118 protein-coding genes, 2 tRNA genes and 1 riboswitch (2 of these 121 only partly in view) are annotated in these 108716 nt (G+C 71.6%); of the genes, 61 read left to right on the top strand and 59 right to left on the bottom strand.

Features of this window, described 5'->3' with window-relative positions; all coding sequences use genetic code 11:
* On the bottom strand, nucleotides 1-654 hold the 5' portion of the coding sequence (locus ABFJ78_RS08645) for an SDR family NAD(P)-dependent oxidoreductase (RefSeq protein WP_436385271.1). The gene continues 72 nt to the left of window position 1, outside the view; only the first 654 of its 726 coding nucleotides appear in the window; it begins with the start codon at nucleotides 652-654; its stop codon lies beyond the left edge, outside the window.
* 30 nt (nucleotides 655-684) lie between these two features.
* On the opposite strand from ABFJ78_RS08645, the gene ABFJ78_RS08640 reads away from it, so the two are divergent.
* Together ABFJ78_RS08640 and ABFJ78_RS08635 are read left to right on the top strand one after the other, a co-directional pair.
* Nucleotides 685-1083, top strand: a complete 399-nt coding sequence (locus ABFJ78_RS08640) for an NUDIX hydrolase (protein WP_436385270.1) — start codon at nucleotides 685-687, stop codon at nucleotides 1081-1083.
* Nucleotides 1080-1469 (top strand): NUDIX hydrolase, encoded by a 390-nt coding sequence (locus tag ABFJ78_RS08635; protein ID WP_436385269.1) that lies wholly within the window; start codon nucleotides 1080-1082, stop codon nucleotides 1467-1469. The genes ABFJ78_RS08640 and ABFJ78_RS08635 overlap by 4 nt, the downstream gene beginning before the upstream one ends.
* Here ABFJ78_RS08635 and ABFJ78_RS08630 read toward each other — a convergent pair.
* Nucleotides 1466-2059, bottom strand: a complete 594-nt coding sequence (locus ABFJ78_RS08630; protein WP_286003625.1) for a TetR/AcrR family transcriptional regulator — start codon at nucleotides 2057-2059, stop codon at nucleotides 1466-1468. The two genes, ABFJ78_RS08635 and ABFJ78_RS08630, sit on opposite strands and share 4 nt — an antisense overlap.
* A 95-nt stretch (nucleotides 2060-2154) precedes the next feature.
* On the bottom strand, nucleotides 2155-3120 hold the full coding sequence (locus tag ABFJ78_RS08625; protein ID WP_436385268.1) for an acyl-CoA desaturase: 966 nt from the start codon (nucleotides 3118-3120) through the stop codon (nucleotides 2155-2157).
* A 206-nt stretch (nucleotides 3121-3326) separates the two neighbouring features.
* On the opposite strand from ABFJ78_RS08625, the gene ABFJ78_RS08620 reads away from it, so the two are divergent.
* The 5 genes from ABFJ78_RS08620 to ABFJ78_RS08600 all read left to right on the top strand — a co-directional run bounded on the left by ABFJ78_RS08620 (nucleotide 3327) and on the right by ABFJ78_RS08600 (nucleotide 8676).
* A tRNA-Gln gene (locus ABFJ78_RS08620) sits at nucleotides 3327-3398 on the top strand.
* Nucleotides 3399-3432: 34 nt separating this feature from the next.
* Nucleotides 3433-5187 (top strand): diguanylate cyclase domain-containing protein, encoded by a 1755-nt coding sequence (locus tag ABFJ78_RS08615; protein WP_436385267.1) that lies wholly within the window; start codon nucleotides 3433-3435, stop codon nucleotides 5185-5187.
* A 111-nt stretch (nucleotides 5188-5298) separates the two neighbouring features.
* Nucleotides 5299-6771 carry a bifunctional UDP-N-acetylglucosamine diphosphorylase/glucosamine-1-phosphate N-acetyltransferase GlmU gene (glmU, locus tag ABFJ78_RS08610; RefSeq protein WP_436385423.1) on the top strand — a complete coding sequence of 491 codons (1473 nt, stop codon included), beginning with the start codon at nucleotides 5299-5301 and terminating at the stop codon, nucleotides 6769-6771.
* On the top strand, nucleotides 6768-7748 hold the full coding sequence (locus ABFJ78_RS08605; protein ID WP_364451495.1) for a ribose-phosphate diphosphokinase: 981 nt from the start codon (nucleotides 6768-6770) through the stop codon (nucleotides 7746-7748). The genes glmU and ABFJ78_RS08605 overlap by 4 nt, the downstream gene beginning before the upstream one ends.
* Before the next feature lie 61 nt (nucleotides 7749-7809).
* Nucleotides 7810-8676: a TIGR03621 family F420-dependent LLM class oxidoreductase gene (locus ABFJ78_RS08600; RefSeq protein WP_436385266.1), complete on the top strand. Its 867-nt coding sequence runs from the start codon at nucleotides 7810-7812 to the stop codon at nucleotides 8674-8676.
* On the opposite strand, the gene ABFJ78_RS08595 is transcribed toward ABFJ78_RS08600, so the two are convergent.
* Entirely contained in the window at nucleotides 8670-9311 is a 642-nt protein-coding gene (locus ABFJ78_RS08595) for an NAD(P)-dependent oxidoreductase (RefSeq protein ID WP_436385265.1), read from the bottom strand. The two genes, ABFJ78_RS08600 and ABFJ78_RS08595, sit on opposite strands and share 7 nt — an antisense overlap.
* Nucleotides 9312-9410: 99 nt before the next feature.
* Nucleotides 9411-10529: a hypothetical protein gene (locus ABFJ78_RS08590; protein WP_436385264.1), complete on the bottom strand. Its 1119-nt coding sequence runs from the start codon at nucleotides 10527-10529 to the stop codon at nucleotides 9411-9413.
* A gap of 350 nt (nucleotides 10530-10879) precedes the next feature.
* On the opposite strand from ABFJ78_RS08590, the gene ABFJ78_RS08585 reads away from it, so the two are divergent.
* The 4 genes from ABFJ78_RS08585 to ABFJ78_RS08570 all read left to right on the top strand — a co-directional run bounded on the left by ABFJ78_RS08585 (nucleotide 10880) and on the right by ABFJ78_RS08570 (nucleotide 12955).
* Entirely contained in the window at nucleotides 10880-11488 is a 609-nt protein-coding gene (locus ABFJ78_RS08585; protein WP_436385263.1) for a 50S ribosomal protein L25/general stress protein Ctc, read from the top strand.
* Between the two features lie 9 nt (nucleotides 11489-11497).
* Entirely contained in the window at nucleotides 11498-12091 is a 594-nt protein-coding gene (gene pth, locus ABFJ78_RS08580) for an aminoacyl-tRNA hydrolase (RefSeq protein ID WP_436385262.1), read from the top strand.
* Between the two features lie 21 nt (nucleotides 12092-12112).
* Complete coding sequence (locus tag ABFJ78_RS08575; RefSeq protein ID WP_436385261.1) at nucleotides 12113-12427, top strand: DivIVA domain-containing protein; 315 nt, start codon at nucleotides 12113-12115, stop codon at nucleotides 12425-12427.
* Nucleotides 12428-12598: 171 nt separating this feature from the next.
* Complete coding sequence (locus ABFJ78_RS08570; RefSeq protein ID WP_436385260.1) at nucleotides 12599-12955, top strand: DivIVA domain-containing protein; 357 nt, start codon at nucleotides 12599-12601, stop codon at nucleotides 12953-12955.
* A gap of 70 nt (nucleotides 12956-13025) precedes the next feature.
* Here the strand turns inward: ABFJ78_RS08570 and ABFJ78_RS08565 are convergent, their stop codons facing one another.
* Entirely contained in the window at nucleotides 13026-14714 is a 1689-nt protein-coding gene (locus ABFJ78_RS08565; protein WP_436385259.1) for a fatty acyl-AMP ligase, read from the bottom strand.
* A gap of 295 nt (nucleotides 14715-15009) precedes the next feature.
* On the opposite strand from ABFJ78_RS08565, the gene ABFJ78_RS08560 reads away from it, so the two are divergent.
* Nucleotides 15010-15237 carry a hypothetical protein gene (locus ABFJ78_RS08560; RefSeq protein WP_436385258.1) on the top strand — a complete coding sequence of 76 codons (228 nt, stop codon included), beginning with the start codon at nucleotides 15010-15012 and terminating at the stop codon, nucleotides 15235-15237.
* 2 nt (nucleotides 15238-15239) lie between these two features.
* Entirely contained in the window at nucleotides 15240-16331 is a 1092-nt protein-coding gene (locus ABFJ78_RS08555; RefSeq protein WP_436385422.1) for a helix-turn-helix domain-containing protein, read from the top strand.
* A gap of 1 nt (nucleotide 16332) precedes the next feature.
* Here the strand turns inward: ABFJ78_RS08555 and ABFJ78_RS08550 are convergent, their stop codons facing one another.
* From ABFJ78_RS08550 to metG, 8 genes are all read right to left on the bottom strand, one after another.
* Nucleotides 16333-18096, bottom strand: coding sequence for an ABC-F family ATP-binding cassette domain-containing protein (locus ABFJ78_RS08550; protein ID WP_436385257.1), 1764 nt, complete (start codon nucleotides 18094-18096; stop codon nucleotides 16333-16335).
* A 40-nt stretch (nucleotides 18097-18136) separates the two neighbouring features.
* Nucleotides 18137-19099, bottom strand: coding sequence for a 4-(cytidine 5'-diphospho)-2-C-methyl-D-erythritol kinase (locus ABFJ78_RS08545; protein ID WP_436385256.1), 963 nt, complete (start codon nucleotides 19097-19099; stop codon nucleotides 18137-18139).
* A 115-nt stretch (nucleotides 19100-19214) separates the two neighbouring features.
* A complete protein-coding gene (locus ABFJ78_RS08540; RefSeq protein ID WP_436385255.1) occupies nucleotides 19215-20228 on the bottom strand; it encodes a methionine ABC transporter ATP-binding protein in 1014 nt (337 codons plus the stop codon).
* A 209-nt stretch (nucleotides 20229-20437) separates the two neighbouring features.
* A riboswitch (SAM riboswitch) is annotated at nucleotides 20438-20528 on the bottom strand.
* Between the two features lie 137 nt (nucleotides 20529-20665).
* The gene (rsmA, locus tag ABFJ78_RS08535; protein ID WP_436385254.1) at nucleotides 20666-21502 is read right to left on the bottom strand and encodes a 16S rRNA (adenine(1518)-N(6)/adenine(1519)-N(6))-dimethyltransferase RsmA; all 837 of its coding nucleotides are present in this window, start codon (nucleotides 21500-21502) and stop codon (nucleotides 20666-20668) included.
* Between the two features lie 9 nt (nucleotides 21503-21511).
* On the bottom strand, nucleotides 21512-21793 hold the full coding sequence (locus ABFJ78_RS08530) for a hypothetical protein (protein ID WP_436385253.1): 282 nt from the start codon (nucleotides 21791-21793) through the stop codon (nucleotides 21512-21514).
* A gap of 49 nt (nucleotides 21794-21842) precedes the next feature.
* Complete coding sequence (locus ABFJ78_RS08525) at nucleotides 21843-23267, bottom strand: transglycosylase family protein (RefSeq protein WP_436385252.1); 1425 nt, start codon at nucleotides 23265-23267, stop codon at nucleotides 21843-21845.
* Between the two features lie 209 nt (nucleotides 23268-23476).
* A complete protein-coding gene (locus ABFJ78_RS08520; protein WP_436385251.1) occupies nucleotides 23477-24313 on the bottom strand; it encodes a TatD family hydrolase in 837 nt (278 codons plus the stop codon).
* Between the two features lie 9 nt (nucleotides 24314-24322).
* Complete coding sequence (gene metG / locus ABFJ78_RS08515) at nucleotides 24323-26119, bottom strand: methionine--tRNA ligase (RefSeq protein WP_436385250.1); 1797 nt, start codon at nucleotides 26117-26119, stop codon at nucleotides 24323-24325.
* 53 nt (nucleotides 26120-26172) lie between these two features.
* Here metG and ABFJ78_RS08510 point away from each other — a divergent pair, with 53 nt between their 5' ends.
* The 5 genes from ABFJ78_RS08510 to ABFJ78_RS08490 all read left to right on the top strand — a co-directional run bounded on the left by ABFJ78_RS08510 (nucleotide 26173) and on the right by ABFJ78_RS08490 (nucleotide 30527).
* A complete protein-coding gene (locus ABFJ78_RS08510) occupies nucleotides 26173-26772 on the top strand; it encodes a PadR family transcriptional regulator (protein WP_436385249.1) in 600 nt (199 codons plus the stop codon).
* A gap of 81 nt (nucleotides 26773-26853) precedes the next feature.
* Nucleotides 26854-27831 carry an ATP-binding cassette domain-containing protein gene (locus tag ABFJ78_RS08505; protein WP_436385248.1) on the top strand — a complete coding sequence of 326 codons (978 nt, stop codon included), beginning with the start codon at nucleotides 26854-26856 and terminating at the stop codon, nucleotides 27829-27831.
* Nucleotides 27821-28585: an ABC transporter permease gene (locus tag ABFJ78_RS08500; RefSeq protein ID WP_436385247.1), complete on the top strand. Its 765-nt coding sequence runs from the start codon at nucleotides 27821-27823 to the stop codon at nucleotides 28583-28585. The genes ABFJ78_RS08505 and ABFJ78_RS08500 overlap by 11 nt, the downstream gene beginning before the upstream one ends.
* 78 nt (nucleotides 28586-28663) lie before the next feature.
* A complete protein-coding gene (locus ABFJ78_RS08495) occupies nucleotides 28664-29278 on the top strand; it encodes a glycoside hydrolase family 25 protein (RefSeq protein ID WP_436385246.1) in 615 nt (204 codons plus the stop codon).
* Nucleotides 29279-29297: 19 nt separating this feature from the next.
* A complete protein-coding gene (locus ABFJ78_RS08490; protein ID WP_436385245.1) occupies nucleotides 29298-30527 on the top strand; it encodes an aminodeoxychorismate synthase component I in 1230 nt (409 codons plus the stop codon).
* Here the strand turns inward: ABFJ78_RS08490 and ABFJ78_RS08485 are convergent.
* Nucleotides 30504-31457, bottom strand: coding sequence for a quinone oxidoreductase family protein (locus ABFJ78_RS08485; protein WP_436385244.1), 954 nt, complete (start codon nucleotides 31455-31457; stop codon nucleotides 30504-30506). The two genes, ABFJ78_RS08490 and ABFJ78_RS08485, sit on opposite strands and share 24 nt — an antisense overlap.
* Nucleotides 31458-31499: 42 nt before the next feature.
* On the opposite strand from ABFJ78_RS08485, the gene ABFJ78_RS08480 reads away from it, so the two are divergent.
* The gene (locus ABFJ78_RS08480; protein WP_436385243.1) at nucleotides 31500-32039 is read left to right on the top strand and encodes a QsdR family transcriptional regulator; all 540 of its coding nucleotides are present in this window, start codon (nucleotides 31500-31502) and stop codon (nucleotides 32037-32039) included.
* Here the strand turns inward: ABFJ78_RS08480 and rsmI are convergent.
* On the bottom strand, nucleotides 32032-32868 hold the full coding sequence (gene rsmI, locus ABFJ78_RS08475) for a 16S rRNA (cytidine(1402)-2'-O)-methyltransferase (RefSeq protein WP_436385242.1): 837 nt from the start codon (nucleotides 32866-32868) through the stop codon (nucleotides 32032-32034). The genes ABFJ78_RS08480 and rsmI overlap by 8 nt on opposite strands.
* Before the next feature lie 68 nt (nucleotides 32869-32936).
* Between rsmI and ABFJ78_RS08470 the strand changes: the two genes are divergently transcribed.
* Nucleotides 32937-34505 carry a dolichyl-phosphate-mannose--protein mannosyltransferase gene (locus ABFJ78_RS08470; RefSeq protein ID WP_436385241.1) on the top strand — a complete coding sequence of 523 codons (1569 nt, stop codon included), beginning with the start codon at nucleotides 32937-32939 and terminating at the stop codon, nucleotides 34503-34505.
* Nucleotides 34502-35032: a GNAT family N-acetyltransferase gene (locus ABFJ78_RS08465; protein WP_436385240.1), complete on the top strand. Its 531-nt coding sequence runs from the start codon at nucleotides 34502-34504 to the stop codon at nucleotides 35030-35032. The genes ABFJ78_RS08470 and ABFJ78_RS08465 overlap by 4 nt, the downstream gene beginning before the upstream one ends.
* Here ABFJ78_RS08465 and ABFJ78_RS08460 read toward each other — a convergent pair.
* A complete protein-coding gene (locus tag ABFJ78_RS08460; RefSeq protein ID WP_436385421.1) occupies nucleotides 35004-35717 on the bottom strand; it encodes an AraC family transcriptional regulator in 714 nt (237 codons plus the stop codon). The two genes, ABFJ78_RS08465 and ABFJ78_RS08460, sit on opposite strands and share 29 nt — an antisense overlap.
* A 76-nt stretch (nucleotides 35718-35793) precedes the next feature.
* Between ABFJ78_RS08460 and ABFJ78_RS08455 the strand changes: the two genes are divergently transcribed.
* On the top strand, nucleotides 35794-36363 hold the full coding sequence (locus ABFJ78_RS08455; protein ID WP_436385239.1) for a class I SAM-dependent methyltransferase: 570 nt from the start codon (nucleotides 35794-35796) through the stop codon (nucleotides 36361-36363).
* On the opposite strand, the gene ABFJ78_RS08450 is transcribed toward ABFJ78_RS08455, so the two are convergent.
* The gene (locus ABFJ78_RS08450) at nucleotides 36360-38120 is read right to left on the bottom strand and encodes a serine/threonine-protein kinase (RefSeq protein ID WP_436385238.1); all 1761 of its coding nucleotides are present in this window, start codon (nucleotides 38118-38120) and stop codon (nucleotides 36360-36362) included. The two genes, ABFJ78_RS08455 and ABFJ78_RS08450, sit on opposite strands and share 4 nt — an antisense overlap.
* A gap of 184 nt (nucleotides 38121-38304) precedes the next feature.
* On the opposite strand from ABFJ78_RS08450, the gene ABFJ78_RS08445 reads away from it, so the two are divergent.
* On the top strand, nucleotides 38305-40176 hold the full coding sequence (locus tag ABFJ78_RS08445; RefSeq protein WP_436385237.1) for a propionyl-CoA synthetase: 1872 nt from the start codon (nucleotides 38305-38307) through the stop codon (nucleotides 40174-40176).
* Between the two features lie 65 nt (nucleotides 40177-40241).
* Nucleotides 40242-41807, top strand: coding sequence for a beta-N-acetylhexosaminidase (locus ABFJ78_RS08440; RefSeq protein WP_436385236.1), 1566 nt, complete (start codon nucleotides 40242-40244; stop codon nucleotides 41805-41807).
* On the opposite strand, the gene ABFJ78_RS08435 is transcribed toward ABFJ78_RS08440, so the two are convergent.
* Both ABFJ78_RS08435 and ABFJ78_RS08430 read right to left on the bottom strand, forming a co-directional pair.
* Entirely contained in the window at nucleotides 41808-42404 is a 597-nt protein-coding gene (locus tag ABFJ78_RS08435) for a TetR/AcrR family transcriptional regulator (protein WP_436385235.1), read from the bottom strand.
* Complete coding sequence (locus ABFJ78_RS08430; protein WP_436385234.1) at nucleotides 42394-43077, bottom strand: MOSC domain-containing protein; 684 nt, start codon at nucleotides 43075-43077, stop codon at nucleotides 42394-42396. Before ABFJ78_RS08430 ends, ABFJ78_RS08435 begins: the two co-directional genes overlap by 11 nt.
* Before the next feature lie 54 nt (nucleotides 43078-43131).
* On the opposite strand from ABFJ78_RS08430, the gene ABFJ78_RS08425 reads away from it, so the two are divergent.
* Nucleotides 43132-44490, top strand: a complete 1359-nt coding sequence (locus ABFJ78_RS08425) for a M20 family metallopeptidase (protein ID WP_436385233.1) — start codon at nucleotides 43132-43134, stop codon at nucleotides 44488-44490.
* On the opposite strand, the gene ABFJ78_RS08420 is transcribed toward ABFJ78_RS08425, so the two are convergent.
* Together ABFJ78_RS08420 and exaC are read right to left on the bottom strand one after the other, a co-directional pair.
* A complete protein-coding gene (locus ABFJ78_RS08420; protein ID WP_436385232.1) occupies nucleotides 44459-44827 on the bottom strand; it encodes a DUF779 domain-containing protein in 369 nt (122 codons plus the stop codon). The two genes, ABFJ78_RS08425 and ABFJ78_RS08420, sit on opposite strands and share 32 nt — an antisense overlap.
* Entirely contained in the window at nucleotides 44827-46350 is a 1524-nt protein-coding gene (gene exaC, locus ABFJ78_RS08415; protein WP_436385231.1) for an acetaldehyde dehydrogenase ExaC, read from the bottom strand. The genes ABFJ78_RS08420 and exaC overlap by 1 nt, the downstream gene beginning before the upstream one ends.
* A gap of 112 nt (nucleotides 46351-46462) precedes the next feature.
* On the opposite strand from exaC, the gene ABFJ78_RS08410 reads away from it, so the two are divergent.
* Nucleotides 46463-47935, top strand: coding sequence for a GAF domain-containing protein (locus ABFJ78_RS08410; RefSeq protein WP_436385230.1), 1473 nt, complete (start codon nucleotides 46463-46465; stop codon nucleotides 47933-47935).
* A 3-nt stretch (nucleotides 47936-47938) separates the two neighbouring features.
* Here ABFJ78_RS08410 and ABFJ78_RS08405 read toward each other — a convergent pair whose 3' ends face one another.
* Nucleotides 47939-48364 (bottom strand): YybH family protein, encoded by a 426-nt coding sequence (locus tag ABFJ78_RS08405; protein WP_436385229.1) that lies wholly within the window; start codon nucleotides 48362-48364, stop codon nucleotides 47939-47941.
* Between the two features lie 109 nt (nucleotides 48365-48473).
* On the opposite strand from ABFJ78_RS08405, the gene ABFJ78_RS08400 reads away from it, so the two are divergent.
* Complete coding sequence (locus ABFJ78_RS08400; RefSeq protein ID WP_436385228.1) at nucleotides 48474-49271, top strand: SGNH/GDSL hydrolase family protein; 798 nt, start codon at nucleotides 48474-48476, stop codon at nucleotides 49269-49271.
* Nucleotides 49250-49807: a TetR/AcrR family transcriptional regulator gene (locus tag ABFJ78_RS08395; RefSeq protein ID WP_436385227.1), complete on the top strand. Its 558-nt coding sequence runs from the start codon at nucleotides 49250-49252 to the stop codon at nucleotides 49805-49807. Before ABFJ78_RS08400 ends, ABFJ78_RS08395 begins: the two co-directional genes overlap by 22 nt.
* Here ABFJ78_RS08395 and ABFJ78_RS08390 read toward each other — a convergent pair.
* On the bottom strand, nucleotides 49782-50780 hold the full coding sequence (locus tag ABFJ78_RS08390) for a GNAT family N-acetyltransferase (protein ID WP_436385226.1): 999 nt from the start codon (nucleotides 50778-50780) through the stop codon (nucleotides 49782-49784). The genes ABFJ78_RS08395 and ABFJ78_RS08390 overlap by 26 nt on opposite strands.
* An 89-nt stretch (nucleotides 50781-50869) precedes the next feature.
* Here ABFJ78_RS08390 and ABFJ78_RS08385 point away from each other — a divergent pair, with 89 nt between their 5' ends.
* The 3 genes from ABFJ78_RS08385 to ABFJ78_RS08375 all read left to right on the top strand — a co-directional run bounded on the left by ABFJ78_RS08385 (nucleotide 50870) and on the right by ABFJ78_RS08375 (nucleotide 53348).
* A complete protein-coding gene (locus ABFJ78_RS08385) occupies nucleotides 50870-51589 on the top strand; it encodes a DUF2786 domain-containing protein (RefSeq protein ID WP_436385225.1) in 720 nt (239 codons plus the stop codon).
* Between the two features lie 53 nt (nucleotides 51590-51642).
* Nucleotides 51643-52380: a Long-chain-fatty-acid--CoA ligase gene (locus ABFJ78_RS08380; protein WP_436385224.1), complete on the top strand. Its 738-nt coding sequence runs from the start codon at nucleotides 51643-51645 to the stop codon at nucleotides 52378-52380.
* Between the two features lie 71 nt (nucleotides 52381-52451).
* Nucleotides 52452-53348: a DMT family transporter gene (locus tag ABFJ78_RS08375; protein ID WP_436385420.1), complete on the top strand. Its 897-nt coding sequence runs from the start codon at nucleotides 52452-52454 to the stop codon at nucleotides 53346-53348.
* Here the strand turns inward: ABFJ78_RS08375 and ABFJ78_RS08370 are convergent.
* Together ABFJ78_RS08370 and ABFJ78_RS08365 are read right to left on the bottom strand one after the other, a co-directional pair.
* Nucleotides 53297-55408, bottom strand: a complete 2112-nt coding sequence (locus ABFJ78_RS08370) for a putative bifunctional diguanylate cyclase/phosphodiesterase (protein ID WP_436385223.1) — start codon at nucleotides 55406-55408, stop codon at nucleotides 53297-53299. The two genes, ABFJ78_RS08375 and ABFJ78_RS08370, sit on opposite strands and share 52 nt — an antisense overlap.
* A 19-nt stretch (nucleotides 55409-55427) precedes the next feature.
* Complete coding sequence (locus ABFJ78_RS08365) at nucleotides 55428-56246, bottom strand: SAM-dependent methyltransferase (RefSeq protein ID WP_436385419.1); 819 nt, start codon at nucleotides 56244-56246, stop codon at nucleotides 55428-55430.
* Nucleotides 56247-56426: 180 nt separating this feature from the next.
* Between ABFJ78_RS08365 and ABFJ78_RS08360 the strand changes: the two genes are divergently transcribed.
* Genes ABFJ78_RS08360 through ABFJ78_RS08350 form a run of 3 tightly spaced genes read left to right on the top strand, consistent with a single transcriptional unit; the run spans nucleotide 56427 to nucleotide 59411 of the window.
* The gene (locus ABFJ78_RS08360) at nucleotides 56427-57728 is read left to right on the top strand and encodes a cytochrome P450 (protein WP_436385222.1); all 1302 of its coding nucleotides are present in this window, start codon (nucleotides 56427-56429) and stop codon (nucleotides 57726-57728) included.
* A 42-nt stretch (nucleotides 57729-57770) separates the two neighbouring features.
* Complete coding sequence (locus tag ABFJ78_RS08355) at nucleotides 57771-58721, top strand: alpha/beta hydrolase (RefSeq protein WP_436385221.1); 951 nt, start codon at nucleotides 57771-57773, stop codon at nucleotides 58719-58721.
* 51 nt (nucleotides 58722-58772) lie between these two features.
* A complete protein-coding gene (locus ABFJ78_RS08350; RefSeq protein WP_436385220.1) occupies nucleotides 58773-59411 on the top strand; it encodes a DUF6308 family protein in 639 nt (212 codons plus the stop codon).
* On the opposite strand, the gene ABFJ78_RS08345 is transcribed toward ABFJ78_RS08350, so the two are convergent.
* On the bottom strand, nucleotides 59401-60603 hold the full coding sequence (locus ABFJ78_RS08345; RefSeq protein ID WP_436385219.1) for a cytochrome P450: 1203 nt from the start codon (nucleotides 60601-60603) through the stop codon (nucleotides 59401-59403). The two genes, ABFJ78_RS08350 and ABFJ78_RS08345, sit on opposite strands and share 11 nt — an antisense overlap.
* 103 nt (nucleotides 60604-60706) lie before the next feature.
* Here ABFJ78_RS08345 and ABFJ78_RS08340 point away from each other — a divergent pair, with 103 nt between their 5' ends.
* Nucleotides 60707-63796, top strand: coding sequence for a BTAD domain-containing putative transcriptional regulator (locus ABFJ78_RS08340; RefSeq protein WP_436385418.1), 3090 nt, complete (start codon nucleotides 60707-60709; stop codon nucleotides 63794-63796).
* Here ABFJ78_RS08340 and ABFJ78_RS08335 read toward each other — a convergent pair.
* Nucleotides 63780-64520 (bottom strand): ABC transporter permease, encoded by a 741-nt coding sequence (locus ABFJ78_RS08335; protein WP_436385218.1) that lies wholly within the window; start codon nucleotides 64518-64520, stop codon nucleotides 63780-63782. The two genes, ABFJ78_RS08340 and ABFJ78_RS08335, sit on opposite strands and share 17 nt — an antisense overlap.
* On the bottom strand, nucleotides 64517-65461 hold the full coding sequence (locus ABFJ78_RS08330) for an ATP-binding cassette domain-containing protein (protein ID WP_436385217.1): 945 nt from the start codon (nucleotides 65459-65461) through the stop codon (nucleotides 64517-64519). The genes ABFJ78_RS08335 and ABFJ78_RS08330 overlap by 4 nt, the downstream gene beginning before the upstream one ends.
* A gap of 188 nt (nucleotides 65462-65649) precedes the next feature.
* On the opposite strand from ABFJ78_RS08330, the gene ABFJ78_RS08325 reads away from it, so the two are divergent.
* Genes ABFJ78_RS08325 through ABFJ78_RS08315 form a run of 3 tightly spaced genes read left to right on the top strand, consistent with a single transcriptional unit; the run spans nucleotide 65650 to nucleotide 66851 of the window.
* A complete protein-coding gene (locus tag ABFJ78_RS08325) occupies nucleotides 65650-66078 on the top strand; it encodes an STAS domain-containing protein (protein ID WP_436385216.1) in 429 nt (142 codons plus the stop codon).
* A 9-nt stretch (nucleotides 66079-66087) separates the two neighbouring features.
* A complete protein-coding gene (locus ABFJ78_RS08320) occupies nucleotides 66088-66441 on the top strand; it encodes an HPF/RaiA family ribosome-associated protein (protein ID WP_436385215.1) in 354 nt (117 codons plus the stop codon).
* Nucleotides 66438-66851 carry an STAS domain-containing protein gene (locus ABFJ78_RS08315; RefSeq protein WP_436385214.1) on the top strand — a complete coding sequence of 138 codons (414 nt, stop codon included), beginning with the start codon at nucleotides 66438-66440 and terminating at the stop codon, nucleotides 66849-66851. The genes ABFJ78_RS08320 and ABFJ78_RS08315 overlap by 4 nt, the downstream gene beginning before the upstream one ends.
* A gap of 4 nt (nucleotides 66852-66855) precedes the next feature.
* On the opposite strand, the gene ABFJ78_RS08310 is transcribed toward ABFJ78_RS08315, so the two are convergent.
* The 4 genes from ABFJ78_RS08310 to ABFJ78_RS08295 all read right to left on the bottom strand — a co-directional run bounded on the left by ABFJ78_RS08310 (nucleotide 66856) and on the right by ABFJ78_RS08295 (nucleotide 69162).
* A complete protein-coding gene (locus tag ABFJ78_RS08310) occupies nucleotides 66856-67047 on the bottom strand; it encodes a hypothetical protein (RefSeq protein ID WP_436385213.1) in 192 nt (63 codons plus the stop codon).
* The gene (locus ABFJ78_RS08305) at nucleotides 67044-67385 is read right to left on the bottom strand and encodes a hypothetical protein (protein ID WP_436385212.1); all 342 of its coding nucleotides are present in this window, start codon (nucleotides 67383-67385) and stop codon (nucleotides 67044-67046) included. The genes ABFJ78_RS08310 and ABFJ78_RS08305 overlap by 4 nt, the downstream gene beginning before the upstream one ends.
* An 11-nt stretch (nucleotides 67386-67396) precedes the next feature.
* Nucleotides 67397-68530 (bottom strand): AI-2E family transporter, encoded by a 1134-nt coding sequence (locus ABFJ78_RS08300; protein WP_436385211.1) that lies wholly within the window; start codon nucleotides 68528-68530, stop codon nucleotides 67397-67399.
* 209 nt (nucleotides 68531-68739) lie between these two features.
* Nucleotides 68740-69162 carry a DUF6292 family protein gene (locus ABFJ78_RS08295; protein WP_436385210.1) on the bottom strand — a complete coding sequence of 141 codons (423 nt, stop codon included), beginning with the start codon at nucleotides 69160-69162 and terminating at the stop codon, nucleotides 68740-68742.
* Nucleotides 69163-69403: 241 nt separating this feature from the next.
* Between ABFJ78_RS08295 and ABFJ78_RS08290 the strand changes: the two genes are divergently transcribed.
* The 6 genes from ABFJ78_RS08290 (at nucleotide 69404) to ABFJ78_RS08265 (ending at nucleotide 73983) form a co-directional block, all read left to right on the top strand.
* Nucleotides 69404-70384, top strand: a complete 981-nt coding sequence (locus ABFJ78_RS08290) for an acyl-CoA desaturase (protein ID WP_436385209.1) — start codon at nucleotides 69404-69406, stop codon at nucleotides 70382-70384.
* Nucleotides 70381-70815 (top strand): DUF5994 family protein, encoded by a 435-nt coding sequence (locus ABFJ78_RS08285; protein ID WP_436385208.1) that lies wholly within the window; start codon nucleotides 70381-70383, stop codon nucleotides 70813-70815. The genes ABFJ78_RS08290 and ABFJ78_RS08285 overlap by 4 nt, the downstream gene beginning before the upstream one ends.
* Before the next feature lie 109 nt (nucleotides 70816-70924).
* Nucleotides 70925-71533: a hypothetical protein gene (locus tag ABFJ78_RS08280; RefSeq protein ID WP_436385207.1), complete on the top strand. Its 609-nt coding sequence runs from the start codon at nucleotides 70925-70927 to the stop codon at nucleotides 71531-71533.
* Between the two features lie 147 nt (nucleotides 71534-71680).
* Nucleotides 71681-72406, top strand: coding sequence for a GAF domain-containing protein (locus ABFJ78_RS08275; protein ID WP_436385206.1), 726 nt, complete (start codon nucleotides 71681-71683; stop codon nucleotides 72404-72406).
* Between the two features lie 42 nt (nucleotides 72407-72448).
* Entirely contained in the window at nucleotides 72449-73195 is a 747-nt protein-coding gene (locus ABFJ78_RS08270) for a GAF and ANTAR domain-containing protein (protein WP_436385205.1), read from the top strand.
* Nucleotides 73196-73326: 131 nt separating this feature from the next.
* A complete protein-coding gene (locus ABFJ78_RS08265; protein WP_436385204.1) occupies nucleotides 73327-73983 on the top strand; it encodes a phosphoribosyltransferase in 657 nt (218 codons plus the stop codon).
* A 22-nt stretch (nucleotides 73984-74005) separates the two neighbouring features.
* Here the strand turns inward: ABFJ78_RS08265 and ABFJ78_RS08260 are convergent, their stop codons facing one another.
* On the bottom strand, nucleotides 74006-74641 hold the full coding sequence (locus ABFJ78_RS08260) for a hypothetical protein (RefSeq protein ID WP_436385203.1): 636 nt from the start codon (nucleotides 74639-74641) through the stop codon (nucleotides 74006-74008).
* Nucleotides 74642-74658: 17 nt separating this feature from the next.
* Here ABFJ78_RS08260 and ABFJ78_RS08255 point away from each other — a divergent pair, with 17 nt between their 5' ends.
* Nucleotides 74659-74832, top strand: coding sequence for a hypothetical protein (locus ABFJ78_RS08255; protein ID WP_436385202.1), 174 nt, complete (start codon nucleotides 74659-74661; stop codon nucleotides 74830-74832).
* Between the two features lie 5 nt (nucleotides 74833-74837).
* Here the strand turns inward: ABFJ78_RS08255 and ABFJ78_RS08250 are convergent, their stop codons facing one another.
* From ABFJ78_RS08250 to ABFJ78_RS08240, 3 genes are all read right to left on the bottom strand, one after another.
* Nucleotides 74838-75374: a DUF5994 family protein gene (locus ABFJ78_RS08250; protein ID WP_436385201.1), complete on the bottom strand. Its 537-nt coding sequence runs from the start codon at nucleotides 75372-75374 to the stop codon at nucleotides 74838-74840.
* A 104-nt stretch (nucleotides 75375-75478) separates the two neighbouring features.
* Entirely contained in the window at nucleotides 75479-75967 is a 489-nt protein-coding gene (locus ABFJ78_RS08245; protein ID WP_436385200.1) for a GNAT family N-acetyltransferase, read from the bottom strand.
* Nucleotides 75968-76063: 96 nt separating this feature from the next.
* Complete coding sequence (locus ABFJ78_RS08240; RefSeq protein ID WP_436385199.1) at nucleotides 76064-76738, bottom strand: BON domain-containing protein; 675 nt, start codon at nucleotides 76736-76738, stop codon at nucleotides 76064-76066.
* A gap of 82 nt (nucleotides 76739-76820) precedes the next feature.
* Between ABFJ78_RS08240 and ABFJ78_RS08235 the strand changes: the two genes are divergently transcribed.
* A complete protein-coding gene (locus ABFJ78_RS08235; protein ID WP_436385198.1) occupies nucleotides 76821-77495 on the top strand; it encodes a response regulator in 675 nt (224 codons plus the stop codon).
* On the opposite strand, the gene ABFJ78_RS08230 is transcribed toward ABFJ78_RS08235, so the two are convergent.
* Nucleotides 77492-78358, bottom strand: coding sequence for a hypothetical protein (locus ABFJ78_RS08230; protein WP_436385197.1), 867 nt, complete (start codon nucleotides 78356-78358; stop codon nucleotides 77492-77494). The genes ABFJ78_RS08235 and ABFJ78_RS08230 overlap by 4 nt on opposite strands.
* Nucleotides 78359-78528: 170 nt before the next feature.
* On the opposite strand from ABFJ78_RS08230, the gene ABFJ78_RS08225 reads away from it, so the two are divergent.
* Entirely contained in the window at nucleotides 78529-79998 is a 1470-nt protein-coding gene (locus ABFJ78_RS08225; protein ID WP_436385196.1) for a GAF domain-containing sensor histidine kinase, read from the top strand.
* Between the two features lie 61 nt (nucleotides 79999-80059).
* Here the strand turns inward: ABFJ78_RS08225 and ABFJ78_RS08220 are convergent, their stop codons facing one another.
* A complete protein-coding gene (locus ABFJ78_RS08220; RefSeq protein WP_436385195.1) occupies nucleotides 80060-80362 on the bottom strand; it encodes a hypothetical protein in 303 nt (100 codons plus the stop codon).
* Nucleotides 80363-80844: 482 nt separating this feature from the next.
* Here ABFJ78_RS08220 and ABFJ78_RS08215 point away from each other — a divergent pair, with 482 nt between their 5' ends.
* From ABFJ78_RS08215 to ABFJ78_RS08205, 3 genes are all read left to right on the top strand, one after another.
* Nucleotides 80845-80991 carry a DUF6307 family protein gene (locus ABFJ78_RS08215; RefSeq protein ID WP_436385194.1) on the top strand — a complete coding sequence of 49 codons (147 nt, stop codon included), beginning with the start codon at nucleotides 80845-80847 and terminating at the stop codon, nucleotides 80989-80991.
* A gap of 37 nt (nucleotides 80992-81028) precedes the next feature.
* Complete coding sequence (locus ABFJ78_RS08210; protein ID WP_436385193.1) at nucleotides 81029-81415, top strand: helix-turn-helix domain-containing protein; 387 nt, start codon at nucleotides 81029-81031, stop codon at nucleotides 81413-81415.
* Nucleotides 81416-81579: 164 nt separating this feature from the next.
* Nucleotides 81580-81786 carry a hypothetical protein gene (locus tag ABFJ78_RS08205; RefSeq protein ID WP_436385192.1) on the top strand — a complete coding sequence of 69 codons (207 nt, stop codon included), beginning with the start codon at nucleotides 81580-81582 and terminating at the stop codon, nucleotides 81784-81786.
* Between the two features lie 607 nt (nucleotides 81787-82393).
* Here the strand turns inward: ABFJ78_RS08205 and ABFJ78_RS08200 are convergent.
* From ABFJ78_RS08200 to ABFJ78_RS08180, 5 genes are all read right to left on the bottom strand, one after another.
* A tRNA-Ala gene (locus ABFJ78_RS08200) sits at nucleotides 82394-82466 on the bottom strand.
* A gap of 53 nt (nucleotides 82467-82519) precedes the next feature.
* The gene (sepX, locus tag ABFJ78_RS08195; RefSeq protein WP_436385191.1) at nucleotides 82520-83359 is read right to left on the bottom strand and encodes a divisome protein SepX/GlpR; all 840 of its coding nucleotides are present in this window, start codon (nucleotides 83357-83359) and stop codon (nucleotides 82520-82522) included.
* Nucleotides 83360-83521: 162 nt separating this feature from the next.
* Complete coding sequence (locus ABFJ78_RS08190) at nucleotides 83522-84190, bottom strand: GNAT family N-acetyltransferase (RefSeq protein WP_436385190.1); 669 nt, start codon at nucleotides 84188-84190, stop codon at nucleotides 83522-83524.
* Complete coding sequence (gene glp, locus ABFJ78_RS08185; RefSeq protein ID WP_436385189.1) at nucleotides 84190-85467, bottom strand: molybdotransferase-like divisome protein Glp; 1278 nt, start codon at nucleotides 85465-85467, stop codon at nucleotides 84190-84192. Before glp ends, ABFJ78_RS08190 begins: the two co-directional genes overlap by 1 nt.
* On the bottom strand, nucleotides 85464-86369 hold the full coding sequence (locus ABFJ78_RS08180; protein WP_436385188.1) for a UTP--glucose-1-phosphate uridylyltransferase: 906 nt from the start codon (nucleotides 86367-86369) through the stop codon (nucleotides 85464-85466). Before ABFJ78_RS08180 ends, glp begins: the two co-directional genes overlap by 4 nt.
* A gap of 24 nt (nucleotides 86370-86393) precedes the next feature.
* Between ABFJ78_RS08180 and ABFJ78_RS08175 the strand changes: the two genes are divergently transcribed.
* The 4 genes from ABFJ78_RS08175 (at nucleotide 86394) to mscL (ending at nucleotide 88573) form a co-directional block, all read left to right on the top strand.
* On the top strand, nucleotides 86394-86984 hold the full coding sequence (locus tag ABFJ78_RS08175) for a 5-formyltetrahydrofolate cyclo-ligase (protein WP_436385187.1): 591 nt from the start codon (nucleotides 86394-86396) through the stop codon (nucleotides 86982-86984).
* Nucleotides 86985-87070: 86 nt separating this feature from the next.
* Nucleotides 87071-87370 (top strand): FmdB family zinc ribbon protein, encoded by a 300-nt coding sequence (locus tag ABFJ78_RS08170; RefSeq protein WP_400868283.1) that lies wholly within the window; start codon nucleotides 87071-87073, stop codon nucleotides 87368-87370.
* A 131-nt stretch (nucleotides 87371-87501) separates the two neighbouring features.
* Entirely contained in the window at nucleotides 87502-88131 is a 630-nt protein-coding gene (locus ABFJ78_RS08165) for an SAF domain-containing protein (RefSeq protein ID WP_436385186.1), read from the top strand.
* A gap of 28 nt (nucleotides 88132-88159) precedes the next feature.
* A complete protein-coding gene (gene mscL / locus ABFJ78_RS08160; protein WP_436385185.1) occupies nucleotides 88160-88573 on the top strand; it encodes a large-conductance mechanosensitive channel protein MscL in 414 nt (137 codons plus the stop codon).
* A gap of 6 nt (nucleotides 88574-88579) precedes the next feature.
* On the opposite strand, the gene ABFJ78_RS08155 is transcribed toward mscL, so the two are convergent.
* Both ABFJ78_RS08155 and ABFJ78_RS08150 read right to left on the bottom strand, forming a co-directional pair.
* Entirely contained in the window at nucleotides 88580-88753 is a 174-nt protein-coding gene (locus tag ABFJ78_RS08155) for a hypothetical protein (protein ID WP_436385184.1), read from the bottom strand.
* Between the two features lie 330 nt (nucleotides 88754-89083).
* The gene (locus ABFJ78_RS08150) at nucleotides 89084-89584 is read right to left on the bottom strand and encodes a MogA/MoaB family molybdenum cofactor biosynthesis protein (RefSeq protein ID WP_013230045.1); all 501 of its coding nucleotides are present in this window, start codon (nucleotides 89582-89584) and stop codon (nucleotides 89084-89086) included.
* Nucleotides 89585-89706: 122 nt separating this feature from the next.
* Between ABFJ78_RS08150 and ABFJ78_RS08145 the strand changes: the two genes are divergently transcribed.
* Both ABFJ78_RS08145 and ABFJ78_RS08140 read left to right on the top strand, forming a co-directional pair.
* Nucleotides 89707-90762, top strand: coding sequence for an NAD-dependent epimerase/dehydratase family protein (locus ABFJ78_RS08145; protein ID WP_436385183.1), 1056 nt, complete (start codon nucleotides 89707-89709; stop codon nucleotides 90760-90762).
* Nucleotides 90763-90802: 40 nt separating this feature from the next.
* On the top strand, nucleotides 90803-91714 hold the full coding sequence (locus ABFJ78_RS08140; protein ID WP_436385182.1) for an MBL fold metallo-hydrolase: 912 nt from the start codon (nucleotides 90803-90805) through the stop codon (nucleotides 91712-91714).
* Here ABFJ78_RS08140 and ABFJ78_RS08135 read toward each other — a convergent pair.
* The 4 genes from ABFJ78_RS08135 to ABFJ78_RS08120 all read right to left on the bottom strand — a co-directional run bounded on the left by ABFJ78_RS08135 (nucleotide 91711) and on the right by ABFJ78_RS08120 (nucleotide 95541).
* On the bottom strand, nucleotides 91711-92271 hold the full coding sequence (locus ABFJ78_RS08135; protein WP_436385181.1) for a hypothetical protein: 561 nt from the start codon (nucleotides 92269-92271) through the stop codon (nucleotides 91711-91713). The two genes, ABFJ78_RS08140 and ABFJ78_RS08135, sit on opposite strands and share 4 nt — an antisense overlap.
* A gap of 84 nt (nucleotides 92272-92355) precedes the next feature.
* On the bottom strand, nucleotides 92356-93405 hold the full coding sequence (locus ABFJ78_RS08130; RefSeq protein ID WP_436385180.1) for a sensor histidine kinase: 1050 nt from the start codon (nucleotides 93403-93405) through the stop codon (nucleotides 92356-92358).
* Nucleotides 93402-94103, bottom strand: a complete 702-nt coding sequence (locus ABFJ78_RS08125) for a response regulator transcription factor (RefSeq protein ID WP_436385179.1) — start codon at nucleotides 94101-94103, stop codon at nucleotides 93402-93404. The genes ABFJ78_RS08130 and ABFJ78_RS08125 overlap by 4 nt, the downstream gene beginning before the upstream one ends.
* Nucleotides 94104-94113: 10 nt before the next feature.
* Nucleotides 94114-95541 (bottom strand): hypothetical protein, encoded by a 1428-nt coding sequence (locus ABFJ78_RS08120; protein ID WP_436385178.1) that lies wholly within the window; start codon nucleotides 95539-95541, stop codon nucleotides 94114-94116.
* Between the two features lie 159 nt (nucleotides 95542-95700).
* On the opposite strand from ABFJ78_RS08120, the gene ABFJ78_RS08115 reads away from it, so the two are divergent.
* Genes ABFJ78_RS08115 through ABFJ78_RS08095 form a run of 5 tightly spaced genes read left to right on the top strand, consistent with a single transcriptional unit; the run spans nucleotide 95701 to nucleotide 99488 of the window.
* Nucleotides 95701-96345: a glycosyltransferase family 2 protein gene (locus ABFJ78_RS08115; RefSeq protein WP_436385417.1), complete on the top strand. Its 645-nt coding sequence runs from the start codon at nucleotides 95701-95703 to the stop codon at nucleotides 96343-96345.
* Complete coding sequence (locus ABFJ78_RS08110) at nucleotides 96342-97025, top strand: TIGR04282 family arsenosugar biosynthesis glycosyltransferase (protein ID WP_436385177.1); 684 nt, start codon at nucleotides 96342-96344, stop codon at nucleotides 97023-97025. The genes ABFJ78_RS08115 and ABFJ78_RS08110 overlap by 4 nt, the downstream gene beginning before the upstream one ends.
* Nucleotides 97022-97651, top strand: coding sequence for a methyltransferase domain-containing protein (locus ABFJ78_RS08105; RefSeq protein WP_436385176.1), 630 nt, complete (start codon nucleotides 97022-97024; stop codon nucleotides 97649-97651). Before ABFJ78_RS08110 ends, ABFJ78_RS08105 begins: the two co-directional genes overlap by 4 nt.
* Entirely contained in the window at nucleotides 97648-98766 is a 1119-nt protein-coding gene (locus ABFJ78_RS08100) for a molybdopterin-dependent oxidoreductase (protein WP_436385175.1), read from the top strand. Before ABFJ78_RS08105 ends, ABFJ78_RS08100 begins: the two co-directional genes overlap by 4 nt.
* On the top strand, nucleotides 98763-99488 hold the full coding sequence (locus ABFJ78_RS08095) for a hypothetical protein (protein WP_436385174.1): 726 nt from the start codon (nucleotides 98763-98765) through the stop codon (nucleotides 99486-99488). Before ABFJ78_RS08100 ends, ABFJ78_RS08095 begins: the two co-directional genes overlap by 4 nt.
* Nucleotides 99489-99635: 147 nt before the next feature.
* On the opposite strand, the gene ABFJ78_RS08090 is transcribed toward ABFJ78_RS08095, so the two are convergent.
* From ABFJ78_RS08090 to ABFJ78_RS08050, 9 genes are all read right to left on the bottom strand, one after another.
* Nucleotides 99636-101057, bottom strand: coding sequence for a trypsin-like peptidase domain-containing protein (locus ABFJ78_RS08090; protein WP_436385173.1), 1422 nt, complete (start codon nucleotides 101055-101057; stop codon nucleotides 99636-99638).
* 72 nt (nucleotides 101058-101129) lie between these two features.
* Nucleotides 101130-102212, bottom strand: a complete 1083-nt coding sequence (galT, locus tag ABFJ78_RS08085) for a galactose-1-phosphate uridylyltransferase (protein WP_372663124.1) — start codon at nucleotides 102210-102212, stop codon at nucleotides 101130-101132.
* Entirely contained in the window at nucleotides 102209-103009 is an 801-nt protein-coding gene (locus tag ABFJ78_RS08080) for a DeoR/GlpR family DNA-binding transcription regulator (protein WP_372663122.1), read from the bottom strand. Before ABFJ78_RS08080 ends, galT begins: the two co-directional genes overlap by 4 nt.
* Before the next feature lie 96 nt (nucleotides 103010-103105).
* Nucleotides 103106-103531, bottom strand: coding sequence for a hypothetical protein (locus ABFJ78_RS08075; protein WP_436385172.1), 426 nt, complete (start codon nucleotides 103529-103531; stop codon nucleotides 103106-103108).
* 48 nt (nucleotides 103532-103579) lie between these two features.
* Entirely contained in the window at nucleotides 103580-104998 is a 1419-nt protein-coding gene (locus ABFJ78_RS08070; protein ID WP_436385171.1) for a HAMP domain-containing sensor histidine kinase, read from the bottom strand.
* A complete protein-coding gene (locus tag ABFJ78_RS08065) occupies nucleotides 104995-105687 on the bottom strand; it encodes a response regulator transcription factor (RefSeq protein ID WP_400868249.1) in 693 nt (230 codons plus the stop codon). The genes ABFJ78_RS08070 and ABFJ78_RS08065 overlap by 4 nt, the downstream gene beginning before the upstream one ends.
* A 67-nt stretch (nucleotides 105688-105754) precedes the next feature.
* Nucleotides 105755-106363 carry a trimeric intracellular cation channel family protein gene (locus ABFJ78_RS08060; protein WP_436385170.1) on the bottom strand — a complete coding sequence of 203 codons (609 nt, stop codon included), beginning with the start codon at nucleotides 106361-106363 and terminating at the stop codon, nucleotides 105755-105757.
* Complete coding sequence (locus ABFJ78_RS08055; RefSeq protein ID WP_003087851.1) at nucleotides 106364-107017, bottom strand: response regulator; 654 nt, start codon at nucleotides 107015-107017, stop codon at nucleotides 106364-106366. It abuts the gene before it with no gap.
* A 208-nt stretch (nucleotides 107018-107225) separates the two neighbouring features.
* Nucleotides 107226-108716 carry the 3' portion of a hypothetical protein gene (locus ABFJ78_RS08050; RefSeq protein WP_436385169.1) on the bottom strand. The gene runs 636 nt beyond the window's last position, so the window shows 1491 of its 2127 coding nt (coding positions 637-2127); its start codon lies beyond the right edge, outside the window; the stop codon is at nucleotides 107226-107228.

Below are 108716 nucleotides of genomic sequence, written 5' to 3'. Positions count from 1 at the left end.
CAGAAACGTCACGACAGCAGCGACATCTTCCACCGTGCCCGGTCGCTTGTTCATCGTGTTCCCGATCAGCCACTCGCGACGGCGCTCCGACAGCTTGCCGTGGAAGAACTCCGTCTCGCCGATCAGTCCGGGCGCGACGACGTTCGCGGTGATCCCGCGCGGGCCGAACTCCTGGGCCACGCTGACGTTCCACCCTTCGACGGCGGCTTTGGCCGCCCCGTACGAGCCGGCGCCGGTGCGGGCGGCGATGGACCCGATCGTCACGATGCGCGCGTTGTCGGCGAGCCGCTCGCGCAGCGCGTGCGTCACCAGCGCGGCACTGACCACATTGGACCGCAGGTTGCGTTCGAACGCGGCCGCGAAGCCGGCGAGCCCTTCGCCGCCGGCGTCGAGGAAGTCGGTGTTGCCGCCGGCGTTGTTGACGAGGACGTCGACGCGCTCGGGCAACTCCCCGAGTGCGGACTCGACGGCCGCGGGATCGGCGGCGTCGAAGACGACGGGCCGCGCCCCCAGGAGCGTCGCGGCTTCGGAGAGAACCTGCTCGCGGCGCCCGGTGATGGTGACCCGCTCGCCGGCCTCGGCGAACGCCGCCGCGACGGCGTACCCGATGCCGGTGCCGCCGCCCGTGACCACTACTTCCCTGCTGTTCCCCATGACTTCGACCCTAGTGCCTAGGATCGGGGCATGTCCGGGATCGACAAGGTGGCGTGGATCGAGGTGGCGGACGGCCGCGTCCTCGCGGCGCGCTCGCGAGGCAAGGACAAGTTCTACCTGCCGGGCGGCAAGCGCGAGCCGGGAGAGACGGACGCCGAGACGCTGGTCCGTGAGATCCGCGAAGAGCTGGACGTGGAGATCTCGCCGTCGACGATCGCCCCGGCGGGCACGTTCGAGGGCCAAGCACACGGGAAGGCCGAGGGAACGCTGGTCCGCACGAAGGCGTACACGGCGGAGTACACGGGAACCCCGCGGGCGAGCAGCGAGATCGAGGAGATCGCGTGGCTCGGCTACGACGACCGGCCGCGGGTGTCGCTGGTGGCACAGCTGGTCTTCGACCACCTGCACGAGACCGGCGCGCTGCGGTGATCGACAAGATCGCCTGGCTGCACCTGGTGGACGGCCGGATCCTGAGCACGCGATCGCGCGGCAAGGAGGTGTACTACCTCCCGGGCGGCAAACGCGAGCCGGGCGAATCGGACGTCGAGACGCTGACGCGGGAAATCCGTGAGGAACTCGACGTGGCGATCACACCGGAGTCGATCGCCCCGGCGGGCGTGTTCGAAGCGGAGGCGCACGGCCACCCGGGCACGCTCGTCCGGATGACCTGCTACACGGCGGAGTACGCCGGAACGTTGGCTGCCAGCAGCGAAATCGAAGAGATCGCTTGGCTGGCGTACGCCGACCGGGGCGGGGTATCGGCGGTGGACAAGATCATTTTCGACCACCTGCACGAGACCGGGAAGCTGACCTAACCCAGCCGGAGCTTCGGCTTGTGCTCCAAGTGCGACAACCCGTTCCAGGCCAGATTCACAAGATGCGCCGCAACCTCGTCCCGCTTCGGCTTCCGAGCGTCCAGCCACCACTGCCCGGTCAACGCGACCATCCCCACCAAAGCCTGCGCGTACAAAGCAGCCAGCTTCTCGTCATACCCCCGAGCCGCGAACTGCTGAGCCAGGATGTGCTCCACCTGGCTGGCAATGTCGTTCAGCACGGTCGAGAACGTCCCGGTGGAACTCGCCACCGGCGAATCCCGCACCAGGATCCGGAACCCGTCGTGGGAATCCTCGACGTACGACAGCAACGCCGTCGCCGCCTGTTCGAGCATCACGCGGGGGTGGCCGCCGTGCAGCGTGGACACCATGCGGTCCAGCAGCAGCTGCGTTTCGCGGTCCACCACCACCGCGTAGATGCCCTCTTTGCCGCCGAAGTGTTCGTACACCACGGGTTTCGACACGTTGGCGCGGTGCGCGATCTCCTCGATCGACGTTCCGTCGAAGCCCTTCTCGGCGAACAACGCCCGCGCCACGTTCAACAACTGCTGGCGCCGCTCGCTGCCGGTCATCCGGACGCGCGTCACCGGGGCGACCGGACGCGCCCCGGTGACCTGCTGTTCCCGCTTCGAACGTCGTCTCCCCGCCATCGGGGCAGCCTAGTTGACTAAGCCTTTTCAGTCGCGATACGGGCCAAGCGCTGCGGGGTCGGCCAGCGGACGTCGTGCACCCAGCCGAACTTCTCGAAGATCCAGATCAGCCGCGCGGAGATGTCGATCTGGCCGCGCTTCACGCCGTGGCGCGCGGACGTCGGGTCGGCGTGGTGCAGGTTGTGCCACGACTCGCCGAACGAGAAAATGGCCAGGGGCCAGAAGTTCGCCGACTTGTCGCGCGCGGCGAACGGGCGCTCGCCGATCATGTGGCAGATCGAGTTGACCGACCACGTCACGTGGTGCAGCACGCAGATGCGCACCAGGCCCGCCCAGAAGAACGCCGTGACCGCGCCCCAGAGCGACCACGAGATGAGCCCGCCCAGCAGCGCCGGCAGCAGCAGGCTGACCAGAGCCCAGAGCCAGAACAGGTCGTCGACCTTCTTGATCGCCGGGTCCTTCACCAGGTCCGGCGCGAAGCGCTCGGCGTTGGTCTGGTCGCGCTCGAACAGCCAGCCCATGTGGGCGTGCCAGAAGCCCTTCGCGATGGCCCACGGCGAGGTGCCGAACGCCCACGGCGAGTGCGGGTCGCCGTCGCGGTCGGAGAACGCGTGGTGGCGGCGGTGGTCGGCGACCCAGGTGATCACCGGGCCCTGCAGGGCGATGCTGCCCGCGATGGCCATGAACACGCGCAGCCACTGCTTGGCCTTGAACGAGCCGTGCGTGAAGTAGCGGTGGTAGGACACCGTGATGCCGAGCCCGCTGATCGCGTAGAACACGACGAAGATGGCGACGTCGACCCAGCTCAGTCCCCAGCCCCAGGCGAAGGGCACCGCGACCAGCAGTGCGACCAGCGGCGCGATCACGCCGAAGTACACCGACAGTTGCACGCCGATGCCGCGCGTGCCTTCGATAACGGGTTTGGGCCCCTTGGGTGCCGAGGGCTCCCCGGCGGGCTGAGAACGGTCGAGCGTGGCCGTCATACGCTTCACTTCTCCCTACGCGGGCGACCCTGTGACGTAGGGTGCCCTAACCTACGATGCCGTAAGTTACGGTACAGGAGGTTTCGGCGGCTGGGGAGAGCCTGAACCTCACACCGGTCCTTCGTAGGGGGATACCCGGCGGACGGCCCGGTAACGCATCCCCCGCGCGGACGACACCCGATCGTCGCTATCCTGACCAGGTTCGATCCGCCGTAGTGTAATCGGCAGCACTTCAGATTTTGGTTCTGACAGTTCAGGTTCGAATCCTGGCGGCGGAGCAGCAGAAGGACCCGAACCCACGACACCGGGAGGTTGGCGCTGACCGACGAGGCGACCGACCCCGGTGCGGCCAGGCGTCCCGCCCTGGCCGAAATGTCCGACGCCTGGCTCGTCGGGCGCGCGCGGGAGCTCATCGCCGCGGTCCAGCGCCAGGAGTACACCCAGCAGCTGCAGATCGTCGAGCTGATGGACGAGCTGCTCGACGAGACCCAGCGCCGCGGCGAGCCGACGATGGTCGCGCAGCTCCTGCGCGCCTCCGCGATCGCCCGGCTGATCACCAAGGGCCTCGCAGCCGAGGCCGAACCGCGGCTCGACGAGATGCTCGCGCACACCCGCCGGCACGGCCTCGCCCTGCTGCGGGCCGACGCGCACGCGCTGCGCGGCCGCCGGCTGGTGATCGCCGCGCAGGAGGACCCCGCGCTCACCGAGATCGCCCGCGCGCTGGCCATCCTCGACGACTCCGCGATCCCGAACCGGCAGGTCGGCATCCGCCAGTGGAACCGGATGCTGTGGTCGACGCTGAACGACTGCTGGATCGTGCTGAACCAGCTCGGCGTCTACGAGGCCGCCGAAGAGGTCATCGGCCGCGCGGCGAGCGCGATCCGCGAAAGCGCGAGCCCGCACGAGATCACGCTGCAGCTGATGAACCGCGTCAAGATGCTGCTGGGCTGGGGCCTGCGGCTCGAGCGCATCGACGAGTACGACGAGAGCGCCGAGAAGTTCCGCACCGCCGCGTCCATGGCCGTGGCCGCCGAAGGCCCGTTCACCGAGTCGCTGTTCCCGCGGAAGGCGGGCGTCGCCGCCGTCGACCAGGTCGGCGTCCTCGCCTCGGCGCAGGCGCTGCACAGCCCGAGCGCCGACCAGATCGACCGGCTCCGGGCGCTGCACGAAGGCACCGGCTACCCGGGCGAACGCGAGATCGTCGCCATCGCGCTGGCCCGCTGCCTGGACCAGGCCGGCCGCCGCGAAGAGGCCCTCGACGTGCTGCGGCACGCCCGCGAGTCGCTGACCGACGACACCTCGCAGCCGTCGATGCGGTTGAACATCGCCCGTGAGCTGGCCCGGCTGGACACCACGCCGGACTACGCGTCCGGGGCCAGTGAATCGCTGATCGACTACGCCCGGCGCCTCGAAAACGAGATGTGGAGCCTGCGCGAGTCGCAGATCGCCACGCTGAACGCGCGCCGCGAGCACGAACGGCTCTCCGCCGAGCACGGCGCGATCACCCAGCAGGCGCTGCAGGACCCGCTCACCGGCCTGCCGAACCGGCGCGCGCTGGACGAGAAGCTGCGCCAGCTGGCGTCGTCGGCCGACGCGCAGCCCCTCGCGGTCGCGCTGGTCGACCTCGACGGCTTCAAGGGCGTCAACGACAAGCAGTCGCACGCCGAAGGCGACAACGTGCTGCGCGTCGTCGCGAGCACGCTGCGTGACGCCCTGCGCGGTGACGACCTGGTGGCCCGCTACGGCGGCGACGAGTTCATCGTCCTGCTGCCGGGCACGCCGGCGTCCGCGGCGAAGATGGCGCTGGGCCGCGCGGTCAAGTCCGTCTCGAACCTGCCGCACCACCTCTCGCACGGCGTCACGCTGTCCATCGGGCTCGTCTCGCTGCGGCCGCAGGAGCGCGGCGAGCAGGTCCTCGCACGCGCCGACGCGGCCATGTACCAGGCGAAACGCGGCGGCGGCAACCAGGTGGCGTCGGCCAACTCGATGGCCGCCGACCCGGCCGCGGCGTGGGCGGGCGAATCCCCACCGACCGACCCCGCGTGGGACGCCGAGGACCACAGTTAGGATCGGTCCCCGACCAAAGCGCCACTTTCCCTATGAAAGTGTTCTGGAGGGGGCGCCTCCGGAACACTTTCTCGGGGAAAGTGGCGGCAGGAGCCATCGTTGGGAGCGCCGTTGACCGGCCCGCTGAGCACGTTGATCCTCGCCGCGGGTGAGGGCACCCGCATGCGATCCGCGACCCCGAAGGTGCTGCACCCGATCGCCGGGCGGCCCCTCGTGGAGCACGCCGTCCGGGCCGCCGCCGGCCTGGATCCCGAACACCTCGTGGTCGTGACCGGCCACGGCCGCGAAGCCGTCGGCGAGCACCTGGCGCGGGTCGGGGAAGCCCTCGGGCGCGCGGTCGGCACCGCGGTGCAGGACCAGCAGAAGGGCACCGGCCACGCCGTGTCCTGCGCGCTGGCGACCCTGCCCGCCGACCTGACCGGCACGGTGATCGTCAGCTACGGCGACGTCCCGCTCCTCGACACGGCGACGCTGCGCGCCCTGCTCGACGAGCACACCGAGGCGAAGAACGCGGTCACCGTGCTCACCGCCGTCGTCGCCGACCCGACCGGCTACGGCCGCATCGTGCGCGACCCGGGCGGCAAGGTCACCGGGATCGTCGAGCACAAGGACGCCACCCCGGACCAGGCGGAGATCACCGAGATCAACTCGGGTGTCTACGCCTTCGACGCCGCTGTCCTGCGCGACGGCCTTTCGCGCCTTTCGACCGACAACGCACAGGGCGAGCTCTACCTCACCGACGTCCTGGGCATCGCGAACGGCGACGGCCTGCACGTCGGCGCGCTTGTCGTCGACGACCCGTGGCTGACCGAGGGCGTCAACGACCGCGTGCAGCTGTCGGAGCTCGGCGCCGAGCTCAACCGGCGGATCGTGCGGCGCTGGCAGCGCGAGGGCGTCACGGTCGTCGACCCGGCCACGACCTGGATCGACGCCGGCGTCACCCTCTCGCGGGACGTCGTCATCGAGCCCGGCGTGCAGCTCAAGGGCACGACGACCGTCGGCGAAGGCACGACGGTCGGGCCGGACAGCACCCTGACGAACATGACCATCGGCGCCCGCGCCTCCGTGGTGCGCGTGCACGGCTCCGACTCCGAGCTGGGCGACGGCGTCAACGTCGGGCCGTTCACGTACCTGCGGCCGGGCACGAAGCTGGGTGAGAAGGGCAAGCTCGGCGCGTTCGTCGAGACGAAGTCCGCCGACATCGGCGCCGGCACGAAGGTGCCGCACCTGACCTACGTCGGCGACGCCACGATCGGCGAGCACAGCAACATCGGCTGCTCCAGCGTCTTCGTGAACTACGACGGCGTGAACAAGCACCGGACCGTTATCGGGTCGTATGTCCGGATGGGCGCGGACAACACGTTCGTCGCTCCGGTGCAGGTCGGTGACGGCGCTTACAGTGGAGCGGGTGCCGTGATCCGCGAAGACGTCCCGCCGGGCACACTCGCGGTGTCGGCGCCGCCGCAGCGCAACATCGAAGGCTGGGCGATCCGGCGCAGGCCGGGTACGCCCGCGGCGGAAGCGGCCCAGGCCGCGCTCGACGCCGAGTCAGCAGCAGGAACCGACGGGGAGTCGCCAGCATGAGTCCGAAGTCAGGTACGCCGAAGAAGAACTTGATGCTCTTCTCCGGACGGGCGCACCAGGAGCTCGCCGAAGAGGTCGCGAAGCACCTCAACGTGACGATCACCCCGCAGACGGCGCACACGTTCGCCAACGGCGAGCTGTTCGTCCGCTTCGAGGAGTCCGTGCGCGGCACCGACGCCTTCGTCATCCAGGCGCACACCACGCCCATCAACGAGTACGTGATGGAGCAGCTGATCATGGTGGACGCGCTCAAGCGGGCGAGCGCGAAGCGGATCACCGTCGTGATGCCGTTCTACCCGTACGCGCGCCAGGACAAGAAGCACAAGGGCCGCGAGCCGATCTCGGCGCGGCTGATCGCGGACCTGTTCAAGACCGCGGGCGCCGACCGGATCATGACCGTCGACCTGCACACCGCGCAGATCCAGGGCTTCTTCGACGGCCCGGTCGACCACCTGATGGCGCAGACCGTGCTGGCCGACCACATCAAGAAGACCTACGGCGACGCCGACATCACCGTCGTCTCGCCGGACTCGGGCCGCGTGCGGCTGGCCGAGAAGTGGGCGCAGACGCTGGGCGACCGGCCGATCGCGTTCATCCACAAGACGCGCGACCCGGACAAGCCGAACCAGGCCGTCGCCAACCGCGTGGTCGGCAAGGTCGAGGGCAAGCTCTGCGTGCTGATCGACGACATGATCGACACCGGCGGCACGATCGTGAAGGCCACCGAGGCCCTGATCGACGAGGGCGCGGCGGACGTCGTCATCGCGACGACCCACGGCATCCTGTCCGACCCGGCGACCGAGCGCCTCTCGCAGTGCAAGGCGCGCGAGGTCATCGTGACGAACTCGCTGCCGATCCCGGAGGAGAAGCGGTTCGAGGGGCTGACGGTCCTGTCGATCGCGCCGATGCTCGCCGAGGCCATCCAGCAGGTCTTCGAAGACGGCTCGGTGACTTCGCTCTTCGACGGCAACGCCTGATCCCGTCCGCCGGGCGCGAACTCCGCGCCCGGCGGCGGTTGCCGGCGCTAGCGTCACCGGCATGGGGAACTTCAAGTTCGGCGTCAGCTTCCGCGAGATCGGCAGCCGGGACGCCTGGATCGCCAAGTGCCGGCGGGCCGAAGAGCTCGGCTACGACGCCATCACCGTGCCCGACCACCTCGGCACCGGCCGGTTCGCGCCGTTCCCGGTGCTGGCCATGGCGGCCGCCGTCACCGAACGGCCGCGGCTGGGCACGCTCGTGTCCAACGTGCCCTTCTACAACCTCGCGCTCTTCGCGCGCGAAGCGTCCTCGACGGCCGTGCTGCTCGACGGCCGCCTCGACCTCGGCCTCGGCGCCGGGCACATGAAGAGCGAGTTCGACGCCGCCGGGATCCCCTGGCAGAACGCCGCGACCCGGATCGGCTACCTCGAAGAAAGCCTCGGCTACCTGCGGAAACACTTCGAGGACGAAGGCATCGAACACCCGCGGCTGCTCATCGCGGGCAACAGCGACGGCGTCCTGAAGCTCGCCGCCGAGCACGCGGACGTCGTCGGGTTCGGCGGGCTCCGGCAGCAGCCGGGCAAGCCGCCGGGCACCTTCAAGCTCGACAACGCCGAGGCGATGGACGAGCGCGTCGCGTACTTCCGTGCCCACGCCGGCCGCGACCCCGAATACAACATGCTGGTCCAGCACGTCGAAGTCACCGACGACCGGGAGAAGGCCGCCGAGGCGTGGCACGAGCTGACCGAGCGCAGCGCCGTCCCCGATGCCCGGGAGCTCCTCGACGCGCCCCAGCTGCTGCTGGGCACGGTCGAGGAGATCGCCGGACAGCTCGAGACCCGGCGCGAGCGCTACGGCTTCTCGTACATCACGGTCTTCGAGCCGTTCTTCGAAACCTTCGCCCCGGTGATCCGAGAACTTCAGTAAGCGACGGTGAAGCGCGCGCGGTGGTGCTTCGGCTGCTCGATCTCGTCGACGTACGCGATCGCGAAGTCGTCGCCGCCGATGTGCGACTTGCCGTTCTCGTCGGTCAGCAGGACGTCGCCGCCGATCCGGAACTCGCCCTTGCGCTCGCCCGGGGTCCAGGCCCCGAACTCGGCGGCGGGGCTGACGTAGAACCAGTCGAGGCCCTCGGGCTGCTCGCGCAGCAGGCCGAGCACCTCGGCGTGGCTGCCGGCCTCGTCCTTGTACTCGGCCGGGAACTCCGGGGTGTCGAACAGCCGCGGACCGCCCTCGGCGACCAGCAGGCTCGCCGCGCCGCCCACGAACGACAGCCGGACGCCGTGCTCGCGCGCGATCCGGGCCAGCGACGGCACGGCGTCGATCAGCTTCTTGCCGTCGATCGCGCGGGCCGGCGTGGCGACGACGAACACGTCGGCGTCCTTCGCGAGTCCCGCCACGAACTCCTCGTCGTGCAGCGAGCCCTGCCGCTCGTCGACGCCTTCGGGCGCCGAACCGGGGTTGCGCGCGACGCCGACCACCTCGTGCCCGCGCCGCAGCGCCTCGGCGCCGATCTTGCCCCCGGCGTAGCCCGTTCCCCCGAAAATGACCAGCTTGGCCATGAGATCTCCTCGTTCGTAGTCGGCCCTTCGGGGCCGATGGTAGGAACGGAAGATCACCTACTTCAACGGAAGCAACGCACCCCCGGGTAGGTGTCCAGCTCAGCCGCCCAGGCCGGCGAACTCCGCCGCGACCTGCTGCTTCACGGCGTTGACGTCGAGGGCCGCGCGGACCTCCGCGGTCGCGTTCGGCTTGGACAGCACCTGGTAGCTCGCCGTGCGGTTGGGCAGCTTGAACTTGACCGTGCAGGACATCTTGACCGTCGCGTACGGCTCGGCGTCGGCCGCCGCCGTGCAGGTCTGCGAACCGAGCGAGTCGGCGCTGACCTCGACGGAGAGGTTGATGTGGATGACGCTCTTGCCGCCCGAGGACGGCGAGCCGACGACGCTGTTGGAGACGTCGACGGTCGTCGTGCAGGAGCCGACGAAGTCCTTGCAGTCGAGGTTGTCGTTCGTGACGACGGCGCTGGCCTGCACCAGCCCTTCGAACGGCTGGCCCAGCCCGCCGACGGTGTTGTCGAGGTCGGTGTGGAACTTCTTGAGCGCGTCGCCGGCCAGCGGGTCGACGCGGAACTCGGCGCCGAACTTCGGCCCGGCCTGCGGGTCGAGCAGCGCCGGGGCGAAGCTGACGACCCGGTTCGGCTTGGCCGTCGTGACGCGCAGGACGCTGGGCGCGGCGCCGAGCTGGTAGACCTCGGTGCCGTCCGGGAGCTTCGCCTTGACCGGGTCGCCCAGCCGGTCGAGGGCGGGCAGCGCCTTGCGCAGGCCGTCGGCCAGCGCCTTCGGGGCGAACCGCGCGGCCGGGTCGAGCGGCAGCTCGGAGCCGAGGGACCGCACCCAGCTCGTGCCGAACTGCGTGCCCTCGTCGATGGCGTGCGCCTTCCAGTAGTCGGCGTCGGCCTGCAGGTAGAACTGCCCCGCGGCGGCGGTCACCTGGACGACGCGGCCCTCCAACGGCAGCCCGCCGAGGGCGTTGCCACCGCGGGTGACGCGGAACTGCTGCTCGGCGCCGTTGGCCGCCGACTTCAGGGCGAGCGCGGGCGCCTGGCCCAGCGCGGTGAGGGCGGCGTCGACCGCGGAGCGCTGCTCGGCGCGCCGGTCGGCCGTCTGCTGCCCGGTCGAAGAGACCCCGGCGGTGCCGGCGACCGCCACCTGGCAGCCCGCCAGCAATCCGCCCAGCAGCAGCACCGCCGCCGCCGTCGTGGCCCGTCGAGCCCGCATCTTCCGCCCCCTGCTCTCCCGCTGTACCCGAGGACACCTCGGCCGGTGAAGTCCCGCCACCGGATTTGTGTCGTCACGCACCGGGGTTCAGGAGGGTTCTAGCCTGGGCCGGGCCCCCGCCGCAACCCACCGTGATGAGGTTGGTTTACACTCTTGAGGTTGTCTCGGCGAGGCGGGGCCCATCTTGGGTGCCCGGCGTGATCGACGCGGCGGCTCGAGTAGCCCCCGTCGTCGTGCACGCCCGGAAACTCGCCGCCGAACGCAACCGCCTGAACAGAACAACGCCCGCATCCCCCGCCGCAGCATGCTGTCTCCCGCACCATGTTCGTGATTTGAAGGAGTGCCACACCGTGTCCGAGGTACGTCTGTCCGTCGAGCCGCGCACCGAGTTCGGCAAGGGCGCCGCGCGTCGCACGCGTCGCGCCGGCAAGATCCCCGCCGTTCTCTACGGCCACGGCTCGGACCCGCGGCACTTCGCGCTGCCGGCCATCGAGTTCGCCCGCGTCGTCCGCGAGAACGGCTCCAACGCCGTCATCACCCTCGCCATCGAGGGCTCCGACGAGCTCGCGCTGACGAAGACGATCGTCGTGCACCCGCTGAAGAACTACATCGAGCACGTCGACCTGCTGGTCGTGAAGCGCGGCGAGAAGATCGTCGTCGACGTCCCGGTCGTCGTCTCCGGCACCCCCGGCCCCGGCGGCCTGGTCAACCAGGACGTCGACACCCTGCAGGTCGAGGTCGAGGCGCTGCACATCCCGGAGCAGTTCGAGGTCTCCATCGAGGGCCTCGAGGTCGGCAGCCAGATCCTGGCCGGCCAGGTCGAGCTGCCGCAGGGCGCCACCCTGGTCACCGACCCCGAGTCGCTGGTCGTCGCCGTGAACGAGCCGCAGCGTGAAGAGGCCGACGACGAAGACGCCGCTACCGAAGCGGGTGGCGAGTCGGCCGAAGCCGCCGAATAACCTCTTCGCATGACGGAGGACCTGCCCGGGGCCGGCGAGCTGATCCTGCTCGCCGGCCTCGGCAATCCCGGACCCCAGTACGCCGGAAACCGGCACAACGTCGGTTTCATGGTGCTGGACGAGCTCGCCGCCCGGATCGGCGGCAAGTTCAAGACGCACAAGACCGGCGGCGAGGTGCTCGAAGGCCGCTTGGGCGGCCGCCGCGTCGTGCTCGTGAAGCCGCGGTCGTACATGAACCTCTCCGGCGGCCCGGTGGTCGGCGCGGCGCGGTTCTACAAGGTGCCGCCGTCCGGTGTGGTCGTGGTGCACGACGAGCTGGACGTCGACTTCGGCGCGCTGAAGCTGAAGTTCGGCGGCGGCGACAACGGCCACAACGGGCTCCGCTCGATCACGAAGTCGCTGGGCACCCGCGACTACTACCGGGTCCGGTTCGGCATCGGCCGCCCGCCCGGCCGCCAGGACCCGGCGGACTTCGTCCTGAAGGACTTCTCGACGGTCGAGCGCAAGGAGCTCCCGTTCGAGGTGGACCGCTGCGCGGACGCGACCGAGGCGCTGGTCGGCACCGGTCTCGCGGCCGCGCAGAACGCCTTCCATGCGGGCTGACATCGGTGGCAAGGTGAGCCCATGACCCCCGACGAAGTCCGGGCGATCGCGTTCGGCAAACCCCGCTTCGGCCGGCGCGGCTACAACGAGGACGAAGTCGACGCGTTCCTCGACCTCATCGCCGAGGCGCTGGCCGGCCGCAACATCCTGACGCCCGACGACATCCACTACGTCGAGTTCACGATCATGCCGGTCGGCATGCGCAGCTACGACCAGGCCCAGGTCGACCTGTTCCTCGACGAGGCCGAGGCGGCCCTGGTGGAGCTGCGGAACCCGCGCCCGGTCGTCGAGGAGGGCCCGCCGCCCGGGCCCCGGAAGTGGTTCGGCCGCGGCTGACGACGGTGTGAAACCGGCCACACAGCGCTCGGTAGTCCCGCCTCACTCGAACGCGGATACGAGCCGCCCGTCGGGGTGAGCTTCGGGGTCGACTCTTCCGGGGGAACCCGTTCCCGGGCTAGGACGGTGTACGGGAGTTCGCACCGCCAAACCCCGGAATCGGAGAGTTCCATGTCGTTCACCGCCGAAGACCTCGCCGAGGTCACCTTCGGTAACGCCCCGATCGGCCGCCGTGGCTACGCGAAGCACGAGGTCGACGAGTTCGTCCGGCGCATCGCCAAGACGATCGCCGACGAGGACGACCTGACCGCCGCGGAAGTGCACCACGTGGTGTTCGCGAAGCCGCTGATCGGCAAGCGTGGCTACGACGAGCGCGAGGTCGACGACTTCCTGGACCGGGTGGAGGACCAGCTCGCGGCCCGCACGGGCCACGCCCCGGACCTCCCGGGCGCCCGCACGTCCGACGAAGCCACAGCCGAGCGCGCCACCCCGCCAACCCTCCGCGCGGAACGCCTCCAACAGCGCTGAGTCGAACTTTCCCTATGAAAGTGCGGCCTCGGGGGCCCGGGGCGCGCACTTTCATAGGGAAAGTGAGGCGCTAGGCGTCGGCGTTCTTCTTGATCTTGTCCGCGAACTGCTGGGCGGTCGCCGCGCGCTTGACCTTGCCGGACGGCGTCTTCGGCAGGCTCCCGGCCGGCAGCACGACCACCGCGTACGGCCGCATGTCCACGGCGTCACGGACTCGCGCCGAGACCTGCTTCATGAGGTTCTTCTCGGCCTCGGCGTCGCCCGCCAGCTTCGACTCCACGACCACCGCGAACCGCTCGCGCCGGCTGCCCGCGTCCAGCCGGACCGCGACCGCGTTGCCCGCCCGGACGCCCTCGACCGACGTCGCCGCGCGCTCGATGTCCGTCGGGTAGAGGTTGCGGCCGCCCATGATGATGACGTCCTTGCGGCGGCCGCAGATGACGATCTGGCCGTCCACCAGGTAGCCGAGGTCGCCGGTGTTCAGCCAGCCCTCGTCGTCCTGCGTCGCGACCGGGCCCTCCATGGTCAGGTACCCGGGCGTCACGGCCTCGCCGCGCAGCCGGATCTCGCCGACCTCACGGTCGCCGACCCGCTCGCCCGCGTCGTTGACGATCTCCGCTTCCAGGCCGTCCAGCGGACGGCCGAGCAGCGCGAACGACCGGACGTCGTCGGTGCCGCGCCGCGGGTCGCCCTCGGGCACGGGCACCGCGCGGTTGCCGGCTTCCAGCGCGTCCGCCTCGACGACGTCGAGCGTGAGCCCGGTGAACAGCGGCGCGAACGACACCGCGAGGGTCGCCTCGGCCATGCCGTAGGCCGGGAAAACGCATTCCGCGGGCATCTTGAACCGCGCGCCGGCGTCCACAAAGGTCTGGACGGCGGTCTCGTCGATGGGCTCGGCGCCGTTGAGGGCGATGCGCAGCTTCGAGAGGTCGTAGGCGCTGTCGTCGTCGACGCGGGCCATCCGGCGCCCGACGATGGCGTAGGCGAAGTTCGGCGCCGCCGTCGTCGTGCCGCCGTACTTCGTGATCAGCTCCGGCCAGATCAACGGCCCCGAAAGGAACTCGACGGGCGTGATCTTGACGAGCTCGACGCCGAAGGTCATCGGGACGGTCAGGAAGCCGACCATGCCCATGTCGTGGAAGGTCGGCAGCCACGACACCATGACGTCGACGTCGAAGTCGAACTCCGCGCGGTCGACCATGGCCTTGACGTTGGAGTACAGGTTCCCGTAGGTGATCCGCACGGCCTTGGGGTCGGCGGTCGAGCCGCTGGTCAGCTGCAGGAGCGCGGTCTCGCCCTCGTCGGTGCCGACGACGTCGTCGAGGGGCTCGGCCTTCGTGAGGTCCGTGATGAGCTTGAACCCGATGCCCTTTTCTTCGAGCACGGGAGCGAGCTGGTCGAAGGGCTCGCCCAGCAGCACGAGGTCCGACCCGATCATCCCGAGCACGCGCACGGTGTCTTCGGCCCACTCGGCGAGATCGGTCCGCGGGGTGGGCTGGTGCAGCATGGTGACGCTGCCCCCGGCGAGCCAGACGGCCTGCACGGTGGGCGCGATCAACACGGGCGCGGCGGCGAGCACCCCGACCGCGGTGCCCCGCTCGAACCCGCCGGCGATGAGCCCACCGGCGATCCGCCGGGCTTCCCGGTGCACCTCGGCCCACGTCCGCCGGACCGGCTCCTTGGGCTCCCCGGTGACCATGCCACGCTGCTGACCCCGCCCCGCCGCGGTGGCGACGAGCGTCTCCACGAACCTGCTCATGGAGCAGACATTACTGGCAGCCGTTGACCATCGCGTGGCAGCAGGTCGACATGGGTAACTCGCCGCGGGCGTTGCGCGGTGTTGCACGGGGGGCCGGCCTCGCCATCAGCGGTGTCGACGCCTCAGCGTTGCGCGTTGCGGAGGTGTTGCACGAGCCTGCGTCCGGTCGGGCAACGCCGGGAACCGGACGAAGTCGCAACACGATCTCGCCCACGACCCGGCGATTCGCTCGCAGGATCGGAAGCAGGACGCCGGCAGCCGAGCCGGCGTGCACCCCGGACTTCCAGGAGTTCCCATGATCGATCACCGTCCCGTCCGCCGCCGGCTGGGCGGGCTGTGCGCCGAGTCGTCGGGCGTGGTCGTCGTCGTGTTCACCTTCGCGGCGGTGCTGCTGCTCGCCGGCCAGTCCCCGGAGGACGTCATCGCCTTCCTCAGCTCACTGGGGCTGGTCGCGACGACGCTCGCCGACCGCCTGGACCCAGGTCGTAACACCTCGTCGCCCCCGGACGTCGTCCTCCGGTGACGATGAACGAAACCCCCGCCGAGGCCGCATCCGGGTCAGCCGACCCGGATGCGGCCGAAGCCGCGCTCAGCCGGGAGCTCAAACGGCTGGTCGGCACGAGCGGCAAACCACTGCGACAGCTCGGGGACGAGGTCAACGCTTCCGCCTCGACCCTTTCGCGGGTGACCTCGGGAAAGCTCTTCCCCAGTCTGCAGCTGGTCACGGCCATCGCCGCGAAGACCGGCGGCGATCCCGAGTACGTCGCACAGCTGTGGGCGGACGCCGACGACGAGCGTCGCGCGGGTTCGCAGGCGCTCCCTGACGTCGACCTCGACGGGGACGAGCGAGAGCTGCTCCGGGTGACTGCAGCCGCGTTGGACGCGGAACGGCAACGGCGGCACCTCAGCCTCGGCAAGCTGGCCAAGAAGGCGGGCTACGGCAAGAGCACCCTGTCCGAGTTGTTCCGCGGCGAAAGCGTGCCAGGCAAGCTGAAGCTGCATGACGTCCTGCAGGCGATGGGGTTGTCCGATACCGAAATCCGGGCCTGGACGGCCCGCTTCGCCAGGGCAGCCGAGCGAGCGCGCAAGAGCGACTCGACCCGCCCGCAGGTCGACATCGCCGCCGCGCTCGCACCGCTCCAAGCCCGGCTACACCGGCACGCCGTGGCACTGGCGGTCGTCGGGGTCTTCGCGGTCGCGGCGCTGGCTCTCGGCTGGCTCGCCTTCTGGGTCGCGGACGGCTCGTCCGCCGTGCCCGACCACCCCGCCTACGCCACGACCACGGTCACCGCCGGGACACCGTTGCCGCCCGGTCCCAAGACCGCGACCGTCGATCTGGGCGGCCGCGGCGAGGTGGTTTCGGTGTTCGAGCAGCCACGCGCCGACGCCGCTGTGAGTTCGACGCTCAGCTCCTCGACCCGGATCGTCATGGTCTGCCAAGCCGACACGGCCGCCGTGGTCAAGGACGCCGGCCTCACCTACCCCACCGGGCGCGACACCGAGACCACGATCTGGGTGAAGATCTCGCTCGGCGGAAAGAACCTCGGTTTCGTGCCGAGCATCTACTTGCTCCAGGACACCGACCAGCGACCGGTGCTGCCGCCGCCGGCCTGCTGACTCACTCCAGCAGCTCGGACGTCTCCAGCCAGCGACCTTCGACGTCCTCGATCTCGCCCTGGACGCCCTTCAGCTCCGCGTTCAGCTCCATCAGCTTCGCCGGATCCGTCGCCGCCTCCAGCAGCGACGCGTGGAGCTTCTCCTCCTTCGCGTGCAGCTGGTCCAGCTTGCGCTCCAGCCGGCCCAGTTCCTTCTGCGCCGCTCGCAGATCCGCCGCCGACTTCTTCGCCGAAACCTTCTCCGCGGACGGCGCCGGGCCAGCGACCGGCTGAGCGGCCGCGCGGCGGTTCAGGTACTCCTCGATCCCGCCCGGCAAGTGCGTGATCCGGCCGTCGCCGAAGAGGGCGACGATCGTGTCGCACACCCTTTCCACCAGGTAGCGGTCGTGGGACACCACGACCATCGTGCCCGGCCAGCCGTCGAGGAGGTCCTCCAGCTGCTGGAGCGTGTCGATGTCCAGGTCGTTCGTCGGCTCGTCCAGCAGCAGGACGTTCGGCTCGGCCATCAGCAGCCGGCACAGCTGGAGCCGCCTCCGCTCGCCGCCGGACAGGTCGGCGACCGGGGTCCACTGGCGGGCCTGCGGGAAGCCGAGCTTCTCGCCCAGCTGCGACGCCGTCATCTCCTGCTTGCCGAACACCACGCGCCCGGCCACCTGCTCGATCGCCTGCAGCACGCGCAGGTCGCCCGGCAGGTCGTCGAGCTCCTGGCGCAGGTGCGCGAGCGCCACCGTCTTGCCCTCGATCCGGCGGCCGGTCGAGCCCTCGACGTCGCCGCCGAGCAGCTTCAGCAGCGACGTCTTGCCCGAGCCGTTCACCCCGACCAGGCCGATCCGGTCGCCCGGGCCGATCCGCCAGGTGACGTGGTCGAGCAGCGTCCGCTCGCCCACCTGGTACGTCGTGTCCTCCAGCTCCAGCACCGTCTTGCCGAGCCGGCGCTTCGCGAACGCCTGCAGCTCGACGGAGTCGCGCGGCGGCGGCACGTCCGCGATCAGCGCCTCGGCCGCTTCGACGCGGTAACGCGGCTTCGACGAGCGCGCCTGCGGGCCGCGGCGCAGCCACGCCAGCTCCTTGCGGGCCAGGTTCTGCCGCTTCTCCTCGGCCGTCGCGGCCAGCCGCGCCCGCTCGGCGCGCGCGAAGATCCAGTCCGCGTAACCGCCTTCGTACTGCTCGACGCGGCCGTTCGCGACCTCCCACGTCAGCGTCGCGACGGTGTCGAGGAACCACCGGTCGTGCGTGACGACCACGACCGCGATCCGGCGCGCGAGCAGGTGGTCGGCGAGCCAGCGGACACCTTCGACGTCCAGGTGGTTGGTCGGCTCGTCGAGCACGACCAGGTCGAGCTCGCCGGTCAGCGCGGCGGCCAGGGACACCCGGCGCCGCTCGCCGCCGGAGAGGTTCGCGGTCGGCGTGTCCAGCCCGATCGCGGTGATCCCGAGTCCGTCCACAATGGACCGCACGCGGGCGTCGGCCGCCCACTCGTGCTCGGCGCCGTAGCGTTCCAGGACGACGTCGCCGACCGTGCTGCCGGACGGCAGCTCGGTGCGCTGGGTGACCACCGCCATCCGCAGGTCGCGAACCTGGCTCACCCGCCCGGAATCCGGCTCCGCGAGTCCGGAAAGGACTTCCAGCAGGGTCGTCTTGCCGCCGCCGTTGAGGCCGACGACGCCGATGCGCTGCCCGGCCGCGACGCCCAGCGACACGCCGTCCAGGAGCGGGCGAACCCCGTAGGACTTGCTCACCGCCTCCAGGTTGACCAGGTTGGCCATCCGGATCCTTTCCTCAGCAACAGAAGTCCACAGTGGACGATCAAGCGTGCACGCGCGGCGGGGCCGGCCGCGGCGCGTCGTCGCCGCCGACGACGCGGGCGCCGGGGACCGGGCCGTGCGCCACCCGGACCGTGCGGCACACCCCCGCGCCCGACAGCTCGGCGGCGACCTCGACCGCCGACTGCGCGTCTTCGCAGAGGAACGCGCACGTCGGGCCGGAGCCGGAGACCGTGCCGGCGAGCGCGCCCGCGTTGACGCCCGCGCGCAGCGTGCGGCGCAGACCAGGACGCAGCGAGACCGCCGCCGGCTGGAGGTCATTGCCCAGCAGCAGCGCCAGCTGCCGCGGGTCGCCCGAGGCCAGCGCCTCGACGACCGGGGTGTGCGAGCCGATCCGCGGCGGGTTGCCGTCCGCGCGCAGCCGGTCGAGCTCGCCGAACACCTTCGGCGTCGACAGGCCGCGCTCGTCGAAGGCCAGCACCCAGTGGAAGGTGTGCCGCGACAGCACCGGGACGAGCCGCTCGCCGCGCCCGGTGCCCAGCGCCGTGCCGCCGTAGAGCGCGAAGGGGACGTCGCTGCCCAGGCCGGCGGCGATCTCGGCGAGTTCGTCGCGCGTGACGTCGAGGTTCCACAGGCTCGCCAGCCCGACCAGGGTCGCGGCCGCGTCGGCGCTGCCGCCGGCCATGCCGCCCGCGACCGGGATGCCCTTGCGCAGCACCACCCGGATCTTCGGGTCGCCGGTGCGCCCGACGTGCGCGGACAGCGCTTCGACCGCGCGCCAGGCCAGGTTTTCGGGGCCGGTCGGGACCGTGCCCTCACCCTCGCCGTAGATCTCCAGCCCTGGCTCTTCGGTGACGGCGACGGTCACCTCGTCGGTCAGCGACAGGGCCTGGAACACGGTCACCAGCTCGTGGTAACCGTCTTCGCGCAGGTCGTCGACCGCCAGGTGCAGGTTGACCTTGGCCGGGACCCGGACGGTGACTGGGGGCGGAACTACGGCGAGCACCCGACCAGCCTACGTGCCCGCGAAAACGCCCCAATGTGGCCTTGGTTGCGTCAGACGCACCGAAGGCCGCCTTGGGTGCGTCTGACGCACCGAAGGCCACATTGGGGCGCTTGGGTCAGGCTGCCGCGACGCCCTGCGGGCCGCGGGCGGTGTGCGTCACGTGGCCGCCGCGCTCGGCGACCCACGCGAGGGCCGCGTCGGCGCGCTCGCCGCGGACGCCAAGGCGGAAGCGGCCGACCGGGGTGTCGCCGATGCGGGTCAGGCCGCCGCCGATGGTGGCGAACTCGACGTCGAACCGGCCCGCCGCCTCCGGCAGCAGCGCGCCGACCGACGCGAAGCCGACCAGCACGACGTCGACCGAGCGGTCGTAGCGCGACGACTGCGAGCGGGTGGTCTCGATGGCGGGCAGCAGCGCCTGCGCGGTGCGGCTGGCCGGGTCGGAGATCAGGTCGAGCACCGTGCCGCGCTCGACGACCGTGCCGTCTTCGAGCACCGCGACGTCGTCGCAGACCCGGCGGACCACGCCGGCGTCCGGCGTCGTGATGACGACGGTGGTGCCCAGCTCGGAGCGGGCGCGGTCGAGCACGGTGAGCACCGAGCCGGCCTCCTCCGGGTCGACGCCGGCCGTCGGGTCGTCGGCCAGCAGCACGGCGGGCGCCGCCGCGAGGGCCTTCGCGACCGCGACGCGGCGAAGCTGACCCTCCGACAGCTCGCCGGGACGCTGCGTCGCGCGCTGCGTCAGGCCGACGAGGTCGAGCAGCGAGCCGACCCGGCTGCGGCGCTGCGGGCCGTCGACGCCGAGCTGCTCGAGCGGGGAGGCGATGTTGCCGGCGATGGTGCGCTCGGCGATCAGCTCCGGCTTGGTCGAGACGACGCCGAGCTGACGGCGGATCTCGCGCAGGCGGCGGCCGTCGAGGGTGCCGGTGTTGAGGCCGTCGAGCCGGACGACGCCGCGGTCGGGCCGCTCCTGCAGCGCGATGCACCGCGCCAGGACGGACTTGCCCGAACCGGCGGGGCCGACCACGCCGAACAGCGAGCCGGCCTGGACGTCGACGCTCACGTCCCGCAGGGCGACGACCGAATTTCCGTTGGTGGCAAAGGTTTTGGACAGGTTTTCGACGGTGATCACGAAGGCTCCAGAAAACGGGGTGCGCGCAGCGCGCGGCACCCGGCCGCAAGCGAAATCCGTCCTATGTGGACGGTGCGTGAAGAAGAGGTGGACCGGCTACGACAAGCTCAGTGGGAGCGTCGACATGCGGTCACGGAGCGGCGGCCTTCGTCGACAACGCGACGCCTGGTCAGGAGCAGGGGGCGGGCTACCCTCTTCATCGGAAACGGCCTCCATCGGTCCTGGCGGTAGCACCTGCCCTGTGGAGGGTGGTTGCTGCGACTTCGGCGAGCCAGGTCTCTCAGTCGCTCGGGATGGACGTACTGAGTAAAACCGATCCCGAGGAGCGAAAGCAAGCCCGTTGGCCCAGATCACACGTCTGGAGGTGTCCGAATCGCGAGATGGCACGGCAAGAGGCGTATTTTCGCCGGACTGCGTTGACTTCCACTGTGGACCTGCTAACGGACCGCGGCGATCCTCGCGAAGTCGTGCACATCCAGCTGCTCACCGCGGGTCTTCGGGTCGATCCCGGCGGCCGTGAGCAGTTCGCCGGCCCGCTCGGCGGAGCCCGCCCAGCCGGCGAGTGCGGCCCGGAGGGTCTTCCTGCGCTGTGAGAAAGCGGCGTCGACGAGGCCGAAGAGCCGATCGCGGTCGTCCGACGCCGGAGCGTCACCGCGTTCGAAGGCGACGAGCGCCGAGTCGACGTTGGGCACCGGCCAGAACACCGAGCGCGGCACGGCGGCGACCTTGCGGGCCGGGCCGTACCAGGCGAGCTTGACGCTGGGGACGCCGTAGATCCGGCTGCCGGGGCCGGCGGCCATCCGGTCGGCGACCTCGGTCTGGACCATGACGAGGCCGGATTTCAGGGACGGCACCTCGGCGAGCAGGTGCAGCACGACGGGGACGGCGACGTTGTAGGGCAGGTTGGCGACGAGCGCGGTCGGCTCGCCAAGCTGCTCGCGGGTGACGCGCAGGGCATCGGCGCCGACGACGGTCAGCCGGTCCGCGGCGTCCGGCCCCCGCTCGGCGACGGTCTTGGGCAGCCGTTCGGCGAGCTTGGGATCGATCTCGACGGCGACGACGTGCGCGCCGGTGGCGAGCAGCCCGAGGGTGAGCGAACCGAGCCCGGGCCCGACCTCGAGGACGACGTCGCCTTCGCCGACGCCGGCCAGCTCGACGATCCGCCGGACGGTGTTGGGATCGTGCACGAAGTTCTGCCCGAGCTTCTTGGTCGGCCGCACGTCGAGCTCGGCCGCCAGCCCGCGGATTTCGGCAGGTCCCAGCAGTTCAACCACCGGTGGAGCTTACCGATCGTGCTCGGGCAGCACCGCGAGGGCGGCCGTCGCCGGCTCGCGGACGCGCTGCCAGTCCGATTCGGTCGCGAGGGCTTCGGTGCGCCAGAGGCCGGCTTCCCCGCTCATCCGCTCCAGCAGGCGGTCCAGCTCGGTGAGGATCGGTGCCGCGTCGCCGTGGCCCAGGCTGCGACCGAGGTCTTCGTGAAAATCGTCGAACTCGGTCGCGAGTTCGTCCGCGACGGCGAGGCCGTTCTCGCGCAGCCAGGCCTGCTGCCGGTCTGCGGGCCGCACGCGGAACGGCCCCCGTCCACGAGGGACGAGGGCCGTTCCGAAGCGAAACTCAGGCCTTCTTGCCGCAAACCGGCCAGGCGCTGTAGCCGCCACGAGCGTCGCGGACCTTCTCCGCGATCGCGATCTGCTGCTCGCGCGAAGCCTGGTTCGGGTAGGCCGCGTAGGCGTCGCCGCCGTAGGCGTCCCACGTGCGCTTGTCGAACTGCAGGCCGCCGTAGTAGCCGTTGCCCGTGTTGATGGCCCAGTTGCCGCCGGACTCGCACTGCGCGATGCGGTCCCACGCGGAGCCGTCGCCGATCGCCGGGGTCGGGGCCTGCTTGGTGCCCACGTGGACGATCTTCGGCTTCGGCTGGGTGATGACCTGCTCGGAGATGCTCTCGCGGGAGACCTCTTTGCCGTTCTTCTGCGTGACCTTGTAGGTCACCATCTTCTCGCCCGGGGTGCCCGGGTCCTCGACCGAGGTCTTGCCCTTGGCCAGGTCCGGGTCGTCGACGCGTTGCTCGGGCGGGTCGATGGACTCCTTCTGGACGACCGTCGAGACGCCGGTGCGGCTGATGTGCACCTCGGCGCCGTCGGTCAGCTTGACGTCCAGGCCGCCCTCGGCCTGGTCCTCCGGGCCCAGGGTGAGCTTGTACTCGCCCAGGAACTCCTTCGTCGTGACCGCGGTCGTCTTCACCTGCTTCGGCGCGTTGGCGCCGTCGTACAGGGTGATGTTCTTCAGGGTCTTGATCTCGACGGTGGCGCCCTGCAGGGGCAGCTCGCCGTCCTTCGGCATCGACATCCACGTGCCGGGCTTGTCCAGCTCGGTCATGCCCAGCTGGCCCAGTGCGTCGCCGAGGTGGGTCGCGCGGACCCAGGAGGTGTGCTCCGCGCCGTCGACGATCATCTTCAGCTGGCGGCCGCGCTCGAGCTTGATGACGCCGCCGTCGCCGACCTCCGCCTGCGGGGACGGGGAGAGCGAGTCGTGCGCGCCCACGGACAGGCCCGCGTCCTCCAGCACCTCGCCGACGGTGTCGCCGAACGAGTGCACGGTGGTCTGCTGGCCGTCGACGTCGACGGTGATGCTCTTGTTCATCGCCAGCGCGGCCGCGCCGCCGCCGGCGACGCTGATCATGACGCTGAGGACGGCGCCCTTGAGGAACCGGCGCTTCCAGACCTTGGTCGTCTGGCGGAGGCCCTCGTCCAGAGCCGCGCGCCGCGCTTCGGGGGAAGCGGTGCGGTCCTCCTCGAGGCCGTCCGGGATGACGATCGGCGGCAGGTACGTCGTCTCCGCGTTGATGAGGCGGATCAGCTCGTCGACGTCGACGTCGATCTCGGCCATCATCGCGTCGGCGTCGGGGCCGAGCGCGGCGAGGATGTCCTGCTGCGTGATGTTCGGGTCGTCGGAGAAGTCGAGCTGGCCGTAGGCGGTGTCCTCGTAATGCCGATCGAGGACGGCCGCGGAGCGCGCTCCAGCCTGTCTGCTACCTGTCACCGGGGATCGTTCCCTTTCACGAGGCGGCGGTCGGGGGCGCCGCCTCTACGACTGGGCGTGACGATCGGAAACTGCTGAGCGCAGGTCCGACCGGCACGATCACGGGACAGTAACGGGTCGCGGCGGGTTGCGCAAACACCCCCCGGAGTGTCGTGATCCCCGTCACTCCATCAGGTGGACGATCAAGGAACCCCGATGTCGCAATGCGTTCAACCCGTTGTGACACTGGGGAGTCGGTAGACGCGCTCGGCAGTGGTCCGGACCGATTCGGCGACTTCGTGGACAGCTTCGCCCCTGAGCGCCGCGAGGTGACGCACGGTGTAGGCGGCGCCGAACGGCTCGTTCGGCCGCCCACGGAACGGGTGGGGGGTCAGAAACGGCGCGTCGGTTTCGACGAGGTACTGATCCGGCGGGCAGAGCCGGGCCGCCTCGTGGAGGCCCTTCGCGTTCTTGAACGTCACCGTGCCCGCGAAGGAAAGGACGTATCCCGCGTCGAGGCACTTGCGCGCCATTTCCGCGTCCCCGGAAAAACAATGGAAGATTACGGCATTCGGCGCATTCTCTTCGGCCAGGACGCGCAGCACGTCGTCGTGGGCCTCGCGGTCGTGGATCATCAGCGGCTTGTCCAGCCGCTTGGCGAGGTCGATGTGCCAGCGGAACGCCTCCTGCTGGGCGTCGTGCGGCGAGTAGTCCCAGTAGTAGTCGAGGCCGGTCTCGCCGACGGCGACCACGCGGTCGGTCGCGGCCAGGCGCTCCACTTCGGACTTCTCGGCCTCGCCGAACTCCTTGGTCCGCGTCGGGTGGATGGCCACCGCGGCCCAGACCCGGCGGTCCCAGGTCGCCGCTTCGGCGGCCCAGCGCGCCGACGCGAGGTCGTCCGCGACCGTGACGACGCGGGCGACACCGGCGCGCTCGGCGCGGTCGACCATGGCCGTGACATCGGCCGCGGTGACCGCGCCGCACGCGTCGAGATGGGTGTGCGCGTCCACCACCGACACCGGGAGCCGGTCCGGGACCGGCGGCAGCTCGCGCTTCTCGTCACCCATGCATACCTCTTACTCCTTGATGATCGGCGCCCACTCCGGACCGGTCTCGCCGAGCGCCGGGTCGAGCTTGGTGAACAGCGGCGACGGCTTGGCCAGGGGCTTGCCGACCTCGATCGGCGTCGACTCCCACTTCGCCTGCTCGGCCGCGTAGTCGCCGGTCAGGATCGGGTTGACCCGGCCGTCGATGTCGAGGTCCTCGACCTCTTTCAGCTCCGGCTGGGCGGCCCAGACGCCGGTGCCGCCGAGGGCCTCGTGCACCTTCTGCGCCGAGTGCGGCAAGAACGGCGTCAGCAGTGTGTTGGCGTCCGAGACGACCTGCAGCGCGGTGTGCAGCACGGTGTCGCGCCGCGCCGGGTCGTCCTTGAGCTTCCACGGCTCCTGGTCGGAGATGTACTTGTTCGCCGCGGTGACGACTTTCATCGCCTCGCTCGCCGCCAGCTTGAACCGGGAGCGGGCCAGGTGCGCGCCCGCGGTGTCGAACGCCTTGCGCGACAACGCCTTCAGCTCCTCGTCGGAGGCCGTCGGGGCCTCCGGGCGCGGGATGGCGCCGACGTTCTTGTGCGCCATCGAGATGGACCGGTTGACCAGGTTGCCCCACTCGTTGGCCAGCTCGAAGTTGGTCCGGCGGACGAACTCGTCCCAGGTGAAGTCGGTGTCCTGGGTCTCCGGGCCGGCGACCGTGATGAAGTACCGCAGCGTGTCCGGGCCGAAGTCGCGCAGGAAGTCCTCGACGTAGATGACGCGCCCGCGCGAGGTCGAGAACTTCGACCCGCTCATGGTGAGGAACTCGGAGGAGACGATCTCGTCCGGCAGGTGCAGCTTGCCGTACTTGCCGGGCTCGCCGCCCTTGTCGCCCTCGCCGTTGTGGCCGAACAGCAGCGCCGGCCAGATCTGGGCGTGGAAGGTGATGTTGTCCTTGCCCATGAAGTAGTAGGACCGCGCGTCGGCGTTGTTCCACCACTCCTGCCACGCGTCCGGGTTGCCGGAGCGCCGGGCCCACTCGACACTGGCCGAGAAGTACCCGATCACCGCGTCGAACCAGACGTAGAACCGCTTCAGCGGCTGGTCGCGCCAGCCGTCGAGGGGGATCTTGACGCCCCAGTCGAGGTCGCGGGTGATCGGCCGCGGCCGCATGTCGTCGATCAGGTTCTTGGTGAAGTTGAGGACGTTCGGGCGCCAGTCGGTCTTGGTGCCGAGCCAGTCGCCGAGGGTCTTGGTGAACGCCGGCAGGTCGAGGAAGTAGTGCTCGGTCTCGACGAACTTCGGCGTCTCGCCGTTGATCCGCGACTTCGGGTTGATCAGTTCCGCGGCGTCGAGCTGGTTGCCGCAGTTGTCGCACTGGTCGCCGCGCGCGCCGTCGTACCCGCAGATCGGGCAGGTGCCCTCGACGTAGCGGTCGGGCAGCGTGCGGCCGGTGGACGGGCTGATCGCGCCGCGCGTGGTCTTCGGCACGACGTAGCCGTTGCGGTGCAGCGCCAGGAAGATCTGCTGCGTCACCTCGGCGTGGTTGCCGGTCGTGGTCCGGGTGAACAGGTCGTAGGACAGCCCCAGGCCCTGCAGGTCGGTGCCGATCTGGCGGGTGTACTTGTCCGCCGTCTGCTGCGGGGTCGAGTTCTCCTTGTCCGCCTGGACGGTGATCGGGGTGCCGTGTTCGTCGGTGCCGGACACCATGAGCACCCGGTTGCCGGCCATTCGCTGGTAGCGGGAGAAGACGTCGGACGGGACGCCGAATCCGGACACGTGGCCGATGTGGCGGGGGCCGTTGGCGTAGGGCCAGGCCACCGCGGTCAACACAGGGGTGCTCATACCTTATTAGCCTACGGAGGGCGTCACGCACGTTTTCGAGAGGGAGGCCCCGGTTGTCGGCGACACGGCTGCTCGTGCTCGGGGTGGTGCGCATGTACGGCCGCGCGCACGGCTACCAGGTGCGGCGCGAGCTGCTGACCTGGTCCGCGGACAAGTGGGCGAACGTCCAGCCCGGGTCGATCTACCACGCGCTGAAGAAGATGACCGCCGAGGACCTGCTGGAGCAGGTCGACGTCGAGCCGGGTGACGGCGGCCCGGACCGGACCGCGTACCGGCTGACGACCGAGGGCGAGCAGGAGTACCAGGTCCTGCTGTCGAAGGCGCTGTCCGACCCTTCGCTGAACCACCCCGACCTGTCGGCGGCGATCTCGTTGATGACCACGCTGCCCCGGGCGCGGGTGATCAACCTGCTCCGGCACCGGCTGGTCCACCTGGAGGCCGAGCAGCGGCAGGCGGGGCTCATGCTCGAAGAGCTGAAGGTCAACATGGGGCTCGGGACGCCGGAGCACGTGGGCGAGCTGTACCGGCTGTGGGGCGGGATCACCGACGCGAGCCTCACCTGGCTGGCGGCGCTGATCGAGCGGCTCGAAGCGGGCGAGTACGTGATGGCCGACGAGTCCGGCGACGCGTTCGGCGAGCCACCCGCCCGGTAATCAAGTTTGACTAGCGCACCCTTCTGGGGCAGAGTGTGCGCCTCAGCTAGTCAAGCTTGACTACCTTCGAGAGGGGATCTCATGATCACGGCACGCGGTCTCGAGCGGCGGTTCCGCCGCAAGGGCCGCACTGGGGGCGAAGTACACGCGGTGAAGGGCGTCGACCTCGACGTCGAAGCGGGCGAGCTCGTCGGGTTCCTCGGGCCGAACGGCGCCGGGAAGACGACCACGCTGCGCATGCTGACCACGCTGCTGAAGCCGTCGGCCGGCACCGCGACCGTCGGCGGCCGCGACCTGCTGAAGGACCCGCTGGGGGTGCGCGAGCGGATCGGCTACGTCGCCCAGGGCGGCGGCAGCTCGCCGGAGACCAAGGTCGCCGACGAGCTCGAACTGCAGGGCCGGCTCTACCGGATGAGCAAGGCCGACGCGATCGCGCGCGGCGCCGAACTCGCCGACCAGCTCGACCTGACCGGGCTGGACCAGCGGCTGACCCGGACGCTGTCGGGCGGCCAGCGGCGGCGGCTCGACATCGCGCTCGGGCTGATCCACTCGCCGGGGCTCGTCTTCCTCGACGAGCCGTCGACCGGGCTCGACCCGCAGAGCCGGGCCAACCTGTGGGACCACATCCGCCGGCTGCGCGCCGAGCAGGGCGTCACGGTCTTCCTCACGACCCACTACCTGGACGAGGCCGACGCGCTGTCGGACCGGCTGATCGTCATCGACGACGGCCGGATCGTCGCCGAGGGTACGCCGGACGCGCTGAAGGCGCGGGTCAGCGGCGACCGCGTCGAAATCGGCGTCGACCCGGAGCAGGGCGCCGACGCCGCCGAGATCGCCGGCCGGCTGGCGGGCGCGCACGAGCTGTCCGCGGACGGCGGGGTCGTCCGGTTCCGGGTGCCGCGCGGCGACGTCGCGCTGCCGGAACTGCTGCGCGCGCTCGACGCGAAGTCCATCCCGATGCTGTCGGTCCAGGTGCACCGGCCCACGCTCGACGACGTTTTCCTGACCCTGACCGGGCGCTCGCTGCGCGAAGCGGAGGAGGGCGGCCGTGCTGCGTGACACCTGGCTGATCTTCCGCCGCGACATGAAGGCGGCGCTGCGCAACCCGACGTGGGTGCTGATCGGGATCATGCAGCCGCTGCTGTACCTGTTCCTGTTCGGGCCGCTGATGGTGAAGGCGATGCAGGCCCAGGGCCTGTCCGAAGTGGACGGCTGGATGCTGCTCACCCCGGCGCTGATCGCCCAGCTGGCGCTGTTCGGCAGCTCGTTCGTCGGCTTCGGGCTGCTGGCCGACTACCGCTCCGGCGTCGTCGAGCGGTTCCGGGTGACGCCGGTCAGCCGCGGCGCGCTGCTGCTGGGCAAGGTGCTGGCCAACGCGCTGCAGGCCGTCGTCCAAGCGCTGCTGATCATCGCGCTGGCGTACCTGGCGTTCGACCTCGACGCCCCGGTCGGCGGGGTGCTGCTGAGCCTGGTGATCGTCTTCCTGCTGGCGGTGTCGCTGGCGTCGTGCTCGTACGCGCTGGCGCTGACGTTGAAGAGCGAGGAGACGTTCCCCGCGCTGCTCAACGCCGTGCTCATCCCGCTGCTGCTGCTTTCCGGGATCCTGTTGCCGATCACGGCCGGGGTCGCGCCGAAGTGGCTGTACACGGTGTCGCAGATCAACCCGTTCCGGCACGTGGTGGACGTCGAGCGGAACACCTTCCGCGGCGACTTCACGATGGACGCGTTGTTCACCGGCAGCGTCGTGGTGCTGGTGATGGCGGTGGTGTCCGTGTGGTGGGGCACCCGCACGTTCCAAAAGGAAAACGCCTGATCAACCAGCGGGTTGTCACTGCGGGTCCGTCTCCGGCGACGTATGGTGTGCTCTCCACCGACGTGCCGGGGGCGGACTGTGACGGAACCGGAGAGCGAACGCGGGATCTCGCTGTCCCACCGGGAGCGGGTGACCGACTGGCACGCCGTCCGCGGGGCGGAGACCCGGTTCGTGTCGGTGACGATCAGCGAGAACGTCAACTGGACCAACTCCGCGGCCGAGCGCAACCTGGCCGGCGCGCAGGAGGCGGGCCTGCACGCCGGCGGCCGGCACTACGCCCGCCCCGGCGCGGCGCACGACCAGGCCGACCACTTCGTCCGGACGGCCAGCAGGCTCGGCGCGTTCGCGCCCGGGTCGCTGGCGCCGGCCCTGGAGGTGGCGGCGCCGAGCGTGGACGACCGGTTCATCAAGACGTGGATCAAGCACGTCCGGCACGCGGCGCGCATCGAGCGGGTGCTCGTCTACGCCGACCACGACTGCTGGTCGCACCGGCTGCACCCGGACCGCTGGGCCGACAGCGAGGTCGTGCTGTGGCTGGTCCGGCACAACGGCATCCCCGGCAGGCCGGGCTGGTTCCACTCGCGGCTCGGCGTGCACCAGCACGCGTACGGCCCGGACGTGCGGGGCGTCGACGGGCCGGTGGAGCAGAACGCCGTCGTGTACCCGTTCACATTGGGTGACCTGCTGCTCTGACGTGTGGTGGTATGTCGCCATGCGCGTGACGAGCAGGGCACTCCGGACGGACGTCACGCCCGCGCGCGCTTTTTCGGTACTCGCCTCTTTCGCGCGTGCTCGCGGACTGCCGCCGCCCGCGATGCTGTCCGGTGACTGGTTTTCTTCACAGGCGGTGATCGCGCCTTCGCTTGCGGTTATGCCCGGGGACTTTCCCGCTTGCCCGGAGGTCGACGCGCCGCCGGGCGTGATCGGCGGCGGGTGGTTCGGGTACCTGGCGTACGACGCCTCCGGCTCGCTCCCGCCGGCCGCGTGGGGCTGGGCGGACCACGTGCTGCGGTGGTCCGCTTCTGGCACGTGTTACCTGGAGTCTCTGGACGGCGGCGGCCCTTCGGCGTCCACAATGGAATCGATGCTGGCTTCTCCGGTTGAGCCGCTTTCGTGGACGGCTGGACCACTACGACGTCCGTTGCCTTCGGAGCACCGGGACGCGGTGAAGGCGTGCGTGCACGCGATCGAGGCCGGTGAGCTGTTCCAGGCGAACATCTGCAGCCGGTTCACGGGATCGTTTTCGGGTTCCCCCGCCGCCTTGTTCGCGGCCGGAGTGTCCTCTTTGGATCCCCGGCGGGCGGCGTTCGTCTCGGGTTCGCAGGGCTCGGTGGTGTCGTTCTCGCCGGAGCTGTTCCTCGCCCGCCACGGCCGCGCGGTGCGCTCGACACCGATCAAGGGCACCCTCCCCCGCCGAGGGCCGTCCGATGACGGGAACGCGTTGCTGCTGCGGCAGTCGGTGAAGGACGTCGCCGAAAACGTGATGATCACGGACCTGGTGCGCAACGACCTCGGCCGGGTGTGCGAGGTGGGGTCGGTGACGGTGCCGTCGTTGCTGCGCGTCCGCCCGGCGCCGGGCGTGTGGCACCTGGATTCGACGGTGACCGGGGTGCTGCGACCGTCCGTTTCGGACGCCTCCCTTTTGGAGGCGACGTTCCCACCCGGTTCGGTGACGGGGGCGCCGAAGATCCGCGCGCTGGAGCTGATCGCGTCGCTGGAACCCTGCGGACGCGGGGTCTACACGGGAGCGATCGGGCTGCTGTCCCCGGCGGCGGGGCTGGAGCTGAACGTGGCGATCCGGACGTTCGAGATCGCCGCCGGCCGGATCGCACTGGGCGTCGGCGGCGGCATCACGGCGGATTCGGACCCGGAGGCGGAGTGGCAGGAGTGCCTCCACAAGGCGGCACCCCTGGAACGCCTACTTGCCGGGGTCGAGCAGTAGCTTGCCGACGGTCTTGCGGGAGCGCAGGGCCTCGTGCGCGCCGCGGGCGTCGGACAGCGCGTACTCGCCGCCCGGGATGGCCTTGAGCTTGCCTTCCAGGACCAGGTCGAAGAGGTCTCGGAGGGCCGTCGCGAAGACGTTGCCCGGCAGGCGGAAGACGTGCGGCAGCCACATACCACTGATGGTCGTGCTGTGGCCGAGGAGGTTGCGCAGCTCGACCGGCTTCGGGTTCTCGCGGCCGGCCATCCCATAGAAGGCGAGCCGGCCGAAGGGAGCGAGCGCGGCGATGCTCTGGTCGGTGGTCTTGCCGCCGACCATGTCGAGCACGACGTCGACGCGGCGGCCGTTGGCGTCGAGCAGCACCTCGGTCATGTCCTCGGCCCGCGAGTCGACGGCGACGTCGGCGCCGAGTTCGAGCGCGAGGGCGCGCTTCTCGTCGCTGCTGGCGGTGGCGATGACCCGGCCGGCGCCCCACGCCTTGGCGAGCTGCACGGCAATGGTCCCGACCCCACCGGCGGCGGCGTGCACGACGACCGATTCGCCCTTTTCGAGGTGGGCGTTCTTCTTGAGCAGGACCCACGCGGTGGTGCCCTGGACCAGCAGGGACAGTGCGGTGAGGTCGTCGATGCCGTCGGGAACGGGGAAGGTGGTCGCCTCGGGCGCGACGGCCTTCTCGGCGTACCCGCCCCCGCCGTTCAGGAGGGCGACAACCCGCTTGCCATCGTGCGTCCCGACCACCTCACCACCGGGAACGAGCGGCAGCTTCGACGGCGCGAGGTAGGAGTTCTCGGCCTGGTGGGTGTCGGCGTAGTTGACACCGATGCGCTCGACGTCGATGAGCACCTCACCGGGGCCGGCCACGGGATCGGGCAGCTCGACGGGGGTGAGCACCTCGGGCCCGCCGAACTCGGTCACCTGCACTGCGCGCATCTGCGTTTCCCTTCCCGCGGTGGTTGTGAGACATTCTGGCATATGTCTCACTCGGCTGCGTTCGACCTCGCCCGCGACTGGTTCCTGGCCGGGCGACGGGTGGACATGGGCGAGCTGGCGGAGGCGCTGTCCATCAGCCGCGCGACGCTGCACCGCCGAGTCGGCTCCCGAGACCGGCTACTGGGCGAGATCCTGTGGACGCTGTCGTCGGCGTCGATCGCCCGGCTGTGGCCCTCGTGCGTCGGCCGCGGCGCGGCTGGGGTGGCCGACTTCGTGAGCGGATATGTCCGGTTCGCGAACGAGTCCCCGCCGTTCCGGGACTTTCTGCGCCGCGAGCCGGAGCGGGCGTTGCGGCTGCTGACGACCCGCGCAAGCGTTTGCCAACAGCGGACGACGTCTCGGCTCGTGGAGCTGCTTTCGGGGGAGGTCGAGGCGGGACGGTTGCAGCCGCCGTTGCCGGTCCCGGACCTGGCTTACTTGCTGGTCCGGATCGGCGAGTCGTTCGTGTACACGGACGTGATCACCGGGGACGCGCCCGATGCGGAAAAGGCGCACGCCGCGGTGACGGCTTTGCTCACTTGACCCGCGAAGCCAGCACCGCGTCGTAAAGCTCCTTTTTGGACACCCCCGCCGCCTCGGCCACCTCGGCGGCAGCGGACTTCAACCGTTCTCCGGAAGCCACCCGCTCGGAAACCTCCGACACCAGATCCGCCACCGAAACCGACCGCGGCGGGGCGCCCTCGAGCACCACCGTGATCTCGCCGCGCACGCCCTCCGCGGCCCACGCGGCCAAGTCCGAAAGCGACCCCCGCTTCACCTCTTCATAGGTCTTCGTCAACTCCCGGCACACCGCGGCTTGCCGAGACGCCCCCAGCACCGAAGCCGCATCGGCCAGCAACGATCCCAACCGGTGCGGGGACTCGAAGAACACCACCGTCCGCGGCTCGGACACCAACGACGTCAACCACCGGGTCCGCTCCCCGGGCTTCCGCGGCGCGAACCCCTCGAAGCAAAACCGATCGCACGGCAAACCGGACAAAGCGAGCGCCGTCGTCACCGCCGACGGGCCGGGAAGACAGGTCACCGGCAAGTCCGAAGCAACGCAAGCCGAAACCAGCCGGAAGCCCGGATCGGACACACTGGGCATACCGGCGTCCGTCACCAGCACCACCGTCTCGCCCGCGCGTAACGATTCGAGCAACTTGGGCAGGCGCGCCGTCTCGACGTCCTCGTAGAAGCTCACCACCCGGCCTCGCGGAGTCACCTCCAGCGCGGACGCCAGCGATCGCAGCCGCCGCGTGTCCTCGGCCGCGATGACGTCGGCTTCCGCCAAGGCCTCGGCCAAGCGCGGGGAAGCGTCGCGGACGTCGCCGAGCGGGGTGGCGGCGAGGATGAGGCGGCCCGGAGTCACCCGGCCAGCCTAGGCTGATCAGCGGATCCCGACGACGCACGCCCCGCCGCGCCCGTAGGATCGCCCCCGTGACCGCCGTGCTGACCCGTGCCGACGACGAGAGCGTCCGGCCGGACCCCCTCGAGGCGCTCCGGCCGCCGACCGACCGCGAAGTGACCCTGCTCGGCCGCGGCATGCCGACCGACCGGTTGCGCGGCTGGGTCGTCACCCTCGTGCTGACCGTGATCGGCGGGATCGTCCGGCTGCAGAACCTCGGCGTGCCGACGGACAAGGGCAGCCCGGTCTTCGACGAGAAGCACTACGTGCCGCAGGCGTGGCAGATGCTGCGCAACGGCGGTTACGAGGACAACTACGGCTACGAGCTGGTCGTCCACCCGCCGCTGGCCAAGCAGCTGATCGCGATCGGCGAATGGCTGTTCGGCTACAACGGCTGGGGCTGGCGGATCATGCCCGCGCTGGCCGGCACGCTCATCATCTTCCTGACCATCCGCATCGCCCGCCGCCTGACGCGCTCGACGCTGCTCGGCGGCATCGCCGGCATCCTGGTGATCAGCGACGGCGTGCTGCACCTGCAGTCGCGGATGGGCATGCTCGACATCTTCATCGCGCTGTTCGTGCTCGCCGCGTTCGCCTGCCTGCTCGTCGACCGCGACCAGGTGCGCACCCGGCTCGCGACGGCGGTCCGCGAAGGCTGGGTCAACGAGTCCGTGTGGGGCCCCAAGCTGGGCTTCCGCTGGTGGCGGTTCGCGACCGGGCTGATGATCGGGCTGACCTTCGGCGTCAAGTGGTCGGCGCTGTACTACATCGTCGCGTTCGGGCTCCTGTGCGTGTTCTTCGACGTCGCGGCGCGGCGCGCGGCCGGCGTCGAACGGCCGTGGCTCGGCACGATCCGTCGCGACGTGCTGCCGGCGCTCTGGGCGATCCTGCTCATCCCGTTCCTGATGTACCTCGGCGCGTACTGGGCGTGGTTCGCGAGCGAGACGGCGACCGACCGGCACTACACGGAGATCAAGGACATCGCGCCGGGGGTCTGGTCGTGGGTCCCGGCGTCGCTGCGGTCGCTGGCCGACTACACGGGCAACGTCCTGCACTTTCACGAAACGCTGGTCACACCGAAGGACAACCCGCACCCCTGGGAGTCGAAGCCGTGGACGTGGCCGATGGGGCTGCGCCCGATGCTCTACAGCTACGACGGCGACATCACCGGCTGCGGCGAGTCCCGCTGCGTGAGCGCGACGATGCTGATCGGCACGCCGGCGATGTGGTGGCTGGCGATCCCGATGCTGGGCTGGGCGGTGTGGCGCTCGGTGTTCCGCGCGGACTGGCGCTACGCGGCGGTGCTGGTGGGCTACCTCGGCGGGTACGTCTTCTGGTTCACCAACATCGACCGCCAGATGTACTTCTTCTACGCGACGCCGCTGGCCGCGTTCCTGGTCCTGGGGTTGACGTTGTGCCTCGGCCAGATCCTGGGCAGCGCGCGGCGCGGGTTCGAAAGACGCGGGACCGGTCTGCTCGTCGTGTCGCTGTACGTGGGCCTGGTGGTGGCCAACTTCGCGTGGCTGTGGCCGATCCTGAACGGCGTCGCGATCACGACGGGCCAGTGGGAAGCCGAACGCTGGCTGCCGTCCTGGCGGTGAGCCTGGTCGAACCGGCGCCGCGGTACCACCGGTCGTTCCTCGACGCCCTGCGCGAGTACCACCGGGAGGGCCTGCACACCGAACTGGACCCGGAGCTGCTCGCCGACCCGGGTGAGTTCCGGCGCTGGATCGCCGACGTGCGCGACGCCGGCTTGAGCGGCACGGCCGCCGTCGAACGCGACCGGGTCCCGCACCGGATCCTCTGGTGGACCGAAGGCGACGACTACCTCGGGCGGGTGCGGCTCAACCTGCGGCTCAACGCGGAGCTGACCGAGTTCGGCGGCCACCTCGGCTACGACATCAGGCCGTCCGCGCGCGGGCGGGGACACGCCACCGCGCTGCTGCGCGCGGCCCTGCGAGTCGCCCGCGAGGCCGGTCTCGGCGACGTCCTCCTGACCTGCGCGCCCGAGAACCTCGCGTCGCGCCGCGTGATCGAACACAACGGCGGCGTCCTGGCGGACACCAGTTCCGCCGGGAGGCTGCGGTACTGGTGCCCGGTCACCCCGCGAAGTACGCCCCCGGCGTGACGCCGACCGCGCGTCGAAAAGCCGCCACGAACGCGCTCGCCGAGCTGTAGCCCACCCGGTGCGCCACCGTCTCCATCGGCGATCCCTGGGCCAGCAGCGGCAGTGCCGCACGCAGCCGCACCTGCGTGCGCCACGTCCCGAACGGCATCCGGCACTCGCGGACGAAGATCCGCGCCAGCGTCCGCTCGGCCGCGCCGACGTCCCGGCCGAACTCCGCCAGGCTTCGCGGGTCCGCCGGGTTCGAAACCACCGCGCGCTCGACGTCGCGGGCGCGCGGGTCGGCCGGGGACGGCACCACGATCGGGACGACGTCCAGGGGTTCCAGCAGGTCGAACGCCACCGCTTCGGCGCGCAGGCGGGCGTCCGGGGCCACGCCGTCGCCGGTCAGGTACTCCAGGAGCTCGCGCAGCAGCGGCCGGACCACCACCATCCGCGGCGCGGGCCACGACACCGGGGACAGCGCGGGGTCGGCGTAGATGCCGCGCAACGCCGCCCGGCCGAGCGCGCCCGTGCGGTGCTGGACGCCCGCCGGGATCCACAGCGCGCGGGTCGGCGGCAGGACCCAGCCCGCGTCGCCCGCCTTGACCGCGACGACGCCCCGGGCCGACCAGACCAGCTGGTGGACCGGGTGCTCGTGCCAGGGGAACCAGGTGCCGGCGGGCAGGTCGACCTCGCCGAGCAGCATGGCTTGGCTGGTTCGCGACATCAGTTGGCAGGCTATCGGCTACCGGCCATCAACGCGCCCCAATAGCGTCGGACGCATGCCGATGAACCTGATCCACCGCAAGATCTGCAGCTCGGAGAAGTGGGCGGCCACCGTCGAGGAGCGGCTGACGCCGTGGCTGAAGCAGCGCGACCTCGGCGACGACGTCCTCGAGATCGGACCCGGCTTCGGCGCCACCACGAACGTGCTGCTCAAGGCGGTTCCGAAGCTGACGGTCCTGGAGATCGACCCCGCTTCGAGCGAGCTGCTGCGGGCGAAGTACGGCGACCGCGCCGAAGTCGTCGAAGGCAGCGGCGCGGAGATGCCGTTCGAGGACGGCCGCTTCTCCGCCGTCGCCTGCTTCACGATGCTGCACCACGTCCCGACGAAGGAGCTGCAGGACGCGATCTTCGCCGAGGCCGCGCGGGTCCTGCGCCCGGGCGGCACGTACTGCGGCAGCGACGGCCAGCTCAACCTGCGGTTCCGCCTGCTGCACATCGGCGACACGATGAACGTCGTCGACGCGGCGACGTTCCCGGCGCGCCTCGAAAAGGCGGGCTTCGAGCAGGTGAAGATCCAGCACCACCCGAAGGAGCTGCTGATCTTCGAGGCCGTGAAGCCCGGTTAGCGGCGGGGCAGCTGGTTTCCCGGCTGGCGGGGCACCACGCGCGTCACCGGGCCGTCGGCGGACTTGCCCGCCCGCGACAGCCAGCCCTCGACCTCGCGCCGCACGGCGTTCAGCGTCGGACGGCGTCGCGGCTCCGGGTCCAGCGAAGCCGCCAGCAGCCGCGCGTGCGCGCTCCGCTGGGGCAGCCGGGACACCGGTTCCGCGCGGGCAGCCGCCATCAGGGCGGCCATCGGGGTTTCGCGCGTGCCGCGCGGGGGCTGGCCGGACAGGGCGTAGCTGATCGTCGCCGCCAGCTGCCACGCGTCGGACGCCGGGGACGCCGCCGCGCCCATTGCCTGCTCCGGGGCCACGAAGTCCGGCGTGCCGATCATCATGCCGGTCGCCGTCATCTTCGAGTCGCCCTGGCTGCGGGCGATGCCGAAGTCGATCAGGTGGGCCAGGCCGCTCGGGTCGAGGATGACGTTCGACGGCTTGATGTCGCGGTGCAGGACGCCCTTCTCGTGCGCCGCCGCGAGCGCGCCCGCCATGGTCGCCCAGAGGCGGCCGGCCGCGACGTCGTCGAGCGGGCCCTGGCCGTCCACCAGCTCGGCCAGCGGACGGCCCTCGAGGTACTCCATGACCAGCGCGAGCCCGTCCGGCTCCTCGGCCAGGTCGTACACCTTGACGCAGTTGGGGTGGCTGACCACGGCCAGCGCGCGGGCTTCGCGCTGCATGCGCTCGGCGGTGTCCCGGTCCGGCGCGTGCGCGATCTTGAGCGCGACCGTGCGGTTGAGCTGGGTGTCGACGGCCTGCCAGACCGTGCCGAACCCGCCCGCGCCGAGCTGCTTGACGCGGCGGTAGCGGCTGCCGCCGGCGTTGCGCGAGCCGGGCGGCGGCGGGACCGGGCCCGGGGCCGCGGCCAGCGCGCCGGCCATCGGCGGGGGCTCGGGCGCGGACGCCAGCGCCGTCTTCGGGTACGGCCGGTTGACCGGGGGCGGAGGCGGCGGCGGCGTCGGGCGCGGCTGGACCTGCGACGGCGGCGGGCCCGGCGGCTCCGGCTCGCGGCGCGGCGGCGCGTCCGGCCGGTTGATCACCGACCACGGCGGCGGCCCGACCATCGCGACCGGGATCAGGCCCAGCACGCTGAACGGCAGGAACCCGAGCCAGAAGTGCAGCGCGGTGTTCGCCTCCATGCCGACGCTGAACACCAGCATCGCGGCGAACGGGATCCAGAAGAACCGCGACGGCCACTTCGGGCCGCGGCGGAAAGCGGTGCGGCCCTGCAGCATGACGAACAGCAGCGAACCGGCACCCAGCACGGCGAACGCCAGCAGGTACACGAAGAACGGGAGGTCGTCGGCGCCGGTGCTGCGGGAGGAGAAGACGTCGAAGACGGTCTGCCGGCCGCCCAGGTAGTCCACCTGGGAGTCGACCCAGCAGCCGCCGGGGCCCCGCAGCGTCGAGAGCTCGGTCGCCGACAGGCCGGTCTTCTCCTTGGCGTACGCCGCGCGGTAGACGCCCGACACGCCGTTGGACAGCAGCCACGGCAGCACCAGCGCGCTGAGCAGGCCGATCGCGCCGAAGACGCCCAGCGTCGTGGCGTCGTACCGGTTGCCGGTGCCCTTCCGGATGATCGACACGGCCAGCGCGCCGGCCGGCGGGATCAGCGCGACGAGCGCGCCGGCCGCACTCGTGGCCCACACCCAGTCGCCGGGGCAGAAGCCCGGGCCGAACAAGGAATGGGCTAGCGAGAGCAGCGCGCTCGCGAGTCCGTTCACCGCCGGATCCCCTCACTGTCCGTGTTCACTTCGTACCTTCACGCCGCGTTTCCCCGCGGTCCAGCTTAGGACGCAGCCGGCCGCCGTGAGGTTGCCGGGTCTTCAGGTTGCCCGGAATCCGGCGGGCCCGCCGCTCCCGCGCCATGATGGGGGCGGCGGACGTTCGACGCGAAGGAGAGCGGGAATGGGCGCGTACTCCGAGGCCTACCGGCGCAGCCTGACGGACCCGGAAGCGTTTTGGCTGGCCGCGGCCGGAAACATCAGCTGGACGAAGGCCCCGGAGCGGGCCCTGGACAGCTCGAACCCGCCCTTCTACCGATGGTTCCCCGGCGCCGAGCTGAACACCTCGTACAACGCGCTCGACCGGCACGTCGAGGCCGGCCGCGGCGGCCAGGCCGCACTGATCTGGGACTCTCCCGTGACCGGGCGGCAACGCACCTACACCTACGAAGAGCTCCGGGACACGGTCGCGCGGTTCGCCGGCGCGCTCAGCTCGCTGGGCGTCACCAAGGGTGACCGCGTGATCGTCTACCTGCCGATGGTGCCCGAAGCGGCGATCGCGATGCTGGCCTGCGCGCGGATCGGCGCGGTGCACTCGGTGGTGTTCGGCGGGTTCGCGCCGAAGGAACTGGCCGCGCGGATCGAGGACGCGAAACCCAAGGTGATCCTGGCGGCGTCCTGCGGCATCGAGCCGACGCGGGTCGTCGAGTACAAGCCGATCATCGACGCGGCCCTCGAGATGACCGAGCACCAGCCCGACCACGTCGTCGTGCTGCAGCGCGAGCAGGCGCCGGCCCAGCTGGCCAAGCGGGACCTCGACTGGCGCGAGCTGGCGGCGGCCGCCGATCCGGCCGACCCGGTGCCGGTCGCGGCCACCGACGCGCTCTACATCCTCTACACGTCCGGGACCACCGGGAAGCCGAAGGGCGTCGTGCGCGACACCGGCGGCCACGCCGTCGCGCTCGCCTATTCGATGGACGCGATCTACGACGTCCACGCCGGCGACGTCTGGTGGACGGCGTCCGACGTCGGCTGGGTCGTCGGGCACTCCTACATCGTGTACGCGCCGCTGCTGGTCGGGGCGACTTCGGTCATGTACGAGGGCAAGCCGGTCGGCACGCCGGACGCGGGCGCGTTCTGGCGGGTCATCGCCGAGCACGGCGTCCAGGCGCTGTTCACCGCGCCGACCGCGCTGCGGGCCGTCAAGAAGGTCGACCCGGACGCCCGTGAACTGGCGAAGTACGACTTGAAGGCGTTCAAGACGCTCTTCATGGCCGGCGAGCGGCTCGACCCCGAGACCTACCACTGGGCGCACGAGAAGCTCGGCACGCCGGTGATCGACCACTGGTGGCAGACCGAAACCGGCTGGCCGATCGCGGCCAACCCGCGTGGCCTGGAGCCGATGGACGTCAAGCCCGGGTCCGCGACCAAGCCCGTCCCCGGCTGGGACGTCCGGATCCTCGACCAGGCGGGCGACGAGCTGCCGGCCGGGCGCGAAGGCGCCATCACGGTCAAGCTGCCGCTGCCGCCGGGCTCGCTGCCGACGCTCTGGGGCGACGACGAGCGCTACCGCGAGGCCTACCTCTCCCGCTACGACGGGTACTACCTGACCGGCGACTCCGGCTACCTCGACGAGGACGGCTACCTGTTCGTCATGGGCCGCACCGACGACGTCATCAACGTCGCCGGCCACCGGCTGTCGACCGGGTCGATGGAAGCCGTGCTGGCCTCGCACCCGGCGGTCGCCGAGTGCGCCGTCATCGGAGTCGCCGACCAGCTCAAGGGCCAGCTGCCCCGCGGGTTCGTCGTGCTGAAGGCGGGCGCGGACATCCCCGCGGAGCAACTGCGGGACGAACTGGTCGCGCTGGTGCGCCGGGACATCGGCCCGGTCGCCGCGTTCCGTGACGTGTCCATTGTGGACGCGCTGCCGAAGACGCGGTCGGGCAAGATCCTGCGCAAGACGATGCGCGCGATCGCCGACGGCCGCGACGAAGCCGTCCCGTCCACGATCGAGGACCCGGCCGTCCTGGACGCCATCCGCGCCGCCCTTCGTTAAGGACTGTTCCAAATGGCCCGGCTGGTCTGTACCTTTGGGAGGAGTCCCCGACCGGAGGTGCCCTGATGCGCTTGTCCAGAGCCGTCTTGACCGCGGCGATCGTGAGTCTCACGGCCGTCGGCGTGCCCGCTGCCGCGGTGGCCGCGCCGGCCGCCCCGGAACGCAGCGTGACCGACGTCGTGCCGGCGCCCGTCTCGGCGACGGCCGACCCGCGGGGCGGCTTCAAGCTGACGCCGTTCACCGTCATCACCGCCGGCCGCGGCGCCGGCCAGGTCGCGGACTACCTGCGCGGCCTGCTGCGCCCGGCCACCGGCTACCCGCTGCCGGTCGTGCCGCACGCCGCCGGCCTGCCCGCGATTTCCCTGCAGCTGGGCCACGACTCCCGGATCGGCACCGAGGGTTACGAGCTGAAGGTGTCGCGCGACGGCGTCAGCTTGCGCGCGAACACTGCCGACGGGCTCTTCGAAGGCGTCCAGTCGCTGCGGCAGCTGCTGCCGTCGGCGATCGACGCGAAGCGCGTCCAGCACCGGACGTGGACCGTCGCCGGCGGCACGATCCTCGACTACCCGCGCTTCGCCGAACGCGGCGCGATGCTCGACGTCGCCCGGCACTTCTTCAAGCCGGACCAGGTCAAGCGGTACATCGACCAGATCGCGCAGTACAAGGTCAACACCCTGCACCTGCACCTCGCGGACGACCAGGGCTGGCGCATCGAGATCAAGAGCTGGCCGAAGCTCGCGACGGTCGGCGGCCTGACCGCCGTCGACGGCGACCCGGGCGGCTACTACACGCAGGCGCAGTACAAGGACATCGTCGCGTACGCGGCTTCGCGGCACATCACGGTGATCCCGGAGATCGACATGCCGGGCCACACGAACGCGGCGCAGTCGACGTACGCGGAGCTGAACTGCGACGGCAAGGCCGTCCCGGTCCGCACGGACACCGAGGTCGGCTACAGCTCGCTGTGCATCTCCTCGCCGATCACGTACAAGTTCGTCGAGGACGTCGTCCGCGAGCTGGCGGCGATCACGCCGGGCCAGTACCTGCACATCGGCGGCGACGAGGCGCACTCGACCCCGCCCGCGGACTACATCGCGTTCGAGAAGAAGGTGCAGCCGATCGTCGCCAAGTACGGCAAGAAGGTCACCGGCTGGCACGAAATCGCGAAGTCGGACCCGCCCGCGTCGGCCGTCCCGCAGTACTGGGACTTCGGTGGCGACAACGCCTCGGTCGCGGCCGCGGCGGCGCGCGGCAGCAAGATCCTGATGTCGCCGGCGAACTACGCGTACCTGGACATGAAGTACGACGCTTCGACACCGCTGGGCCAGGACTGGGCCGCGCTGATCGAGGTCCGCGACGGGTACAACTGGGATCCGGCCTCGCTGGTGACCGGTGTTGGGGAGAGCCAGATCGCTGGTGTCGAGGCGCCGCTGTGGACCGAGACGATCCGCACGAGCGCCGACATCGAGTACATGGCATTCCCGCGGCTGCCGGGCATCGCGGAGATCGGCTGGTCCCCGAAGTCGACGCACAACTGGGACGCCTACCGGGCCCGGCTGGCAAAGCAGTCGCCGCGCTGGGTGGCCCAGGGCATCAACTTCTACCGCTCCCCGCAGGTCGACTGGAAGTAGCTACGCACCGGCCAGGCGAGCGCGAATCGCTCGCCTGGCCAGTTCGTACGCGCGGGTGCCGCCGTTGAGGACCGCGTCGGCGTTGGCCGCTCGGCCCAGCGCGTGCAGTTCGAACGCCAGGACTTCCGGGTCCGCGTCGAGGTGACCGAGTGACACCGCTTCGGCGGCCGTCTCGCGGATGAATGCCGCGAACGAGCCGCTCGCCGCCGCCACCGCGTCGTGGACCCGGCCGGGTCGCGCGTCGACCTCCGCGCCGACGTTGAAGAAGAAGCACCCACCCGGGAAGACCCGCTTTTCCGAGTAGTCCAGCCAGTTCTCGCAGATCGCGCGCAGCCGCGGTAAGCCCGGCGCCACCGCGCGGGCGGGCGTCACGACGTGCGCTTCGAAGATGGCGAACGCCGCCTCGACCGTCGCGAGCTGCAGTTCCTCCTTGGAGCCGAACAGCGCGAACACGCCGCTCTTGCTCAGCTCCAGCTCGGTGGCCAGCCGGCCGAGGGACAGCCCCTCCAGGCCGTCGACCGACGCGACGTCCGCCGCCCGGCGCAGCACCAGGCGGCGGGTCGCGTCGCCGCGGGCGACCCGGCCGTCAACCGGCACGCCGCGCCCGCCAGCGGTCCACAGTGGACTGGACGCCGCCGCGGTACGACTCCGAAAGCGCCGGCGCCGCCAGCACGCGGTCGGCGAGGTCCAGCGCCGCTTCGATCTTCTCCTCCGGCAGCTGCCCGTAGTTGGCGAAGGAAATGACGTACACCTCGGCGATCGTCGGCCCGTCCGCGCGCTCCACCAGCTCGATCGCGCCGGACGTCGGCACCGTGCCGGGCCGCAGCACGCGCAGGTACCAGCCGCTGCGCCCGGAGTCGATCATCAGCGGCGTGACGTCCTTGCGGCCGGTCTTCATGGCCAGCTTGAAGCACGGCTGCCGCGGCTGCGACACCTGCACGAGCGCGTCGCCCCAGGCCCAGACGTCCCCGATCCGGACGTCGTCTTCGGTGACGCCGGACAATGAGACGTTCTCCCCGAAGTCGGCCACCGAAGCGTCGAAGCCCTCCTCGCGCCAGGCCGGGTAGTGCTCGGCCGGGTAGACGTAAACCGCCTTGTCGACCCCGCCGTGCACGGTCAGGTCGGCCTGCCGGTCACCGTCGAGGTTCAGCTCGGTCAGGGCCAGCTCCGGCGCCGTGACCCGCGCCTTCGTGATCGCGCTCAGCACCGGGCGCTCCCGCCGGTAGCCCAGGACGCTCGGTTCCCCCACATACACGCCGTCGACGTTCATGCCCCGAAGATAGCACGACCGTTCGTATTGTTTTCTCCCTCTAGGCTGGCGGCCATGGAACTGCTCGACCAGGCCCGCGCCCACGTCGACTCCGGCGCGTTCTTCGCCGAACTCGCCCGGCTGGTCGCCTACCCCACCGTGAGCGACGCCCCCGAAGGCCGCGCCGCGATCCAGGCGTACCTCGGCGAAGTCCTGACGCCGGCGTTGACCGGCCTCGGCTGCGAAGTCACCCAGCACGCCAACTCGGACCCGGCGGGCGGCCCGTTCCTGGTCGGTGTCCGCACCGAAGGAGAAGGCCTCCCGACGCTGCTCTGCTACGGCCACGCCGACGTCGTCGGGGAAGCCGGGCAGTGGCGCGACGGGCTGGACCCGTGGACGCTGACCGCGGACGGCGACCGCTGGTACGGCCGCGGCACCGCCGACAACAAGGGCCAGCACCTGATCAACCTGACGGCGTTGCGGCTGCTCCTCGAGGCCCGCGGCGCCCTCGGGTTCAACCTGAAGTTCCTCTTCGAGACCGGCGAGGAGATCGGCTCGCCCGGCCTCACTGAGTTCGCGGCACAGCACAAGGAACTCCTGAAAGCCGACGTCCTCGTCGCCTCCGACGGCCCGCGCCTCGACGCGGCGACGCCGACGTTGTTCCTCGGCGCCCGCGGCGGCATCCGGCTCACCCTGGACGCCGACCTGCGCCCGGACGCCTCCCACTCCGGCAACTGGGGCGGGATCCTGCGCAACCCGGCGACGACGCTCGCCGCCGCGATCGCGAGCCTGGTCGACGGCCACGGCCGCGTCCAAGTTCCCGAGCTGCTGCCCCCGGAGCTGCCGGACAACGTGCGCGCCGCGCTGGCCGACGTGGTCATCGACGCAGCGGACGAGGGCTGGGGCGATCAAACCCTGACGCCCGCCGAGCGGCTCTACGGCTGGAACACCCTGGAGGTGCTCGCGCTCGGCGCGGGTGACCCCGCCCGCCCGGTGAACGCGATCCCCGGCCGGGCGCGAGCGGTCCTGCAGCTGCGGTACGTCGCCGGCACCGACGTCGACTGCGTCGCACCGGCGATCCGGAAACACCTCGACGAGCGAGGATTTCCGATGGTCGGCGTCCAAGCCGACGCCACCTTCCTCGCCAGCCGGACGCCGGTCGACGACCCGTGGGTGAGCTGGGCGAAGTCCACTTTGGACGCAGTGGCGGACAACCCCGTCGTCCTGCTGCCCAACTTCGGCGGCGGCCTGCCCAACCACGTCTTCACCGACGTACTCGGGCTGGCGACACTGTGGCTGCCGCACTCCTACCCCGGCTGCCTGCAGCACGCGCCGGACGAGCACCTGCTCGCCCCGGTCGCCCGGGAGGGACTGGTGCTCGCCACGGCGTTGTTCGACGCCTTCAGCTCAGCGCCGCCGACTCCTCGTCGGTGAGCAGCCGCGAGCGGATCAGGAAACGCACGCCTTCGGGCGCCTCCAAGGAAAACCCGCTCCCGCGGCCGGGTACGACGTCGATCGTCAGGTGCGTGTGCTTCCAGTACTCGAACTGCGGCCCCGACATCCACACCGGCACGTCCTCGATGCCCTCGACCTCCAGCGAACCGAGAAGCACGTCGGACACGCCGGTCTTGAACTCCCCGGCTGGATAGCACATCGGGGCGCTGCCGTCGCAGCACCCGCCGGACTGGTGGAACATCACCGGCCCGTGGAGCGACACCAGCCGCCGCAGCAGGTCCGCGGCGGCCGGTGTCAGGTCTGCTCGTTGTGTCATCAGAAGAACCCGAGCGCCTGGTCGGAGTAGGAGACGAGCATGTTCTTCGTCTGCTGGTAGTGGTCCAGCATCATCTTGTGGTTCTCGCGGCCGATGCCGGACGCCTTGTAGCCGCCGAAGGCCGCGTGCGCCGGGTAGGCGTGGTAGTTGTTCACCCAGACGCGGCCCGCCTGGATGTCGCGGCCGGCGCGGTAGGCGGTGTTGCCGTCGCGCGACCAGACACCGGCGCCGAGGCCGTACAGCGTGTCGTTGGCGATCTTGATGGCGTCGTCGTAGTCGTCGAACTTCGCCACCGAGACGACCGGGCCGAAGATCTCCTCCTGGAAGATCCGCATCTTGTTGTCGCCCGCGAACACCGTCGGCTCGACGTAGTAGCCGCCCGACAGCTCGCCACCGAGGTCGGACCGCACGCCGCCGGTGAGGATCTCGGCGCCCTCCTGCTTGCCGATGTCGATGTAGGACAGGATCTTCTCGAGCTGGTCGTTGGACGCCTGCGCGCCGATCATCGTCTCGGTGTCGAGCGGGTGGCCCTGCTTGATCTTCCGGACGCGCTCGACGCCGTCGCCGAGGAACCTGTCGTAGATGCCGGACTGGATCAGCGCCCGCGACGGGCAGGTGCAGACCTCGCCCTGGTTGAGCGCGAAGAGCGCGAAGCCTTCCTGCGCCTTGTTGTAGAAGTCGTCGTTCCGCGCGGCGACGTCGTCGAAGAAGATGTTCGGGCTCTTGCCGCCGAGCTCGACGGTCACCGGGATGATGTTTTCGCTGGCGTACTGCAGGATCAGCCGCCCGGTCGTCGTCTCGCCGGTGAAGGCGACCTTGCGGACGCGGTTGCTGGAGGCCAGCGGCTTGCCTGCCTCGACGCCGAAGCCGTTGACGATGTTGACCACGCCGGGCGGGATCAGGTCGCCGATGATCGAGAACAGCAGGTGGATCGACGCCGGGGTCTGCTCGGCCGGCTTGAGCACGATCGCGTTGCCCGCGGCCAGCGCCGGGGCGAGCTTCCAGACCGCCATCAGGATCGGGAAGTTCCACGGGATGATCTGCGCGACCACGCCGAGCGGCTCGTGGAAGTGGTAGGCGACGGTGTTCTCGTCGACCTGCGAGATGCCGCCCTCCTGGGCGCGCAGGGCGCCGGCGAAGTAGCGGAAGTGGTCGATGGCCAGCGGGATGTCGGCGGCGAGGGTCTCGCGGACGGCCTTGCCGTTCTCCCAGGCCTCGGCGACCGCGATCGCTTCGAGGTTTTGCTCCATCCGGTCGGCGATCTTCAGCAGGATGTTGGCGCGTGCCTCGGGCGAGGTCCGGCCCCACGCCGGGGCGGCGCCGTGGGCCGCGTCGAGGGCCTTCTCGACGTCCTCGGCGTTGCCCCGGGCGATCTCGCAGAAGGTCTTGCCGGTGACGGGCGTCGGGTTTTCGAAGTACTGGCCGCTCGCGGGCGGTACGTACTCGCCGCCGATGTAGTGGTCGTAGCGCGTCTCGTAGCTGACGACGCTGCCTTCGGTGTTCGGTGCGGCGTACTGGACCATCTTCCCTGCCTCATTGCTCGGAGTGACGGTTGAGCTGGTGGCGGCGAAGGTAGGCGCGGCAACGTTGCACGCGCGTTGCAGCGCGGCGCGCCGGCTATCTACCCTGGTGAACGTGGCAGAGGCGCCCGAACCGGAGATGCTGCGGGACCCCGAGTCCTACGCGCGGCTGCTGGCGCACGTCCGCGACGCGGTGCTCCAGGGCGTCCCCGGGCCGCGGCCGCCACGCTCCGTGGTCTCCGACTCGTGGCACCGCTCGCTCGCGGCCCGCGTCGACCCGGACGTGGGCGAAGCCCCGTTCGTCTACTCCTCGGACGCCCTTTCGTCGCTGCGCGAAGCCCATCCGCTGGCCCCGGTGCTGCCGGTGCTGCGGCAGATGCTGGTGAGCATCGCCGACGACGCCGAGCACGTGATGATCGTGACCGACGCCGAAGGCCTGATCCTGTGGCGCGAGGGCGCGGCCGGCCAGCTGCTGCGCGGCGACCGCGTCGGGCTCACCGAGGGCACCCGGTGGAGCGAAGCGGCGATCGGCACCAACGCCATGGGCACGGCGCTGGCCACCGGCGAGCCGGTGCAGATCCACTCGGCCGAGCACCTGGTCCGGCGCTACCACACGTGGACGTGCGCGGCGGCGCCCGTGCGCGACCCCGAGACCGGCGTCCTGCTCGGTTCGATCGACGTCAGCGGGCCGCTGCGCACGGTGCACCCGGCGATGATCTCGCTGGTCACGGCCACGGCCCAGCTCGCCGAGGGCCAGCTGCGCGCCCAGCTCGCGGTCCGCGACGAACGCCTGCGGCGCGTCAACATGCCACACCTGGATGCCCTTCGCGGCCGCCCAGGCGCGCTGCTCTCCGCCGGCGGCCGGGTACTGGCCGCCCAGTCGTGCCTGCTGCCGTCCACAGTGGACATCCGGCGCGGCGGCGGGACGGTCGCCCTGCCCGACGGGCGGCTCGCCACGGTCGAGCCCCTCGAAGAGGGCTACCTGCTCCGGCTTTCTTCCGGTGGTGGCAGCCAACGGTCACGGCTGCGGCTGGAGTACCTGTCGGACGGCCCGCACGTGACCACTGTGGACGGTCGTGAAGTCCCACTGACGTTGCGCCACGCGGAGATCCTGACCTTGCTCGCGTTGCATCCGAACGGTCTTTCGGCGGAACGGCTGGCCCTGCAGCTGTATGGCGAGACGGGCAACCCGGTGACGGTCCGCGCGGAGATCCACCGCCTGCGGTCCCAGCTGGGCGCCTCGGTGGTGCAGACGCGCCCGTACCGGCTGGCGGCCGACGTCGACGCGGACTTCGCCACGGCCAGGACGCGCCTGCGCACCGGGTCGCCGTCCGACGTCCTGCGCCTCTTCCGCGGGCCGCTGCTGCCGGAGTCGGAGGCGCCCGCGATCCGCGAGGAGCGCGAGACGCTCACGGCCCAGGTGCGCCAGGTGGCGCTGAACAGCGGCGACCCGGGCGTGCTGTGGTCGTTCTGGGAGACCGCCTGCGGCGTGGACGACTTCGCGGTGCTGGACGCCCTGCTGCGGACGCTGCCGGCGGCCGACCCGCGGCGGGCCGCCGTTTCGGCCCACCGCGCGCGGCTCGCCTGAGCGTCACGGCTCGAGGTCGGTCACGCCCTTGCCCGTGGCGATGTCGAACGGCACCGACGCCTGGTCGTGGACGATCACCCAGCCGTCATCGGTCTCGCGGAGGACGAAGGTGGCCCGCACCCACATGCCCTCGACCGGCTTGCCGCCGGGCAGCGTCCCGCTGACCCGGCCGAAGCCGTGTCCGACGGCCAGGCCCGCGCTCACCGTGACGGCCAGGTCGCGCAGCTCGTAGTCCACCTCGTCGAAGATGGCGAACACCTTGGCCCAGTTCTTCAGCTTCGCGTCGACCCCGACGTGCTGCAGCGGCGGCTCGACGTCGAAGGACACGACGTCCGGGGCGTAGAGCTCCCGCAGCGCGTCGAGGTCCTTGGCCCGCAGCCCGTCGATGATCTTGCCGAGGTGCCGGGTGACTTCCGATTCGTGTGTCATACCGGCTCGACGAAGCGGGGCCCCTGGTTGTGACAGCCGAAGTAGACACCGTCTACAGAAGTTTGATAGACAGTGTCCACAAGGTGAACCAGGGGTTACGGAGATCGGAATGAGCTACCACCGTTTCGTCGTCCTCGGCGACAGCTGCGCCGAAGGACTCGACGACCCGTACCCGGACCAGCGCGCCTACCGGGGCTGGGCCGACTTCGTGGCCGCCCGCCTGGCCCAGGACGAGCCCGCCTTCCGCTACGCCAACCTGGCCGTGCGCGGCCGGCGGCTCGACCAGATCGTCCCCGAGCAGGTCCCCGCGGCGACGCGGCTGGCACCCGACCTCGTCGCCCTCTTCGGCGGCGGCAACGACGTCATGAGCCGCGGGTGGGACGCGCGGACCGTCGCCCGGCGGGTCGACGCCGCCGTCCGCGCGTGCACGGAGATCTCGCCCGTCGTCGTCACGTTCACCCTCAGCGACGTCTCGCACCGGATGCCGCTCGGGCGCCGGATGCGGCCGCGGATCGTCGCGCTCAACGAGGCCATCCGCGAGGCGGCCGTCAGCTACGGCGCACTGCTGATCGACCTGTGGCCCGACCAGGCCGTCACCGACTCGCGGTACTTCGGCGCCGACCGGCTGCACCTGTCGGCGCACGGCCACCGCCGGCTCGCCGCGTACGTCCTGGGCCTGCTCGGCGTCAGTCACGACCCCGCGTGGCTCGAACCCCTGCCCGGCGTCGCGGCGCCCGGCGGCTGGCGCGCCGACGTGCACTGGCTGCTGCGCGAGGTCCTGCCGGTCGCGGTGACGCGCACGCGCAACCGGATGATCGGCCGCCAGCCCGGCGACGGCTTCTTCCCGAAGCGCCCGGAGCTGCTCCCCATGACCCGGGACGAGGCGTGGGCACCCGGCAACGCCTGATCGACACGGCGTCCGAGCTGCTGGCGGACGGCGGCGTCGAAGCGGTGACGCTGCGCGGGATCGCGAAGGCGGCCGGCGTTTCGCACGGCGCGCCGCTGCGGCACTTCTCCGGCCGCGCCGAGCTGCTGTCCGCGGTGGCGACGCGCGGGTACGCGGACTTGCTCGCCCGCCGGGACACGCTGCCGGGGAACTCGCCGCGGGAGCGGCTGACCGCCGCGTGCCACAGCTACCTCGACTTCGCGCTGGCCAACCCGGCGATGTTCGAGCTGATGTTCCGCCGCGACCTGGTCGACGCGGACGACCCGGCGCTTTCGGCGGCGGCGAGCGCGGTGTTCGACACGTTCGCGGTGCTGGTGGCGGCGGTCCCGACCCCGCTGGCACGCTCGGGCGCCGACTTGCGGCTGGTCGCGGCGTCGCTGTGGGCGGCGCTGCACGGCTTGGCGCAGTTGTGGCTGTGGGGCGGGCTGGCGGGAGCGAGCTTCGCCCCGTCCCCGGAGTCGGCGTTGGCCGTCACGCTGGACGCGTACCTGGGGTGAGTTCCCGCTGCACGGCGATCATGGCCGGCAGCGTGGTGTACCCGACTTCCTCGTTGACGCGGATCATGTGCGCGTTTTCGGCACCGGTGGTGGTGCTGATCCGCGCGAGGCCGGGGCGCTCGGCGAGCAGCCACCGCACCATGCGCGCCTTGACGCAGCGGCCGAGGCCCCGCCCCCGGTGCGCGGCCACCACAGCGGTGTCCCGCTGGTACCCCCAGTCCGGCCGGCGAGGGTGCACGCACACCTCGGTGAAGGCGGCGACGTCCCCGGTGCGCTCGTGGACCGCGGCCACGATCCGCTGCTCGAGGCCCTGCGCCCGCGCCTCCGCTTCGGCGGCCCGCACCCGTGCGGGCGTCCACTGCGGCCAGCGGTAGCCCGACTCCCCCAGCGGGGCGTCGTGGATCGCACCCCGCGCGGCGGCGTAGGAATCCAGCAGGGCGTGCGGTGCGGCACCGGCCCACCACAGCAGCCGGTAGCCCGCCGGGACCGGGACGTCCCAGCGCGACCGGTCGGCTTCGGCGGTCACCAGTGCCTGCCGCACGATCGTGCGCACCGGCCGGAAGCCCATCGCCGCGGCCCACGGCTCGCCCGCGGTGCCGGCGACGACCTCCCAGCCTTCGACGACCCGCCGGCCCCGCTCCCGCAAGGCGGGCAGCACCGCGCGCAGCATCGCGCCGCCGATCCCCGCGCGCCGGGCGGCCGGGTGCACGACGACGTGCGTCAACCCGATCTCGCTGTTCTCGGCGTCGAGGAAGTGCACTTGAGCGAGGGCGACGAGGTCGTCGCCGCGCAAGCCCAGCCAGCGCTCGGCCGAGCCCATGCCCGGCAGGGACCGCGTCCACCGCCCCACCAGTTCCGCCAGCGGCAGCGGGGGTTCGCCGGGCCGGTCGGCGAGGTGGCTCGCCACCAGCAGGTCGTGGCAGCGGGCGTAGTCGGCCACCGCCGGGTCGAACCGCACGATCCGCAAGTCCACCGCTACCCCTTCGGCCGTCCGTCCAGTGTTCCAGGACACGCCGCCCCCGGTGCGCGCGCCCGAACACCTGATCGAATACCCTGCCGTCCATGACCGAGTCAGACCCGCAGCTCGAGCGCATCCGGAAGCTGCTGGCCAAGGCCGAAGACCCGGCGGTCACCGAGGCGGAGGCCGAGGCCTACAACAAGAAGGCCGCCGAACTCGTCGCGCGGTACGGGATCGACCAGGCGATGCTCGCCGCGTCCGGGGCGAGCTCCGACGACATCGGCACGCTGAAGATCCCGATGAACGACCCCTACAGCCGCGACAAGGCGAGCCTGCTGACCTCGGTCGCCTACCCGCTGCGCTGCCGGACGCTGCTGCACCGGTTCGGCCAGAAGGTCGACAGCGTCACGGTCTTCGGCTACCGCTCCGACCTCGGCCGGGTCGAGCTGCTGTTCACGAGCCTGCTGCTGCAGGCGAGCACGCAGCTGACGCGCGTCCGGCCGGACGGCTTCTTCCCCGGCGAGTCGCTCGCCGCGTACCGGCGCACCTGGCTGCACGGCTTCGCCCGCGCGGTGCACGAGCGGCTGTCCGAGGCCGAGCAGGAAGCGGTCCGCACCGCGGCGCCCGGCGCGAAGTCGGCCGAGCTGGTGGTCCGCGACCGCGCGCAGCTGGTGCAGCACGCGTTCGACGCCGAGTACGGCGATTTGCGTTCGGCCGCGCCCCGCCGGCTGTCCGGCAGCGGCTACCTCGACGGCCACGACGCCGGCACGCGCGCCAACCTCGACCCGTCCGCGCTCACCCGCCGGCTCAAGGCCCTGCGCTGAGCGTCGCCCGGTTGCCGGTGTCTCCCGGGTGATCTTTTCGCTTCACTGGGCGCATGCGCGTTGTCGATCTTGCTTCCCGTCCTGACCTGCTCGACGCGGCGCTGGGCCTCGGCGACGTCGGCGGCCAGTTCATCTACCAGGGCGCCAGCGGCCGGATGATCACCGGCGAGCGGTTTCGGCGCCACTGGGCGCGCTACTTTCTGATCGCCCTCGACGACGACGGCGTCCCGATGGCGCGCGCGTTGTCCGTCCCGCTCGCGTTCCCGGCGGAAGACCGCGCCGAACTCCCGGACCACGGCTGGGACCAGGCGATCGAGTGGGCCGCCCAGGACGTGATGGACGGCCGCGAACCCACCGCGTTGTGCGCATTGGAAGTCGTCATCGCGCCACACCTGCGTGGCCGCGGGCTGGCCGCGCCGATGCTCGAAGCACTGAAGGCACGCGCCGCGGAAACGGGACTGCGCAAGCTGATCGTGTCGGTCCGCCCGATCGGCAAGGAGGCCGAACCGGCCGTCCCGATGCCGGAGTACGCGGCCCGCCGCCGCGAGGACGGCCTGCTCGCGGACCGCTGGCTGCGCACCCACGAGCGTCTCGGCGCGCGAGTCGTGAAGGTGTGCCCGTTCGCGGTGACGCTGTCCGGTTCCCTCGCCGACTGGCGCGCGTGGACCGGCGTGAAGCTCGAGGACGGCGAGAACTTCATCCCCGGCGGCATCGCCCCCGTGTACGCGTCGACCACCTACGACACGGCGACGTACGTCGAGCCGAACGTCTGGATGGACCACCCGATGTAGAAATGCTTAAAGGTCGGTCCAGAACTCTTCACTTGTCCTGACGGGTTCGCTTCGGCACCGTGGATCACGTGATACGCATAGCCGTGCTGGCCCTGCTGTGGGGCTCGGGATTCCTCTGGATCAAGCTGGCCCTGACCGGGCTGAGCCCCGTCCACCTCACGCTGGTCCGCTGCGCCCTCGGCGCGCTGACGCTGCTGGTCCTGGCCTTCGCGGCCGGCCAGCGGCTTCCGCGTGACCGCCGGACGTGGGGACGCTTGGTCGTCGCCGCGTTCTTCTGCAACGCCCTGCCGTTCGCGCTCTTCGGCATCGGGGAACGCACGGTGGACTCCGGCGTCGCGGGCGTCATGAACGCGACGACGCCGTTGTGGTCGCTGTTGATCGGCGTCCTGCTCGGCACGGACCGCCGCCTCGGCCCGGTGCGGCTGCTCGGGCTGGCCCTCGGGTTCGCCGGCGTGCTGGTGATCTTCGCGCCCTGGGAGCAGGCCGGGATGTTGAGCACGGGCGCGCTCGCGCTGCTCGGCGCCGGCCTCAGCTACGCGATCGCGTTCGCCTACATGGCCCGGAAACTGCCGCCCGGCGGGGCACCGCTCGCGGTCTCGGCCGCCCAGCTGACGGCGGCGACCGCGTTGACCGCCCTGGCGCTGCCGGTGTCGGGGGCGGCCCCGCACCTGAACTTGACCGCGCTGCTGGCGGTGACGGTCCTCGGCGTGTTCGGGACCGGCGTCACCTTCTACCTCAACTACCGGGTCCTCACCGAGGAAGGCCCCACGGCGGCGGCGACGGTCGGCTACCTGCTCCCGGTGGTCTCGATCGCCTTGGGCGCGCTCTTCCTCGGCGAACCGCTGTCGCCGCGCGTGCTCGGCGGCATGGTCGTCGTGCTGGTCGCGGTCGGCCTGACCCGGGCCCGGCGACCGGCTCAGGCGAAGCTGCCCGCCAGCTCGCCCGGCGTCCTCGCGACCCCGAAGTAATCGCCCGTCCCCAGCTCCGCGCCGGCCGTTTCCCACCAGTCCGCCTGGTCCTCGGTGTGGATGCCGTCGACGACCAGTGTGGCGCCGACCTGGCGGACCAGCGGGACCAGCGCGCCCAGGAACGTCGAATCCGACCACGCCTGCCACTCCGCGAGCCGGCGGTCGACGCGGACGATGCCGACCGGCAGGTCCTCCACCGCGCGCAGGTCGTCCGGGCCGAGGCCGAACTCGTCGAGCATCACGCAGACCCCGAGCGTGGCGAGCGCGGTGACGTTCTCGAGGACACCGGACACCTTCAGCGCGCCGACCGGGACGCCGAGCATCAGCTGCTCCGGCGGCAGGCCGGTGTCCGAGAGCAACCGCGTCACGCGCGTGCCGAGTGCTTCGTCCGACATCTGGTGGCCGGTCAGCCCGGCCACCACCGGCAGCCGGGAACCCGCGCGCTGGCGCCACCATTCGCCCTGCCGGGCCGCCGCGCGCAGCAGCCAGTCCCCCAGCGGCAGGACCAGCCCGGTCGACTCGGCGAGCTCCGCGCAGCGTTCGTGCGGCAGAGCCGCGGCGCCCGGCCGGTCCCAGTGCAGGCGGGCCTCGTACCCGGCGACCTCGCCGTCGGCCAGCCGCGCGAGCGGCCGGTAGCGCACGGCGATCTCGCCGTTCTCCCAGGCACCGGCCATGCCCACGGCCAGCGCCTGCGTGCGCCGGTCTTCGGCGTCCGCCTCGCGGTCGAACATCTTCCACTGGCCGCGCCGCCGCACCTTGGCGCGCCGCAGCGTCTGGTCGGCCGCGCGCAGCAGCTCCGCCGGGTCGATGGTCTTGGCGGGCCGGTGGACCACGCCCGCGCTGGCCGACAGCGCGAGACCGTGCCCGTCGACGAAGAACGGCTCGGCGAGCTCGTCGTTGATCGCGCGGACGGTGGCGTCGATGTCCGGTGTCGACGCGGAGTTCTCGACCAGGATGCCGAACTCGTCGGCGTGGAACCGCGCGATCATCGCCTTTTCGCGGGCCATCACGGACTTCAGCCGCTGGGCGAAGTGCACCAGCAGCTGCTCGCCGACGCGGCGGCCGAGGCTGTTGCAGACCATGCCGAACGCGTCGAGGTCGACGTGGAACAGCGTGACCCCGTACTCCGGGTCGGCGCGCCGCAGCGCCGCTTCGAGGTGGGTGCCGAAGTACTGGCGGTTCGGCAGCCCGGTCAGCACGTCGTGCAGGGCCTGGCGGCTCAGCTCGCCCTGCAGCAGCATCAGCTCGGTGCCGTCCTCGACCACGACGACGAAGTGGCCGGGCTGGTCTTCGGCGTCGCGCAGGAGCGACGCGGTGAGCGAGATGCGGGCGACGTCGCCGTCCTTGCGCAGCAGCCGCTGGGACTGCCGGATCCGCTCCTTGCCGCCGGCGACGAGCTCGGTCATCGCCTCGCGGAGGACGTCGACGGTCTCCGGGTGCACGTGGTCGGCCAGCTGCGTCCCGGTCAGCTCGCCCGCCGGGTGCCCGAGCATTTCGGCCAGGGCGGCGTTCGCGCGCACGATCCGGCCGTCGAGGGCGACCAGCGCGATGCCGCTCGCGGACGACGTCACGACCTCGTCGAAACGGGCCTCGCTCTGCTTCAGGTTCCACTGCGCGTCCCGCACCGCCTTGAGCAGCGACAGGTGCATGATTTCCTGCTGGTCCAGCACACTTCGCTCGTGCGCGAGCAGGAATCCGCAGGAGAGCGCGCCCAGGGCCAGGACGATCCGCTCGGTGAAGCGGTCCGCCGGCCGCAGCTCCGGCAGCGACGGCAAGCCCTTCCCGAGGACGTCGAGCGTGCACCGCAGCCCCGGCTCGCCGACGTAGCCGAGCCCCACCAGCCGCGCGCCGATCCGCTCGGCGGGCGCGGTGTCCGCGGACGTGCCCCGGAGGGACTCGACGAGCGTGTCGAGCATTCCGCGCAGTTCTTCGTCGAGCAGCTCGCGGCTCAGCGAAACGACGGTGACGCCGCTGAGCAGGTACGCCCATTTCCGGGCGAGCACCATCCGCGCGCGTTCCGGGTCGGGCCCCGCCGGTTGTTCCGGTCGTTGTTCGATCATCGGCATGTACGGCGCCCGTTCAGCTCTTTCGGCCGATGCCGGCGTAGACCAGCATGTTCATCTCGGCCGCCGCGGAGATGTCCGCCGGCCCGGACGGCCGCCATTCGCCGCAGCCGACCAGCCCCGGTTCGACGATTTCGAAACCGGTGAAAAGGGTGGCCACCTGGGCGTGCGTCCGCAGCGTCACTTGGTCGGGACTGCGGCTTTCTTTGATCACGTCCGTCGCTTCTTCGAGGTTTTCGCCCTGGTGGTCGCCGGTGACGTGGGTGATCGCGAGGAAACTGCCCGGCGCCAGCGCCGAACCGTACCGGCCCACGAGTTCGAGCGGCCCGGATTCGTCCGGGACCCAGTGCAACATCAACAGCATCAGCAGCCCGACCGGCTTTTCGAGATCGAGCAGCCCGCGCACCTGCGGCGATTCGAGGATCTTCTCCGGATCCCGCATGTCGGCCTGCACGATCGCGGCGCGATCGTTTCCCGCCAGCATGAGCTCGCTGTGCGCGACCGCCACCGGATCGCGGTCGACGTACACCACGCGGCAGTCCGGGTCCTGCGCCTGCGCGACTTCGTGGACGTTCGCCACCGTCGGAATCCCCGAACCGATGTCGAGGAACTGGCGGATCCCGTTGGCCGTCATGAACCGCACCGCGCGCCCGAGAAACGCGCGGTTCACGCGCGCGGCGTCGCGCAGGCCGGGCATCGCGCGCTCGATCTGCTCGCCGACCGCGCGATCGACGGCGAAGTTGTGGCCGCCGCCGAGCATGAAGTCGTAAGTGCGCGCCATGCTGGGCACGGAGATATCGACACCCGGTGGAACCCATTCCGGTGATCGTGTCACGAGAAACACCTTCTCAGCCGCGTCGGACCGGAAAGAGCTTAGCGATTCCCGAACGACCGGTGACTGCGCCATCCGCGTGAGGGCACACCACCCGATCGGGCACTGTCCCGTTCGGCCGGACGCGCCTACCGTAGGCCGTCTCCTTGGGAAATCCACACAATGGCGTAACGAGGAGCCCGCATGACCGTGCCGGAAGCCCCGGGCCGGTGGCCTTTTCTCGGGCACACTCCGGCACTGCTGCGGCGACGCTTCGCATTCACCGATTCCCTGCACGAACACGGAGAAATCGTCAAACTCCATCTCGGCCCGATGCCCGCCTACTTCGTCACCAGCCCGCGGCTGGCCCACGAAGTGCTGGTCACGGCCGGCCCGAAGTTCCGCAAGGGCGTCATGTTCGACAAGTTCAAGCCGTTCGTCGGAAACGGCCTGGTGCTCTCGAACGGCGACTTCCACCTCCGGCAGCGGCGGCTGATGCAGCCGGCGTTCCACCGCGACCGCCTGGCCGCGTACGCGGAGACCATGCAGCGCGCCGCGGCCGAGTTGAGCGACTCGTGGCGGCCGGGCGAAGTGCGTCCGCTCGACGAAGATCTGCAGCAACTCGCGGTGACGATCGTCGGCGAGGCCCTGTTCCACACGGAAATCGGGAAACAGGCGGTCGACGAAGCCCGGCGGTCCATTTACCTGATCATCCAGCAGGGAATGATTCGCGCGTTGTCGCCGAAGTTCGTCGAAAACCTGCCGGTGCCCGCCAACCGGCGGTTCGACGAAGCGATCGAGCGGATGCGGGAAATCGTCGTCGAGGTGATCCGTGACTGGCGCACCGAAAGCGTGGACCACGGCGACCTGCTGTCGACGCTTCTGCTGGCCGGCATGACCGACGAGCAGGCCCGCGACGAGGTGCTCACCCTGCTCACCGCCGGCATCGAGACGACCGCGCTCGCGCTGTCGTGGACGTTCCACGAGCTCGGCCGGCATCCGGACGTCGAAGCCCGGGTGCACGCCGAGGTCGACGAGGTGCTGGCCGGCCGTCCGGTCACCGTCGACGACCTGCCGCGGCTGACCTACGTCCGGCAGGTGGTCGACGAGGTCCTGCGCTGCTACCCGCTGTGGATGCTGATGCGCCGGACACTGGAAGAGGTCGACCTCGGCGGCACGCGGATCCCGGGAGGTGCCGAGGTGATCGTCAGCCCGCACGCCCTGCACCACGACCCCGCGTCGTTCCCCGACCCGGACCGGTTCGATCCCGGCCGCTGGGAGCCGGAGCGGGCGGCGCGAGTGCCCAAAGGCGCGTTCATCCCGTTCGGCGCCGGCGGGCGGCAGTGCATCGGAAACCGCTTCGCCCAGAACGAAATCGTCATCACGGTGGCCACGGTGGCCGCGCGGTGGCGGCTGGTCCCGCTCCCGGGCCGGCCGGTGCGCGTGAAGTTCACCTCCGCCGCCTACCCGGACAGCCTGCCGATGACGGCCGTCCCCCGTCGCTAGCTGGAGGTTTTCCCCGTGTTACGCCGAATTTGCGCTGTCTTCGTGCTGTTCGCGGCCTCGCTGTTCGTGCCCGCGCCGGCTTACGCGGCGACGTGCGACGACCTGTACGTCCCGGTCACGGTGGCGCTCCTCCCGCAGACGGTGCACGGCCGCCTGTGCGCCCCGTCCGGAGCGAAGACGGTGGTGGTCCTGATCCCCGGCGGCACGTACAACGCGTCCTATTGGGACATCGGCTACACCCCGGAGACCCGGTCGTTCCGCCTCGCGATGAACAACGCGGGGATCGCGACGCTCGCGCTCGACCGCCTCGGCACCGGGCTGAGCTCGAAGCCGCTGAGCACGCTGCTGAGCGCGTCCGTCCAGGCGACGGCGGCGCACCAGGTGGTCCAGGCGGTGCGTCCCCGGTTCGCGAAGGTGGTCGTCGGCGGCCACTCGATCGGCTCGGCGATGGCGATGATCGAGGCGGGCCGCTACCGCGACGTCGACGGCGTGCTCGTCACCGGAATGACGCACCGGATGAACCTGGTTTCGGTGATCCCCACGCTGGCGCAGATGCACCCGGCCCCGCTGGACCCGGCCACGCCCGGCCGCGACGCGGGCTACCTGACGACCGACCCGGGCACCCGCTACGGGGCGTTCCACACACCGGGTCCGTACGACGCCGCCGCGCTCGCCTACGACGAGTCCACAAAGGACGTCTTCGCGGCCACCGAAGCGGTGGACAGCCTGACCTTGACCACGGTGGTCATCCCGGCGTCCCAGCAGATCACGGCCCCGGTTCTGCTGGTGGTCGGCGACGACCCGAACTTCTGCGGGCTGCTGGGCAGCGACTGTTCGTCACCGCAGGCGTTGCGGGCCTCCGAAGCCCCGTACTTCGGCACTTCGCAGCTGCAGACGTACATCCTGAACGGCTACGGCCACGCGATCAACTACGCGCAGAACGCGCCGCGGTACTTCGGCGTGGTGGGAAACTGGCTGAAAACCCTGCCGTAACGGTAGATCGCACGGGCGCGACCCTCTTTCGGCGAGAGGGGAGCGCCCGCCATGCCCGACTACGCCGACCAGCACGAGCTGTTGGACGCATGCGTCCGCGGCAAGCACCGCGACGAGTCGTTGACGGCCCTCCGACATTATTTCGACGACTGCACGGGCCGCTGGTTCGAGCGTTACGCCGGCGGCGGCGACGAACCGTCGGTCGCGAACACGGTCACGGAAGCCGACGTCCTGGCGCTCAACTTCCTGAACATCACCAGCTTGGCGAACGTGGCCATCGACGCGACGATGACGTACGCGCTTCGGATCCGCGAGCTGCTGGAGCAGATCCCCCCGGACGTCCCGATGCACGAGGCCCCCTGGTCGACGTACGAACCGGACGCGCCGGCGTACCGGCTGTGGGAGCTGTTCCGGCAGTGCGGCGGCAACCACCGCCCGGTGACGGCGTCCAAGCTCCTGGCCCGCAAGCGCCCCCACCTGACCCCGGCGTACGACAGCCAGGTGCGGGCGGTCCTCCAGGCCCCGGCCAGCCCGTGGCACTGCTTGTGGAGCTGGTTCCACACGGACCCGGCCAGAGCGCGGGCGGTCGAGGAGCTGCGGAAGGAGGCGGGCGGCATCGACGACATCAGCTTGCTGCGCTGTCTCGACGTCGTGCTGTGGATGCGCGCCCGCCGCGGGCTCACCAGGTGACCGGCAGCTCGTGCACCCCGTAGATGTTCATGTCGGTCCGCAGCTTCACCTCATCGGCCGCCACAGCAAGCCGCAGGGTCGGGAACCGCCGCAGCAACCCCTCGAACCCGGCCCGCATCTCGATCCGCGCCAGCTGCTGACCCAGACACTGGTGCACCCCGTGCCCGAACGACAGCAACCCCCGGGCATTGCGGCGGATGTCCAGGACGTCCGGATCGGAGAACCGCTCCGGGTCCCGGTTGGCGGCCAGCAGCGACACCACGACCGTCGACCCCTTGGGGATCGTTTCGCCCCCAAGCGAAAGGTCCTCCGTCGCGTAGCGGAAGAAGATGTCGGCCACGGACAGGTACCGCAGCAGTTCCTCCACCGCCCCCGGCAGCAACTCCGGCTCAGCGCGAAGTAAAGCCAGCTCAGCCGGGTGCTCCAGCAGCGCGAACGTCCCCAGCGACAGCATGTTCGCCGTGGTCTCGTGGCCGGCGATCAGCAGCAGGAACGCCGCGCCGGTCAGCTCCTCGATCGTGAGGTCCTCGTGCCGGGCCAGGTCCGAGAGGATGTCCTCGGTGGGCGTAGAACGCTTGCGCGTGACCAAATCGGACAGATACGTGTTCAGCGCGATGTACGCGCCCATCTTCTGCTCGAGCGTCTGGTCGCGGACCATGAACTGCGCCGAGTTGGCTTGGAAGCTCTCGCGGTCCTCGTACGGGACACCGAGCAGTTCGCAGATCACCAGCGACGGCACCGGCAGCGCGAACTCCGCCACCAGGTCGACCGGCGGAGCCAACCGGGAAAGGTGGTCCAGCTGCTGCTCGACGACCTCGGCGACGCGCTCCTCGAGCTGCTTCATCCGCTTGACGGTGAACGCGCCGGTGAGGCGCTTGCGCAGCCGGCCGTGGTCCGGCGGGTCCATCGCGATGAACATGCCCGGCAGCTGCGGGGACGGCTCGGTCGCGACGGGCATGCCGGGCGTCTCGTACGGCACGTGGACGACGTCGAGGTCCAGCCGCGAGCTGAACCGCGTGTCGGCCATCATCCGGCGCACCGCTTCGTAGCCCGTCACGAGCCAGCCCTCGTGGCCGTCCGGGAAGACCATCGGGCTGACCGGGCGCACCGAGCGCAGCCGGGTGATCTCGCGGGGCGGGTCGAAGGGGCCCGCGTCCCGCTCCATCGGCAGACCCTGCGGGATGTCGCTCATCGGAGGTCCTTTCGTGGTGGTTGTGCCGACCACCATCGCCGCCGGGGCTGACACGGCGCTGACACGGCCCGGCCACCACTCGGCCCGTGGCATGATCGGCCGCGTGCACATCGGGATACTGGGGTCCTTCGAAGTCCGCGCGGACGACGGCGTCGTGGCCGACGTACCGGGCGCCCGCCTGCGCGGACTGCTGATCGCCCTCGCGCTGGCCCCGGGGCGAGTGGTCCCGAAGGCGACGCTCATCGACTGGATCTGGGGCGAGCAGCCGCCGGCCGACGCCGCGAACGCGTTGCAGCGCTTGGTTTCCCGGCTGCGCAAGGTGCTTCCCGAGGGCGCGGTCGAGGGCCGCCCGGCCGGCTACCGGCTCGTGGTGGACCCCGAAGCCGTCGACGCCGTGCGGTTCGAACGCCTCGTCGGCCAGGCCGGCGGCGATCTCCGCCGGCTGCGTGAGGCGCTCGCGTTGTGGCGGGGCGCGGCCATGCAGGACGTCGGCCTGACCGAGAGCGCCGCGTTCGACGCCGCGGTCACCCGGCTCGAAGGGCTCCGGCTGGCCGCCCTCGAGGACCGGTTCGACGCGGAGACCGACTTCGGCCAGGGCGTCGTCACCGAGCTCACCGACCTGGTGGCCGCCCACCCGGCCCGGGAGCGGCTCGTCGGCGCGTTGATGCGCGGCCTGGTCGCGACCGGCCGGGACACCGAGGCCCTGCGCGTCTACGAACGCACGCGCGAGACGCTGGCCGACGAGCTGGGCGTCGACCCGTCGCCGGAGCTGGCCGCACTGCACGTCGCGCTGCTGCGCGGCGAGCTGACCCGGCGCGAAGAGCCGCGCAAGACGAACCTGCGCGCCGAGCTGACCAGTTACGTCGGCAAGGACGACGACATCGCCGCCGTCCGCGGGCTCGTCACCGAACACCGGCTCACCACGCTGGTCGGACCAGGCGGCTCGGGCAAGACCCGGCTGGCCACCGAGACGGCACGCACGCTGCTCGGCGACGTCCCGGACGGCGTCTGGCTGGTGGAGCTCGCGCCGACCGAAGGCGACGTGGCCCAGGCGACGCTCGCCGCGCTCAAGCTGCGTGACGCCCTGCTCGGCGATGTGCCGGAAGCCGAACCCACCGACCGGGTCATCGCCGCGCTGCAGGACCGCGACCTGGTGCTGGTCCTGGACAACTGCGAGCACGTCATCGAGTCCGCGGCGGCGTTCGCCCACCGGTTGCTCGGCGAGTGCCGCCGGCTGCGCATCCTCGCGACGAGCCGCGAGCCCCTCGGCATCACCGGGGAGGCGCTGTGGCCGGTCGCCCCGCTCGTCCTGCCGGCCGAGGACGCCGACCCCGCGAAGATCGAGGACGCTCCGGCCGTCCGGTTGCTGCGGGACCGGGCCGGCGCGGTGCGCAAGGACTTCGTGGCCGACGCCCCGACGCTGGCCCGCGTCTGCCGCGCGCTGGACGGGATGCCGCTGGCCATCGAGCTCGCCGCGGCCCGGCTGCGCACGATGTCGCTCGAGCAGCTCGCCAACCGGCTCGACGACCGGTTCCGCCTGCTGACCGGCGGCAGCCGCACCGCGCTGCCGCGGCACCGGACGCTGCGCGCGGTCATCGACTGGAGCTGGGAACTGCTTTCCGACTCCGAGCGCGCCGTCCTGAGCCGGCTCTCGGTGTTCGCCGGCGGGGCGAGCCTGGAGGCGGCCGAGCGGGTCTGCGGGAACGACGCCGTCGAGGAGATCCTGACCGCACTGGCCGAGAAGTCGCTGGTGGTCACCGAAGGCGATCAGGCGCCGCGCTACCGGATGCTCGGCACGATCAAGGAGTACGCCCAGCAGCGGCTCGCCGAAGCCGGCGACACCGACGCGGCGCGGCAGGCGCACCTCGCGTACTTCACCGAGCTCGCCGAAACCGCGGAGCCGCACCTGCGCCGGGGCGACCAGCTGAAGTGGCTCGCGACCCTCGACGCCGAGCACGACAACATCGCCGCCGCGATGCGCGGTGCCCTGGCGGCGGGCGACGCGGCCGGGGCGATGCGGCTCGCGGCGGGCGCCGGCTGGTACTGGTGGCTCGCCGGGCACAAGCTCGAAGGGAACGAACTGCTGATGGCGGCCGCCGCCGTGCCGGGCGAAGTGGCCGACGAAACCCGCGCGACGGTCTACGCGTTCGTCACCGGGTTCCTGACCGCCGGCCGCGAAAGCGACCAGAACCAGGCGGTCGAGTGGATCCACCAGGTGCACGAGATCCGCTCGCGCCTCGCGCACCCGCATCCGGCGGTGTCGCTCGTCGCCGCGCTGGAGCACATGGTGCGGGCGCCGGACGCGTTCGCGGCCGTGTGGGAACCGCTGACCACCGACGAGGACCCGTGGGTCCGCGCGCTGGCCCGGCTGCAGCTCGGCAAGATGCGGATCCAGCTCGGCCGAGAAGGGGACGACGCGGAGGCGTACATCGAGACGGCCCTCGCCGAATTCCGCGCGCTCGGCGAACGGTGGGGCACTTCGTTCGCCCAGACCGAGCTGGCCGACCTCATCGCCATGCGCGGCGACTTCGCCGGGGCGTGCGAGCACTACGAAGCCGCGATCGCGATCGTCACCGAGGTCGGCGCCATCGAGGACGTCGTGCGGATGCGGGCGCGGCAGGCTCAGCTGTACTGGCTTTCCGGGGACGAGGAGTCGAGTGCTGGTTCGCTCGCGGAGGCGCAGCGGTACGCGGAACGGGTCGCCTGGCCCGAAGCGCTGACCGAGCTGGCCCTGTCGAAGGCGGAGCTCGCCCGCTGGAGCGGCGACTCCGCGCAGGCCCGCCGCCAGCTCGACGTCGCGACGGCGATGCTCGGCACCGCGGCCGAGCGGCCCCAGATCCGCGCGGTGATCCACGACCTGCTCGGGTACCTCACCGAGGATCTCGCCGAGGCTCACGAACACCGTGCGGCGGCCTTCGCGGCGGCGGCCGAGGTGGGTCACCCGCCGCTGCTCGCGCAGGTCCTCGTCGGCATCGCGGATCTGGCGTCGCGGCGCGAACAGTACGAGCAGGCCGCGCGGCTGCTGGCGGCGAGCGCCGGCGTGCGCGGCCTGCCGGACCGGTCCCGGCCGGACCTGGCCCGGATCGAGGAAGCCGCGCGAAGCCGCCTCGGTGACGAGCGGTTCACCGAGACGGCTTCGGAAGGGGCGCGGGCGGACTGGCGGGAACTCGCCGAAGTCACGCTCGCTTCTTGAACAACGACCGCGCCCAGAAGTAGCCGGCGAGGGCGATGCCGAGGCACCAGGCGACGGCGGTGATCGCGTAACCGGTGGACGGGGTGCCGTTGAGCAGCCCGCGCACGGTTTCGATGATCGGCGTGAAGGGCTGGTACTCCGCGAACTGCCGCAGGCCCGGCCCCATCTTGTCCGCCGGGGCGATCGCGCTGCTGAAGAACGGCAGCATGACGAGCGGCACGGAAGCGAGGCCCGCCGTCTCCGGCGACTTCGCGAACAGTCCCAGCGCGACGGTCAGCCAGCCGGCCGCGAAGGCCAGCAGCACGACCATGCCGAGCACGCCCAGCCAGTCGAGGAAGCTCGCATTCGGCCGGAAGCCCAGCGCGAAGGCCACCCCGACGAGGGCGGCGATGGCGACCAGGTTCGTCAGGACGCTCGCGACGACGTGCCCGGTCAGCACCGCGCCCCGCGAGACGTCCATGACCTTGAACCGGTTGATGATGCCCTTGGTCATGTCGGAGTTCACCGACGTCGCGGTCGCGCCGAGCCCGTAGCAGACGGCCAGCAGCATCAGGCCGGGCGTCGCGTAGTCGACGTAGTTCACACCGACGCTGAACGCGTCCCCGAGCATGTAGACGAACATCAGCATGATCACGATCGGCATCAGGACCGCGTTGAACACCGAGGTCGGGTTCCGGGCGATGTGCTTGAAGTTGCGGCGCAGCATGACGGTCTGGGCGCTCATTTGGCTGCCACCTCCGAGTTGGACACAGCGTGGCCCGTCAGGGCGAGGAAGACGTCGTCGAGGTCAGGGGTGTGGACGGAGAACTCTTCGGCGCCGATGGCGTACTCGTCGAGCCGGTCGAGCAGGTTCCTCAGCGACTTGGTGCCGCCGTCGCCGGGAACCCGCAGGGTGAGCGACTCGTCGTCGCGGGTGGAGCCGCTGATGACCCGCGCGGCCGCGTCGAGTTCAGCGACGCTGGTGAACCGGAGCCGGACGTGCGTACCGGGGATCTGGCGCTTGAGCTCGTCGGGCGTGCCCTGGGCGACCAGCCGCCCGCGGTCGAGCACGGCGATCTTGTCGGCGAGCTGGTCGGCTTCGTCGAGGTACTGGGTGGTGAGGAAGATGGTGACGCCGTCGGCGACGAGGTCCTTGACGATGGACCACATGGTGCGCCGGCTGCGCGGGTCGAGGCCGGTGGTGGGCTCGTCGAGGAAGATGATCCGCGGATCCCCGACGAGCGTCATGGCGAGGTCGAGCTTCCGCCGCATACCCCCGGAGTACGTCGACGCGGGCTTCTGCGCGGACTCGGTGAGTTCGAAGCGCTCGAGAAGGTCCGCGACGACCCGCTTCCCGTTCTTGACGGGGCTGAGATCGACCATGAGCTGCAGGTTTTCCTGCCCGGTGAGCAGCTCGTCGACGGCGGCGAACTGCCCGGTGACGCCGATGGCCTTCCGGACGGCCTTGGCATCGGAGCCGATGTCATGCCCGGCGACTCGCACAGTCCCGCCGTCGGCTTGGGCGAGCGTGGTCAGGATGTTGACGGTGGTGGTCTTCCCGGCCCCGTTCGGTCCGAGGAGGGAGAAGACGCTCCCCGCGGTGACATCGAGATCGATGCCGTCGAGGACGACTTTGTCTTGGTAGGCCTTCCGGAGGCCGGAGGCGGTGATCGCCGAAGTGGTCATGGGGAGAACTTTGAAGGCCGGCCCTGACACGGACCTGACCCCGAACTGACACGCCGTCTGACACGGCCGGCGGCCAAGACGGGGTTCGCGCGATCAGGTCACCGGCGCCGTGGCGCGGTATGCTGGCCGGGACAGCGCCGAAGTGCCCAGACCCCGCTCTGACATCCGCATCGGGACTGGAGCAACCCATGGAACTCAGCGCAGTGGCCACCGGCCGTCGGCACGACCCCGCATCGGAATCGGTGGTGCCGAACCTGTTCGGCACGCGCGAGGTCCCGTTGCCGGCCGGGTTGAAGCTGTCGGAGGAGCGGGGCGACGGCACCGCGATCTTGGTTCTGGAGGGCGAATTCGACCTCCACACCGCGCCGGACGTCGCCCTGGCCCTCGAGGTGATCCTGCGCCGGGCCCCCGGCCGGCTCGTGGTGGACCTCGCCCGGGTGAATTTCCTGAATTCGGCGGGCCTCGAGGTGCTCCTCGCCTGCCACCGCCAGGCCGCCCCGGCGACCGACCTGCGCATCGTGGCGACGACCCGGGCGACGTGGCGGCCGCTGCAGCTCGCCGGGTTGCCCGGAACGCTGGTCATCCACGCCTCGCGCGCGTCCGCCGTCGCGGAATAGGGACACCACATGCTGATCCAGATCGCCACGGACCGAGCCGTGCACGGCGACGAAGCGTTGATCCGGCACTTCGAGGCGGAACTCGCCGCCCGGCTGTCGCGGTTCAGCGACCACCTCACTCGGCTGGACGCCCACCTCAAGGAGGAGCCCGCCGACGACGGGATGGACCGGTGCTGCGTGCTCGAGGCCCGGCCGGCCGGACGGCGGACGGTGGCGGTCAGCCACCACGCGGGTTCGGTCGACGAGGCGTGCCGAGGTGCCGTGCACAAGCTCGAGAGCGTGCTCGAGAGCATGTATGGCCGGGCGGATCACCGCAAGGGCGGCGACTCCATCCGGCACCGGAGCGGCACCGCCGGCTCATGACTGTCCTCATCGGACTGCCCGGCGGGGCCGGGAAGCCGGTCCGCCGGCACCAGGACCTGGCGATCACCGTGGAGCGGCTCGGCCGGGTTCTGGTCGTCGCCGTGGCCGGCGAAGTCGACCGCTGTACCGCACCCATGCTCCGCGACGTCCTCGAAGCGACGTCGCGCCGGGCGCCGTGGCGGATCGTCGTGGACCTGTCGCTCGTCCGGTTCCTGAACTCCGCCGGCTTGCAGGTGCTGCTCGAAGCACATCGCGGAACCGCGCCGGGCACCGACTTGGGGCTGGTGGCCGCGACGCGCGCGACTTTGCGGCCGCTGCAGCTGACCGGGGTTCACGAACGACTGGCCGTGCACACCTCGCGCGCCGCGGCCGTCGCGGCACCGCGGCTGCGGGCCGCGGACGCCGGCTGAAGGTTCACCTTCTCCTCGGCGGTACCCGGGGCGTCCGCTCCTGATCCGCTGCGAGGCCGTCGGCGGGGGTGAGGCCGAGCATGGCGAGCAGCAGTTCACAGTCCGCGGCGTCGTGCGACGTCGACGCGACCACGCGTGCGGCCCGGTGCCGCTCGTCTCCGGTCAGGGGAAACTGCTCCGCCGGAGATCCGCTCACCTCTCACCGCCCGCCCGCCGGACTTGGTCCCCGAAGCCCTGCGGGTGGGCGTCGAGGATGTCGGTGGCCCGGACCAGGCTGGCCGGCACGTCGGCGGGAGATCCCCGCGGGCGGACGGGCACCCAGGTCGTGCTGGTGTGTTCGTCGCGCAGGCTGTGCCCGGCGACGGTCCCGACCTGCTCGTGCCACCCCGGCGCCCCGGCCCGGCGCACGCGGCTGCGGTAGCGGACGAGCCGGCCGGGCGGGTAGCCACCGCCGCGGCGGGTGGGCCAGGCCCGGCACGCGCGCCGATCGGTCTGCTCGTCGTCCACCGGCGCCGCCTTCGCTCGCGGGTGCACCCGGGTGCACTTCATCGGTCGCCGGGGTCCGGGGCGCGGCTGTCCAGCTTAGGCGGGGAGGCACCCGGAGCGGTTCGCCCAGGCGGGTGGTCCTCCGGCCGGGCGGTCAGGCTGCGCACGCCCGAGCTGAAGACGGCGAGCAGGGGCACGGCGAGCAGGGCTCCGACGATCCCGGCGGCGACGAGCCCGATGGCGAGGGCGAGGACGACGGCCAGCGGGTGCAGCCGGACGGCCCGCCCGAGCAGCAGGGGCTGCAGCACGTGGCTTTCGACCTGCATGACGCCGACCACGACGGCGAGCACGACGACGGCCGCCCAGACGCCGTTGGCCACCAGGGCCACGAGGACGGCGATCCCGCCGGCGATCACCGAGCCGATCACGGGGACGAACGCGCCGAGGAAGACGAGCGTGCTCAGCGGGGCCGCCAGCGGGACCCCGATGATCACCAGCCCGAGGCCGATGCCGGCGGCGTCGACGAACGCGACGGCGGCGGTGCCGCGGATGTAGTGCGCCAGCGTGGTGAACCCGCTGCGCCCGGCGACGTCGACGCGCTGCCGGAGCCGGGCGGGCACGCCCCGGAGGACGAACGCCCAGATCGTGTTCCCCTGGGCGAGGAAGAAGATCAGGCAGAACACCGCGAGCAGCCCCTCGGCGAGCAGTTCCCCGACGGTGACCGCGGTGGTGACGGCGCCCGAGGCGATCGCCGACTTGTTCCGGCCGAGCATGGCGGTCAGGTTGCCGAGCAGCTCGTCGAGCTGGCCCTGGCTCAGGTGCAGCGGACCGGTCCGCAGCCAGGTGTGCAGGTCGGTCAGGCTCACGGTGACCTGGTCGATCAGCCCGGGCATGCCCACGGTGACGGTGATGACCACGAACGTCACTACGGCGCCGGCCAGTGCGATGCCGACGATCAGCACGATCGCGGTCGCGAGGCCGCGCGGGACCTTCCTGCCCGCCAGCCAGGAGACGGCCGGTGAGAACAGCCCGGCGAGCAGCAACGCCACCGCGACCGGGACGAGCACCGAGGCCAGCCGGGTGGCCACGAAACCGAGGACCGTCAAGGCCGCCGCGACGACCAGCAGCCGCCACGACACCGCGGCCGCGACGCGAAGCCCGTAGGGCACCGGAGAAGACCCGGGATCGCGCATGCGGTCAACGCACCCGTGCGTCGGAGCGGTGCGGGGCGGCTTCCGTGACGGTCATGACGATCCTGCTCCTGGCGGTGAACGGGCCGGGTACGACGCCGGCCGGGGCGAGAGCAGGGTCTGGGCGCTGTCTTGCCCAGGATACCGCCGGACGGGCCCCCGCGCGGCGCGGTGGAGCGGACCGTCCTGAATGGACTCCGCCCGGAAGGCGGTCAGCCCGGCGCGTCGCGCAGGTAAGGCTTCAGCCGTTCGGCCAGCGAACGGCGGGTCACGTCGATCACCGGGCCGGCCGGCACCGGGCCCGCGGGACGTCCGGCCGCGGTGTCGGCGACGAACCGCGCCACCGCTTCCGGGGCGAGCACGACGTCGTCGCCTTGGTGCGCGAGGACGATCGGGGGCGCCGCGGGGTCGGTTTCCACCGCGAGCGACCACCCCCGCTGTTCGTTCCAGACCAGCATGACGTCGTGGTCGGGGCGGCCGGGCCACCGCCGCGGCAGCCCAAGGTAGGCGGTGGCGGTGTCGCTGATCTCCACCGTGGTGCTTTCGTCCGGGACGCCGACCGCGGCCGCCACCGCCCGCACGTACTCGCCGAGGGCGCGCTCGAGCGTTCGGGCATCGGGTTCGGGGTGTTCCATACCCGTCACGCTAGAGGGCTTCCGATCGGACGGCCCGCCGGGAGCCGCTCGCACGGGAACCATTCCGGCGGCGCGTTCGTTGAACCATTGGTTGCTCCCGCGAGCGAAGCGGGCCTCACCGCGGTGAGGACGTCTCGGCAGCCGCCACCTTCTCCCGGTTTAAGCCGCCGTCGGCGGGCTACCCGGAACTTGATCGCCCCAGACCTTGGCGGACAGGTACGTCACGGAAAGAGCGATCGACATGACACAGACGCTGGAACGTCCACCGAAGGCCCCCGAGCCGATGCTCGCGGGCGAAAAGTCTCGCACCGAAACCTTCCTGGTCAAGCTCTTCGCGGTCGTGCCGCTGCTGGCCTTGGCCGCGGCGGTGCCCTTCGCGTGGGGCTGGGGGCTGGGCTGGACCGACGTCGCCCTGACCATCGGGTTCTACTTCCTCACCGGGCTCGGTGTCACCATCGGGTTCCACCGCTACTTCACCCACGGCGCGTTCAAGGCGAACCGCGCCCTGCGCATCGCGCTCGCCGCCACCGGCAGCATGGCCATGCAGGGCCCGGTGATCGGCTGGGTCGCCGACCACCGCCGCCACCACGCCTTCGCCGACCGCGACGGCGACCCGCACTCCCCTTGGCGCTACGGCACCTCCGCCTCCGCGCTCGCGAAGGGCTTCTGGCACGCCCACATGGGCTGGCTGTTCGACCGCGAAAAGACCAACGCCCAGCGCTTCGCCCCCGACCTGCTCGCCGACCGCGACATCGCCCGGATCGACCGCTGGTTCCCCGCGCTCACCGTCGTGACCCTGCTGGCCCCGGCGCTGATCGGCGGGCTGGTGACGATGTCCTGGTGGGGCGCGCTGACCGCGTTCTTCTGGGCCAGCCTGGTGCGGGTGGCGGTGCTGCACCACGTCACCTGGTCGGTCAACTCCCTCTGTCACATGATCGGTGACCGGCCCTACGCCGCCCGCGACAAGTCCGCGAACTTCTGGCCGCTGGCCATCGCGTCCATGGGCGAGTCCTGGCACAACTCCCACCACGCCGACCCCACCGGCGCCCGCCACGGCGTCCGCCGCGGCCAGCTCGACATGTCCGCCCGCATCATCTGGGCGTTCGAAAAGCTCGGCTGGGCCACCGACGTCCGCTGGCCCAAACCCGACCGCCTCGACCGCAAGCTCAACCCGGGCTACACCACAGGCCGTCGGCTTTCCCGCGCGGGGAGCCCGTCATGACCGCCGTTCGCGACGAGGTCCGCCTGCAGCTGAAACCCGCGGCCGGCGGCGGGTTCGTCGACGGCGCGTGGTGGCCGCGGTCCCGCGACGCCGGGGTCGAGTTCCCCGACGTGCTCGCGGCGGTGCGCGACCAGGTGGGCGACGTCGAGCGGATCGGCTACCCGCTGGGTGACGGCTGGGAGATCGCCCACCGCAAGCTCGTGGTGGCCGGCCGCGTCGTGCGGCTCGAAGGGTTCCACTCCATGCGGGCGGACACCCTCGAGCTCGTCGGCACGCAGCAGCGGCGGCTGGTCCTGCTCGTCGTGGCGCCGGACACCGCGCGCGACGCCGCCACCGCAGCTCTGCGGACGGCAGCTGACCCGGAGTCCACGGCCAGTGCCGAAGACATCCTCGCCGCGCGAAACGGGTCGAGGACGCGGGTGACCGGGTGACCGAACCGGCTTTTTCGGGCACCGGGGCCTAAGCTGAACACCACGCCCCAGACCTCGGCGATCCCGGTTTCCCGGCGCCGGCCTTCCGGCCCGGACGATGAGGTGCGCGATGGTGGGACGAATCTTGGTGGCCGCCCTGTTCGGCCTTGTCTGCGCTTCGGCCGTGGTCGGGGCCCTGATCTTGCCGTGGGAAGTCGTGTTCGGCCGGCTCGTGCTGGGCACCGGCGCCGGGCTCCTCGTCGCGTTCGGCGCTCCGCGGCTCCCGTGGCGGCGGGCCGGGCCCGATCTGCTCGCGGGCGTGACCACCGCGGCCGTGGTGGTCACCGCGTGCCTGGCCGTCGCCGGCTTGCTCGCCGCGGTGGGCGGCAGCCTGACGGCCATCGTCCTGGTCCTGCTGGTCGCCGTCGGGTTGTGGGCCGGCTACCGCCGTTTCGCGGCGCCTGCCGTCGTCGCGCCACGCCGCGTGCCTGCCACGCTCCCCGCGTCACGGGCACCGGTGACCGACCTGACGACCGCGGAGCTGTGCGTGGCCTGGCGGCGCAGCTACCTCCTCCTGCTCGTCGCCACCGAGGGGCCGGCGTGCCGGCTCGTCGTCCAGCGGCGGCAGGAACTCCTCGACGAGCTCGAACGACGGGACCGCAGCGGATTCCTCCGCTGGCTGGACAGCGGCGCGGAGGCCGGGAGCGATCCCGCTCCGTACTTGACCGCGCGAAGCTGATGACCGGGCGGGTACGCTCGGCGCACGCAGCCGCGGTAGCGGTACTGATCCGGGCCCGGTCGCGTCCGCGTTGGTGGGGCGATCACGAACACCGACCCGGAAGGAACCGGATGCGGGAACGCGAAGCTCACCGATGGTGGGTTCGCGGTGGCTGAGGTCGAGGACCTGCGTGCGAGCGTGCTGGCTGCCCTGGACGAAGAAGGGCCCGGCAGCGGGGTCGACGTCGTGGGCCGGGTGTGCCGGGCGTGTGTGCGCTTGCTGCCGGTGGACGGCGCGGCGGTGTCGGTGGTGGCCGGTACCGGGCACCGCGAGATCGTCTACGCCAGTGACGCGGTGAGCACGGCGCTGGCGGAGCTGCAGTTTTCCCTCGGCGAAGGACCGTGTTTCGAGGCCCAAGCCGCGGGCGGGCCGGTCCTGGTACCCGATCTGGTCGCCGGGCCGCCGCCGGCGTGGCCGGTGTTCGCCGCCGAGGCCGCGGCGCGGCCGGTGGCCGCGTTGTTCACGTTCCCGGTCCAGATCGGGGCGGTGCGGGTGGCGACCCTCGACACCTACCGCTCGACGCCGGGCTCGCTCGACGCCGCCGAGCTGTCGACGGCGTTGCAGGTGGCCGACATCGCCGCACTCGCCCTGTCGGGGCTGCGCGACGGCGGCGATCGCTGGCTCGACGGCGACGGTCGCTGGATGGAAGGTGCGGGGATGCGGTTCCGGGAGGTGCACCAGGCCACCGGGATGCTGATCGCGCACCTGGACCTGCCCGCGTCGGCCGCGTTGGCCCGGCTGCGGGCCTACGCGTTCGGCCAAGGACGTTCCCTGCTGGAGGTCGCGGCCGACATCGTTGCCCGGCGGCTGCGGCTGGACGAGGAGTTCCGGTGAGGACCACGATGAAGGCAGCTGACGATTCAGGAGATGGTGGGCATGGCCGACCGTGAACGACAGGTGATCGGCGCGTTCGTCGCGCTGGCGGACACACTGGTCGACGACTACGACGTCGCCGACCTGCTGCACACGCTGGTGCAGCAGTGCGTGGAGCTGCTCGACGTCGCGGCGGCCGGGCTGACGCTGGCCGACGAGCGGGGCGGCCTGCAGGTGCTGGCGTCCTCCACCGAGCAGGCGCGGCTGCTGGAGCTGTTCCAGCTCGACATCGACGAAGGCCCGTGCATCGAGTGCTTCACCACCAGCACCCCGGTCCTGGTCGCCGACATCGCCGCCGAGGCGGCCCGCTGGCCGCGGTTCGCGGCCGAGGCGGCCAACGACGGGTTCGCGTCGGTGCACGCGGTGCCGCTGCGGCTGCGCAGGCAGACGATCGGGGCGCTCAACCTCTTCGGGCAGCACACGGGAGAACTGACGGCGGACGACGTCGCGCTCGCGCAGGGGCTGGCCGACACCGCGACCATCGGCATCCTCCACGAACGGGCTTTCCGCCAGGGCGAGATCCTCTCCGAGCAGTTGCAGACCGCGTTGAACAGCCGGGTGATCATCGAGCAGGCCAAGGGCGTGCTCGCCGTCAGCGGGCAGCTGAGCATGGACGCGGCGTTCACGGCCTTGCGCGGCTACGCGCGGCGGAACAACCGCCGGCTCAGCGACGTGGCCCGTGCCCTGGCCGACCGCACCCTCGCGCCCGCGGTCGTGCTGGCGCCGTCGACGGTGAGCCGCCAGCACTGAGCAATCCTTTGTGGACTGTCGAGTGAAAGGTGCCGAACGGTCCGCTGGTGGTGACCAACGGCCCTCGCACCGTGGACGCGGTGCGGTCATGCTGGGAGACGGCCGACCGGCTCACGACGGCAGGAGTGCCCATGCGGTTCCGTGATCGCCGGGAGGCGGGCGAACGACTGGCCCTCCGCCTGCGCCCGCTGCGCGGCGACCGCGCCGTGGTCCTCGGCTTGTCCGAGGGCGGGCTCGTGGTCGCCGCCGAGATCGCCGACGTCCTCGGGGCACCGCTGGACATCCTGCTCACCGAGCGGATCGAGGCCGCCGGGCCGCCGCCGACGATGCTCGGCGCCGTCGGCGAGGGCGGCCTGGTCGTCTGGGACCACGAGGCCATCCGCCGGTTCGACATCTCGGCGGACGAGCTCACCCGGCTCGCCGACCGGGCGCGGGACGGCCTGGCCGGGCAGGTCGCCGGCTACCGGCGCGACGTCGCGCCGGTTCCGATCGCCGGCCGGACGGTGGTGCTCGCCGACGACGGCGCCGCCACCGGCACGACCGCGCACACGGCGATCAGCGTCCTGCGCGCCCGCCAGGTCCGCCGGATCCTGCTCGCGGTCCCGGTCGCCCCGGCACCCGTCCTCGACCGGCTCGCCCGCGAGGTGGACCAGTTCACCTGCCTGCGCCCGCTGCCCTGGCTGCATGCGGTCCGCAACAGCTACCGGAAGTTCCCGGCGGTCGACGGCACCGAGGCGCTCGAACTGCTGCACCGCGATCCCCGGCGGCCGACCGAGGTGCCGCGGTGACGTCCACAGTGGACGGCCGCGGTCAGCCCGGCAGGCGCACGGCGATCTCGTCGCCCAGCTCGGCCCCGCCCGCCAGCTCGAGGTGGTCACCGCTCCAGAACCGGCCCGGGTCGTACCAGTTCGGCCGGCGCCCCGGCGGCAGCAGGCCCATGGCCTCGTAGGTCAGCGCGACGATCTCGGCGCAGTAACCGGACTCGAGGCCGGCGTCCCGGGCGTCCCGCTTCCGGGACGGCAGCCGCCCCCCGAGCCAGCGGGACGCGAGCCGCGCGGTCGACGGGAACGGCGTGCCGTCGAGCCGCGCGATCGTGCGCAGGGCGGCGTCCTCCATCTCCCCGGTGACCGGGTGGTCGAGCTGGCGCAGCCAGACCCGCTGGTGGTACCGCTCAGCCCAGACGAGCACGGCCTGGCGCAGGTCGTGCAGCTGGGCGCCGCGGTGGTGCGCGCCCGCCCAGACGTCCGGCAGGCTCCGCCCCAGCTCCGCGTGCCACATCAGCGGCGGCAGGTCTTCGACCACCACGGCCATGCCGACGTGGTTGACGGGGCTGTTCGTGACGACGCGGATCGTGCGGTCGGCCGCCGACCGCCCCCGGAACAACCACAGGTCGCCCGTGCGCGTCACGGCCACGGCTTCGTCGAAATCGAGCTCGGTCCCCGGCACGGCAGTAGCCTAGGCCGATGCGCTGGTGGAAGACACTGGGACTGGCCGGGCTCGTCGGGGTCGCCGCGACCGGGGTGGTGATCGCGCGCCAGGAGCGGCGGCGGCGGGCCTACACCCCGGACGAGATCCGGGAACGGCTGCACGCCCGCCTCGCCGCCACACCGCCGGCCTCCGGCGGCGAAACGGACTGAGCAGGCTACGGGTCGACCGGCTCCGTCTGAGCGGGGATCCGGCCGCCTTCGACTTCCCAGCGTTGCACGGCCGTGTCCGCGTCGAGCCCGGAGAGCAGCGCGTCGACGGAGTCGTCGTTGCCCCGGCGCGCCGCCGTCATCAGCGCGTGGTGCGCGAGGTCCGGATCGGCGTCGGGCGGGATCACCAGTAGCGTCAGCCGGGACCGAGCCCCGATCACGGTCAGAGCGGCGGTGTGCGGCGACCGGAACCCTTCGAGCCGGACGTCGCCGGGTTCGTCGCCGGAACGCAGCCGGCGTGGGGCGGGTGCCCAGGCCGCCAGGTGGTAGGTGACGCGCTCGACCCGGCCCAGCCGGGCGGTCAGGGCGGGGAGCAGCGACGTCAGTTCGGCGGCCAGCTCCAGGGACCGGGGCCACCAGGCGCCGTCGACCCACCCGGTGGTGGGTGCTCCCGGCTTCAGCCGCAGCCGCGGCGCGTGGTGGCGGAGTTCGCCGGCCGCTTGGGCGAACCGCATGGCGTGAGTGGTGTGCGGGACCGACTTCATGCCGGTGCTCCCGTCCCCGGCCGGAGGGCACCGGCCGGACTGGGGCCCGAGAACGACGCGGGCTCGATCACCGGCGTGCGAAATGCTCTCGGACACTTTCGACGTTACTCCGGCGAAGCGGTCAGGCCGGGCCGGAACGGGATGCCCAGCGCCGCGAAGACACCGAGCATCTTGGCGTTTTCCGCGTCGGCGTCGGCGACGAGCATCCGCACGCCTTCGTGTTCCGCCGAGACGACGAGCTGTTCGAGCAGCAGGGCCGCCACGCCGAGCGTCGGGCCGTGGCCGTCGACGACCAGCGCGACCGCCGCTTCGGCCGGATCGTCCAGGATGTCGTAGCGGGCGGCACCGGCGAGCCGGGAGTGCAGGAAGCACCCCACCGCGGTGTGCCCGACACCGGAGTTGCGCGAAAGCTGCGCCGAGAGTTCGGTCAGCCCGGCCACGCCGAGGCCGAAGAACCGCAGGTGCCGGTCGCGCCCGGAAAGCCGGGTCCGCAGCGCGAGGACCGCGGCGGCGTCACCGGCTTCCAGCTTGCGCACCCAGGCGACTTCGCCGTCGGGAAGCAGGACCCGTACCGGTGGGGTGGCGGTGGACATGGTGTCTCCTCACGAATCCGGCGAGCGGCCCGGGTCCACAGTGCTCTGTCCTTTTCGTACAGAACACTGCGGAGTCCGAGGGCCGGCTCACAAAGCTCAGCCGGAGAGCTTCACCCGGTTGTCGACCGCGGTCACGCCGGGGGCGAACCACGCGGTGTGCTCGGCCGAGCGGCGTTCGGCCGGGGTGAGGACGGCGCCGGTCAGGGTGACCTGACCGTCGTCGACGGCGACCTCGACGTGCTGCGCGAACCCCGGCGCGTGCCGGGCCAGCGCCGCGAGGATCCGCTCCTTGCTCTCGGCCGCGGTGATCCCCGGCGCGGGCCGCAGCGTGATCAGGTTCCGCACGCCGCTGACCCCGGGCAGCGCCGCCACCGCCTGGCGGGCGGCTTCGCGCTCGTGGTGCCAGTCCACCGAGCCGCGCAGCGTGACCACTTGGTCGCGCACGTCGACCTGCACCGAGTCCTTCGGCACGAGCACCGTGCGGCGGTCGAACACGGCCATGGCTTCCCGGGCGAGGTCCACGTCGTCCGCCACCGGGTGGCCGTGCCGGACGAGGATCCGGTCCACGGTCGCGGTCACGCCGTGGACGCGCGTCGCGGCGCGCAGGGCCGCTTCCTTTTCGGGATAGGTGCCGACGTGCCCGGCCAGCGTCGCGGCGCCGCCTTCGACGGTCACCGCGATTCCCTCGGCGTTGACACTGGGCGTCCAGGCGAGCTCATCGGTGACGGCCGTCTTGAGGTAGTGGTCGGGCCGGTGGTGGATCTGTGTCATCCCGCCACCCTCGTCCGCCCGCGTCGCGTGGCCTAGAGTCGCGGGACCCCTGTTCGGGGGTCGTTCGGCGTAGCCTGGAGTGGTGGATGACAGCCCGCGGCGCACGCCGCCCGTCATCACGGTCTTCCTGGTCGACGACCACGAGCTCGTGCGGCGGGGGGTCGCCGAACTCGTCGGCGACGAACCCGACCTGACCGTCGTCGGACAGGCTTCATCGGTGACCGAAGCCCTGGCGAGGGTGCCCGCGCTGCGCCCGGACGTGGCGGTGCTGGACGTCCGCCTCCCCGACGGCGACGGCGTGCGGCTGTGCCGCGACCTGCGCACGGCGCTGCCCGGGCTGCGGTGCCTGATGCTGACCTCCTTCACCGACGCGGATTCGATGGTCGACGCGGTCCTGGCCGGTGCCGAGGGGTACGTGATCAAGGACGTGAAGGGGCTGCAGCTGGTCGACGCGATCCGCCGGGTGGGGTCGGGCGAGACCCTGCTGGACGGCCGTGCGGTCGCCGCGCTGGTGGCCGAGCTGCGGGCGAAGACCGGGGGGCCGCTGGCGGGGTTGAGCGAGCAGGAGCTCGTGCTGCTGGACCTGCTCGGGGAGAGCCTGACGAACCGGCAGATCGCCGAGCGGATGTTCCTGGCCGAAAAGACCGTGAAGAACTACGTGTCCCGCCTGCTGGCGAAGCTCGGGCTGGAACGGCGGTCCCAGGCGGCGGTCCTGGTCACCGGGCTCCACCGCGCGCACCGGCGGCCGGGCGGTTAGCGGCCGAAGGGGCGCTCGTCGCTGATCACGACGTCCTCGAGCTGCGGCTGGGCCAGTGCCGGCACGGCGGCGCCGTGGCCGAGGCGCAGCATGATCTGCGGCCAGAGCCCGCCGCCGAGCAGCTGGCGCAGCTCGCGCCGGGTGGCCGGGACGGCCATCGCCTGCGCCGAGAGCGCCGCGGAGAGCCCCGCGGCGGTGGCCGTGAGCAGGACCCGCTGCAGGGCCTGGCCTGCCTGCAGCCGGCCGAGGGCGGTGTCGTGCAGCGAGCCGATCACCACGACCAGCCGGCCGGGTTCGACGTCGAGGTCGGTCCCGCCGCCGGGGCCGGGCGTCGCCGGCGGGACTTCCGTGCGACGCATGATCTCGCGCAGCTGGGGCACCTGGTCGGCGGTGATGGTGGCCAGCCAGGCGCGTTCCACCTCGGCCGCCCGCCGGAGCTGCCGCTGCACCGCGGACGGGACGACGGCGGCGGTGAACGGGCGCCGGTTGCTCTGCCTGCCGGCGATGGCCGCCACGAGTTCCCGGTCCTGGGGGGCGATCGTCTCGTAGCCGTTCGGGCGCACGACCGCGAGCAGTTCGGGCCGGTCCGCGGCGGGGAACAGCCGCACGTCGGCGTGGCTGCCCTGCGCCTTGATCGCCAGCCGGAGGTTCAGCAGGGCGGCCCCGCAGTCCAGCATGCGTTCCCGCTGGTCGCCGTCCGAGCCGGTGGCGAGCGAATCCGCGTACAGCTCGACCGCGTCCGGCGTGCACTGGAACCGCCACGGCCGCGCGCTGCGCAGCGGCGGCGGCGCCGTGGCCGCGAGGAGCACGGATCGCATCTGGCTCGCGCTGAGGTGCCCGACGGGCATGACACCGGTCTTCATGGACGGCTCCGAACTGCTGGGTACCTGGCTGCCTTCACCGTCCGCCCGGGCCGCGGCGCGGGCCAAGTGCCGAACGGCACCCGTGGCCGGGCGAAGGTCGCCGGTTGCGAACGTGGTTCGGTTCACCCCGGATCGCGCCACCCGCCGGATCGCCGTGCCACTGTGGGGACATGCCCGAGGAAACGACGTCGGGCCGGGACCGGATGGACGCGCTGCCGGCTGCCGTGCTCGCCTTCTCCGCCGGTCTGGAGCTCGAGACCACGCTGCACCGGATCGTCACCGCCGCCACCGGCCTGGCCGGCGCCCGGTACGGCACGCTGGACCTGCTCGACGAAGACGGACGGACGACCGCGTTCGCCGTCAGCCCCGGGCCGGGCGGCCACTGCTCCCCGCCGACGCCGGCCTCCCTCGACGTCCCCCTGGTGGTGCGGGGCGCGGTCCTCGGCCGGCTGCACCTCGGCGGCGAGCGGCCTTTCCCCGCCGACGCCGAACGGGCGATCGTCGCCCTCGCGGCGGCGGCCGGGATCGCCGTGGACAACGCGCGGCTCTACGAGGAGAGCCGGCGGAGGCAGCGCTGGCTGGAAGCCACCGGGGAGATCTCCGCCGAGCTCCTGAGCGGCACCGACGTGCACGCGGTGCTGCGCCTGGTCGCGAGCCGCGCCGCCGAGCTGACCGGCGCCGAGGACGCGCTCGTCGCGCTGCCCGGGTCGCCCGGCGGGGACCTGCTGGTCACCGTGTGCGCCGGCCCCGACGCGGAGGAGCTCACCGGTCACCGGATCCCGCTGGCGGGGTCGACCTCGGGCGCGGTGCTGCGCGACCACGTCCCGCGCAGCGTGCCGCACCTCGCGCACGGCCTGGGCGTCGACCTCGGGCCGGCGATGGCGGTGCGGCTGCGCTCCGGCGAGTCCACCGCGGGAGTGCTCCTGGCGATCCGCGCTCCCGGAGCCGCGCGGTTCGACGAGCACGAGCTGCAGCTGGTCTCCGCCTTCGCCGACCAGGCCGCGCTGGCGCTGCGGGACGCCGAGAGCCAGGCCGCCCGCCGGGAGCTGGACGTCGTGGTCGACCGCGACCGGATCGCCCGCGACCTGCACGACCACGTCATCCAGCGGCTGTTCGCGGTCGGCCTGGCGATCGAGGGCACCCGCCGCCGGGCGGCCTCGGCCGCGGTCGCCGACCGGCTCACCCAGCACATCGACCAGCTCCAGGACGTCATCGAGGAGATCCGCAGCGCGATCTTCGCCCTGCACGTCCGCCCGGGAGCCGGCCGCGGCCTGCGGGCGCGGGTGCAGAACGCGATCACCGACGGATGCGCCGACTCCGCGATCCGCACGACGGTGCGGCTGTCGGGAGCGTTCGACCGGGTGCCCGCGGCCCTCGCCGAACACGCCGAGGCGGTGGTGCGCGAAGCGGTCAGCAACGTCCTGCGGCACGCGCGTGCGGGCGAGGTCGCGATCACCGTGTCCCTGGACGACGACCTGGTCGTCGAGGTCTCGGACACCGGGATCGGGATGCCGGCGGCGGTGGCGCGCAGCGGGCTGCGCAACCTCGAGCAGCGGGCCGCGGAAGCGGGCGGATCACTGCGCCTCGACCGCCCGCCCGGCGGCGGCACCCGTCTGCTGTGGACGGTCCCGGTGCGCTGACCCGCCGTGTCCGGCGGGGAACCACGGTCGGCGCGGCCGAGCGGGGGAGGTGCGGCCCCGCTCAGCGGCGGTGGTGCGGGTAGTCCGGTGACCGCTGCTGGAAGGCCAGGATCGCGGGGTTGCGGATCGCGCCCTCCCGGATCTCGACGACCCGGCGCACGGTCTCGTCGTCGTCCCATGTGGACTGTCCGGAAAGGACTATCCGCAGGTGCGGCAGGAGGGCTTCGCTGATTTCCCACGTCGCGGAGTTCCACCGGCAGGACGGGCCGTGGTCGACGGCGTAGTAGGTGACGCCGTCGCCGACCGGGAAGGCCGGTCGGTCGAACGTCGTGGGCCGCGCCCGGCTGAAACCCCACGCCTTCATCGCAGGAGACGTCGACGATGAGGCTGCCCGGGGCGAACGCGGCGAGGTCGTCCTCGACGAGGAAGGTCAGCGGCGCGGCGGTGTCCTGCAGCACGCAGTTGACGACGATGTCGTGCTCGGCGAGGAACCCCGCCGGTGGCACCCGGCAACGAGCGGTGTGCGCATGGCTGCGCCGGGGGTCGCCCGGGTTGTCGGCGTCGTGGGTCGAAGTGCACCATCGTCGCGGAGTGGATGGGCGAGCTCACCGCACCCAGAAGAGCCGCTACGGGAGCTTGTTCCGCCAGCCGGTGTACACCCCGCCCCGGCATCCGACGACGAGGCCGGCCAGGCGCCGCACCGGCCCGCCAGGCGGGCCCACGACCCGTCCGGCCGCCGGTGACATTGGTCCTCCGGATCGAGTGCTTTCCCCGCTATCCGGAGGACCGGACACCCCGCACACTCGAACGAGTACGGCGTGCGTCACCGAGAGAAGAAGGTCAGACATGGACTTCGTGTCCCGTTACGAGCAGCGAGTGAACCTCGTGGAGAACGCGGTGAGGGAGAATTCCCCGTTGTCCGCCGAAGACGCCCACGCACTGGCGGTCCGCTTGCTCCGGACGCTGGAAGAGATCCCGGAAAAGATCCGGTGACACCGCGGTAGCCTGCCCGGCCACGCGGCCGTCCACTGTGGAGTGGACGGCCGTCGACGCACTCAGAGGGCTTACTCGAAAAGGCGCCCCAACGCGGGGGATCCGGGGGCGAAGCCCGCCGGGCGGGTCTGGGGGTTGCGCCCCCGGAAAACATGAAAGGGGCGAGAGGGCCCGCGCTTTCCGCGGACACAAAGTCAGCAGGCAGTACCGACAGCAACTACCCACCGTGGACAAGTCGATCTACTCCGCGGAGTACCAGCGGCTCTGCGCGCTCCTCCGGGAACTGCGCCTGGGCGCCGGGCTGACGCGGGTACAGGTCGCCGAACGGCTCGAGGAGCCACAGTCCTTCGTAAGCAAGTACGAGGCCGGCGGCGCGTCGAAGCCGAGCGCTGTCTCACCAGCCAGCGAGGCCTCATCGAACTGACTGATCCATTCCGCGGGTGTGTCTTCGTGCAGCCGCTCCAGCACGCGTTCCGCGTCCACGAGGGCTCGGCGGCTGGCTTCAGCGTCGCCCCGCATGGCGAAACCGCGGGCGCTCATGGCGTGGAGCCGCGCTGACAGCCGCCGGCGCGCGGGACCGCGCTCGGCGTGCGTCAAGCCGGCCTGGGCGATCCGGACGGCGTCCGTCGCCTGGTGGAGCTGGCCGGCGAGGTGACTCACGCCGGCGCAGATGTTGGCGAGAAGGGCCGGGTGATCCGCCGCTTTGGCGAGCCGATACGACTGGCTGAAGTGACGTTGAGCGTGCTGGTCCTGGCCGCTGTCGTGCGCCATCCACCCCGCGATCTCTGTCAGTGACGCGGCCGCCTCGAAGAAGCGCTCGCCCAGGATGTCACTGGCCGGGTCGAAGAGCCGCGGGCTGATCTCGGTTTGCAGGTAGTGGACCACGGTCGAGTAGACCTGGCCGCCGCCGACCTTTCGGTCCGCTGCCGGGAATGCCGTAGCCATGGCCTGGATGGTGGCGAGGTCGGCTTGCCGATCTGGCTGAGTCGGTTGGACGGGGCGAAGAAGGTGCAGGTCGGACACCGCCGATCGCGAACGTCGCTTCTCATCCACGCTGGCAGCCGCTGTCCCGTCGGCGTCCTGGTGTTCGCTACCAAGTTCGATCGCCGCGTACGCCGGGGGCAGGCGTAGAACCGCGGCCAACTTGGTCGCTTGTACGGCAGCGGCTCGGTCTTCCCGGATTCCCAGTTGCCGACCGTCTTGACGTCGACCGCGAGAGCCGCAGCGAGCCGTTCCTCAACCGGGCCTTCAAGGAGCCGTTCAGCGCGCTGAGCGATGCCTACCTGATCAGTCGTGGAACCAAAAAGAGCGCCGCCCTGGCGAACCAGTGCGACGCTCCCGATGGACTGCCCTCGTCAACTCTGAATCTTGCGGGTCAGGGTTGTGATGAGGACGGTTGGGGTGGAGCTGAGGGGAATCGAACCCCTGACCTTCTCGATGCGAACGAGACGCGCTACCAACTGCGCTACAGCCCCTTGGTTGTGCTCGTAGAGCGTATCAGTGCCCTACGAGCACCAAACACGGGGGGTCACTCCCCGACGGCCCGCCGGTAAGGCCCGGTCCCGGGCTCGTCGAGCTCCTCGAACGCCGGGTCTTCGTCGTCGAGGTCGACGACCACCGCGCTGCGCCGGACGCGCGAAGTCGGCGACGGGCGGCGCTCGACCACCTCGCGCCGAACCGGCTCGACGACGTCCACGTCCTCGACGTCCTCGACCGGCTCTTCGACCTCCGGGTAGGAGTCTCCCGAAACCGGCGGTGCCGGACGGCGAGGTGCGCGGGTGCTGTTGAAGCGGGCGAGCCGGCGCTGCCGGATCTCCTCCTCGATCCGCACCTGCCGGCGCAGGTACACGAGGTACCCGACCAGCACGACGTCGGCGAGCGCGTGGCCCCACCAGACCAGCGGCACGAGGAAGCCCGCGATGCCCGCCGTGGCCACCGCGACCACCAGCAGGATGACGACGACGCGCTGCCGGAAGCTGTACTTCGCGCGCGCCGCGATCTCCGCCGCTTCGGGGTCGAAGCCGCCGCGACCGGGGCGGTAACCGGCGCGTTCGGCCCGCTCCGCCCGCTCGGCGCGGGACGGCTGCGGGAGCGGCTCGGGGTCGGGCTCCGGTTCGTCGAGTTCGTCTTCGAGTTCGAGCTCGGCTTCGAGCTCCGCGAGGTCGTCCTCGACCGAAGGCCGGGACTTCCCTGGCTCGTCGGACATGGCGAATTCCTCCCGGTCTTCGTTGCGTCCACTACGCACGACCCTGGCCGCGAGCGCGGAGTCGGCCGTGCGGGCCACCTGCTGCCGCTTTCGCGCGACCATGGGCACGAGAACGACGAGCCATGCCGCGGCGAGCGCGACGATGATCACCGAGCTGGGCATCTCCCGTCACCTCCCCCGATCCTTCACCTGAAATCACGCTAGTCACAGGAGTAACAGATCGGGCGGAGGCTCGCCGGGTTCGATCACGGAAATGCCTCACCGGATTAGGTGAAACTCACAGCATGTGGTAACGCGCTCACTGCACCAGGTGGGTAATCACCCTCAGGCGTAGTCGGCGCGCCCCGACGCGACCAGCCGCGACACCAGGCCGGCCCCGGTCTCCTCGCGCGTGATGGCGAAGCAGTAGTGGTCCCGCCAGCCGCCCGCGACGTCGAGGTACCGCTCGAACAGGCCCTCCTGGCGGTAGCCCGCCTTGGTGAGAACCCGCAGGCTGGCGACGTTTTCCGGCCGCACGGTGGCCTCCAGCCGGTGCAGCCCGGCCAGCCCGAAGGCGTGGTCGGTGACCAGCGCGACAGCGGCCGTCGCGACCCCGCCGCGGACCACCTCCGAGGACACCCAGTAGCCGATCCAGGCCGACCGCAGCGACGCCCGGATGACGTTACCCACAGTGATCTGACCCGCGAGCCGCCCGTCGAGGGTGATCGTGAAGGGCAGGCACTGACCACGGCGAGCGAGCGAACGCAGCGCAGCCCACTGCGACGGCCACGACCAGAAGGCGTTGCGTTCCGGCCACGGGCCGACGCCGGTCGGCTCCCACATCTCGAGGTGCGCCCGGTCGCGCAGCCGGATCCGGCTCCACTCGCCCGCGTCGCGCAGCCGCACCGGCCGGATCGCGACCACCCCGGCGGGCACCCGCAGCGGGCCGAGCCGGGCCGGCCAGCCCGGGTGCCGGCTTTCGACCGGGTAGGACACGCCCGACACGGAGTTCATCAGGCCCGTTGTGCCAGGAAGGTGACCTGGACCTGCTCGCCCGCGGGGACGTCGGTCAGCTCTTCGGGCACGTTGATCAGGCAGTTCGCCTCGGCCAGCGACGCGAGCAGGTGCGCCCCGGACTGGCCGAGCGGCTGGACGAGGTACTCGCCGTTGGCCTCGTCGCGCAGGAGCTGGCCGCGCAGGAACCCGCGCCGCCCTTCGGTCGAGGTGATCGGCGACAGCAGCCGCGCCCCGACGATCCGCCGGTGCGGGTTGCGCGTCCCGCGCGCCGCGCGGATCAGCGGCCGCACGAGGACTTCGAACACGACCAGCGCGCTCATCGGGTTGCCGGGGATCAGGAACGTCGGCACCGAGTCGGGGCCGAGCCTGCCGAACCCCTGGACCGAGCCCGGGTGCATCGCGACCCGCGTCATGTCGATCCGGCCGAGGTCGGACAGGGCGGCGTGGACCTCGTCGCCGGTGGCGCCCCCGGCGCCGCCCGCGACCACCACGATCTCCGACATCAGCAGCCGGCCCTCGACGATCTCGCGCAGCCGCTTCGGCTCGCTCGGCACGATGCCGACCCGGCTGACCTCCGCGCCCGCGTCCCGCGCGGCCGCGGCGAGCGCGTAGGAGTTGACGTCGTACACCTGCCCGACCGACGGCGTCCGGTCGATGTCGACCAGCTCGTCGCCGACCGACACGATCGACACCCGCGGCCGCGGGTAGACCAGGACCTTCGCCCGGCCGACCGCGGCCAGCAGGCCGACCTGCGCCGAGCCGATCGTGTCGCCGCGGCGCACCGCGACGTCCCCGATCTGGACGTCCTCGCCCGCCCGGCGCACGTACCCCGCCGACGGCACCGAGCGGTGCACCGTGACCTTGGCCTGGTGCCCGTCGGTGTAGGCGAGCGGCACGACGGCGTCGGCGAGCGTCGGCAGCGGCGCGCCGGTGTCGACGCGCACGGCCTGGCCAGGTTGCAGGCGCCGCGGCTGGCGCGAGCCCGCCGCGATCTCGCCGACGACCGGCAGCTGCACGGGCTCCTGGCCGGCAGTGCGCACGTCGACGCTGCGCACGGCGTAACCGTCGATCGCGGCCTGGTCGAACCCGGGCAGCGCGTGCTCGGCGACGACCTCCTCGGCGCAGAGCAGCCCCTGGGCCTCGGAGATCGCCACGCGCACCGGCTGCGGCCGGACGGCGGCTTCCAAGGTCATCGAGATCTGCGCGTCGACCGAGCGCAGCTCGGCTTCGTCCCCGGCCACTTCCGGCCGCGCCGCGTCGAGGGATTCCGTCATGGGCGATCTGTCCCGATCCGTTCCGTGAGCCACGCCCGTAAAGATGGACCGTACTCGGGCGTTTCAAGCGCGAAGTCGACCGCGGCGCGCAGGAAACCACCCGGATTCCCCAGGTCGTGGCGTCCACCGCGGTGGACGACGACGTGCACGGGGTGCCCTTCGGTGATCAGCAGCGCGACCGCGTCGGTCAGCTGCAGCTCGCCGCCGCTGCCCGGGGTGATCCGCTTCAGCGCGTCGAAGATCGCCCGGTCGAGCAGGTAGCGCCCGGCCGCGGCGTAGGTCGACGGCGCGTCCTCCGGCTTCGGCTTCTCGACCATGCCGTGCACCCGCTTGACGTCTTCGTCGTCGGTGTCGGTGACGTCGAAGACCCCGTACGGCGAGATCTCGGCCTTGGGGATGTCGAACGCGCAGAGCACGCTGCCGCCGAACTGGGCCCGGACCGCACTCATCTTCCCGAGCACGCCGGTGGGCAGCACCAGGTCGTCCGGGAGCAGGACGGCGACGGCCTCGTCGTCCGGCCGCAGGTTCGGCTCGGCCTGCGCGACGGCGTGGCCGAGGCCGAGGGCCTGCTCCTGGATGGCGGTCTCGACGGCGAGGAGGTCGGACCCGCGGCGCACCTTCTCCAGCAGCTCGTGCTTGCCCTTGGCCTCGAGGTTCTGCTCCAGCTCGGGCTGCTTTTCGAAGTACCGGACGACGGCGTCCTTGCCCGGCGAGGTCACGATGACCAGGCGTTCCGCGCCCGCGGCGGCGGCTTCGGCCGCGACCAGCTCGATCCCCGGCGTGTCCACCACCGGCAGCAGTTCCTTGGGCACGGCCTTCGTCGCCGGGAGGAAGCGTGTCCCCAGGCCGGCGGCCGGCACGATGGCGGTTCTGAACGTCTGGGAGGTTGCGGCGCCCGTCATGGGCGCAAAGCCTAACGTGAGGTCATGCACGCGCTGGGCAATGAGCACCTGAGCAAGGCGGAGTGGCGAGACCGGCTGACGCGCGCGCGGGCGGACCAGACGGCCGAATCGCACGCCCAGGAGGCGTCGGCGCTGGTCAGTGCGGTGTCGAAGGTCACATCCGGCACGGTGTGCGCGTACCTCCCGTTCGGTACCGAACCGGGCACGACGGCGCTCGTCGACACGCTCGCGGCCGGCGGTGCGCGCGTGTTGCTGCCGGTCATCCGGTCGCGGACGGATCCGCTCGACTGGGCCGAGTACACGGGCGAGGCCGATCTGGTGCCCAGCCGGTTCCGCGGGATCCGCGAGCCAGGTGGAAAACGCCTGGGTACCGACGCCGTGGGGGCCGCGGAGCTGATCTTGGTGCCCGCGCTGGCCGTCGACCACCGGGGCGTCCGGCTCGGCCGGGGTGCCGGCCACTACGATCGCTCGCTGGTGTTCGCGGCGCCCGGTGCGGCGCTGCTGGCCGTCGTCCGGGACGAAGAGCTGGTCGAACGGCTGCCGGGGGAACCTCACGACGTGCGCATGAGCGGGGCCTTGACGCCGGGTCGAGGCGTGCTCGAGCTGCCGATGTGAGCAACGAGGAATTGCTTTCGGGGAATGCTTTCAAGCACAATTGGGTTAGCACTCTGGTCGGATGAGTGCCAGCAAAGGAGCCGTCAGTGCCTACGTACCAGTACGCCTGCAAAGAATGCGACCACCGGTTCGAAGCCGTGCAGTCGTTCTCGGACCCCAGCCTGACCGTGTGCCCGCAGTGCTCCGGCGCGCTGCGCAAGGTCTTCAGCTCGGTCGGCGTGGTCTTCAAGGGCAGCGGGTTCTACCGCACCGATTCGCGCGACTCGAGCAAGTCGAGCACCGCGTCGACCCCGGCGAAGACCGAGACCAAGACGGAGACGAAGTCCGACACGAGCTCGGCATCCTCCTCCTCGGGTACGACGAAAACGACCGCCGCCGCCTCCTGAGGCGCGGAGTTATCCACAACACCCCAGTTGTCCACAGGTGCCGGACGTGGCCCTTCCGGCGGCCCGTCCGGCTTCCCTAACGTCGATCTCGTGCGGCACACCGCCGCACCCGATCCGGCCGAGGGGGCACCGTGGACCTACTGGCGAAGTTCCACCTTCCTGATCTGACCCGGCTGCGGAGCAGGCGGACGCGGCTGCTCCGCCGCTGGCTCGCCGCCTGCCTCCTGCTGACCGGTGGGCTGCTGTTCATGCATCCCGGTTCCGCGCGGGGCGCGCCGACGACCCCGACCGTCGTCGCGGCGCACGACCTCACTTCCGGCACGGCACTGCGCGCGTCCGACGTCCGGCTGGCCGACCTCCCCGATTCCGCGCGTCCGGCGGGCGCGTTGACCACGCCGTCCGCTGTGGACGGCCGGCTGCTGGCGGGCGCCGCCCGCGCCGGCGAACCCCTCACCGACGTCCGGCTGGCGACGGCCATCCCCGGGACGGGTGATCCCGCGACGGCGACGGTCCCGGTCCGCCTGGCCGACGCCGGCGTCGCCGAATTGCTGGAGCCCGGCGGGCACGTCGACGTCGTGGCGGCACCGGAACCGGGCGTGCCGCCGTCCGTGCTGGCCGGCGGGGCGACGGTGGTGGCGGTCGGGCACCGGGAGCCGTCCGCGGCGAAGGGACCGCTGGTGCTGCTGCGGCTCCCGGAGGCGGTGGCGACGAGGGTGGCGGCGATTTCACTGGAGCGACCGGTAACGGTTACTCTCCGCTAGCTCGCACCGTCCCCGTTGAGGAGTACCTGTGTTCAAAGGCTTCAAAGATTTCCTGATGCGCGGCAACGTGGTCGACCTGGCCGTCGCGGTGGTCATCGGCTCGGCGTTCACGGCCATCGTCACGGCGTTCACCAACGGCCTCATCAAGCCGCTGATCAGCACGATCGGCGGCACGGACGCCGCGAAGGGCCTCGGCTACCAGATCTTCGAGAACAACCAGGCGACGTTCCTGGACTTCGGCGGCGTGATCAACGCGGCGATCAACTTCGTGCTGGTGGCCGCGGTCGTCTACTTCGTGATCGTGCTACCGGTGAAGCACGTGCAGGAGCGGCGCAAGCGCGGCCAGGAGCCGGGCCCGTCGGAGCCCACGGACGTCGAGCTGCTCATCGAGATCCGCGACCTGCTGCGCGCCCAGTCCCAGCGCGACAACGGCCGCGACTGAGCGGTGTCACCGATCGTGGTGCGGCGGCCGGTTCTCCCGGTACCAGTCGTCCGGGAGCCCGGTACGCCGCTCGACGTCCCGCTCATCGGAGGTCGTCTCGGGCAGGACGTCCCCGAAGATCTCGTCGACCCGCCGACGCTGGTCGCTGCTCGTCTTGGGATCACGCTCGGGGCCGGACATGGCTCCAGTCTCCCACGACGCGTTGATTGACAACTCCAGAGCGAATCCTCACAGCGCCGGCGCCCTCGCACCGCGTCCCGCCACCGTGACGCCGAACCGTCGCCGGGTCCGGCGATCATCCGCCTCGCGGCTGCCGTCGCGGCATCCCCGCTGCAGCCCCGGCGAGGCGATCGCCGACCGCCTGCACCACGCCTCGGCGGTACGCCCGCACACCACGGACGTGAAGTCACCGAGGCGTCCGGCCGTCGACAAGTCACACGCCCGGACAAGCCCAGGCATGCTTCAGGCCGGGAGCGACAACCCGTCACCCCCGGCCCGGCAAGCGAAGGATCAGACCTCTTCGAGACCCGAAAGCTCGTCGATCACGTGCGGCACGAGCGAGGTCAGCGTCGCCATCCCGTCGCGCACCGCGGACCGCGACCCGGCGAGGTTCACCACGAGGGTGCTGCCGGAAACCCCGGCGAGCCCCCGCGAGATCCCCGCGTCCACGGCCCCGGCGGCCAGCCCGGAAGCCCGGATCGCCTCGCTGATGCCCGGGATCGGCCGGTCGAGCACACCGGCCGTGGCGTCCGGAGTCCGGTCCCGCGGCAGCACACCGGTGCCGCCGACCGTGATGACCAGGTCGGCGCCGCCGATCACGGCGGTGTTGAGCGCGTTGCGGATACCCGCGGTCTCGGCCTCGACGACCACGACACCGTCGACGATGAAGCCCGCTTCTTCGAGCAGCTCCGTGACCAGCGGGCCAGTGGTGTCCTCGTGCTCGCCGTGCGCCACGCGATCGTCCACGATGACCACGAGGGCCCGGCCCAGCCGTTGTGCACTCCGTTCCATGCCGCCACCGTAGTCGGTTTCGCCCTCCCGCCGCCGGGAGGTGCCTGGTGAGTTCTGACGATTCCGTGACGTGCCGCCCCGGGCGTGGGCGGGCCCGGGACAACGCCCCTAGCGTGGCCGGTGTGCGCGTACTGGTCACCGGCGGAGCCGGGTTCATCGGGTCCCACATCGCCGATCTGCTCGCCGACGGCGGTGACGAGGTCGTCGTGCTCGACAACCTCCTCCCCACCGCCCACGGCTCCCGCACCCCGCCGTCGTACACCGGCCGGCACCGGTTCCTGCGCGGCGACGTCACCGACGCCGAGATCGTCGCCGAACTGCTGGACGGCGTCGACGCGGTCTGTCACCAGGCAGCGGTCGTCGGGCACGGCGTCGACCCGTCCGACGCGCCGTCGTACGCCCTGCACAACGACTACGGCACGGCGGTCCTGCTGGCCGGGATGCACGCGGCCGGGGTGCGGAAGCTGGTGCTGGCGTCGTCGATGGTCGTCTACGGCGAAGGCCGGTACGCGTGCCCGGACCACGGCGTCGTCCCGCCGTCGCCGCGCCGAACGTCCGATGTGGACGCCGGCCGGTTCGAGCCGCGGTGCCCGGCGTGCGACGCCGAGCTGAGCTGGCGGCTGGTGCCCGAGGACGCGCCGCTGAACCCGCGCAGCACGTACGCGGCGACGAAGCTCGCGCAGGAACACCTGGCCGGCGCGTGGGCCCGCCAGACCGGCGGCACCGTGTGGGCGATGCGCTACCACAACGTCTACGGCCCGCGGATGCCGCAGAACACGCCATACGCCGGGGTGGCGTCGCTGTTCCGCTCGGCCCTGCTGCGCGGCGAAGCACCGCGGGTACTGGAGGACGGTCGCCAGCAGCGCGACTTCGTCCACGTCCAGGACGTCGCCAGGGCGAACGTCCTGGCCCTCCGGACAGCCGGCCCGGAAGGCGACATCACGCCGGTCAACGTCTGCTCCGGCACCCCGCACACGGTCGGCGAGCTGGCCGAGGTACTGGCGCGCGCCTGCGCCGGCCCGGCGCCTGAGGTGGCAGGCGGCGCCCGCCCGGCCGACGTCCGCCACGTCGTCGCCGACCCGGCCCGCGCTCGCGAGCTGCTGGGCTTCGAAGCCGAGATCGGCTTCGAGGAGGGCATCGCCGGCTTCGCGACAGCCGAGCTGCGCGCACCGGTGTGACCCCGGGAATAGTTCGATCGCAATCGAACTTGGCAAGATCATGCAGCGGATCACGGTGGGCGACTACACGATCGAGGCACTGACCGACGGGCTCGTCCGGCTCCCGACCCCGTTCTTCCCCGGGCTGGACCCGGCCGAGCACTCCGGAGTCCTCGACCCCGACGGCACGGTTCACGTGCCGGTCGGCGGGTTCCTGGTCCGCGGCGAGGGCCGGACGATCCTGGTGGACGCCGGCTTCGGGCCGCGGGAGATGGACTACCCGGACGGCATGGCCCCGGCGGGCGGCGACCCGGCACCGATGGGGGTGGGAGGCGACCTCCTGACGGCGTTGGGCGGGGCCGGCGTGCGGCCCGAAGACGTCGACACCGTCTTCGTCACGCATCTGCACTCCGACCACGTCGGCTGGCTGGCACCCGAAGGCACGCCGGCCTTCGAGCGGGCGCGGATCGTGCACGGGGCCGCGGACTGGCAGCCGCTGATCGCCGCCCTGCCCCACGACGACTGGAGCCGCATCGGGCTCGAGGCGGTACGGACGGCCGGCAGCATCGAGGCGATTCATGGTGACGCCGTCGCGCTGGGCCCGGGCCTCATCGCGCGGCACACGCCGGGCCATACCCCCGGCCACTACGTGCTGGACGTCGAGGCGGACGACGAGCGGCTGGTCCTGCTCGGCGACGTCATCCACACCCCCGTGCAGCTGCGCGACGACCGGGTCCGGTTCATCGGCGACCACGACCCGGACGAGGCGGCCCGCACCCGGCAGCGCTGGCTGGCCGAGATCGCGGGCACGAACACGGTGATCGCGGCGGCCCACTTCCCCGGCATGGAGTTCCTGAGGCTCGGTCCGGACCGCACCCTTGGCGGTCTAGTACCGCAACGGCAGTCGGCGGCGGAGCTCCGGTGGCGTGAACCGCTCACGTCTGGCTCACGGAATGCGGGCGCACGGCACTAGTGGAGCAGGTCCGGCCGGACTCTGGCTATCTCCTCGGCCAGCTTCCGGACCGTGGCGATGTTCGGCAGTTTCAGTTCGACTTCCGGACCGGCGTCGGGCGGGCGTTTCACCAGCGCTGCGTGGCGGGTGGCGAAGCGATGGTCCACGGGAGTGAACACCAGGGCCGACAGCGTGGCCTTCGAGGTCGGGTCGCCCTTGACCGGCGGGCGCGGTTCCTGGCCGCGCACGGCACGCACCTCCTCCCACGCGATCAGGTCGGATTTGCGGCCGGCTCGCCACCACAGTCCACGTTCATCGACGACGAAGCGATGCGTGCGGGGGACGGAGCCGACCATGACCAGCAGGCCGCCCAGCGCGAGCGCGCCGACGAGGAACGACCCGGCGGCCGGAGGAAGATCGGCTGCTTTCGACGATGCCGACGGGTTCCCGACGTCCGGGAAGAGGGCGACCAACCCGAAGAAAACGAACATGGCCAGGCCGCCGATGAACATCCACCGACCGGCCCGGTACTCGATTACGGGCGTCCCGGGATTGGGTGACCATGTCTGTTCGGGCACGGCTGGAGGGTAGTTGAAGACGCTGCCGGCAGTGCGCGATTTCAGGCGACCCGCCGCCGTCGCCGCCTGACTGCCGTTGCGGTACTAGGACATCGCCAGCGGCAGCCGGACCTCGAACCGGCACCCGGGTCCGTGGTTGTGGACGCCGATCTTCCCGCGGTGCGCCTCCACGAGCCCCTTGGTGATGGCCAGGCCGAGCCCGCCGCCGCTGGTCGTCCCGCCGCGCTCCGGCGTCCGGGCCTGCGTCCCGCGGAAGGCGACGTCGAACACGCGGGTGATCTCGTCGTCCGGGATGCCGCCGCAGGAGTCGTCGACGGCGAGGAGGGCCTCGTCGCCGTCGACGCCGATCTGCACCGCAACCGTCCCGTCCGGCGGGGTGTGGCGGATCGCGTTGGACACCAGGTTCCGCACGATCCGGGCCAGTTCCGGGTCGCTCCCGGTGACGACCGGCCAGGTCGACGCGTTGGCGAGCACCCGCACGCGCTTCCGCTCGGCGACCGGCGACTGGGCGGCGACGGCGTCGCTGACGACGTCCCGCAGCGGCACCGCGGACATCGTGAGCTCGAGCGCGCCGGCGGTGATCCGCGAGAGCTCGAACAGGTCGCCGACCATCGCGGACAGCCGGGTGGTCTCGCCGCCGATCCGCTGGGCGTAGTCGGCGACCTCGTCGCGTTCGGACACCACGCCGTCGGCCAGCGCCTCGGCCATCGCCTGGATGCCGGCCAGGGGGCTGCGCAGGTCGTGGCTGATCCAGGCGACCAGCTCGCGCCGCGACGCCTCGGCCGCGCGCTCGCGGTCGCGCGCCTCCCGCTCCCACACGCTGCGGCGCGCGATGGCCCGGCCGAGGATGATCGCCGCCGGCACGGTGACGACGGCGACGAGCAGGCAGACCAGCAGCATCGTGGTCAGCGCCGGGGTGAACATGAACCCGCTGACGCCCAAGACGCCGACCAGCGTGGAGAGCACCGGGATCAGCACCAGCACCGTGAGCGTGGTGGCCAGCGAACCCCGGCGCAGGAGGTAGAGCACCACCCCGCCGAGCGCGGCGATCGGCAAGGAGAAGAGCAACGCCAACGGCAGGATGTGCCAAAGGTGCGTCATCGTCTCCGCGAACGATTCACCCGGTTCGATCACGGCTGCTCCCGGTCGTAGCGGTAGCCGACGCCCCACACCGTCGCCACCCGGGCCGGCTTGGCCGGGTCGCGCTCGATCTTCTCGCGCAACCGTCGCACGTGGACGGTCACAGTGGACTGATCGCCGAAGTCCCAGCCCCACACCTTCTCGAGCAGGTCCGCGCGCGAGTAGGCGACGCCGGGGTGGGCGAGGAAGAACGCCAGCAGGTCGAATTCCCTGCTCGTCAACGGCAGCTCGCGGCCGGCGAGCGTCGCGGTGCGCGCGGTCATCTGCAGGCGCAGGTCGCCGTCCGCCAGCTCGGCGGCGGCCGGTTCCGGCCGCGGCATCCGCGCGCGGCGCAGCACGGATGCGACGCGGAGGGCGAGTTCCTTGGGGCTGAAGGGTTTCGTGACGTAGTCGTCGGCGCCGAGCTGGAGCCCGGCGATCCGGTTCTCCTCCTCGCCGAGGGCGGTGAGCATCACGATCGGCACCTGGCTGACCTGGCGCAGCCGCTTGCACACCTCGAGGCCGTTGATGCCCGGCATCATGACGTCGAGGACGACCAGGTCCGGCTCGTGGGCGGCGAACTTGGCCAGCCCGTCGGCGCCGTCGCCCGCCTGGTCGACGGTGAAGCCGGCGACCTCGAGGTAGCGGCGGACGACGTCGCGGACCGTCTCGTCGTCGTCGACCACGAGCACGCGCCCGGCCTGATCGTTCATCACGTCTCCCTCACCAGCCCGTCAGCAATAGGTGGTTGACCGCCAGGGCCGTCGCCGCCTGGGCGGCGAGCCACCACCGGCGTCCGGGCCGCGGCAGCAGGGCCGTCAGCGGCAGCAACCACACCCCGAACGGTAGCCAGATCCGTTCGGTCTCGGCCTTCGACAGGCCCGAGACGTCGGCGAGCACGATGGTGAGCAGGGCGGCGAGGCCCAGGAGCACCACCGGATCGGCGAACAGGTTTCGGCGGCGCTGGGGCAGGAAGGCTTCGGCGAGGCCGCGCCGGAGGGCGGCCACCACGGCGGGACCGAGGGCGACGGTGACCGCGGCCAGGTCCGCCCACACCCAGTACGAATAGGGCCGGACCAGCGCGACGCCCTGGTAGTAGCGCTCGACGACCAGGTGGTAGCCGTCGAGCCACCAGAACCCGGCCCAGGCGAAGACGCCGACGACGGCGAACGCGGCGACGATGGCCAGGGCGGCGGCCCGCCACTGCCGGCCGAGGACGGCCACGGCCACCGCGAGCAGGCCGAGCAACACCAGGCCGTACGACAGGAAGATCCCGAAGCCGAGCAGCAGCCCGGCCGCGAGCCCGGCCGGCACGGCGTACCGGCGGCCCCGGCCGAAACCCTTGGCGGACAGGGCGAGCAGCGCCAGCCCGGTGGCGGTCGTCCCGGCGAACAGGCCGTCCGCCGACACGCCGATCCACACCGCGCCGGGCGTCAGGACGGCGAAGGGCAGCACCGCGCGAGCCGCGTCGGGCCGGCCGAGCAGGGCGACCGTCGCGGGCACGGCCACCGCGACCAGGCTGCCGACGAGCACGACGGCCGTCGCGGCCCAGGCGCCGCCGTGCAGGCCGAGCCGGTCCAGCCAGACGAAGACGAGCGTCGCGCCCGGCGGGTGCCCGGAGACGTGCGTGGTCCACGAGTTCGGCTGGAAATCGAGGATGCGCGAAGAGAATTCGCGCAGCATCCGCGGGATGTCGGTGATGCCGGGGACCTCGTGGAGGTACTCCTGCGGGATGGTGAGGTGCCCGGCGAACCCGCGGGACCAGCCGTCGACCATGGCCAGCGAGAAGATCCAGGCGAGCGAAGCCAGGTAGCCGGCGGCCAGCGCCCGGCGCCACGGGAGGCGGGCGGCCAGCGTCGGGCCGTGCAGCACGACCGCGACGGCGATCAGGACGGCGAACACCGAGCCCGGACCGACGTGCGGCAGCCAGTCCGCGAACAGCGGCGGCGAGGACACGAAGATGATGACGCCGGAGTGCGGCCGGTTGTAGTAGGTGCCGACCGCGGCGGCCGCGGCCACGAGCACCACGGCCGCCGCGACGGCGAGCAGATCGGCGCGGAGGGCGCGGCGTCCGGGCCGATCGGGTGCCGGGGGTTCGGGTTCGCGGGCAGGCGGCTCGGCGAGCCGGGCTGCCGGGTTCGGCTCGCTCATCGCTGTCCACCATAAGTCCGCGGGCGTCGTTCGGCGGGCCGGCCGGGGCAGCCGTAACGACCCGGTAAGAACTCGTCACTCGTCATGATTCAGTAAGGAGCGCAAGGGTTTTCCAGGGTCCATCCCGGACTTACGGTCGGCGCCGTGACTGACTCAGGAGTGGACGTGGTCCTCCCTTGCCTCGACGAAGCGGGCGCCCTCCCCGGTGTGCTGGCCGGGCTGCCGCCGGGTTACCGCGCGATCGTGGTCGACAACGGTTCGGCCGACGGCTCGCCCGAAGTGGCGGCCTCGCTCGGCGCGAAGGTCGTCCACGAGCCGCGCCGCGGTTACGGCGCGGCCGTGCACACGGGCCTGGAGGCCGCCACCGCGGACATCGTGTGCTTCGCCGACGCCGACGGTTCCCTGGACCTGCGCGACCTGCCGCGGCTGGTGACCGCGGTCGAGGGCGGCGCCGACCTGGCCGTCGGGCGGCGGGTGCCGACCGGGCCCGGCGTGTGGCCGTGGCACGCGCGCGCCGGCAACTTCGTGCTGGCACGGCTGCTGCGCCGCCGCGGGCTGCCGGTGCGGGACATCGCGCCCCTGCGTGCCGTGGACCGACGGGCGCTGCTCGGCCTCGACGTCACGGACCGCGCGTTCGGCTACCCGCTCGAGCTGCTGGTCAAGGCCCAGCGCGCCGGGTGGCGGGTGCGTGAGTTCGACGTCCGTTACGGCGAGCGCGCCAAGGGAACCAAGTCGAAGGTCTCCGGCTCGGTGCGGGGCACGCTGCGCGCGGTCCGCGACTTCGGGCGGGTGCTGGCGCGATGACGGCGAGGTTCGTTCTGCTGGTCGTGGCCAAGGCGCCGGTGCCGGGGCTCGCCAAGACCCGGCTGTCCCCGCCGGCGACCCCGGCGCAGGCCGCGCGGATCGCCGCGGCTGCGTTGCTGGACACGCTCGACGCCGTGTGCGCGGTCCCCGGCGCCGCGCCGGTCGTCGCGATGACCGGTGACCTCGGCGCCGCCGCGCTGGCCCCCGAAATCGGGGCGGCACTGCGCCACGTCACCACGATTCCCCAGCGTGGCTGGGACTTCGGGGCCCGCCTGGCCCACGCCCACGCCGACGCGGCCGCGGTGCACTCGGGCCTGCCGATCCTCCAGATCGGCATGGACACCCCGCAGGTCACGCCGGAGTCCCTCGCCGAGGCGGCCGCGCCGGTCGTGGCCGGCGGGCACGACTCGGTGCTCGGCCCGGCCGTCGACGGTGGCTGGTGGGCGCTGGGGCTCGCCGAGCCGCGGCACGCGCAGGTGCTCGCGGGCGTCCCGATGTCCCGCGACGACACCGGTGAGCGCACGCTGCGCGCGCTCACCGCGTGCGGATTGCGACCGCGGCGGGCCGCCGAACTGTCCGATGTGGACACCATGGCGGACGCTCGCGCGGTGGCGGCGATGTGCCCGGACGGCCGGTTCGCCCGCGCCGTCGCGGCGGTGCGCGGGCAGGCGGTCGCATGAAGACGGCTCTCCTCGGCAACGAGTTCGACCGCGGCCTGCTCGGCCACCACTGCTGGCTCGAGCTGGCGAACGGCGAGCGGGTGGAGCTGCCGGTCGAGCGCTGGACCGCACCGTCCGACGGCGACGAGGTGCTGCTCGACGCCTGCGGCGGCCCGACGCTCGACATCGGCTGCGGTCCCGGCCGGCTCACCGCGGCCCTGGCCGGACGCGGAGTGGTCGCGCTGGGCGTGGACAGCTCGCGCACGGCCGTCCGGCTGACGCGGCGGCGTGGCGGGAGTGCGTTGCACCGCAACGTCTTCGGCCGCGTGCCCGGCGAAGGACGGTGGCGGCATGCCCTGCTCGCCGACGGCAACATCGGCATCGGCGGCGACCCGGTCGTCCTGCTGCGCCGCGCGGCACAGCTGATCGCCGCCGACGGTGACGTCCTCGTCGAGCTGGAGCCGCCCGGACGCGGGCTGCGGCACGAGCGCGTCCGGCTTCGGCCCGGGCACGCCGACGTCGCCTGGTTCACCTGGGCGTGGGTCGGCGTGGACGCGATCGCCGAAGTCGCCGCGCGCGCCGGGTTGCGTGTCGACTGGACCACCCGCCACGGCCACCGCTGGTTCGCGCGATTGGAGCGGTCGTGAAGCTGCCGATTCCCCGGGAAGAACACTTCAAGGCACCGGCGCACGACGAGCGCGTGACGTCGAAGATCGGCCTGGCGCTCGCAGTCACGTTCACGACGTGTTTCGTGACCGGCCTGATCAGCCACCTGATCCAGCACCCGCCGGCGTGGTTCTTCTGGCCGAGCCGCCCGGTCGGGCTCTACCGCGTCACGCAGGGGCTGCACGTCATCTCCGGCATCGCGTCGATCCCGTTGCTGCTGGCGAAGTTGTGGAGCGTCTACCCGAAGCTGTTCGGCCGTCCGCTCGTCCGCTCGCTGCCACACGCGCTGGAGCGCCTGTCGATCCTGGTGCTCTCGGGCGCGGCGTTCTTCGAGCTGACGACGGGGCTGCTGAACGTCGCGCAGAACTACCCGTGGGGCTTCTACTTCCCGCAGGTGCACTACGCGGTGGCGTGGCTGGCGATCGGCTCGATCCTGGTGCACGTCGCGGTGAAGCTGCCGGTCATCCGCCGGGCGCTGACCCGCGGCACGCCCGGGGACGAGCCACCGGCCGCCGGGCTGTCCCGGCGCGGGTTCCTCCGCACCACGGGGCTCGCGACGGGCGTCGCGGTCGTCGCCACGGCCGGCGCGACGGTCCCGTTCCTGCGCGGTGTTTCCGGCCTCGCCTGGAAGACGAGCAACGGCACGCAAGGTCTCCCGGTGAACCGGACGGCCGCCGCCGCGGGCGTCGCGTATTCGGCAGCTTGGCGGTTGTCAGTGGTGACTCCGAGCGGCCCGAAGAGTTTCTCGCTGGACGAGCTGCGCGCGCTGCCGCAGACGACGGCCGAGCTGCCGATCGCGTGCGTGGAGGGCTGGAGCCAGTCGGCGACCTGGCGCGGGGTTTCCTTGCCGGCGTTGCTGAAAGCCGTCGGCGTGGCACCGGGCACGGCGGTGCGAGTGTCCTCTTCGGAGCGTTCCGGGCTGTACGGCGTGAGCGTCCTGCCCGGCGAGCACACGGCGGACGAGCTGACACTGCTCGCCTTGGAGCTGAACGGCGAGGTGCTCGACCTCGACCACGGCTTCCCGTGCCGGATCATCGCCCCGAACCGGCCCGGCGTGCTGCAGACGAAGTGGGTAACGAAGCTGGAGGCGCTGTGAAGACCGCTCGCACACTGCTGGTCCTGCCGGGCCTCGCGGCGCTGGCGTGGGGTGTGGTGCTGTTCGTCGAGTACGCGTTCCCGCTGCGCCCGGACGTGTTCGGCACGGTGGGCTGGATCGTCGGCGGCCCACTCGTCAACGACGGCGTGGTCGCCCCGCTGACGGCGGTGCTCGGCATCGTCCTGGCCCGGGTCGTCCCGCGGCCGTGGCGGGTCCCGGTGGTCACGGGGACGGTCATCACGGGAGTGCTGCTGATCGTGGCGTTCCCGCTGCTCTGGCGCCCGTACGGGACGCCACCGATGCCGGGTCTGCACGACGGCAACCCGGCCCTGGGCCTGACGCTGACCCTGGCCGCGGTCTGGCTCCTGGTCGTTCTGGCACCGCTCGTCCGTCGCGGTCGGCGAGCGGCACCGGCGGATGTGCGAGATGCCACGCCGGACACGCGAACCGCTGGGCCAGGCCCGCAAGGCACGCCGGCCGACCGGCCCGGCATCGGCTCCGGCGCCCTCGGCACGCCAGCCGAGCCACCCGGTACGCCCGTCGACCCGCCCGGCTCGCGCCCCGCCCCTCGCGGCACGCCAGCTGAGCCTCTCGGCACGCCTCGCACACCGGCCGAGCCACCCGGCTCCGGCGCCATTCCGCCCGGCCCGTCAGCCGAGCCACCTGGCCCGAGCCCAACCCCTCCCCGCGCATCGGCCGACCCTCCCGGCTCCGGCGCCTGACCCCATCCACCCCCGCAAACGCGGCCACGCGCGACCGGCATCGGATGCCTGGGTCGCGCGTGGCCTTGGGGGTCCGGCCCCGAGATGCGGGGGTCGAGCCGATGTTTGGTCTCGGCCGCACCAGGGCGGCCGAGCGTCTGGTCGGGATCAGTTGGCCGGGACGGGCTGGCCGCCGAGGGTCACCTCGACCGTGCGGCCGTCGGCGAGCGTGAACGTCGCCTTCTCGTCCGGGGCGCGGGTGCGGATCGCCGCGACCAGCGTGTCGGACGTGTCGATGTTCCGGTCGTCGATCTTCGTCACGACGTCGCCGGACTTGAGGCCGGCCTTTTCCGCCGGGCTGCCCGGCGTGATGGCGCCGAGCTTCGCGCCGCCCTGGGGGGCGTCCGTGACCTGGGCGCCGATGTAGGTCTGCACCGCCTGGCCGGTCTTGATGATCGTGTCCGCGGTGCGGCGGGCCTGGTCGATCGGGATGGCGAACCCGATGCCGACGTTGCCGCTCTCGGAACCGCCCTGGCCCTGGCCGCCGGACGCCGACTGCGGGCTGTAGATCGCCGAGTTGATGCCGATGACCTGGCCGGACATGTTCGCCAGCGGGCCGCCCGAGTTGCCCGGGTTGATCGCCGCGTCGGTCTGGACGGCGTCCATCACCGTCTCCTGGCCGCCCTGGCCACCGCCCGCGCGCACCGGCCGGTGCAGCGAGCTGACGATGCCCGAGGTGACCGTGCCGGCCAGCTCGAACGGCGAGCCGATGGCGACCACCGACTGGCCGACGCGCAGGTCGTCGGACCGGCCGATCTCGACCGGGGTCAGGTTGCTGACGCCGTCGACCTTGACGACCGCGATGTCGGTCGTCGGGTCGCGGCCGACGACCTTGGCGGCGGCCTTCTTGCCGTCCTGGAACACGGCCTGGATCTGCCCGCCGTTCGCGGCGACCTCGACGACGTGGTTGTTGGTCAGGATATAGCCGTCGGTGCTGATGACGAACCCGGAGCCCTCGCCGGCTCCTTGCTGCCCGCTCACCTGCAGCTCGACGACGCTGGGCGACAGCTTCTGCGCGACCGCCTCGACCGAGCCGGCGGGCGCGTTGCCGGTCTGCTGGGCCGGCTTCGGCGCGTCGAGCGCGTTGCCGACCGGCCCGGACGTCCCGCCGGTGAAGTACCCGACCGTTCCGCCCGCGATGCCGCCCACCAGCAGCGCGACCAGCGCCACGCCGGCGAGCAGCTTGCCGCCGGACCGCTTCGGCTGCGCGGGCGGCGCCGGCGGCGTGCCGTAGGCGGCCGTGCCAGGCTGCGCGTAGGGGTTCGGGTTCGGGTAGACGCTCTGCTGGGTCTGCCCCGACGCGGCCCCCTGCGCGGACCAGGGGTTCGACGCCGCGTACGACGGATCGGCCCCGGTCACCGCGTGGTAGGACGGCTCCGGCGCCGAGTACTGCGGCGTGCCGCCGGACTCGGGCGTGGCGGCCTGGTCACCGTACGGGCTCCCCGCCCAACCGCCCTGAACCGCCTGTCGGCCGGTCTCGGGGTGCCGCGGCGCCGCGGGGTCGTGCGCGCTGGGGTCGTTCTCGGTCATGTCCTCACCTTGCGCGATGGTCCTGAGAGGTTCCTGAGCCGAACCTGTGCATCGGAGATGAGTATGGCCGGATCAGCCCGCCGCGCGGAGCCGTTCCGCGATTTGCTCCGGCGTCGCGTCGTTGACCCACACCGCCATGCCCGATTCGGACCCCGCCAGGTACTTCAGCTTGTCCTTGGCGCGCAACACGGAGAACAGTTCCAGGTGGAGCCAGCCGAGCTCGCGGTCGCGGCGCACCGGCGCCTGGTGCCACGCCGCGATGTACGGCAGCGGCCGGTCGTACAGCGCGTCGCAGCGGCGCAGGACGTCCAGGTAGACGTCGGCGAAGTCGTCGCGCTCGGCGTCGGTGAGCGCGGGGATGTCCGCGACCTGCCGGTGCGGCACCACGTGCACCTCGATCGGCCAGCGGGCCGCCGGCGGCACGTACGCCGTCCAGTGCTCGCCGGACGCCACCACGCGCGCGCCGGACTTCCGCTCGGCGGCCAGCACGTCGCCGAGCACCGGGCGGCCGTGTTCGGCCTGGTAGGCGCGGGCGACGTCGAGCATCCGCTCGGTCTTGGGCGTGACGAACGGGTAGCCGTAGATCTGCCCGTGCGGGTGCGACAGCGTGACGCCGATTTCTTCGCCGCGGTTCTCGAACGGGAAGACCTGCTCCACACCGGGCACTTCGGACAGCGCGGCGGTGCGGTCGGCCCACGCGTCGACGACGGCCCGCACCTGCTTCGGGCTCAGGCGCGAGAAAGCACCCTCGTGGTCACTCGTGAAGCAGACGACCTCGCAGCGGCCGCGCCCGGGCCGCACCGGCACCAGCCCGAGTCCATCCACAGTGGACGGCTCGCCGATGACGTCCTCCGCGAAGGACGGGAAGCGGTTCTCGAAGACGACGACGTCGTAGTCGCTCTCGGGGATCTCGCTCGGCTTGCCGGGCTTGCTCGGGCACAGCGGGCAGAGGTCCGCGGGCGGCTTGTAGGTCCGCGTCTGCCGGTGCGCGGCCATCGCGACCCACTCGCCGGTCAGCGGGTCCAGCCGGATCTCGGACGCGGCCGCGACCGGCGGCAGGTCGCGGGTGTCCTCGGCGACGCGGTCGGGGGCGCCGGGCTGGTCGAAGTAGATGATCTCCCGGCCGTCGGCCAGGTGTCGTACGGTGCGCTTCACGCTTCTTGGGCCTCGTCCGTCTCCGCCGTCTCGGCGATCATGAGTTCCCCCGCCCGTTCGGCGAGTACTTCCTTGGCCTCGTCGGGAATCCCGTCATCGGTGACGACGACGTCGGCCTCGTCCAGGTCGGCGATCGTGGAGATCCCGACGGTGCCCCACTTGGTGTGGTCGGCGAGCACGACGAGCTTGCGCCCGGCCTCGACCAGCGCGCGGTCGGTCTCGCTCTCGGTCAGGTTCGGCGTCGTGAACCCCGGCCCGTCGGCCATCCCGTGCACACCGAGGAAGACGACGTCGAGGTGCAGCGACCGCAGGCTGTGCACGGCGACCGGGCCGACCAGCGCGTCCGACGGCGTCCGCACGCCGCCGGTGAGCACGACGGTGCGGTCCGGCTGGGTCGACCCACGGAGCACGTCGGCGACCTGGATCGAGTTGGTCACGATGGTGAGCCCGGGGATGGCATCGAGGGCGCGCGCGAGTGTCCAGGTGGTGGTGCCGGCGGAGATGCCGATCGCGGTGCCGGGCCGGACCAGCGTCGCGGCGAGCTCGGCGATGGCCTCCTTCTGCGCGCGCTGGCGCACGGACTTCGCCTCGAAGCCGGGTTCGTCGGTGCTCTTGCCGACGATCGAGGTGGCGCCGCCGTAGACCTTCTCGACGAGCCCGCGCCCGGCGAGGACGTCGAGGTCGCGGCGCACCGTCATGTCGGACACGCCCAGCCTGGTCACGAGGTCACTGACCCGGACCGCCCCGGTCCGGCGTGCCTCTTCCAGGATCACCGCCTGTCGCTGACGCGCCAGCAAGGTTCACTCCGTCCGTCGCACCCCAACCACACAAAATCCTACACGATTCAACACGAGATTCGCAGGATCAGCGTGGGTGAACTTCGAATGACCAGGTCACCGCAGGATCGGCCACACCACGCCCCACGCGAACAACACCACCACCGGTGACCCGACCGCAACCCGCCACGCGTTCGGCAGGCCGTCCGCGGTGACGAGCGCCGCGAGCGCGTAGCAGCCGGCGACCACGGCGGCGAAGACCGGCAACGACGACACGTCGAGCACGGTGGTGAACAGTGAAAGCACCACGAGGGGCCCGCCGAGCGCGACCGGCCAAGCCGGACGGACCCGGGCCAGCGCCATGAGCGCATACGCGAGCAACGCCACCCCGAGCACCATGAGCGGTACCGCGACGAGCGCGACGAAAAAGCACTCCGCGCCGGTGCACAGGTCCTTCGCCGGGAACGCCCACAAGGCCAGCGTCGCGAGCGGCCCGCTCACCGCCGCGACGAGGCAACGGCGGACCAGCTCGCGGACGGACATCCGCCGATCCTGGCCGATGCCGCCCGCGGCGTCTCGAAAACGCCCGGATCAGCCGGGCGCCCCCGGCAGCCGGATCGTCATCAGCGCGCCGCCCTCGGGCGCCTGCGAGGCGTACACCGCGCCGCCGTGCCGCTCGGCCGCGTGCTTCACGATCGCCAGGCCGAGCCCGGAGCCGGGCAGCGTCCGCGCCTCCGACGAGCGGTAGAACCGGTCGAACACCTTGGGCAGATCCTCTTCGGCGATGCCCGGGCCGGCGTCGGCCACCTCGACCACGGCCGTGCCGTCGCCGAGCGGGTAGAGCCGCACCCAGACCGTCGCGTCCGGCGGCGAGAACTTCACCGCGTTGTCCAGCAGGTTGAGTACCGCGCGCTCGAGCGAGCTGTTGTCGCCGGTGAGCACCCACGGCTGCAACGAGACGTCGAAGTTGATCTCCCCCGCCCGCCGCCGCGCCCGGTCCAGCGCGCGCTCGACGACCTCCAGCAGGTCGACGCGTTCGAAGCGCTCGCGCGGCTCGTCCTGGCGCGCGAGCTCGACGAGGTCGCCGATCAGCTGGGTCAGCTCGTCGAGCTGGCCGCTGATGTCGGCGATGATGTCGACGCGGTCCTCGTCCGGCAGCGGCGGCGCGCCCGGTTTGCTCGCGGCGAGCAGCAGCTCGAGGTTGGTGCGCAGCGACGTCAACGGCGTCCGCAGCTCGTGGCCGGCGTCCGCGACCAGCTGGCGCTGGCGTTCCTGCGAGTCCGCGACCGTGCCGAGCATCGTGTTGAAGGTGGTGGTGAGGCGCGCCAGCTCGTCGTCGCCGCTGACCGGGATGGGCCGCAGGTCGCCGGTCTTGGCGACGCGCTCGGCGGCCGACGTCAGCCGGTCGACCGGGCGCAGGCCGGCCCGCGCGACCGCGGTGCCCGCCGCGGCGGCGACCAGGATGCCGGCGCCGCCGATCAGGAACAACACCAGCGCGAGCTCGTTCAGCGTCCGCTTGGTCGGGCCCATCGACTGGGCCAGCACGATCGCCTCGCCGTGCCCGGACGGCAGCGCGACCACGCGGCTGTCGGTGCGGAAGTCCGTCCGCATCGACTCCGGCGAGTCGCCGTTCGCGACGGCCAGCTCGCGCTGGTCGAACGGCGGCGCCGAGCTGGACAGCGGGTAGGTCATGACGGCGTGCGCGACGTCGGGCGCGGCGTTGAGCTGCCCGATCTGCAGGTCGGCGCTGGCCAGGAAGGCCCCCGGCACCTGCCGCAGCTCGGTCTGCACCTGCGGCGACGCGACGGCCGCCTGCGCGCGCGCCATCAGGCCGTCGTCCAGCTGCTGGTAGAGGTTGCTGCGCACGACCATGTACGCGCCGATCGACACCAGCGCGACGGCGCCGGCGACGCAGGCGGCGGCGAGCAGCGTCACTCGGCCGCGCAGCGAGAACCGGCGTGTCCCCCAGCGCGTGCCGCGGGGATCACCGGGCTCGCCGGCGTCGATCACGGTGGGGTTTCCCTCAGGACGTATCCCACCCCCCGCACCGTGTGGATCAGCCTCGGCTCCCCCTCGGCCTCCGTCTTGCGGCGCAAGTAGCCGACGTAGACCTCCAGCGCGTTGCCCGACGTCGGGAAGTCGTAACCCCATACTTCCTCCAGGATCCGGCCCCGCGTGAGGACGTGCTTCGGGTAGGAGAGGAACAGTTCCAGCAGTGCGAACTCGGTCCGGGTCAGGCTGATCTCGCGGCCGCCGCGGCGGACCTCGCGCGTGCCCGGGTCGAGGGTCAGGTCGGCGAAGGACAGGATCTCCGACGCCTGGCCGTTCTGGCCTTCGGGGACGGCGCGGCGCAGCAGCGCCCGCAGCCGGGCGAGCAGCTCCTCCAGCGCGAACGGCTTCGGCAGGTAGTCGTCGGCGCCGGCGTCGAGCCCGGACACCCGGTCGGAGACGGTGTCGCGCGCGGTGAGCACGAGGATCGGCAGGTCGTCGCCGGTGCTGCGCAGGCGGCGGGCCACCTCGAGGCCGTCGAGCCGGGGCATCATGACGTCGAGGACCATCGCGTCCGGCCGGTCGGCGATGATCGCCTCCAGGGCCTGCGCACCGTCGCTGGCCAGCTCGACCTGGTAGCCGTTGAACTCCAGGGACCGCCGGAGCGACTCACGGACGGCGCGGTCGTCGTCCACCACAAGGATGCGCATGGCGTCAGTCTTACTCAGCGTGCTGAGACTCGCCTAAGAACACACACAGAACTAACAAAGAGAATCCTCACTCCGGCGCCCGCGCGACGGGCGCGTTCCAGTGTCGCCAGAGCGCGATCATCCGGACGGCGACGACGACCGCGGCCGCCGCGACGGTGACCGGCCCCTCCGGAAGTCGCACAACGTGACCGACGACGACGAGCACCGAGCCGGCCAGCGCGGCCACCGCGTAGATCTCTTTCCGCAGGACGAGGGGGATTTCCCGGAGCAGCAGATCCCGCACGGCCCCGCCGCCGATGCCGGTCGTCATCCCGATCAGGCACGCGGCGTAGACGGTCGCGCCGGCGTTCAGGGCGATGGTCGTCCCGGCGGTGGCGAAGACGCCGAGCCCGAGCGCGTCGGCGAGCAGCACGCCCCGCCGCAGCCGCGCGACCTGCGGGTGGAAGGCGAAGACGACGAGGGCGGTCGCGGCGCAGACGGCGAGGTAGGGCCAGTTCCGGAGGGTGGTGGGCGGGTGGATGCCGAGCAGGACGTCCCGGATGACGCCCCCGCCGAGCGCGGTGGTGAGCCCGACGACAACGACACCGAAGACGTCGAGCCGAGCCCGCACGGCGGCGAGCGCCCCGGACGCCGCGAAGGCGACCAGCCCGAGGAACTCCAGGGCCGTGAGCAGCATCTACTGGTCGAGCAGGCCCCCGCGATAGGCCAGCAGAGCGGCCTGCACGCGGTTGGCGGCGCCGATCTTCGAGAGCACGGCGGAGACGTACCCCTTCACGGTGGCTTCGGAGAGGTGCAGCCGCCCGCCGATCTCGGCGTTGGAAAGCCCTTGCCCGATGAGCGCGACGACCTCCCGTTCGCGTTCGGACAGTGAGGCGAGCAGCTTCCGGGCGGGCTGAGCAGCGCGTTGTTCGTCCCGGTGGGACTGAACCATCCGCGCGGCAACGCCGGGATCGAGCACGGCACCCCCGCGCGCGAGGTCCCGGACGGCCCGCAGCAGCGCGGCGGGGTCGATGTCCTTCAGCAGGAAGCCGTTGGCACCGAGCCGGAGAGCGAGGCTGACGTATTCGTCGATGTCGAAGGTGGTCAGCATGGCAACGGTGGGCGGATCGGGAAGGGCGAGGATGGCCCGGAGCGCGCGAATGCCGTCGTCAGGAGCCCGCATCTTGATGTCGAGCAGGGCCACATCGGGGTGGTACCGCCGGGCGACCTCCACTGCGGATCTGCCGTCGGAGGCCTCGCCCACGATCTCGATGTCCTGAGCCCCAGACATCATCGCGCGCAACCCCGAGCGCACCAGTTCCTCGTCGTCGGCGAACATGAGCTTGATCAACGAAGCCCTCCGCAACAGCCAGTAGGAGGCGGCTCCCCGCGTCCCGTTAACGAAGGTTACCTACTGTTGTTCAGCAGTTCGAAACCAGACACGACCAGGTGAGGCAATGGTCCGTCCAGGTCAGGTGCGGTGGACCGTCCGGCTGGGTGTAAGACCGCGGTCGGCTGCGGTCAAGAACCACTCACCTGGGTGACGACGAGAGTCGTGCTCAGCGTTTCTTGTTCTTTCGCCTGGCGCCACGGGATCGGGCCAGCCCACCCAGCGGATGTGCGGCGCGGACCGGCCGGAACTGCTCGATCACTTCGGCCAGCTCCGCAAGCCCGATGCGGTCTGGATGGCCCGAGGCTAGGACGGCATCCGCCAGGTGTGCGCGTTCGACGTCGGGCATCTCGGCCAGCGTCTCGGACACTGCTTCCGGCCCGGCCACCTCGAGCATCAGGAGGAACTGCTCGGCCATGCCGAGCAGGCTCTCGTGTTCGTCGAGGCCCTCCATGGCCAGTTCGCCGCGCTCGATCAACTGTTGTGTCGCGATCGGACCCAAGCCCGGATCGGCGCGCAGACCGTGCAGCACCGCGTCGCCGTCCGGAAGGGAGTTGAGCAGGACGTCGAGCATCACGGACGCCCGTGAGCGGAACGGGCACGCGCGGATGGCGTCCAGCAGCAGGGGAAGCCCCGCCTCCCGGCCACCGTGCGCAGCCAGCCAGCCGCTGATCTCCACGGCGGCTGCGTCCTCGTCGAAATGCTCCACGACCACACCGAGCATGCCGGCGGGCGCTGCGCCGGCCAGCTCACCCACCAGGGGCGCGAACCGGCCCTCTCGCACCAGCCGCGCCCGGACCGCTCGGGTGGCCAACGGGGTGAACGCGACCAGCTCGAGCTCCGGCGCATCGAGCGCGGCCCGCAGCCGGTCCTGAACATCCGGCGGGAGCTCGGTGTTCTCCGGCACCAGGTCCATGCGGTACATCGGATCCGCCGGCCCCACGGTCAACTCGACCGCTCCGAATTCGGCCAGCTTGGTGAGCAAGTGGCGGAACACGGTCGCGAGCCCATCCCGCCACAGCGGCTCGAACGACGGCTCGAGATCGAGGTAAACCCCTTCGGTACAGGCCAGCCACACGCTTTCCTCGAGGCGGACCAACGGCAGCGGCTCCGGCAGGCCGTAGAGCGTGTTGAACACGTCCGGCAGGACGATGTCGAGGTTGCCGTCGAGCAGCAGGGCATAGCCGGGTGCACGGCCACTATCCTTGACCAGCAGCCCCGGCTCGGGGATCGCGTCGAACGCGGCTGTCCACAAGGCGAGGGCGTTCTTCATGAGCGGCGCGGCCTTCGCCACGCGGACCAGCTTGCCCTTGACCACCCGCACGATCCGGGTGCGCTTGGCGAGTTCGAACAGGATGGCAAGGTTGGGCAGATCGGCGCTGCTGCGAACGGTCTGGACGTCGCCGCCGAGGTTCCGTTCGAAGTCGTCACCGGTGTCCAGCAACGACACCAGCTCTCGGGCGTCGGCGAGTTTGAGAGCGCCGGTGCCGGTCAGCGTCCGGCCGTCACCGACCCACTCGACGAACTTCCGCAACTTGATCACGAGCGCGGAGCGCTCCGCGGCGTCCGCGAGGTCCGCCTCCGCCGGCAGCGAGACCGGCAGCTGCGGAAGAGCCCGTCCGACCCGCTCACCCATCTGCCGGGCAACGACCTCGTCGAG

The sequence above is a fragment of the Amycolatopsis sp. MEPSY49 genome, assembly GCF_051337345.1.
Classification (GTDB): domain Bacteria; phylum Actinomycetota; class Actinomycetes; order Mycobacteriales; family Pseudonocardiaceae; genus Amycolatopsis.
The sequence above is the reverse complement of the archived record's forward strand: the minus strand, read 5'-3'. Positions and strand labels throughout refer to the sequence as shown.

Bases quoted from the DNA above. Each gene is read 5' to 3' on its own strand.
- ABFJ78_RS08120 (WP_436385178.1), bottom strand. From the start codon at position 95,541: ATGAGCGAGCCGAACCCGGCAGCCCGGCTCGCCGAGCCGCCTGCCCGC.
- ABFJ78_RS08400 (WP_436385228.1), top strand. From the start codon at position 48,474: ATGAGCTACCACCGTTTCGTCGTCCTCGGCGACAGCTGCGCCGAAGGA.
- ABFJ78_RS08295 (WP_436385210.1), bottom strand. From the start codon at position 69,162: ATGGAACACCCCGAACCCGATGCCCGAACGCTCGAGCGCGCCCTCGGC.
- ABFJ78_RS08440 (WP_436385236.1), top strand. From the start codon at position 40,242: ATGCGCTTGTCCAGAGCCGTCTTGACCGCGGCGATCGTGAGTCTCACG.
- glp (WP_436385189.1), bottom strand. From the start codon at position 85,467: ATGACGGAATCCCTCGACGCGGCGCGGCCGGAAGTGGCCGGGGACGAA.
- ABFJ78_RS08140 (WP_436385182.1), top strand. From the start codon at position 90,803: ATGCAGCGGATCACGGTGGGCGACTACACGATCGAGGCACTGACCGAC.
- ABFJ78_RS08225 (WP_436385196.1), top strand. From the start codon at position 78,529: ATGCCCGAGGAAACGACGTCGGGCCGGGACCGGATGGACGCGCTGCCG.
- ABFJ78_RS08325 (WP_436385216.1), top strand. From the start codon at position 65,650: ATGGAACTCAGCGCAGTGGCCACCGGCCGTCGGCACGACCCCGCATCG.
- ABFJ78_RS08155 (WP_436385184.1), bottom strand. From the start codon at position 88,753: ATGTCCGGCCCCGAGCGTGATCCCAAGACGAGCAGCGACCAGCGTCGG.
- ABFJ78_RS08595 (WP_436385265.1), bottom strand. From the start codon at position 9,311: ATGGCCAAGCTGGTCATTTTCGGGGGAACGGGCTACGCCGGGGGCAAG.
- ABFJ78_RS08190 (WP_436385190.1), bottom strand. From the start codon at position 84,190: ATGAACTCCGTGTCGGGCGTGTCCTACCCGGTCGAAAGCCGGCACCCG.
- ABFJ78_RS08215 (WP_436385194.1), top strand. From the start codon at position 80,845: ATGGACTTCGTGTCCCGTTACGAGCAGCGAGTGAACCTCGTGGAGAAC.
- ABFJ78_RS08575 (WP_436385261.1), top strand. From the start codon at position 12,113: ATGACCCCCGACGAAGTCCGGGCGATCGCGTTCGGCAAACCCCGCTTC.
- ABFJ78_RS08075 (WP_436385172.1), bottom strand. From the start codon at position 103,531: ATGTCCGTCCGCGAGCTGGTCCGCCGTTGCCTCGTCGCGGCGGTGAGC.
- ABFJ78_RS08550 (WP_436385257.1), bottom strand. From the start codon at position 18,096: ATGGCCAACCTGGTCAACCTGGAGGCGGTGAGCAAGTCCTACGGGGTT.
- ABFJ78_RS08370 (WP_436385223.1), bottom strand. From the start codon at position 55,408: ATGATCGAACAACGACCGGAACAACCGGCGGGGCCCGACCCGGAACGC.
- ABFJ78_RS08625 (WP_436385268.1), bottom strand. From the start codon at position 3,120: ATGACGGCCACGCTCGACCGTTCTCAGCCCGCCGGGGAGCCCTCGGCA.
- ABFJ78_RS08505 (WP_436385248.1), top strand. From the start codon at position 26,854: ATGATCACGGCACGCGGTCTCGAGCGGCGGTTCCGCCGCAAGGGCCGC.
- ABFJ78_RS08385 (WP_436385225.1), top strand. From the start codon at position 50,870: ATGACCGAGTCAGACCCGCAGCTCGAGCGCATCCGGAAGCTGCTGGCC.
- ABFJ78_RS08570 (WP_436385260.1), top strand. From the start codon at position 12,599: ATGTCGTTCACCGCCGAAGACCTCGCCGAGGTCACCTTCGGTAACGCC.
- ABFJ78_RS08600 (WP_436385266.1), top strand. From the start codon at position 7,810: ATGGGGAACTTCAAGTTCGGCGTCAGCTTCCGCGAGATCGGCAGCCGG.
- ABFJ78_RS08090 (WP_436385173.1), bottom strand. From the start codon at position 101,057: ATGACCGAGAACGACCCCAGCGCGCACGACCCCGCGGCGCCGCGGCAC.
- ABFJ78_RS08630 (WP_286003625.1), bottom strand. From the start codon at position 2,059: ATGACCGGCAGCGAGCGGCGCCAGCAGTTGTTGAACGTGGCGCGGGCG.
- ABFJ78_RS08180 (WP_436385188.1), bottom strand. From the start codon at position 86,369: ATGACGGGCGCCGCAACCTCCCAGACGTTCAGAACCGCCATCGTGCCG.
- ABFJ78_RS08560 (WP_436385258.1), top strand. From the start codon at position 15,010: ATGATCGATCACCGTCCCGTCCGCCGCCGGCTGGGCGGGCTGTGCGCC.
- ABFJ78_RS08220 (WP_436385195.1), bottom strand. From the start codon at position 80,362: ATGAAGGCGTGGGGTTTCAGCCGGGCGCGGCCCACGACGTTCGACCGA.
- ABFJ78_RS08490 (WP_436385245.1), top strand. From the start codon at position 29,298: ATGCGCGTGACGAGCAGGGCACTCCGGACGGACGTCACGCCCGCGCGC.
- ABFJ78_RS08360 (WP_436385222.1), top strand. From the start codon at position 56,427: ATGACCGTGCCGGAAGCCCCGGGCCGGTGGCCTTTTCTCGGGCACACT.
- ABFJ78_RS08320 (WP_436385215.1), top strand. From the start codon at position 66,088: ATGCTGATCCAGATCGCCACGGACCGAGCCGTGCACGGCGACGAAGCG.
- ABFJ78_RS08455 (WP_436385239.1), top strand. From the start codon at position 35,794: ATGCCGATGAACCTGATCCACCGCAAGATCTGCAGCTCGGAGAAGTGG.
- ABFJ78_RS08265 (WP_436385204.1), top strand. From the start codon at position 73,327: ATGCGGTTCCGTGATCGCCGGGAGGCGGGCGAACGACTGGCCCTCCGC.
- ABFJ78_RS08345 (WP_436385219.1), bottom strand. From the start codon at position 60,603: ATGAGCGACATCCCGCAGGGTCTGCCGATGGAGCGGGACGCGGGCCCC.
- ABFJ78_RS08425 (WP_436385233.1), top strand. From the start codon at position 43,132: ATGGAACTGCTCGACCAGGCCCGCGCCCACGTCGACTCCGGCGCGTTC.
- metG (WP_436385250.1), bottom strand. From the start codon at position 26,119: ATGAGCACCCCTGTGTTGACCGCGGTGGCCTGGCCCTACGCCAACGGC.
- ABFJ78_RS08445 (WP_436385237.1), top strand. From the start codon at position 38,305: ATGGGCGCGTACTCCGAGGCCTACCGGCGCAGCCTGACGGACCCGGAA.
- ABFJ78_RS08240 (WP_436385199.1), bottom strand. From the start codon at position 76,738: ATGACACAGATCCACCACCGGCCCGACCACTACCTCAAGACGGCCGTC.
- ABFJ78_RS08480 (WP_436385243.1), top strand. From the start codon at position 31,500: ATGTCTCACTCGGCTGCGTTCGACCTCGCCCGCGACTGGTTCCTGGCC.
- ABFJ78_RS08640 (WP_436385270.1), top strand. From the start codon at position 685: ATGTCCGGGATCGACAAGGTGGCGTGGATCGAGGTGGCGGACGGCCGC.
- ABFJ78_RS08230 (WP_436385197.1), bottom strand. From the start codon at position 78,358: ATGAAGACCGGTGTCATGCCCGTCGGGCACCTCAGCGCGAGCCAGATG.
- ABFJ78_RS08250 (WP_436385201.1), bottom strand. From the start codon at position 75,374: ATGAAGTCGGTCCCGCACACCACTCACGCCATGCGGTTCGCCCAAGCG.
- ABFJ78_RS08105 (WP_436385176.1), top strand. From the start codon at position 97,022: ATGAAGACGGCTCTCCTCGGCAACGAGTTCGACCGCGGCCTGCTCGGC.
- ABFJ78_RS08315 (WP_436385214.1), top strand. From the start codon at position 66,438: ATGACTGTCCTCATCGGACTGCCCGGCGGGGCCGGGAAGCCGGTCCGC.
- ABFJ78_RS08255 (WP_436385202.1), top strand. From the start codon at position 74,659: ATGCGCTGGTGGAAGACACTGGGACTGGCCGGGCTCGTCGGGGTCGCC.
- sepX (WP_436385191.1), bottom strand. From the start codon at position 83,359: ATGCCCAGCTCGGTGATCATCGTCGCGCTCGCCGCGGCATGGCTCGTC.
- ABFJ78_RS08565 (WP_436385259.1), bottom strand. From the start codon at position 14,714: ATGAGCAGGTTCGTGGAGACGCTCGTCGCCACCGCGGCGGGGCGGGGT.
- ABFJ78_RS08380 (WP_436385224.1), top strand. From the start codon at position 51,643: ATGCGCGTTGTCGATCTTGCTTCCCGTCCTGACCTGCTCGACGCGGCG.
- ABFJ78_RS08330 (WP_436385217.1), bottom strand. From the start codon at position 65,461: ATGACCACTTCGGCGATCACCGCCTCCGGCCTCCGGAAGGCCTACCAA.
- ABFJ78_RS08335 (WP_436385218.1), bottom strand. From the start codon at position 64,520: ATGAGCGCCCAGACCGTCATGCTGCGCCGCAACTTCAAGCACATCGCC.
- pth (WP_436385262.1), top strand. From the start codon at position 11,498: ATGACGGAGGACCTGCCCGGGGCCGGCGAGCTGATCCTGCTCGCCGGC.
- ABFJ78_RS08125 (WP_436385179.1), bottom strand. From the start codon at position 94,103: ATGAACGATCAGGCCGGGCGCGTGCTCGTGGTCGACGACGACGAGACG.
- ABFJ78_RS08485 (WP_436385244.1), bottom strand. From the start codon at position 31,457: ATGCGCGCAGTGCAGGTGACCGAGTTCGGCGGGCCCGAGGTGCTCACC.
- ABFJ78_RS08060 (WP_436385170.1), bottom strand. From the start codon at position 106,363: ATGCTGCTCACGGCCCTGGAGTTCCTCGGGCTGGTCGCCTTCGCGGCG.
- ABFJ78_RS08290 (WP_436385209.1), top strand. From the start codon at position 69,404: ATGACACAGACGCTGGAACGTCCACCGAAGGCCCCCGAGCCGATGCTC.
- ABFJ78_RS08590 (WP_436385264.1), bottom strand. From the start codon at position 10,529: ATGCGGGCTCGACGGGCCACGACGGCGGCGGCGGTGCTGCTGCTGGGC.
- ABFJ78_RS08065 (WP_400868249.1), bottom strand. From the start codon at position 105,687: ATGCGCATCCTTGTGGTGGACGACGACCGCGCCGTCCGTGAGTCGCTC.
- ABFJ78_RS08245 (WP_436385200.1), bottom strand. From the start codon at position 75,967: ATGTCCACCGCCACCCCACCGGTACGGGTCCTGCTTCCCGACGGCGAA.
- ABFJ78_RS08150 (WP_013230045.1), bottom strand. From the start codon at position 89,584: ATGGAACGGAGTGCACAACGGCTGGGCCGGGCCCTCGTGGTCATCGTG.
- ABFJ78_RS08460 (WP_436385421.1), bottom strand. From the start codon at position 35,717: ATGCTGCTCGGCGAGGTCGACCTGCCCGCCGGCACCTGGTTCCCCTGG.
- ABFJ78_RS08110 (WP_436385177.1), top strand. From the start codon at position 96,342: ATGACGGCGAGGTTCGTTCTGCTGGTCGTGGCCAAGGCGCCGGTGCCG.
- ABFJ78_RS08555 (WP_436385422.1), top strand. From the start codon at position 15,240: ATGAACGAAACCCCCGCCGAGGCCGCATCCGGGTCAGCCGACCCGGAT.
- ABFJ78_RS08430 (WP_436385234.1), bottom strand. From the start codon at position 43,077: ATGAACGTCGACGGCGTGTATGTGGGGGAACCGAGCGTCCTGGGCTAC.
- ABFJ78_RS08175 (WP_436385187.1), top strand. From the start codon at position 86,394: ATGCACGCGCTGGGCAATGAGCACCTGAGCAAGGCGGAGTGGCGAGAC.
- ABFJ78_RS08605 (WP_364451495.1), top strand. From the start codon at position 6,768: ATGAGTCCGAAGTCAGGTACGCCGAAGAAGAACTTGATGCTCTTCTCC.
- ABFJ78_RS08520 (WP_436385251.1), bottom strand. From the start codon at position 24,313: ATGGGTGACGAGAAGCGCGAGCTGCCGCCGGTCCCGGACCGGCTCCCG.
- ABFJ78_RS08420 (WP_436385232.1), bottom strand. From the start codon at position 44,827: ATGACACAACGAGCAGACCTGACACCGGCCGCCGCGGACCTGCTGCGG.
- ABFJ78_RS08270 (WP_436385205.1), top strand. From the start codon at position 72,449: ATGGCCGACCGTGAACGACAGGTGATCGGCGCGTTCGTCGCGCTGGCG.
- ABFJ78_RS08285 (WP_436385208.1), top strand. From the start codon at position 70,381: ATGACCGCCGTTCGCGACGAGGTCCGCCTGCAGCTGAAACCCGCGGCC.
- ABFJ78_RS08350 (WP_436385220.1), top strand. From the start codon at position 58,773: ATGCCCGACTACGCCGACCAGCACGAGCTGTTGGACGCATGCGTCCGC.
- ABFJ78_RS08280 (WP_436385207.1), top strand. From the start codon at position 70,925: ATGGTGGGACGAATCTTGGTGGCCGCCCTGTTCGGCCTTGTCTGCGCT.
- ABFJ78_RS08300 (WP_436385211.1), bottom strand. From the start codon at position 68,530: ATGCGCGATCCCGGGTCTTCTCCGGTGCCCTACGGGCTTCGCGTCGCG.
- ABFJ78_RS08405 (WP_436385229.1), bottom strand. From the start codon at position 48,364: ATGACACACGAATCGGAAGTCACCCGGCACCTCGGCAAGATCATCGAC.
- exaC (WP_436385231.1), bottom strand. From the start codon at position 46,350: ATGGTCCAGTACGCCGCACCGAACACCGAAGGCAGCGTCGTCAGCTAC.